A 115,343-nucleotide genomic window follows, 5' to 3' on the forward strand; every position below is an offset into this window, starting at 1 on the left:
CGTACAGGACAGTGCCTTCTGTTACAGGGCATGAAGCCGGATGATCTAATCATCAATAAAGGTGGTACCGCGGAAGTAACAAACTTTCGTCCTTTTTAACTAAAGGGCGGGAGTTTTTTTTGTACCCGCTAAAGCCTGCTCCAGAAGCACTTATTAATCATGTTTAAGGAAGTGAAACCATGACTTCACGTATTGTAGTTAAGATTGGAAGCAGCTCGCTTACAACGGAAGAAGGCGGTCTGGATCGCAGTTCGATCACTTTTTTTGCCGGAGAAATTGCAGCATTGGCTGATCAGGGTCATGAAGTACTCTTGGTCACCTCTGGAGCGGTAGCGGCCGGATTCCGGGAGATCGGTTACCCTCAGCGGCCCAAACTGCTGCATGAGAAACAAGCTGCAGCGGCCGTTGGGCAGGCATTACTGATGCAGGCATATCAACAGGCTTTTGCAGCGCACCGCGTTACTACGGCGCAAATTCTGTTAACCCGTACTGACTTTCACAGTCGTAAACGTATGGGGAATGCAGGTATGACCGTAGAAGAGCTGCTTAAACAGCGAGTGATTCCGATTTTTAATGAGAATGATACGGTATCGGTGGATGAATTGAAGTTTGGTGATAACGATCTGTTGTCCGCATTGGTTGCGAACCTGGTGAAGGCACAGCATTTGATCATTCTTACCGACACCAACGGGCTGTACACCGCAGATCCGCGTAAAGATCCGTCTGCCGTACGTTACGACCGTATCCCCGAAATCACGGCTGAGATCTACGCTTTTGCCGGTGGTTCAGGATCATCGGTTGGCACAGGTGGCATGCGATCCAAAGTCGATGCAGCCAAGGTTGCTACGCGTGGAGGCGTACCCGTATTTGTGGGGAGTGTGAAAGAACCCGGAGATATGCAGAAAGCGGTTGATGGCACGGGCAAAGGAACTTACTTTGAGACACGACTCGCTTCGTTATCCCGTAAAAAGCAGTGGCTCGGCTTCATGTCTACTCCGCTAGGTACAGTCGTTGTGGATGATGGTGCTGAAGAGGCACTTGTCCATGGGGGCCATAGTCTTCTACCTGTAGGCGTCAAGCGGGTACTGGGAACGTTCCACGCCGGAGACGTCGTAGAGGTCATTGGCATGGATGAAACCTTGCTCGGTCGCGGTATTGTCAATTATGATGATGACCAGCTTCGACTCATTGCCGGACTCCCCAGCGGCGAAGTGATGAAACAACTCGCTAGCATCCACAGACTTGAAGTTATTCATAGAGACGAATGGATTACGTTAAAATAACTATGAAGCTATATAGTGGTTGAAATACTCAACTTTATATATATGAGGAGGAATTACGATGAGTGAAGTCAGAGAAAAAGCCATCAAGGCCCAAGCCGCGGTTCCACAGCTGAACCGATTGAATACAGAACAGAAAAATACAGCCCTGCGTGTCATGGCAAATGCTTTGATTAAGGAGACAGATTCCATTATTACGGCAAACGCCGAAGATCTGGCACGCGGCAGAGAACAAGGTACGCCGGAATCCATGCTGGATCGACTCGCCCTCAATAAAGAGCGCATTGTTGGCATTGCTGAAGGATTACGTCAGATTGCGGATCTCCCTGATCCAGTCGGTGAAGTATTGGAGACATTTACCCGTCCTAACGGATTGCATGTTGAAAAACTTAGAGTGCCGATTGGTCTGATCGGTATCATCTACGAAGCTCGACCTAATGTAACCGTGGATGCAGCCGGATTATGTCTCAAAACAGGTAATGCGGTGCTTCTGCGCGGCGGCTCCTCTGCCCTGTCTTCCAATCGTAAAATTGTGGAGGTGCTGCATCAGGCACTCACAACGACAGACATGCCTGCTGATGCTTTGCAACTGGTTGAAGATGCAGATCGTGCTTCCGTAGATGAGATGCTCAAGTTGAACGGGCTGCTGGACGTTATCATTCCACGCGGAGGAGCTTCCCTCATTCGTAATGTGGTTGCCAACGCAACGGTACCTGTCATCGAAACCGGGGCTGGCATCTGCCATACCTATGTGGATGAATCAGCCGATCCAGTTATGGCATCCGAAATTGCCATCAATGCCAAGGCACAACGTCCATCCGTATGTAACTCCATGGAAACGTTGCTGCTGCATGCCGCATACGCGGAAGAGCATCTGCCTGCTCTTGCCGAGCAATTCCGTGAGGCCAGTGTGGTCTTGAAAGGTTGCGACACGGTGCGCCGTCTTGTTCCTTCTGCCCTTGAGGCAACCGAGGAAGACTATGCGACCGAGTACAACGACTACATTTTAAATATCCGGGTGGTCGAGAACCTTGACGAAGCGATGCAGCACATCGCACATTATGGAACCAAACATTCCGAGTGTATCGTAACCCGGGATACAGCCCATGCAGAGCGCTTCATGCATGATGTGGATGCAGCAGCCGTCTATCACAATGCGTCCACACGTTTCACCGACGGATTTGAATTTGGCTATGGAGCCGAAATCGGAATCAGTACTCAGAAACTGCATGCTCGTGGACCGATGGGACTACCAGCACTGACATCAACCAAATATCGGATTACAGGCAATGGACAGATTCGTCAATAATATCCCAGCACCAGTTATATAGGAGGAACGATAAATATGAGTCAAGAGCAACAGACGTTACTACAACAGAAGATTACTTTCCACGGAGCAGGCGCGATGGCTGAAGCCATCGTGCGCGGACTGATCTCCCGCCTAGTCGTTCGTCCTCAGGATATTACGATGCTGAACCGCAGCAACCAGAAACGTCAGGAGGAGCTCAGCACCCGTTATGCAGTACATACCGGAACGGCTTCACAATCTCTGGATCATCTTGCCTCCACTCCAGTCATTGTACTCTGTATGAAACCCAAAGATGCTGCCGCAGCACTGCGCGAACTGGGTCCGCTGTTATCACCTGATCAACTGATCGTATCTGTCATTGCCGGATTATCAATCCGCACGATGCATTCCTTGCTCGGTCGTAAACAACCGATCGCCAGAACCATGCCGAACACATCCAGTACCATCGGACTTGGCGCAACCGGTCTTGCCTTCTCTGCGGAGATTACGGATGATCAGCGCAGTACGGTAATGACCATGTTTGAAGCGGTTGGTATCGTGACCATCGTGCCTGAAGATAAACTCGAAGTGCTCACAGGGATTTCCGGAAGCGGCCCTGCTTATGTATACTATTTAATGGAGGCCATGATTGCCGCAGGTATTCGTGGTGGTTTATCCAGCCAGCAATCTCGTGATCTCACTGTTCAGACGGTGCTGGGCGCATCACGAATGGTACAACAAACCGGTTTGGAACCGATGAAGCTTCGTAGTGATGTGACATCCCCGGGAGGGGCAACCCAGGCAGCACTGAAAACGCTGGACGAAGGAGATTTCTTTGAAAATGTAATCGCAGCCGTCAACCGCTGTGCAGAGCGCTCACGGGAGATGGGAGCTGCTTTGGAAGGGGATTTAAAATGAATAACATGTGTACAGCCACATATCGGCTGCATGATGATCATGCAGACTTTCGCAAGAAAGCTCAGTCCATCGCGATTGGCATGACCGTGGGTAGCTGGACGGAGTTGCCACAAGCCCAGCGTGAAGCGATGCAGAAACATCTGGGCGAAGTCATCAGCGTAGAAGTCCATGAAGCTGAAGGAATGGCTGCGGGTGAGCGTTACGCTGATATTACCATTGGATATCCTGATGTTAACTTCAGCCGTGATATCCCTGCCCTGCTCGTGACGGTCTTTGGCAAAATCTCAATGGATGGCCGGATCAAACTAACAAAGCTTGGTTTCTCGGATGGCTTCCTCAGTGCATTCCCTGGACCCAAGTTTGGACTGAATGGTGTTCGTGATCTGCTTGGTGTGCATGATCGTCCACTGTTAATGAGTATCTTTAAGTCAGTTATTGGGCTAAATGCAGACGAACTGCGTGAACAATTTATTCGTCAGGCTCTTGGTGGCGTTGATCTGATCAAGGACGATGAAATTCTGTTCGAGAATAAATTGACACCCATCGAAAAAAGAGTCGAGGTCTGCATGAAAGCTGCCGAACAGGCACGCAAGGAGACCGGCAAGAAACTTCTGTATGCAACCAATCTTACAGGACCTACATCTCGTCTGAAGCAACAAGCTGAACGTGCCATTGGCGCTGGAGCAAATGCATTATTGTTCAACGTATTGTCATACGGATATGATGTCCTGCATGAACTCAGCAGTGATCCTGATATCAATGTGCCGATTATGGCTCACCCTGCTCTTGCAGGTGCACTGTATCCTTCACCCCATTACGGCATCTCGGCTTCGGTTGTACTTGGCCAGCTGATGCGTCTTGCGGGTGCCGATCTGGTGCTCTTCCCTTCTCCTTATGGTTCGGTTACGATGCCGAAGGAAGAAAACATGGCGATCACGGAGCAATTACTGACAGCTGATCTGCCAGTACGAACCAGTATGCCAGTGCCTTCAGCCGGTATACACCCAGGCCTTGTACCGCTTATTTTGCGCGACTTTGGCACAGATGTCATCGTTAATGCTGGTGGCGGTATACATGGGCATCCGATGGGCACTGAGGCAGGCGGACGTGCATTCCTGCAAGCGATTGAGGCAGCCCAGCGTTCCATTCCACTCGCGCAATATGCAACCGAGCATCCTGAGCTGAAAAGCGCATTGGACCTGTGGGGTGGCGAACGATGAGAAGTGATAAAAAAACAGTCATTTTCTGTGACTTTGATGGTACGATTACCCTCTCGGACAACATCGTAGCGATCATGAAACATTTCAAGCCTGAGGGCATTGAAGCGATTATGAAAGATACGATTGAGCAGAACATCTCGTTGCGTGAAGGTGTTGGAGCTATGTTTGCTCTTCTGCCTGCGTCGCAGAAAGAAGAAATTGTGGAATTCGTGCTTGGACAAGCGGGGATCCGTGAAGGATTCAGCGAGTTTCTTGACTACGTTCGCAGCGAAGGGATCGAATTCAATGTGACCAGTGGTGGCATGGACTTTTTCATTGAACCGTTACTCGCACCATTTCATATCCCGCAGGATCATGTCTATTGCAACGGAGCTGACTTCTCGGGTGAAACCATTAAGATTGAATGGCCGAATCCCTGTCAACCTCCTTGTGAGAATGGCTGCGGCATGTGCAAAACAACAGTGATTCGTACCTTCCCGGAAGGTCAATATAATCGAATTCTTATTGGAGACAGCCTGACAGATTTTGAGGGTGCAAAGATTGCCGATCTCGTCTACTCCCGCTCCATTTTGACGGATAAATGTATTGAACTTGGTGTGGACCATGTGCCATTCGTTACCTTTTACGATATCATCGAAGATATGAAACAGAAGCAAACACAAGGAGTGCTGTAAACGATGGGCTTTGAAAAGATTACATTGGAACACAAACGTCAGGTCCTGGAAGAACTGGCTGATATTAAAGCGTTGTTTGCCGGTCGTAACTGGTTCCCTGGAACAAGTGGCAATCTGTCGATGCGTGTAGGAGACTTTGATCCGGAGCAATTTTATTTTGCGGTTACCGCCTCAGGCAAAGACAAATCTCTTCGCACACCGGAAGACTTCCTTTTTGTGGACAAACACGGCAAAGCGATTGAGACAACAACGTTGAAACCAAGTGCCGAAACGTTGATTCACTGTGAAATCTATCGTTTGACCGGTTGTGGTGCTGTATTCCACGTGCATACCGTGTTTAACAACCTGATTAGCGAATTTTTTGGAGCAGATGGACACGTACCGATTCAAGGTATTGAATTGATCAAGGCTTTCAACATCTGGGAAGAAAATACGGAGATTCGTGTACCTGTCCTTCCTAACTTTGCAGATATTCCATCTATCGCTGAATTGGTGCCAGGTGTACTTGATGCCAACGTACCAGGGATCTTACTTCGGAACCACGGCATATATGCGTGGGGTAAAGATGCTTTTGAAGCGAAACGTCATCTGGAAGCGTTCGAATTCCTGTTCGAAGTGATGTACCGTCAACTTCTGCTGAAGGGCGCTACGAAATAGCAATCATTTATTCGAAATCAAAGCTGCACAACCAAAAACACGCCAGAGGCTGATATACATAGCCCTTGGCGTGTTTTTGTTGTGGGATAACAGCGATTGAAAGGTTGCTCTGTCATCGTAGTGTCAGTGTAAATAATCTTTAGGTCACTCTACAGTCGATCATCCCGATCCTTGAATAAAAAGAGACTGTCTGCTCCCTCATCATTTCGATGAGTACCACTTTGGATACCCGTCCCCCGTTGCTTGCCAAACAGCAGTTTCAAACCGCCAAAAATGAGCAGCAAGGATACGATGACGGTATTTAAATAGGAACGTATCTCATACGTCATAAATGCATTAGGGAAGAGTTCATTCAGCTGAGGAATGACAAGACGGATCGCCAGGTAATATAGACCCAGCGCGGCAATCCCGAATCCAATCAGACGCTGATGGCGGGCCCAGTCCTTGAAGATCGGTTGATCAACCAAAGGCTCGCGTCCATAGCGACTGGAGCACTGTAGCCCGTCAAAGAAGCTGTAGAACCAGATCAACGGAATCATGAACAGAAACACCGATAAATGAAGCAGGTCCAGAACATAGATGCTGCCCAGGAACAGGAACATCAATTGCATGCCTCTTTTCTGCAATCCAAGATATAGATGACCTGCACCTGGAAAAGCAGATAGCAGCGTTGCAAGCACTTTGCTACGTCGTCCGGCTACTCTGCCCATCTCCAATTCTTCGAATAATGTCCGATCCTGCAATATCTCACCAGCCTGCTTACGGTGGACATGCTGTACCGCGTCAAACATGCAGTATACCCATATTACAGGCAGTATGAGTAGGAACATCAAAAATACCGATTCATTGGTGATCGAAGCTACAAAAACCATCATGGCAAATGAACCAAAGAACGCCATCAGGAAGGACAACCCGCGATGCAACAATCCCAGATGAAGATGTCCCAATCCTGGAACAAATGAGAGCAAAATAGTGAAGAATCGTTCACCCTCACTGCCTTTTTGGTACATGGGTTGACCATAGGGCCCCTCAGGATGGCCATATTCACCACCTGGATGTTGATGCAGCTCATCTTCATTCATCTGCTCCATAGGCCCTTGCTGACCCATGTATGCTCCCTGGTAGGCTGCCCCTTGGTGTGGAGGCGCTCCATAAGCCGCACCGTATCCCCTATAATGTGCTTCTCGGGCAGAAGGTGTACGGAGCAGAACAATAACCATATCCAGCATGCTGATCCCCCAGAAGAAAGCAGCAAAAAGTGCACCGAAAATCAATAAATCTTGTTCATTAGTGACCATGGCTAACATGAATGAACCAACAGCTGTTCCGAAGAAAAGCAATGGATAAATCACGGCTCTTGCAGCCCGTCCCCAATACATGAAACCAAGACCGGGTATCAGGTTTAATAGAAATGCGAGTAATTTGTTACGATCTGAGTGCACAGTCGTCATCCTTTCTTTTCAGGCAATGCGAAACCATTTATGGTTTAGGCTTGAGGTTATCCAGCCATGAAGTGGCTGTCTCCGTCCATTTCTCGGTGAAAGACCCTCTGTGGTCGCCATCCTGGAACTTGTGATAAGGGGCTACCTTGTCAAAAAGTCCAGATGAGAGGAAGATCAATGTCAGACAGGCTGCTACCGCATAATGAAACACTTTATGTTCAAGCCAGCGCCGGTTTCGTCCAGCGCGGGATTTACGTTGAGACTTAGAGGATTGAATGTCTTCAATCCGATGCATGACTGAATCCGCAAACCCTGCCGGGTCAGACAACGGAGGCAGTTCCCCATGGATACCGAGCGCTTCCAAATATATGTCCATCGCATCCGGATCTTCCAGCAGAAGCTGTTCCATTTGGTTCGCTTGAGTTTCACTCATATGGCCTTCAATATAATCAGTCCATTGCGCAGCGGTATACTTCTCCTGTTTACTCACGCCATTCATCCTCCTTCCAATGTTTTCGAATCCACTGCCGGGCACGATACAAGCGGGATTCCACGGTCTTCACAGCCACCTGTGCATCACTGGCAATCTGCTCATAATTTTTTTCGCTTAGATAATACGCAGTGATAATGTCACGATGCTGAGCAGGCAACTGATTAATTCGTTCGCGAAGTTTATCCTGACGTTCTTCACGAACGAGACGGGTAAGAACGTCTTCATCCCGTCCGGGCATATTGATTATTTTTTCTTCTCCACCCGGATCCTCAGCAGCTCGTCTGCCCAGCTTGCGTTTGGCATCAATCGCTTTGTGAAAGGCAATTCGGGTTAACCACGTTTTGAAACCTTCAGAACGGTAGTCGGGGAGAGACTTATACATCTGTATGAACGCCTCCTGAGCTGCATCCTGTGCTTCCTGATCGTTCCTGAGTACGGAATAGGCCACATGGTATACATGCTGGCTATACTTATCAATCAGAGTACGCATCTGGGATGTATCTCCTTGACGGATTTGTTCGATTACGCGCGCTTCATCAATAACTCTCCCCTCCTCTCCAATACTATAGACGACAGCTTGTGTGTTAACCCCTGCGTGATCCATCAAATTTTTGTAAAACAAAATGAAATCATTGCCTGAAAGGTTGATGTTGCTGATCACTCATCCAATCTTTAATCCAAAAAAAACAGGCACAGAATGACTTCTGGCCTGTTTCTTGTCCCTGTCTACGCTGGAATTAACGTCCACCATTACGAAACCGCTGTGTGTACGCCTTCGCGTCTTGAACGGTCTTGACACGATTGCGACTCCACTCAAGCAGGATTCGATCGATATACCGAAAATGTACTTTGCCTGCAAACACCGCTTCCTTCAGAGCCATGAGAATCAATTCCTCTTGATAACGGTCCTGATCCAACCAGCCGGATATCGTCTCACACTCCATTGGCGAGAGCGGACGTCCGAATTCTTTTTCGAAAATGGAGAACATGTTCCGTTCTTCCTCTTCTTTTTGAACACTGTTCGAATCTTGACGTGCTGTATTGCTGCGCTGCTGCTCCGCACGGAATGCGGCTACTTCTTCAGCAGTACATGCTGCAAGCTTGGCATATAATCCATGTAAATCATATCGCTCGTACTGGATGTCCCGTTCTTCGTCACGGTGCTCGTCAATAGCAATATACCCATCCCTCATTAGACGTTGCAACATTCTGGCAATGCCTTCAGGTGCAAGTCCCATGCGCGCCGCAAGCTCTTCAAGCGTGGGAAACTCATTGAACTCTGCCTGACGGAACCCTAGCAGTTGAATCAGAAGAAGAACTTCTGCATCTGATAGGCCAAGCTGGTGATAATAACGTAACAAGGCATACGGCAGATGGGCTGTACCCGAAGTCATGCCATAAGCTGCTCCATCCAACCAAGCTTTGGATGTAGTGTCTTCCATAGACGCTCCTCGGTTAAACATTAAGGGTACAGACGATAGAGCATACGTGGGAATGCGATTGTTTCACGTACATGATCCAATCCACAGATCCATGCTACCGTCCGCTCCAATCCCAGACCGAAACCGGAGTGAGGAACCGATCCGTATTTTCGCAAATCCAGATACCATTGGTAAGCTTCATCCGAGAGATTGTGCTCCTCAAAACGTTGTTGCATCAATTCCGGATCATCGATACGCTGCGAACCGCCAATAATCTCTCCGTAGCCTTCTGGTGCAATCATATCCGCACAGAGAACAACTTCAGGACGATTTGGATCTGGTTTCATATAGAAAGCCTTGATTCCAGCAGGGTAATGTGTGATAAAGACCGGTGTATTATACTTCTCAGCAATTGCTGTTTCGTGCGGTGCACCAAAGTCCTCTCCCCAAGGAATATCAAAGCCTTGTCCATGCAGGAATTCAATAGCTTCATCATACGTAATACGCGGGAATGGCGCTACGATGCCTTCGAGTTTGGATACGTCACGACCGATAGATTCCAGTTCTGCACGGCAGTTTTTCACCACGGATTGAACGACATGAGCGATAAATTTCTCTTGTACACGCAGACTTTCCTCGTGATCTACAAATGCCATTTCCGGCTCAATCATCCAGAACTCAATCAAGTGACGACGTGTTTTGGACTTCTCTGCGCGGAATGTTGGACCAAAGGAATATACCTTGCCCAGCGCCATAGCTGCAGCTTCCATATACAATTGACCACTTTGTGTCAGATAAGCATCTTCATCAAAGTATTTGATGTGGAACAGGTTCGTTGTTCCTTCCGCAGACGATGGTGTCAAAATCGGAGGATCAACTTGTGTGAATCCGTTACCATCAAAGAACTGCTGAACAGCGCGAATAATCTCTGCACGAATCACCATAACAGCACGCTGCTTCGTGGAACGAAGCCACAGATGACGATGATCCATCAAGAAATCAACACCATGCTCTTTAGGCGTAATTGGATAGTTTTCAGTCAGGTGAATAATCTCAACCCCTGTAACAGTCATCTCGTAACCGGACGCACTGCGAGGTTCTTCACGAATAATACCTGTAACATACAAAGAGCTTTCTTGGGTCAGGCTCTTGGCATTGTTCCAGATCTCTTCACTAACTTCACTTTTTACAACAACCCCTTGGATATATCCGGTTCCATCACGCAGCTGCAAAAACTGAATTTTACCGCTGGAACGTTTGTTGTTAATCCAGGCACCGATTGTTACGGTTTCGCCTACATGCTCGTTCACATTACGAATTACACAATTCGTATTCATGCCCATATCTCCCCTTGGTTCCTGAATTTGAAAATGCAGCGGGCAGGCTTATGCCTGTCCCCTGCACTTCCTTGTCATTCTATATTTACTTTACAGTTAGATTACTGAGAATTCAATACGATTCGGTGTGTATCACGTGCAATTACCAATTCTTCGTTTGTTGGCACAACGAGAACTTCCACTTTGGAGTTCGCTGTTGTAATCCGGCGTGGTTCGCCAGAACGAATGGCATTCAACGCTTCATCCAGTTCAACACCCAGATAAGTGAGTTGCTCACATACTTTTTGGCGAAGTACAACGGAGTTCTCACCTACACCAGCCGTAAAGACGATCACGTCTACACCGTTCATTGCAGCTGCATATGAGCCGATGTATTTACGCAGACGGTATTCGTACATTTCAAAAGCAAGCGTGGAGTTGGCATCGCCATTCTCCATACCTTCCGTAATCTCACGCATGTCACTGCTGATTCCGGAGATCGCAAGCAATCCACTGTGTTTGTTCAACATGGAGTTCACTTCACTTACGCTCAGTTCTTCCTTGTTCATTACATAAGGTACGATGGCTGGGTCAAGGTCACCAGAACGCGTTCCCATCATCAATCCTTCAAGCGGAGTCATACCCATCGAAGTATCAACGGATACGCCACCTTTAACTGCTGTTACACTACCGCCGTTACCGACGTGACAAGTGATAATTTTCAGATCTTCCACTGGACGATCCAGATATTCAGCAGCTGCCTTGCTTACGAAATCATGGGAAGTACCATGTGCGCCGTAGCGACGTACTTTATATTTTTTGTAAAGTACACGCGGAATAGCATACAGGTAAGCTTTTTCAGGCATCGTCTGATGGAACGCTGTATCGAAGACCATAACTTGTGGCACACCAGGCATATTTAATTCAGCCGCACGAATACCCATCATTGCTGCAGGGTTATGAAGTGGAGCCAAGTCGAACAAACGACGAATTTCAGCTTTGGCAGCATCATCTACCAATGCAGATTCTTTAAATGCTTCACCACCGTGAACAACACGGTGTCCAACAGCTTGAATTTCACTTACAGAATCCAGTACACCATTTTCTTTGTGAGTCAAAATATCAATGACTTTACGGATCGCTGTTGTATGCTCCAGAATCTCACTAACTTCTGTAACATCCTCACGGCCTGTCGGTTTGTGTGTCAGGATGGAGGAATCCATTCCGATCCGTTCTACCAAACCTTTAGCCAGTACAGATTCGTCAGTCATATTATACAGTTGATATTTGAGCGAGGAACTCCCCGCATTAATTACGAGTACTTTCACAGTCGGTCACCATCCTTGTCGTACTTGAAGAATCCTTCGCCTGTTTTGGCACCCAGGTGTCCTGCACGCACCATTTTCTTCAGGACTGTAGAAGGACGATATTTCAATTCTCCGAATTCACGGAACATTCTTTCGAGTGCAGCTTCAACAGAATCCAATCCGAAACGGTCAGCCATTTCGAGTGGTCCATGTTGGAAGTTGTATCCGATACGCATTGCATCATCGATATCTTCAGCAGATGCAACACCTTCTTGCAATACATGCAACGCTTCGTTAATCAGCAGGCAGATCAGACGGGAAGTTACGAATCCAGGGGATTCATAAATCATGACTCCTTTTTTGTCCGCTACTTCTTCAACAAAACGTCTGGTCTCTTCGAATGTTGTATCCGAAGTTTTCAGTCCACGAATAATCTCTACAAGATCAACCCGGGATACCGGGTGAATAAAGTGCATGCCAATAACACGCTCTGGATATTTGGTCGAGCTTGCAAGCTCGGTCAAACTCAGCGTGGATGTATTACTTGCCAGAATGACATTGCTTGGACAAACTTGGTCCAGTTGGCTGAATACTGCTTTTTTCGCATCCAGATCCTCTGAAATTGTCTCAATGACCATGTCGCAAGTTCCAAGTTCAGCTAAATGAGCTACCTTGGTAATGCGGGAAAGAATCAATTTCTTCTCCGCTTTTGTAATCGCCCATTTCTCCAGTTGTTTATCCAGATTGGTTTCGATCATGTCATATGCATGATCCAGCTTTTGTGTTGTATGCTCCACGAGAAGCACATCAAGTCCTTTGGCTGCGAGCATCTGGGAAATACCTTGTCCCATCGTACCGCCGCCGACAACTCCTATTTTTTTGAAAAACATGGTTCTGCTCCATCCTTTCGGTTCTCTATTTCTCTATTGTACCCTGTTCGCCGAAAATTACAAATTTCGACCCAACATATAATAATATCTTAGCACGAGTGAAATGTAAAAAAAAATAACCAGCATAAATAAATTATGCTGGTAGAAGGGCACTGTCACGAAATTGACAACGAAATTGTTCGCCAGACAAAACTTCCTCACGAATCAAGATGTCGAGTGAATTGTCGAAAATTGTCCGTTGTTCTTCAAGCAACCGCTTCGTCTGTTCCATCAGTTCTTGCAGAATTAATTTATTCTCTCTCATCAGTTCCTCGGTTGTCACCATATCCATGTTCACAATCCCAAGTGAAGTCAATCCGGAAGCCATCATCGTCTGCACAACATTGGTTGCCTGATCGAAGTCATTGCGTGAACCTGTGGAACGACCACCGTAGTACATTTCCTCCGCAGCTGCTCCTCCGAGTGCAATCATGATCTGCTCTTCCAGGAAGCGCTTCGTATATAGGAACTGTTCCTGTTGCGGGTTATGACGGACATATCCCAGCGCCTGACCACGCGGACTGAGTGCCACCTGACTAACACTGCCTGGACGAACAAGTTCAGCCATAATGGCATGTCCCAACTCATGAATAGCGACCCTTTTCTTCTCTTCCACACTGGACTCACGGTCTGTCTTTTCACCCATCATGACTTTATCAATAGCCAGAGACAAGTGCCGCTGTTCGATGTTCAACAGCCCATCCCGCATGGCGTATATTGCCGCTTCGTTCATCACACTTTCGAGTTGTGCACCAGAGAAACCATATGATTCTTCCGCTGTTTTCTCCAGATTAACTTCCTTCAACAGAGGTTTGTTCACCGCATGCAGTTCCAGAATATGCTTTCTGCCCTTTTTGTCAGGCAAGTCCACTTGAATGTGACGGTCAAAACGTCCCGGTCGCGTTAGGGCGCTATCCAGCATCTCTTTACGGTTCGTTGCAGCGATAACCAGAATTCTTGGCGTATCGGAAGAATAGATTCCATCCATTTCCGTCAGGAGCTGATTCAGAGTCTGATCATATTCACGCTGTTGACCACCCTCACGTTTCCCCCCGATGACATCGATTTCATCGATAAAGATAATAGCGTTTTCCTTATTTTCCTTGGTGGCACGGGTTCTCGCGTCCTTGAACAAATCCCGAATTCTGCTGGCACCCACACCAACATACATTTCCACGAATTCACTACCCGATGCTGCTACAAAAATAGAATCGGTGTAATGTGCAGCAGCCTTCGCCATCAACGTTTTCCCTGTCCCTGGAGGGCCCGTCAGCAAGATCCCTTTTAACGGGCGAATCCCGAACTTCCGGATTTCTTCATGTTTGATCAGAAAGTCAAGCGCTTCACGCAATTCCTGCTTGGCACTGTCCTGTCCGCCAATTTCTTCAAAAGTAAGCTTGGAAGGTCCTTTTTTCTTACGTTTACGTTCCTGTGCAGCGCCTACTGTAATCCCGCCACGCATTTGCATCATGAACAGCAGACCACCGACAACCGCCGCCGCAATAAGAATCGGAACAATATTAACACCAGTAAACGCAAGGAAAATAATCAACACAGGAAAAAATCCGATGGCAACTTCTTTTGTCCATTTAGGCATTAGGCCACACTCCTATCTGACCGGGCACACGCGGCAGAATTATAAACTTGCTAGCATCTCCGTCACTGAGACTGACATATACATTGTTGTCATCCATAGCTGTATTCACTTTAATCCCGTTCGTCGCCATCTTCGACAACGTTGGTGTAATTTCGGTGTACTGCTTGTTCTCCATCGCCTGGGCTACGGTAAACATGGCATCACCCCACCAGTTCTCAAGCGCCTCGTTGGAATGATCCACAACATCCAGCTTTAACGAGCGTGAACCAATCACCGTCTGTCCTTCTTTGTGAATATATTGTACCAGTCTGCCCAAATCAACATCAGGTTGCAGATCCAGTTTCAATTGTACGTCATTGCGGTTAATAGTTAATTGAACGTCATTGACTCCATCGTACTGGGTAACCATCTTTTCAATCGGATTCTGCACGGCCACCTGACGATATACAAACCAACCTCCAAACAACACAACGGCTGAAATGACGGCAGTTAAAGCAATAGGCAATACTTTTAGCTTCAAGTGAATTACCCCTCCCAGATTTTGGCCTAACCTACTGGCTTATTGGTATATACGAATATGTGCACATTGACTCCTGCGATAATTTCGACAGGTTTATTTGTTTTGAATGTAACTTTGAGTACATATCTGAGTATATCACATCGTATATACAATTTCGAAGGCGAAAATATGAATAAATTATTAATTTTAACTATTTAAATCAAAAATGTTTACAGACAACACAAAGAACCGGTTCAGTCGGATATCCGTCTGCCGGTTCTTTCATTTCTTTAAATTCTCTAGTTATGTCACTCTATTTGTTCTAGCTGTTCGGGAGGGTGTAGACCAGGTCCACCTGTTCTCCGTTGCTAAAACGATAAAAGCGATAGTGGTTATGCGTACCGTCTTTATAATACACTTGCCACACATATATTCCATTCACAACTCCGGGCATGATTCGCTTAATCTCACCGGCAGGAACTTCAGAACTGAAGCGATTGCGGATCTGCGCTTCGGACATGCCATTCTGCAGCAGCTCACTGTGTACAGCGTTTGCACCCTTAGCCGGTTGATTGTTTGCATCGAATTTAACCCAGACCATAACATCCTGGTTATCCTTATTTTTGCCGATCAGGGTCCAGTAGATATTGTCAGAGCCTTCTTTGTCTCCCCAGATGTACTTGCGCAATTCATCATAGGATGTAATGCCCAGTTGCTTCTGTGCTGCCTCTATAGCGAGCGCTTCTTCCTTGCGCTGGTCCTGCGTGACATAGACGTAATAACGCTGAAGTCCAAACAGAATCAGAACCAGTGCAAGTAGCGAAATCCATATCCACTTCTTTTTTTTCTTCAAAAGCCGAACTTCCTTTCCCTATGATGCTGTCCTGCAATTAACGAGCAAGCAGACCATCAAATGCCAATTGAGACTCACGCAAAATACGTTCTTCATCCAGCGTCAGACATTCGCCATGTTTCACCACTTGTTTTCCATCCACCCATACGTGCTCAACATCTTTGGCAGAAGCCGAGTAGATCGTATGTGAGATCAGGTCTGTATGTGGATAGAAATGTGCCTGTTCAATATCAAGGGCGATAAAATCAGCCTTCATGCCGACCTGAAGCGCTCCGGTATTGTTCAAGAAGATGGATTTGGCACCATATAACGTTCCGAGTAGTAACGCTTCGCCTGCCGGTACTGCCGTCGGGTCACCAGATACACCTTTGTGGATCAATGCAGCCAGTCTCATTTCCTCGAACATATCCAGGTTGTTGTTGCTTGCTGGTCCGTCTGTTCCGAGTGACACGGTAACTCCTGCTTTCAGCATCGCAGGTACCCGCGCAACACCGGAAGCGAGTTTCAGGTTACTTCCCGGGTTATGGGATACAGCCACATCATGACGGGCCAGAATCTCAATCTCTTCATCATTCAGATGCACCGCATGTGCAACCAGGGATGGACGGGAGAAAAATCCCAGTTTCTCTAGATGTGCCACAGGACGCAGTCCATAATCAGCCACGTTCTGCTCCACCTCACGAAGCGTTTCAGACATATGTGTATGGAGAGGAAGGTTTAGGTCATTCGCGACCTGTACAAGCTTCTCTATGTAGTCAGGAGGGCATGTATATGGGGCATGTGGCGAGATTACGGTTGTAATACGACCATCTGCCTGTCCATTCCACTCACGTGCAAACGCTGCCGACTCCTCCAGCTTCCGCAATTGCTCTTCTTTCGAGCACAGCCCGATTACACCACGTGCCAGTGCTGCTCTAACGCCGGATTGCTCCACAACTTTGGCCACTTGATCCATGTGATCATACATGTCCAGGAAAGCTGTAGTTCCGCCTTTCAACATTTCAAGCACCGATAGCGAGGTTCCCCAATATACATCTTCTGAAGTCATTTTCGCTTCCATCGGCCACATTTTTTCCTGCAACCATACTTGCAATGCAAGATCGTCTCCGTGCCCTCTGAGCAACGACATCGCTGCATGACCATGCGTATTGATCAGACCCGGCAGGAAGAACAGTCCTTTTCCATCTACCTTGGTACTATTTTTGTCTTCATCCGGCAATGTCTCACCAATATGCACAATCTTGTCATTCTCAACAACCATGTATCCTTGGACCACGTTCCATGTTGTGCCGCCTTCATTAACGGCAAATTTGCCGTTGTGGATTACCCATCTATTTGTTGTCATCTTCCTCGTCGTCCTTTCCAGTCTCCAAGTAATAGGCCAAACTAAGCAGATCCGTTGTAAAGTCAGCATGGTGAATGCGGATATGCGGCGGTGTTTTTAGAATTGTTGGTGCAAAATTAAGGATCGCTTCGATTCCGGATTCAATAAGCTGATCGGCTACATTTTGGGCTTCCGTATCCGGAACCGTGATAATTCCGATGCGGATGTTATCCGTTTTAACCGCTTCCGTCAATTCATCCATTGGTTTTACCGTCAAACTGTTGATTTGACTACCAATCTTCGGTCCATATGCATCAAATACAGCAACAATCTTCATGTTGTCTTTCAGATATGCGTTGTAGTTGGACAAGGCTTGACCTAGATTACCCGCGCCTACCAGAGCTACATTAATTTGCTGATCGATCTTGAGAATGTGACGAATTTTCTCGATCAGATAGGATACATCATACCCGATCCCTTTACGACCAAAATCACCGAAGTAAGCCAGGTCTTTACGAATTTGGGCCGGATTCAGATCCAGCCTCTGTCCAAGCTCTTGAGAAGAAACAGTAGCCACCTCACGCTGATGCAACTCGTTCAAATAACGCAAGTATACAGGCAGACGTCGTACCACCGCTTCCGAAATTTTATCCGATTTCATTCTTGCTCCCCCTTACCAAGGCCACGATAAAATAATAGATGAAAAGATGAGCATTCTGTATAAACTCAAAGATAAACGTGACATTTTATACAGAATGCTCCTTGTAATTTAGGTTATAAGTTCTTACGTGCAACTGCTTTAATCGGATACGGAAATATCTAATAAAGTTTAACGCCAAACAATAGTGTCATGCAATGATGTAACGAACAAAACAACCATTATTTTTGTTCATTAGCAGGTTTTTCCAACCACTCGGTAATTCGTGGAACCATCTGCTCCGTGAGCATGTGTTCCATTTTGGGACCAGGTAATGAATATAAAAAGAATTTACCATAGTACGCTTCAATCACCCGTGTATCATAAACAATGACAATTCCTCTGTCCTTCGCTGTACGCACCAACCGGCCAAATCCCTGTTTGAAACGAATGACCGCTTGCGGCACGGACAGTTTCATGAACGGATTTTTCTTCTGTTCCTGAAGCAGCTCACTCTTGGCTTCCACCAACGGATGATTCGGTGGCTGGAAAGGCAGTCGAACAATAGCGAGACAGGTTAGGGCCTCTCCCGGGATATCTACACCCTCCCAGAAGCTGCTTGTGCCCAAAAGTACCGTTGCTTTGGCATCTTGGAACCTGCGAGTCAATTTGGAACGACTTCCACTGTCAACGCCTTGCCCAAGCAACGAGATGTCGTTACCAGACAGTGCCTCCTTCAGCGGATCATAGACCTGTCGCAGCATCTTGTATGAAGTAAACAGAACCATCATGCGTCCACGCGTAGCAATTGCCGTCTCTGCGAGTGATTGCACCAGCATATTAACAAAGTGCGCATCACCCACACTTCCCTTCACACTCGGGAAATCACGCGGAATCACCAGAAGTGCCTGATCGCGATAGTTGAAAGGTGATGGCAGCATCGACGTTAACAGCCGATTATTCTCGGAAGCTTCCTGCAAGCCAAGCTGTTCAATCATGAACTGGAATGACTTATCCACAGAGAGCGTAGCCGATGTAAGCACAACACTTTTCTTTTTGTCAAAAAACAAATCCTTAAGCTGTGCACTGACATCTACAGGTACGGCATACAGCTGGAGAGATTTACTGCGGAACTGGCCGCTAGCTTCCATCCAGTATACCGTTTTGGCATCATCCATGCGCATGAAGAAACGAAGATTCTCCTTCAATGTGGTCAGATCTTTCAACAATCCTGTAATGTCCGTGATCAGACTATCCGATTGATAATCATCCTGATCCTCTTTCACCTCAAGCAGCAATTTGTCCCCTTTGCGAACCAAATCACCCAGAGTCACATAGATCTGGTTCTCCAGATCCTGCAGCTCCTCCCATTTTGCCGGTTTCTGAGATGCTTTCAGACGCAGTGAAAATTGCCCCGTCTCTCCCGGTGAAGCATCACTTCGTTCAGGCAACAGACCGAACAAGGCATCGCTCATACGATCCCACAGTTCCTTGACCTCAACAGCCAGCGGGAACATCTGATCCACCATGGAGCCCCATTGCACTGAATTTTCATGCCCGGATAACTGGGAACGAAGCATAGGCAGCTGACCATTACGACTGTCTTTAAATAGGCGGGTCAGTGTATGAACCAAGGTGAAATATTTCATATGCATTCCAAGATGTTTACCAGCGACATCCTCCAGATGATGTGCCTCATCGATCACAAGACTCTCATAGGCTGGCAGCAGCTGATGCGCGGCTTTCACATCCGTAAATAATTTGGAGTGATTGGTGATTACGATATCAGACAACCCTGCTTCATGTTTGGCACGATGGTAGAAACATTTGCGGAACCATGGACAGGATCTTCCCAGACATGATTCGGATTCACTCTGTACGGTCTCCCAGAAGTCCCCTCCGCGTCCGCTAAGGTTAAGCTCCTCATCATCTCCGGTTTCGGTCTGCGTAAGCCAGACAATCATCTGAGCTGCTGTGAAATAATCCTCTTTAGGTGTGGCGAATTCACGTTTATTGATTTTGTGTTCAAATTTGCGCAGGCACAGGTAATGTCCACGCCCTTTGAAGACAGCAGCTTTAAACGGGAACGGAACCACTTGGGTCAGCATCGGAATGTCTCGCTCTCTCAATTGCTCCTGCAGATTGATTGTATGCGTGCTAACCATAACTTTCTGTTCTTGCTTCACACTTTCGTAAATAGCAGGCAAGAGATAACCCAGAGATTTACCAGTGCCTGTTCCTGCTTCGATCAAGAGATGTTTCTCTTCATCCAGGGCTTGCCTTACACTGCTGAACATCTGAGTCTGCGCTTCACGCTCTTCGTAATGATCCAGTGTATCCTTCAGGTTCTCCCGAACCTGGTCCATAAACTGTTCGAAGCTTACACCATCAAGGGGGTTAGCCTCCCGCTCATCGCGTGGTGCACCAATATCGGTCCAATCACTTACATTAAGAGCAAGCTGACGATAATAGGTATGTCCGTCCAGATCCTGAATCGGCTCTGCTTCCTTCTCACTGCGCATTCCGTCCAAGAACCAACCCAAGTCACTGTCTTCTGGTGCAAACAGGTCACTGAGGCGCTGAATCGTTATGAGCGGTAATTCCTTTAACTCATCCAGACACTTGAGAAGCACATAGGCTGTCGCCAGTGCATCACTGTCTGCCTGGTGAGGGCGGTCATGTTGAAATCCAAATTCGGAAGACACATAACCGAGTTGATAAGAACCCAGTGATGGGAATGTAATCTTCAGAAAATCAATCGTGTCCAGAATGCGGCCAGTGAACGGCAAATAACCGCAACGGTCGAGAGCATTCTGCAAAAAGTGAAAATCAAAAGCGACGTTGTGTCCAACAAGCACCACATCATTAAGCAGCGGAACCATCTCCATCATCATCTCTTCGAGTGAAGGAGCGTCCGCCACATCTTCATCGGTAATACCCGTTAACCCCGAAATAAACGGGGGAATCGGTACACCAGGGTTCACATAAGAACTATATATTTGAGTTATGCTGTAGTCATGATCTATGATGGCAAGTCCGGCCTGTATAATCTCACCGTCGGACTGCGTGCCGGTTGTTTCGAAATCCAATACGGCAAATTTCATTGCAATGTACGGTCCCTTCCATTCCAGTCTATGTTACAGCATAGCAAAAAAAAGGGGATTTGAAAATTAACTGACAAAAAAGCGGTGTCCCCGCCGCTATGCCAAAGGAGGGAACACCGTTTTTTGTCGCCGAATTCCCGCTTAATGAAGGGTCGTCAGCTGATTAGCATATTGCAATTTTCCCCTGTTCAACCTGCAAGCTTCCATGTTGTACAGTGGTTCGGTCAATGTCGGGTCATACTGAAGGGCCTGTGCAAAGAGTGAACATGCAGCTTCGGGATTCGCAAGCTTGGCTTGAATACAGCCCAGGGCGTTACATACAAGCCCTTTTAAGCGAGGCGAACCCTTAAGATACATGATCTGCTGCAAATGTGTCCCGGCTTCCGCCATTTGTTCCAGATTCAGATACGCGAGCGCCAGGTAAAAACGAGTCAATGCACTCTCCGGATGGTCGGTCACAACCCGGGAGAACTGCATGATCGCCTGCGGATACATCTGTAATTTGAAATAGCCCTGACCTCGACTGAAACATTCCAGATGGAGTTCAGGCAGAGCGGTAACAGCTTCCTGTTCCGGTTCAAGGGAAGCAGGCTTATCCATCTCCCGCTCCCTCACCTGGCTCATCTTTTCTTCAAACATCAGCCATTCATCCAGCATTCCGTCACTCATCCGCTTAAGCAAATTCCACTTTTGCAGCAATTCCTGTTTGTTCAGGCCTTCAGCGGAAGGATAGCTCTTGATAATTTCATCTAACATGTCGTTCATTTCTGCGAAAACATGCTGGAACATCGATGCATCCCCACCCTTGAAAAAATGGATTAGTGCAGTGACCTGTACTCATTTTTTGCTTCAAGGTCCGATTTCATTCTCCTTACCAGTCGATTACATAATTGTTGCGTGGACTTCCTGTTTCATCGTTTGTACAGGTTTATTCTGTCCATCTACAAATACAACGGTTGGTTTGTGAGTATTTGCCTCTTCTTGCGACATCATGGCGTAAGAAATGATAATGACGTTATCTCCAGGCTGCACCAGACGTGCAGCTGCGCCGTTAAGACATATGACCCCGCTTCCGCGCGGCCCTGGAATCACATAAGTTTCCAGACGTGCACCATTGTTGTTGTTCACAATTTGCACTTTTTCGTTTTCCATCAAGTCGGATGTTTCCATCAAGTCTTCATCTATGGTAATGCTACCCACATAGTTCAAATTGGCTTCCGTTACCGTAGCCCGGTGGATTTTGGATTTCATCAGTGTTCTAAACATGGGACAGTACCTCCGATTTTTGCAACCTTATATTGTCAATCAATCTTGTTTTTCCAAATTTCACCGCAAGTGCGATGAGCAGATCGTCACGTCCTTGAACTTCTTCCTGATCTGCGAGCGGCTCCAGACTTGGAAAAGCCTGAATCTCGGCGTAGTCGATAACAGCAAGCGGTGAACTTGCAATCTGCTCGCGCAGAATACGACGGATATCTGCGGCGTTTATAGCTACACCTTTATCTGCCGCTTCTTGAGCTGCACACAGTGCCTTCGACAGAACTAAAGCCTGATTACGCTGTTCTGCGTTAAGATAGACATTACGTGAACTGAGGGCAAGACCATCCTCTTCGCGAACAATCGGACAAGGTACAATTTCTACAGGCATATTCAAATCATTCACCATCTGTTGAATGACCGCAACCTGCTGAGCATCTTTCATTCCAAAAAATGCACGCTGTGGCTGTACAATGTTAAACAGTTTGGAGACTACGGTCGTTACCCCGTCAAAATGCCCCGGACGGGAAGCGCCACATAGGCGCTCCGTCAGTTTGGAGACAGATACCGTCGTTTGCGTTGCCTGTGGATACATCTCTTCAACAGAGGGAATAAATACGATATCCACTCCTTGTGAACGTGCTGTCTCCACATCTCTGGCTTCATCCCGCGGATAGCTGTCAAAATCTTCATTAGGTCCAAATTGAATTGGATTAACAAATATGGTTAATACCACGATATCGCTCTGTTGTCTGGCTGCCTGCATCAAGCTTGCATGACCTTGATGAAGATAACCCATTGTTGGTACCAGACCTACAACGGACGCACTGGACCGAATCGCTTGACGCTTCAAGCTTAGTTCCTGTCTTAACTCTGCGATTGTCCGTAATACTTTCATGAGTTATTCCCCACCTTTTCCTTGCGTTGTCCGCCGTACAGTTGATCCAGAACACCATCCGCAGCATTGAATACATGCTCTTCGGCCGGGAACGAACGATCTTTCACTTCTTTTACGTAAGCTTCGATACTGGTTCTGATTAATGTACCCACATCTCCATAGGTTTTGACAAAACGTTTGGGCGTATACGGAGAGGCGTATTGAACAACATCATGGAATACCAGTACCTGACCATCACAGCCTCGTCCTGCTCCAATTCCTATAGTAGGGATGGACAGTTCCTCCGAGATCGCCCGTGCAACTTCTTCCGTAACCAGTTCAAGCACAATGCCAAACGCGCCTGCAGCTTCCAAGGCTTTGGCTTCGTCCATCAGACGTTTTGCATCCGCTGCATCCTTGCCCTGAATACGGTAACCACCAATCTGATTAACCGATTGAGGTGTAAGTCCTATATGTCCAAGAACAGGCACGCCTGCTTGCACGACTGCTCTGACGGTGTCTGCTATCTCAACTCCGCCTTCCATTTTAACCGCATGGGCATGCCCCTCTTGCATCAGTCGACGTACACCCTTAAGCGTCTCATCCACGCTGCCATGATAAGTCATAAAAGGCATATCAGCCACAATAAACGTCTTCTCAGCACCGCGCACTACGGAACGTGTGTGGTACACCATGTCGTCGATGGTTACCGGAAGCGTCGAATTATAACCCAGTACTACATTACCAAGTGAGTCACCAACCAGGATCAGATCGATACCTGCTTCCTCTGCGAGGAGCGCTGTTGGATAATCATAAGCCGTGATCATGGTAAGTGGCACGCCATCCTGCTTATATTTTTTCATTTTCACAATATTCAACGCTTGTTTGTTCGCCATTTTCTCTCATGGCTCCTTTCTTCTTTTCAAATAAACGCAACAAAAAAAACCTTTTAGTTTTCCACTAAAAAGTCCCGAAAAGTCAAAAAAGAGTCACTTGCGATCGTCCCTTCTGTCTCGGTCCTCTTCGGCTCAGAGCAGAATCCAACAACTCACTTAAACGTATTTCATTCTTGCACTGCGGTCTGCTTATATAAAACCATTCAAGCAGAACAAAGGTTACTGTTACGGGAGTGCAATTCGGTCTGCATTAGCCGATATCGCCTCACGAACACAGTATACCAAAGTTCTGCTCAAACTTCACGTCTTATGTTCATTTTACCAGTGAAAATTCGACAAATTGTTTATGATTTCCAGGAAATCTCACCAGAGATGATTAGTGTATGTTCTCCATCGCGCTTCTCCACGATAAGTGCTCCAGAAGGGTCAAGACCGATGGCCTTCCCTTCAATGACACCATGAGGATTCGTCACAGTAATCTCTCGATTCATCGATACGGACAGGGCCTCCCATAGTGCTGAGATCACGCCGAATCCTTCTTTTTGATACAAATAATACAACTGTTCAAGCTCCGTCAAAATGGCAGCCGTTAGTTTGGTGCGATCAACGGGTTGACCCGTCTCCATCTTGAGCGAAGTAGCTATAGTTGTAAGATCTTCCGGATAATCCTCTGGATCAAAATTCACGTCAACACCTATACCTGCAATACAGTATCTGACTTCATGATCTTCCACCGTGGATTCAAGCAATATGCCACATACCTTGCGTCCATCAATCAACAGATCATTTGGCCATTTGATGCCTGCATCAGCTCCTGAACAAGCTCGAACGGCACGACATACAGCCACTCCTGTTAATAAAGTTAGCTGCGGCGTGTGCTGAAGTGGTAGATCAGGGCGTAACAGAACACTCATCCAGATTCCTTTACCCGGAGGAGAGAACCACTGTCGACCAAAACGTCCTCTTCCTCCTGTTTGTTCTTCCGCAACGACCACAGCACCTTCTGCCTGCCCTTGCTCAGCTAGCTTGAGAACATCCCCTTGCGTAGTCAGGGTCGAAGTCAACAAAACAGCCTTACGGCCAAATACGGTTGTATCCAGTGCCAATTGGAGGGCAGTAGCGTCAATGCTATCCGGCTTCGTTACCAGACGGTATCCTTTGCGGGATACGGCTTCAAACTCATAACCCATGTCTCGCAACTTGTTCACATGTTTCCACACAGCGGTCCGACTGATGGACAGATTACGGCTGATCTCTTCACCCGATACGAATCGTCCTTCTGCATTTAATAACATATGTAACAGATCTTCATGTTTGGTCATCTTGAACCACCCGCTTCACTTCTGCACTTAGTGCTGCATGCTGATTCTCTATCGTTCCAATCGCTGTTTCTCGTAACAAATGTTTCATCAGTTGACCCAGCCAAGGTCCGCCTTTGCGCTGTACCATTTGTAACACTTGTTCCCCTGTGATATCCAGCTCTTTCAAGTCATGCACAGGGATCGATTGACTCCATTCGCCTGCAAGCTCTTGAACCAAAACAACCTGCATTTCTGCCTGTTCGGACTGATTCCGCCATCCTGCTGGCAATGTAGACTGTATTCGAAGCCAATCATCCGCCGCCTGAACGCCACAAGCCAGAACAGTAACGATCCAATCGGAACGAAGACTGACCATATCCTTCTGCTCCTGAACGGAAGTATGAATCAACTGTTCCACCTGAAGAACCCCTGTTATTCGAGAACGATGTTCATTGGAGAATGTCCACTGACGTAATAATACATCTGCTTCATCCTTGCTATAACCGCCAGCAATCAGGATGAGTGACCAACGAAGCAACACATGCTGACCTGACAATTGTTCCAGATTGGATAACAACATCTTGTTAAATCGGGTCGAGCTTACCGGCGCTTTGATATGCGCAAGGGAATCACTTCTGTATAACAGCTCCAACCCTCTTAAAGGATGCGGTCCAGACATCATTTTTACCATCTCGGTACGTACCCGTTCCATTGCTATATGTTGAAGCAGGTCTTTCTGCCTTACAAGACCTTTCCACGTGTTATGGGCAATTTTGAAATCAAATACGGAAGCAAACCGAACACAGCGGAGCATGCGCAGTGCATCTTCACCAAATCGTTCCATCGCAGAACCTACACATCTGACTCGCTCTTCCTTGATATCTGCCTGCCCACCGAAAGGGTCAACGATTGTCCCAGTGACGTCCATGGCTAGAGCGTTCATCGTGAAGTCGCGCCGCTGTAAATCTTCCTTGATATCCTGAACAAATTGAACCGTAGCAGGTCTGCGGTTATCCTGATATTCGGATTCTGTTCGAAATGTGGTCACTTCAAAGTAATAACCGCCTGAACGAACGGTAACCGTACCGTGTTGCAGACCTGTAGGAATACAATCGTCAAACAGTTCCATGACTTGCTCAGGAGAAGCAGATGTCGTGATATCCATATCGTCTACAACTCGTCCCAGCAATTCGTCACGAACGCAACCACCTACCCAATATGCCTTGTAGCCATGTTTGTTTAATGTTGTGAGTACATTCTCACTTTGCATTGCCATTTCATGATCTACCTGTGTCCATTGAACCACCACATATCACCTCTTCTCTTGCCTGTTGTGGTATGCACAGTATGATTTCGTCAAAGAAATGATTAACCACAAACCGGCTTCAGATTCGGAACTTCCCTTCCCAACACCCGGTAATAAATCTGTTCGTATTCATGCCGGATAGCATCATTGCAAAAGTCGTGATGCGCACGCTGAAGACATGCTTCCCTGAACTCCGCAGCCAAACGATCGTCCGTCAACAAACGGATGGTGTTCTCGGCCATGGATTGTGTATCCCCGATCGCGGATAAATACCCCGTTTTACCATGTAAGACCAGTTCCGGAATTCCCCCGGCCTGTGAACCGATCGTCGGTACGCCACAAGCCATTGCTTCGAGCGCCACAAGTCCGAAACTCTCCTTCTCCGATGGAAGCATCAACACGTCTGCCATGGAAATGACCTGAGCAATGTCATCCTGTTTGCCAAGGAAATGAACTTTATCATTCAAGCCGAGATCATTAATTTTCCATTGCATCTTCGGCAAATCTGGTCCTTCACCAACAAATAACAGTTTGGCAGGAACCTGCTCCTGGACCTGACGGAAGACCTCTACCACATCTTGAGTTCTCTTCACCGGTCGGAAATTGGAGATGTGCATTAATATTTTTTCGTCGGGCGCAGCAAAGTCTCTTCGCAGACTGGCAGCATCCCGCGGATAATATATTCGTTTGTCAATGAAATTATAGGTTAGATCGATTGGGCGCTGAATATCCAGCAATTCGACCGTTTCCCGAATCAAATCTTGTGATACGGCAGTAACCGCGTCACTTTCATTAATGGCTAGACGGATCAGATCCTTCAGAGATTCATCCTGAGCCAGAACCGTAATATCCGTTCCGTGCAAGGTGGTAACCACTTTAAGACCGTCTCCTACCATCTGTTTCGCAAGAAAAGCACATACTGCGTGCGGCACGGCATAATGAACATGCAGCAGATCCAGCTGCTGTGACTTAGCCACCTGAGCCATCTTTGTTGCCAGTGACAGGTCATACGGAGGGTAACGGAAAACATAATAATCATTTACTTCAACTTCATGATAAAAAATATTTTTCTGGAACGTACCCAGTCTGAACGGGATACTGTTGGCAATAAAATGAACCTGATGCCCCTGTTCGGCAAGTAATTTGCCCAGCTCCGTTGCGACAACGCCAGACCCGCCGAGGGACGGATAACAGGTGATGCCGATTTTTAGCTTTTTATCCATCCTGTGGACGCTCCTTTGATCTCCCGCTTCATGCAGGTTGATATAATACAACAGAATAATGAAACCCTTCGTTTCATTAAACGTAAAATGTGAAATCGTTCATTGGGCACCCGGCCCAAATTGATGAACCACGTAAGGCGTAATTGTAGCAAAACCTTCTGCAAACGGGATAAGACTGCGTTGTCCGAGCAAGGAATCACGGGCTCTTACACGTTCGATATACCCTTGATTCAATGGCGTCGAGACCGCTCCGTCTCCCAGTTCGAATTGGGAACGATAAGAGAGCAATGATGTTTCTTTTTGCCCATAGTGTTCCGTAATATCGACAATCAAATCCGTAGGGCCGATGTCATTAATAAAGTAAAAATAAAGTTCCTTCACCTGCACGGCAGGCATGTCCGGCATGTAGTTCCGAAGCTTGGCGTTAAATACAGCCTCCTGCACAAGCTTACTGCAATTGACATGATCCGGATGACGATCTTCCCAATACGGAGCAAACACCATCCGAGGGGCATGACGCCGTATCTCAGCCGTTACCGCCTCTACATGTTCAGGAGTAAGATACAAGCCACGATCAGGAAGCCCCAGATTCGTTCGACACGAAAGACCGAGGATGCGGGAGGCTTGCTCCGCTTCCTCGGTTCTGCGCTCTACTGTTCCGTTGGAAGACATCTCAGCACGAGTCAGATCACACACGCCTACTTTCAAGCCAGCAGCGGTATGTTTGGCAATCGTTCCACCCATACCAATCTCCGCATCGTCTGCATGTGCTCCAAAGATGAGAATATCCAGACTCATTCGGAATCACCCGAATTCAATCCAGCCTCCGGCTTGTATTTATGTACCAGCTCTCTCCAGGCAAAATCGCCACGATCCAGAGCCTTAACCAGAATCTCAGCGGTTGCGATATTGGTGGCAAGTGGAATTCCCTGCACATCACAAAGACGCAGCAACGCATTAATATCCGGCTCGTGAGGTTGTGCCATCAGTGGATCGCGCAGGAAAATAATCAGATCCATCTCATTTTGCGCAACCAAAGCTCCAATCTGCTGATCTCCGCCCAGTGGGCCTGATTCGAATCGATGAATCTTCAGAGACGTTCCTTCCATAATACGAAGGCCTGTTGTTCCTGTAGAATATAATTGATGGTCCGTAAAAACAGGCTCATATGCCGTCACGAAGTTAACCATCTCTTCTTTTTTACGATCATGGGCGATAAATGCTATTTTCAACATGACAATCTCCTTTAGTCGATAAAGTGGTCAAATCCGTAGATCATTCCTGTATATTCCATAACCTTTTGCACACCAATCTTAACACCAGGCATATAACCTGCGCGCTCATAGGAGTCATGCCGAATTTTGAGAGACTGTCCATAGTCTCCGAAAACAACTTCCTGCTGCGCGAATACGCCAGGCAATCGTACACTGTGAATTCGGAAGCCGTTGTAATAACCGCCGCGTGATCCTTCAATCGTTTCTTCCTCATTCGGATTACCCTGACGAAGTTCTTCCCGATTGGCAGCAATCAGTTCGGCAGTTTTGATCGCAGTTCCGGAAGGAGCATCCAGCTTCTGATCCCCGTGATATTCGATAATCTCCACATTTGGCATATGTTTGGCAGCCTGTGCTGCGAATCGCATCATCAGAATGGCACCAATCGAGAAGTTAGGGGCAATAAGCCCTCCAATTCCTTTGTCCTGGCATTGCTTGTCCAACTGTTCAATCTGCTCCGGCGTAAAGCCGGTAACACCCATGACAGGTCTGACTCCATGACGGATTGCGATTTCGGTATGTGTAAAAGCATATTGCGGCACTGTAAAATCAACCATAACCTGAGGTTTTGTTTCGGCAAAAGCCATTTCGATATCATCAGTCACCAGCACCCCGCACGCTGGCAAACCAACAAGGGTTCCTGCATCCGTGCCTGCTCCGGAGCGGTTGACAGCCGCTGCAAGCTCCAATTCCGGGTCCTGAAGTACCAATTTCACAACTTCACGGCCCATACGGCCAGCCGCTCCGATCACGGCAACTCTGATTACTTCACTCATATTGACTGCATCTCCTCACTATGTTGGATCATATCGTAGAATCCATTTCAACTCGAAAGAAATCTTTGCAAAATGAATTCTTTATTGAATGGATTTCATACGTTGCTTGATTTCCTGTAACATCTGATGCAGTTGCCCATTCTGCGGGTCCAGCAAAATTGCCTCACGCAGCGCCTGAATTGCATAGTCAAATTCATTCAAATCACTGTAAGCCAGCGCAAGCATAACATGAGCCTCCACTGAGAGCGGATCAAGTTTGACCGCTTCTTGCAGAAGCGTAGACGCTTCCACGTAACGCTCCTGTGTTGCAATCCCCGCCTGCTCCAACAGCAACTTCGCTCTGGAGGTCAATTGTTTCGCTTCCAACGTCTGCAGATGCAAAATATACTCTTCTGTTCCTGGCGAAAATTCGACTGCCTTGCGCGCATATTCAAGCGCTGGAACCAGATGTTTGCTGCGGGCGTGTGTAATGGAACAGCGGTAATACAACTCCGCATGTTTTGGATGAGCGTGAATGGCTGACTCGAACCAACGAATCGCCTGCTCAAAATCATTTTGCAATATACAGCGGTAAGCCTGCTGCATATATTCTTCCGGTTTCATCATTAAGCTGACCCTCCCCGATCGGGTGATGGTACAGCATATGTAATCTACGCCTAATCGGTGTTTTTGGGAGTCCACCGATTGGCATCGCGGGTGTTAAATTTATGCATGACTTTGTCGTGAGCCTCAGCCAGATCAATTCCCAGCGAGTTCGCAAAACAAATCGTGATAAATAAAATATCTCCAAGCTCAAGTTCAATGGAATTGGCTGCTTCGGAAGACTTCTTCGGCTTTTCACCGAACTCATGATTCACTTCCCTTGCAAGCTCCCCAACCTCTTCAGACATCCGGGCCAACATGGCCAGAGGACTGAAATACCCCTCCTTGAACTGGGAGATATACTGATCAACCTCACGCTGCATTTCTGCGATGCTTTTCTCCATGAGAACGGATTCTCCTTTTGAAATGATGTCGTATTTGTTCCTAATAATATCAGTTATTTAGATTCACTTCCACCATCATCAGCGACAAATCATTTTTAAAGATTCAATAAACAGGTATACTAGATGGGAATGATTAGTTCTTCATTCTAATTTATCTACAGCGAGGGATCTTATGAGCACTGCCAAAACCTGGGTTCAAGTTAAACTGGTTCTTCCCATCGTGCTGGGTACAGCCTTATATGCCTTTGGGCTCCTCTATTTCATTATCCCCAACCAGCTTATGGAAGGCGGCCTCACCGGGGTTACGGTTCTGATCAATTACGCTTTTGGCATCTCACCTTCACTTACAACCTTAATTCTAAATGTTCCCCTCTTTCTGATTGGGCTCAAAATTTTGGGCGGCCGACAGATGATCTATACGGGTATCGGAATCGGGGCACTGACTGTTTTTCTATGGTTGTTTGAGAAGTTGATTCACCTGGGCTGGATTGAACCATTACATACCGAGAATGACCTCCTGCTCGCAGCCCTATATGCAGGTGTCACCCTTGGAGCCGGCCTTGGCATTGTATTTCGTTGGGGTGGAACGACGGGCGGTTCAGACATCATTGCCCGTATTCTCAACCGCAAGTATGGATGGAGTATGGGCCGAGTATTACTGGGCATCGACTTCGTCATTATCGGGCTCTCTCTCATCTACATCCCCAAAGAAAAAATTCTGTATACGCTCGTAGCTGTATTCATCGCCTCCAAAGTCATCGACTTTATTCAGGAAGGTGCATATTCTGCCCGGGCATTTATGATCATTAGTGACCATGCACCCGAGATTGCGGACCAAATTACACGGGATATGGACCGTGGCGTCACCCTCATTCCAGCCATTGGCGCGTACTCTAAACAGGCCAAACACATGGCCTACTGCGTGATCTCCAGGCAAGAGTTCAGGCGACTGCAGACCATTGTACGTTCCATTGACCCGAGAGCTTTTGTCATCATCAGCGATGTTCACGATGTACATGGCGAAGGTTTCAAAGAAAGCTGATATAACACAGAAAGTACATGAAAACCTCTTTTTACATGAAGAGCCGTTAGTGTGGCTGGTCATGCGGAAAGAGGTCTTTTTATATACCACGATCAACTTCATATCCAATTAGCGCCGAAAAGGAAAAATCCCCTGCTGCTGCGCACGATATTTACGATATCCGGCGTAACTTAACGTCGCCACAATGACCGAACTAATGAGCAGCCCGGCTGCCCTGCGATCGGGCCCCTGTACAAAAGGTGCAAAGGCGCTCTCGTCCTTCTCGCGACCAAACAACTGGTTCACCAGTTCCTCCCCATGGCCCACCATGCTCTTTAATTGAGCCAGATCAGGTTGCTTGGCAGCGGTGAGCCCTTTGGTATGGGATAACCAGGCGTCCATTTGAGCAATCTCATACGGTTCACGGCGAATCAGTGCGGCAGGACGAATTGTCTCATAATGCTCCTCCAGAACGGTGTAGCGGTTTGCCAGTACGGCCGCAGTTTGCCCTTGATTTGTAGCAGCGGATAAAGCGTCCAGATCGTTTTTCACGATTTTATAATACTGAAGCCATAAAGGCTTGGTTGGATTCGCGAGACTATCTGCTGCAAGTCTGAGTTTGGCAGAGGACTGCTGAAGAGAAGCATCGTCATTTTTCACCTTCACAACGGCTTGTTTCACTTCAACTATGGTTTCGGACAAGGCGTGAATGCCCTCGACTGTTGTTTGTCCCTCAAAGGAGATATGCTCCAAACTTTTACTGATACGCAGAATGCTTCCTCGCACTTCTTCAATATTATTCTCGAGCGCCTGACGATACAATATGGCTGCTTCCGCATTCAGTTGTGCAATTGAATTGCTTGTGGACACTTGCTGATCTGAATTCGAATTCAATGCTTCACTTTGCGCGGATACACGATATGCTAAGTTCGTCCAAAGCAGCAGAGCCATGAACGATACCACCAATAAACCAGTTTTGACCCCAAACGTTCTCTTCATGGACATCCCTCCCACCACCAATGTATGGCGGGAAACAGTTCGTTAGAACAAGCTCAAGATCGGATATCAGGTTCGTTTCGCTTGTCTTAAGGCCAGCCACGCGCACAGAATGCTCACCAGTGTCAGTCCAAATGTGAAATTACGCACACCATCTACATGATCATAGAGGGAAGCGGGTAACCAAGGGTATATATCATATGTATAATCCATCGTATCGTTCAACAGTGTCCAGAGACCTGCAACGACAAGGGCAGCCCAGCGGAAGCCGAAAAAGCGTACATAAATTAGAGCTTCAATGGCCATCGCACTATGCGAAGCAATCAACATCCAGTCTTGCCAGTGCTGTGTACCACCTTGCATCCAGCCAGCGAAAATAATGGATACGGCCCACACGCCATATTTCACAGATGTGACCACGGCAAGCGCCTGAATCACATGTCCGATCCGTTTGATCATGATGGACCGTGGTGGGTACAAGACCCATAACAACGATAAAGTAAAAAACAAACTCGCTGTTGGACTATCTGGCACAAATACGATCTGCCACATCGGCTGCTCAACCAGCGTCAATTTCATTTGCTCTCCGTACCAGATGTATCCGTATACCGTTCCTACCGCATTACACCAAAATAATAGCCACAGGAAATAACGATTGGTTAGAAATTCCCTACTCCAGAAATACGATAAAGCCACATTCCCTGCCCCTTCCTTCATCAATATTGTGCACGATACAGTACTATCCAAAAAAACACTTCAAAAAAACCTGACCGAATAAACGATCAGGTTTCATTGGTTATTTCGATTTTACTGTTCTGCTTTCTGTTTCGCAAGCCATTCGGTCAGATGAGTGATCTCTTCATCCGTGACACCTTGAGCAATAGCATTATTATACTGAGGCTGCATTGCATTGTAGCCTTCTTTGATAATGGTCAGAATCTCTTCCTGGCTGTGCTTGTCACCCACACCCCGAAGTGAAGGTCCACTTGCACCCTTCATATCAGCCGCATGGCAGCCAATACATCCAGCCTTTTTGTACGTTTCCATTGCTGGATCATCCTGTTCCACGATCGCAACTTCTTCTTGCTGTCCAGGTGCATTGGAAACGGGTGGGAGCCCCTGTTCACGCCTCTCCAGCGCTTCTTCTTCACGTTGAATATGTTCAGGTTTCTGTCCACTTGCTTCCAACTCATGCTCGTAGTGCGTCCACGCTACATTTGTCAGGTAGAATACAGAAATGACCGACAAAATCATCAGTGATGAAGCAATTGGGCGTTTATAGAAACGCCGCTCCTTGCCTGTATCCAGGAATGGTGCCAGCAGCAAAGCTCCAAAAGCGACTCCGCTGACCCCCAGTACGCCGAGCAGAACGTAATCGCCCGATGCGTATGGATACTTCAAGTACTGATACAGAAAAAGGAAGTACCAGTCCGGCATAGGAATTACGGATGCGCTCGGATTGGCCGGATAGCCCAAAGGTGCAGGTTCTGAGATCGTGAGAACCAGAATCCCCACCAATACAACGACACCAACCATCCATTCTTTCAGCAGGAAGTTGGGGATAAAGGCTTCTGATTTGCCGGGATATGCCGTGTAATCAGGAGGGGTAATAAATCCCGCCCCTTTACGGACCCGTGAATCACCGACAAAGATAACCTTTTCCTCATCATCCTTCTTATGTCCGTGAGCCATTGCGATTCCTCCCTTCTCAGTTTATAGTGGTCCCGAAATGCCCTGTCTGCGGATCATGATAAAGTGTCCGACCAGAAGCACCAGAAGCACAGCGGGGAGGAAGAATACGTGCAGGGCAAAGAATCGGGTTAGTGTCTGTGCACCAACAATCGTACCGCCTTGCAGGAATTCTTTGATGATTGGTCCGAGCCAAGGAACCGTGTTGGCAATCTCCAGTGTTACTTTTGTTGCAAAATAGGCTTTGTTATCCCATGGTAACAAGTACCCTGTCAGCCCCAGGCCCAACATGACGAAAAAGATCAGCATGCCAACAACCCAGTTCATTTCTCGCGGTGCCTTGTAAGAGCCTGTAAAGAACACACGCATCGTATGTAAGAACATCATTACGATAACCAGACTGGCTCCCCAGTGGTGCATGCCGCGAACAATTTGGCCGAAGGCTACTTTGGTCTGCAGATACTCCACACTTGCGTAGGCATTGATAATATCAGGTACATAATACATGGTCAGGAACATGCCTGACAGAATCTGAATAACAGTAATAAAGAACGTCAATCCACCAAAGCAGTACACGAATGCGGAAAAGTGATGAGCCGGATTTACATGCTCTGGAACTTCATGATCCGCAACGTCCCGCCAGATTGGCGTGATGTCAAGACGCTCGTCAATCCAGTCATAGACATTTTTAAACATCTGCGTTCACGCCTCCTAATTCACTCGGGTGTTCGGAACAATGTCGCCCAGATATACCCAACCCTGCTCTTCCTTGACTACGTACTCATCCAGCGGTTTGGGGGCTACGGCAAGATTCTTCCCTTCCTTGTCATAGTGCGCGCCATGGCAGGGGCAATGATACTCGTCAGGGTATTGCTTGTCACTATTCCAGCCTACTGTACATCCCAGATGTTTACAGATAGGTGAGAGTGCATAAATTTTACCCTGTTCATCTTTGCGAATCCACGCCACTAACGATGCATTACTCAGATACCAACCATCCTGTTGTTTAAGTTCAAAGGTGAATTCTTGAGGCTCATTCGTAATTTTGCTGATTTCAGCTACTTTGACAGAGGTGCCTTCTCCCTTATGTTGCAAAATCGGGTCCACCGCAAAACGGACCATAGGAAGGATTGCACCGGCGGCCATGTAGGCTGTAGCTCCACCAAGCGTGTACGTCAAAAACTGCCTGCGTGACATCTCCATGCGGCTTGGCAATTTCAATGAAGCTTCGTGGTGGTCATGCTCACTGCTCATACTGTCTCCAACCCCCTTTTTCAGCCAACTCTCTCAAACGTTTTCATTTTCATAAATTCCACGACTTACTAGAACATACATAATCATATAGTAGCCCTAGAACACCGTCAAGAATTTGTCACACATTTTTAAGGTTCAATTGTAAGCGTTATTAAAAAAATGTTGTAAAATTGTCACATTTGTCGCCAAAAACTATTTTTTCCACAACTCTCGTATTTTCTCCCCTATAAATCTCGCAATCCCCTCTTCTCCGACCTCACGAGTTAACACGGACCGACTCAAAACCAAATCAGCAGCTGGAATTTCCATGCCATTCAAATGACCATCTGATGACATAATAACCACATATTTGAATCCCGAGGATTTAAGCTGTGCGGACAAGGAATTTAATGTCATTGACAATTCCGAATTAGCATAATGAAAGGCTGGATAAGTCATGATTCTCCCTTTGAAAGGAATTTCGACCAGATCCAGAAAATCTCTCAGCCGCTCCAATGCCTCGGTAGCTTCAACTGGCGACTGCTCACCGCTAAGAGCTGTGTATGGAATAAGGCATGTATCCAGATAGAGTTGCAGTTCAGCCCAGCTGTCTTGAGTCATCTCACTGAATTTCAATTCCCTATATCCCCTCTCTATCCATTTTATTCCCATATTATATATGACCATATCTTATAAATCCAGACATTCATTTTGGAATTACACATATCAAAAAAGGAAATACGCCTCTGCGCATTCCCTTTTATCTCAGAAAGGAACTATTTTGCCTATCAGTTTATGGTCCTCAGTTCATCCGTCAGACTCCGGAAAGCTACTTCGTCTCCGGTAGCTAACGCTTTATCGATTTCCAAATAGAGTTTCTCGCTGCGCTGTTTGCGAAGCGCTTCGTCCCACACCATCTCAGCTGCCAGCCCCAACATGACTTCATACGTAACTTTCATTTTATCCAATAGGATGCACCTCCAAAACGGATTTAAGAGCTCCTATATTCTTTTCCTTTGGTAACATAACCCAGTGAAGTTCTGGACATCCGCTCCAAATCGGCATCAGTCAGCTCACGTATCACTTTGGCAGGTGTCCCCAAAGCAAGAGTATAGGGCGGAATTTTACTATTCTCAGTAACAACAGAACCGGCTCCAATCAGCGTATATTCGCCAATGTCGGCTCCATTCAGCAGAATGGCTCCCATGCCGATTAATGATCCTGTTCCAATACAACACCCATGAATGATCGCTGTATGTCCTACTGAAACATCATCTCCCACAATCAAAGGTTGATCAGTATTGACATGCCCGACAACGTTATCTTGAATATTACAGCGCTTTCCAATGATAATAGGAGCCAAATCAGCCCGCAGGACTGCATTGAACCAGACGGAAGACTCTTCTCCCATTCTCAAATCACCGATCAGTTTTGCACCTTCAGCCATATATACCGAAGAGTGTAACTGAGGTTGTAGACCTTTGTATGGAATTATCATTATTATCACTCCTTAATTTGGGAGTGATTTTAGCAACTTGTCCTTCATTTGTCAAACATAATGGGTGTAATGTCTCCTGAGATGGAGCGACAGGATACAGCAAGACGAGTGCCCCAAGCTGTCATTTGTATAGTCCGGCCTTCCTCATGTTCCCCAATACGAACCATGCCAAGATGCAGCATCATTTTAACAATTCTGTTATCATAGATGGCATCGGCCGTATCATAATAAAACGGCTGAATGAATGGACCGATCTGACGAAACAGCGACTCGGCAGTTGACCATTCTTGGGCACATTCGCCTGTCCAGTACACAATAGAGGACAGATTGGGAATAGCACCTTTATACAATCTTAACCAAAACCTAAATAGCTGTATCATTTCGGCTGTTTTCTCAGCTCCCAGCTTGTCTTCTCCAGCTGGTGATAACTTCAGCGTGCCTTGCTCCTCACGAACCAGCCGATGGTGAAATGCATAGTCGTAGAGAAGTGCGAAACGATCCGGGTAATCCTTGAAGGAACGGCCATATCCGAATCTCCATCCACCTTTGCCCACCAATTCCTCACTAATGTGCAGGTGCTCCATAATCTGCTGTTGAGAGCGACGGTACATCATGCCTTCAGCGTTAAGGGCAATCTCGTGCTGCTGGACAAACTGCAGGAACAACTTGAGATCATCCGCTAAGAGATGATACTCATCCCGATACATGGGTGGTTCTGTTGTTTTGGTAATCCCTGCTCGCAGATGTGTGGATAACACATCCCTGAATCTTAGTTTCAGATCCTGGGGTACCTGATACAAATACCTGGTCTGCTGCGTTGTTCCATTGAACAACCATCCACTCTTATTGAAGCGAACAATGAGATCACGCGGACTCGCGCCTGCCTCACTCTCCTTTTTGTCCATCGATTGACGGGCTATGGCAATGAGTTCTTCCATACCATAATACTGGCGAGGGTCAAACAACAAGTTGTTCAAAAAACGCTGATCTGCTTGATTCAGTTGACGTACCTGCTGCTCAAAAAAGGGTCTGCTGCCCAATGTAGTGAGAATACTCTGGATGAGTTCATGTTTGGAATTGGGCTTGCATTCACATTGGTAATAGTCTGCTATTCGATTAAGCTGGCCAATATCGGCAAAAGTAAGCATATCCGCTAGATTCATGGGTCCATCGCCTCGCCCGTTAACTACTTCGACTGCTGATTCGGAGCCTGAAATAGTTTGGTTTTGTAAACATCGTTGACGGAATTCCCATAATCTAAACCTCTTTTTGGAAATCTTTTATGTTTTAAAACATACTATGCCTCAAGTTGGTCAATCAGAAGAAAAATGAGAGGTTTGAAATCATATAAAGTCTTATTTCCCCATAAAACGCAAAAAAACAACCCAAGTTAGCTTACTCAGGTTGTTTCGCTGTGTCCAAAGACAGATGTCGTGTGCAATTATATAACAGCGGACTCCAGTCATCACGTTCCTTTTCCAGGATCGTCAGTGACAGGTTTCCAATACGTTCTGTATAGCGATCTTTAAACAAGGCTGTTAACAGGTTGGCTAAGAAAGCTCCGTGAGTGACAATGAGTACGTTTTGGTCTGGATAGGCAGACCATAGATCTTCCAGAAACGCCAGTGCACGAATCTGGATATCCGCTATCTGCTCCTGCCCCAAATCTAATGTCTCCCAGGATTTGCCCCAGCGGGCAACCCGTTCTTCTGAAGTCAGACCTTCAATCTGACCAAAAGCCCTTTCTTTCAACCGTGCGTCCGGCTCAAGCAAAGGTACATTCAACAGCTTGGAGATAATCTCCCCTGTTTCCTGTGCCCGCGATAATCCACTTGTGATGATATAGTCCCATTGGTATTCTTCCGTCAGCAGACGTCTTCCCAGGCGCTCTGCCTGTTCACGACCTTCTCCATTCAGAGGAATATCCGTCTGACCCTGTATACGGCCCGCCGCATTCCAGTCTGTAAGACCGTGACGAATAAGCCCGATTCGCACTTACATCCCTCATTTCTCCACACGGCGAACGAAAGGTTATTACCTATGCACTCGCACCTTGTTTGCGTTTATTCGTTGTTCGATGCATACGTCCAAGAGAAAATAACGCCATTCCTATTGCAAGTAAAGAGAGGGCCATCCAATACTGTGGATAAGCAGGTCCCATGCTCACAACAAAAGGTTCTATGATACTTCCTCTGTCCGCTCCAGTCATGTTGTACTGATACATTCCAGAGGACGATGGTCCGCTTCCGGCAACCCCTGTCTCCAGAATACCCGTAGCAACAACCTTGGTTTGCTCAGCTTCTGATACGTCTGGCTTAAACATTGCCATATACAGAAAGCTGCATAAAAAAATAGCCAGGAACGCGGCGATCCACAAAGACATATGCTTGCGGATCACAGCAGAGAAACGATTAACCTTTACCTCTTCCGGCAGAAGCCATGGAGACTCCGCGTAGATCCGGTCCATCACGTTACGGTTCACTCTCTCTGCCTGTTGTTCTGTCACTGGAACCGGAATGCTGTGCAGCAAGATCTGAGCTTCTTCCCAGACCTCAAACTGCTCGGAGCACTCATCACAACCAGCGAGATGAGCATGAAATGCAATCCGCTGAGGATGAGTTTCCGGCAAGTCCCAGACCAGTGCAAACAGTTCCTGGGCTTCATTGCAATTCATCGGTTCTTCATCCCTTCATATGGCTCGTACACCGGTTCGAAGAAATAAGGTTCCAATTGAGTTTTTACGCTTGATCTTGCTCTGAATAATAGCGATTTCACAGAACTGACGCTCTGCCCAAGAATATTCGCAATCTCTTGGTAGTCTAGTTGATCATACTCGCGGAGTATAATCGCAGAACGTTGCTTCTCTGGCAAATTGTTAATCGCATCCCTAACCAGCATCACCCGCTCGCTACGTAGTACAGCATACTCCGGTGTATTCTCCGAAGGAGCAACGGGAACAATCCCGCTCTCTTCAAGTGGGACATTTCCGCTGCGCTGTTTGCGAAGCTCACTCAGTACCGTATTTCTCGCAATGGTATATAACCAGGTTGAGAATGAGGCATCCACCTCACGGAAAGAGTGCAGACTGCGGAACGCCTTATAGAAAGTCTCAGAACAGAGATCTTCCGCAAGCAGCTCCATATTGGAACTTTTCAACATATGATATACGAAAGCCAGTATTTTACGCTGATAACGACTCATCAGCTCGGAATATAACTCCAGGTTACCTTCCTTGATCTCTCGAATCAACTGGGAATCCGTCATTTGAGTGCGACCCCTCCTCGCCCATCCATGTGCTTCTCCCCGTTCGACTCTATCCATGTATTACCGAACAGGCACAAAAAAGTTGCGGTTCTCACCGCATATAAACAGCGTTCAGCGCCATAACTGGCCTTCCCGCCAAATTCCCCTATGTAATGGCAATTTCCCCAACGTTTCTACATTAACAGTATTTATTGTACAACGGTCTGCATCATCCTGGCAAATCCATTGGTATCCACAGAACCCGACCTGTCATTCATATGCGGTCATTTTCACGTTCATGACTTCATTTTGCTCCTTTTTGGTAAGCCTTGCTTATATAGACGGACGACATACTGAAAAGGTTACAGAAATGTGATATTTTTTTGATCTAAGGTATCCTAACAGATTAAGGAGGGAGATGTAAATAGAGGATGTAAGTTTAAATGTAACTATTAACATATCAATGCCTTTCCCATAACTTTTTAAGACAAAAAAAAGACCGCTTACAAAAGCGGCCATTGCTCACGTGGAGCAATACAGTTATTGGATAGGAGTGGAGAGAAACCATACTGTACCCTTATTATATGTATACGTTTTCATTTTGTCAACACTTTCAGTAAAATTGTTTGAATTAATTATATCTTTCGGTAATTAAGGATAATACATCCTTTTTTTCGTGACTGAAAATCAAATAACATACTCCAATATAACCTCACAAAAAAGAGGGCTTTCGCCCTCTTTCTCGTCTTATATCCACACTTGATAGCCTAAGGAATCCAATAACGTCTTGGCTCGTTCCATATCTTCTTCCTGACGGAAAGACAGACGCATAATGCCCGGCACATCCACCCGGTTTTCGATAATCTCCAAGTTGCTCAAGTTGATGTCATTCGCCCCAAGCTCAGTTGCGATCTTACCGATCATACCCGGTGCATCCTGGACATCAGTATACAGATCAAATAACGGAGAAATCATGCCTTTGCGTCGTTCTGGTAATATACTGCGGAACTCGCGGGCCTGACGGAATGCCTCCTCTATACCTTCACCGTTCTTATGCTCCAACATATCCGTAAAGGCCGTCATCTGGCTACTCCAGTCCTTAAGCAAGCCCAGCAGTACGTCACGGTTGCTAAGCAAGATATCTCTCCACACAATCGCATCACTGGACGCAATCCGGGTAATATCCCGGAAACCGCCTGCAGCCAGCATTTTATACAGTGGATTCGACTCATTATACTCACGTACCTGATTCACCAGCGCAACAGCAATAACATGTGGCAGATGACTAATCGCCCCCACGATGTCATCGTGCAGCAGGGGCTCCACACGCACGATCTGTGCCCGCGTATACGCAAGCAGCTCTGACAGCCTGCTGTAGGCTTCCTCAGGTACATGCTCTGAAGGGGTTAAAACATAGTATGCATTCTCAAACAACACAGCTGAGGCCGCATCTACGCCTGCACGCTCCGACCCCGCCATGGGATGACCACCAATGAAGTAAGCGTCAGTCAACCGCACATGCTCGGCACAAGCGGCAATGGAAGCTTTAGTGCTTCCTACGTCCGTGATGATACATCCTTTTTTCAATGGCAGCTTGGAGAGCTGCTCGAAATAGGATTCTAGCAAACCTACGGGAACGCACAAAAAAATAAAGTCGGCATCCTCTACCGCTTCTTCCAGAGAGAGCGTAGCATCATCCACTACACCGCTCGCTATGTACTTGTCCTTCAGTTCATCCAAGTGGGCGTAACCCATCACGGTTACATCTGGCTTGCCTTTGAAGCAGAGCGCCAGTGAACCGCCGATGAGTCCTACACCAATCATTGCAATTTTTAGTTTCATGGGTCCTCACTCTTTCATCGCCAGTATTAAGGGCGTGCTACCGCCTTCTCAGCCAGCGTGTTCTCCAGTGCCGTGACAAATGCACGGTTCTGTTCTGATGTTCCGACGGACACACGAATGTAAGTTGGGTATACGTGGAATCCTGAGCGAACGATAATGCCTTGTTTGAGCAAGGATTGGAACGCATTTGCCGAAGGCATATTCAGGTCAACCATAATGAAATTACCCTGTGAAGGGAAATACGACAATCCGAGCCGTGTAAATTCATTTTGCAGGTAATCCCGATCCGTTGCATTCCGCTTCGAGCACTCTTGAACAAAATCCTGATCCAGTAGTGCGGCGGTTGCCGCAACTTGTCCAAAACGGGAGGTGTTAAACGGTTCACGTACACGGTTAATCAAATCAATAATTTCGGGACGTGCAATACCATATCCGATCCGAAGCGAAGCCAAACCGTAAATTTTGGAGAATGTCCGCAGGATGACCAAGTTCGGATACCGTTCGATCAATGGTATACTTTGCGGATATGCTTCATCGGTTACGAATTCATAATAAGCTTCGTCCAGTATGACCATCACATGAGCAGGCACACGGTCCATAAAGGCTGTAAGTTCCTGCTCGGAGATAATCGTACCTGTCGGATTATTTGGATTACACACCCATACTGCTTTGGTTTTGTCGTTAATTTGCGCGAGCATCGCGCTCAGATCATGCGTGCCATCTTTCAGAGGCACTTCGATGGACACGGCACCCTCAATATCTGCATTGCTTTTATATACAGAAAATGTCTGATCTGCCATGATGGTCTCGTCACCCGGCAAGAAGAAAGCTCTCGTGATCAAAGCAATAATCTCATCGGAACCACAACCAAATATTAAGTTGTTCCGTTCAACGCCAAGATGCTTGGCAAGAACTCCCGTCAGCTCAACCGAGCTACCGTCTGGGTATATGCTTATATTCGTCATTTCTCTCGTAATGGCTTCCAGGGCGGCAGGAGAACTGCCGTACGGGTTTTCGTTGGAGGCCAGCTTGATGACTTGTTCAAGCCCCAGTTCACGTTTCACTTCTTCAATCGGTTTGCCCGGCTGGTACACAGGCAGATTGACAATCTGGGATTTCGGTTTCAACCCGACCGCCTCCTGTTATTGAAATAATGTTAGACACGAATCAGCGTGCACCTCACGTGTCCAAAAGATGTCCTTTCAGGACATCTCTATCCCTTTAATTGTGCCACAAAGTTGCGAATTTGCAACAGTCCCGCTGCACGCGTATCCGGATTTTCAAGCAGAGGAATCGCATCTTCCACTTGACGAACAATGGCACTACCTACAACAACGCCATCGCAGATGCGGGAGAAATGGGCCACCTGCTCATGACTGGAGATACCAAAACCTACTGCTACAGGGAGGTCTGTCAGACTTTTCACCGTCTCAATGAAGCTCTCTACGCCATCAAAGAAAGAAGCTCTCTCTCCGGTTACCCCAAGGGATGATACACAATAGATAAAGCCACTCGCTCCCGTTACAATCCGCTCAATCCGAGCATTAGATGTAGGTGCAACAAGCGGCACCAGATGCACACCCGCACGATTTGCGCGTTCACGCATCTCTTCTGCTTCCTCAATCGGCAGGTCCGGAATGATCATGCCACTAATATCGTGTTTGACCAATTCATCAAAGAATACATCCAGTCCTGTCTGCAATACCGGATTATAATAGGTGAACAGTACAAACGGCAGTTTCACACCTGCCTTACGAGCATTTGCAGCGGTTTCCATAACAGTTCGAATGGTGATCTGGCTTTTCAGCGCACGTTCGGAAGCGCGCTGAATGACTGGGCCATCTGCAAGCGGATCGGAATAGGGAACACCCAGTTCCAAAATGTCCGCTCCAGCCTGTTCAAGCTCCTTGATGATATCAATCGTTGTATCCACATCCGGGTCTCCCACGGTTAAGAATGGAATAAGTGCCGTGCGATTCTGTTCCTTCAATTGCTGGAAGGTCTGGTCCATCAGATTCATCCCAAGTCACCTCCCGTGTATTTCATGATGGATTCAACATCCTTGTCTCCACGTCCCGACAGACAAATGACTACAATATCATCTGCTGTAAGTTCAGGCGCCAGTTTGACAACTTGGGCTACCGCATGTGCAGACTCCAGAGCAGGAATGATTCCCTCCGTCCGACATAGAAGTTGCAGGGCATCCAGTGCTTCCTGATCCGTAATCGGTACATATTTTGCCCGTTCAATATCCTTGAGATAGGAATGCTCCGGACCAACACCCGGATAATCAAGTCCGGCCGAGATGGAATGCGCTGGCTGAACCTGTCCATACTCATCCTGCAACAGGTAACTCATAGATCCCTGGAATACACCATGCGTGCCTTTGGTCATCGTTGCAGCGTGATACTCGGTTTCGACCCCTTTGCCTGCGGCTTCAACACCAACAAGCTTCACATCCTGATCACCGATAAATGGATAGAACATACCGATCGCATTACTTCCTCCACCAACAGCGGCTACAATTACATCCGGCAAACGCCCTTCGATCTCCTGAATCTGACGACGGGTCTCATCACCAATCACACGTTGGAAATTCCGCACCATCATCGGATATGGATGAGGACCAACCACTGATCCGAGCACATAGAACGTATCCTCTACATTGCTGACCCAGTAGCGAAGTGCTTCATTACCAGCATCCTTCAGTGTCCGTGTTCCAGACGTAACCGGAATCACTTCTGCTCCAAGCAGCTTCATCCGAAATACGTTTAACTGTTGACGCTCTGTATCTTCTTCGCCCATAAATACTTTGCATTCCAGTCCAAGTAATGCGGCTACAGTTGCCGTTGCAACGCCATGTTGACCTGCACCCGTTTCAGCAATAACTTTCTTTTTGCCCATCCGTTTGGCAAGCAAACCTTGTCCAATGGCGTTATTAATTTTGTGTGCGCCTGTATGATTGAGATCTTCACGTTTCAGATAAATTTTCGGTCCGCCTAATCGGCGTGACAATTGCTCTGCATGATACAATGGCGTTTCACGTCCAGAATACTCGCTTAGCAGATAGTTCAGTTCCTTGTTGAATTCCTCATCTTCAGAGAAGTGGCTATATGCCTCCTCCAACTCTATGAGTGCGTTCATTAGTGTCTCAGGTACAAAGCGGCCTCCGAAGTGACCGAAACGCCCGTGTTGATCCGGCAATTGATGTGTCATGCCTGCTTCACCCTTTCTACGAATGCTGTAATTTTGGCAATATCCTTCACACCTTTAGTCTCAACTCCGCTGGATACATCGACGCCGAAAGGTGCATATGTCTGTATTAGTTGTTGTACATTGTCCGGCTGTAAACCTCCTGCAACGAACAGAGCAATTTCGCGACTTTTTGCCCATTCAGCATAGGCGGGGATTCGCTCCCAGGCAAACGTTTTCCCGGAGCCCCCTCCATATAGAGGATCATGGGTATCAAGCAATATCGCATCCACGAATTTATCGTAAGTATCAAGAGCCCTTATGGCTGCTTCATCAGCTTCCGGTCCCGTTTCATCTTTGGGAAAAGAAAAAACTTTGAATACTTTGGCACTCCACCGCTGCTTCACCTGCTGGCAAAATTCCGCAGACTCCTGTCCATGCAGTTGAATAACATCCAGGTGAGCAACCTCCATAATGTGTTCCAGTTCATCGAGCGTAGGATTCACAAATACACCCGCAAGCTTCGGCCGATCATAGGTAGACCATTCGAACAGCACCGTTCTTAATGCAGCAGCCTGCTCGGGTTCGATTCGGCGGCGTGATTTGGCAAAAACAACACCAATGTAATCCACAGGCAAGTTTATCATCGATTTTAGCACTTCAACGTCCTGAAGTCCACATATTTTTACGGCCGCTGGCAGCGGGTTTCTCAGTTCTGACATACTGTCGCCTGTGCCATCGTGTATGGAAGTATTCATCATTTGGGTCCCATCAGATCATATACAGCCGCCTCGACATCATCCTTGCGCATGAGATGCTCACCTACGAGAATACCGTGAACGCCGGCCTGGATCAGAGGTACTGTTGATTCTGGTCCGTCAATACCACTTTCGCTAATCAAGGTAACGCTACTTGGAATCAATTCCATCAAATCCAGTGTCGTGTTCAGACTGGTTTCGAATGTTTTCAAATTCCGATTATTGATGCCCACAAGGGTTGCCTGCGGAATCTCCAATACCTGCTCCAGTTCTGTTCGATCATGGACTTCAATCAAGGCATCCAACCCCAAACTTTTGGCAAATTCCAGATATTGACGAATCTGTTCAGGTGTCAGAATGCTGGCAATCAGCAGTATTGCATCTGCACCCAGTAATCTGGCCTCGGCAATCTGTCGTTCATCTATAATAAAATCCTTGCGTAATAGCGGAATGTTCACAGCTTGATGAATCGCCTGCAAGTACTCGTTGCTGCCTTGAAAATACGACACATCCGTTAATACGGAGATGCAGTCAGCACCCGCTCGCTCATAAGCGGCAGCAATCTCTACTGGATGAAAATCCGGACGAATTAACCCTTTGGACGGCGAAGCCTTCTTCACTTCAGCAATAAGGCCGAGTTTGCGATTGCGTCCGCTAGATAGTGCTTTTTCAAACCCCCGGGTTGCGGGTAGTTGTTCGATTTGTTGGATAGCTTCATCCATGCGAAATGTCTGTGCCAGAACTTCAACTTCTTTATGTTTGGTTGCAACGATTCGATCAAGATACATGACTGTACGCCTCCGTTGTATGAATTAACTGTTCAAGCTTCCCGGCAGCTTTGCCCGAATCTACCGCTTCTGCGGCAAGTGTCACCCCTTCAGCAATGCTATCTGCAAGACCGGATACATAGATGCACGCTCCGGCGTTCAATAGAACGACATCGCGATAGGCACTCTGCTCACCCTGGAAGATCTTCTTAATAATTTCGGCATTCTGTGCCGCATCTCCTCCAAGCACCGCTTCAAGCGGATGCAGAGACAAGCCCATATCACGTGGATCAATATCGTAGGTGTGCACTTCACCATTGCGAAGTTCAGATACCTGAGTCGGTGCCGAGATACTGATTTCATCCAGACCATCATGGCTGGCCACAACCAACGCTCTTTTGAGACCAAGACGATTCAGTACTTCAGCAATCATCGGCGTCCGGGAACGATCATACAGGCCAAGCAGTTGGCGATCTGCTCCCGCAGGATTCGTTAAAGGTCCGAGCATGTTGAAAATGGTACGAACACCCAGCTCTTTTCTTGGTCCTGCCGCATGTCGCATGGAAGGGTGATATACCTGGGCAAAACAGAAGCAGATTCCGATATCATCCAGACATTGTCTAGCCTGCTCACCGTTCAGATGGATATTTACACCGAGTGCCTCTAATACATCTGCACTACCCGCTTTGCCTGAAGCTGAACGGTTGCCATGTTTGGCGACCCGAACCGAGACGGCCGAAGCAATAATGGCGGATGCTGTGGAAATGTTGAATTTGTGAATACCCGATCCACCTGTTCCACACGTGTCCAGCAAACCGCTGCCATCCGTTAGAATCCGTCCGCCCTGACCACGCATGGCTTCAGCAAAACCGGTGATCTCATCCACCGTCTCCCCCTTCATCCGCAGCGCCATTAGCAAACCTCCGATTTGAGCCGACGTTGCCTCACCTCTCATAATCGAGTACATCAAATCTCTTGCTTCGGCTTGCTCCAGATGGCTGCCCTCCAAAATTTTCGCCAGGCCATTCTTCATGCCTTCCTCACGAGTAATCTCAGCAATGGGGGTTACAGGGTTCTCATTCATTATTGGGTTTATGTTCATCTCCGGTCTCTCCTCTCTCAGTTCTTAGCGGCCGCTGGTGTGACAAAGTAGTCTGCATTCGCCAGTCTCAACGTGCTGTCCTTTTCTTTGGCAGGAAACATTGTTTCTGCTGTTCGAATCGCTTTGAGCAACGCTTTAGCTTTGTTAACCGTTTCCTCATATTCATTCTCAGGTACAGAATCCCATACGATTCCCGCTCCGGCCTGTACATAAGCTTTTCCTTTTTTGAAAATAATCGTACGAATCGTAATACAGGAGTCCATGTTACCCGAGAATCCGAGGTATCCGATTGCTCCTGCATAAGCACCCCGTGCCTCTTTCTCCAGTTCCGCGATAATCTCCATTGCTCGCAGTTTCGGTGCACCGGATACGGTACCCGCTGGCAAGCAAGAGAGGAATGCATCGAAGAAATCCTTATCTTCTCTTAGCTCGCCCGTAACATTGGATACCATGTGCATAACGTGAGAATACCGTTCAATCTCCATGAACATGTCACACTTCACACTGCCGAAGCTGGATACCCGGCCCAGATCGTTACGCCCCAGATCAACCAGCATCAGATGCTCCGCGCGTTCCTTCTCATCCTGGAGCAGATCAGCAGCGAGTGCACGATCTTCCGCTTCTGTTGCCCCCCTTGGACGTGTACCTGCAATCGGTCGTGTCTCCACACGATTCCCGTCCACCTTGACTAGCGCTTCTGGTGAGGTTCCCACGATAATCTCATCATCCATTTTGAGGTAGTACATATAAGGTGATGGATTCAGGGTCCGAAGCACACGATACACGTGAAGCGGAGAAACTTCCGTATCAATGTGGAAACGCTGGGATAATACCACTTGAAAAATATCACCTGCGCGAATGTAATCTTTGGCTTGCTCCACATTACCGATAAACTGCTCTTTCGTGAGGTTGGAGCGGATGTCCCCCAGCTCCACGTCTCCCGGAATGGAACGCGGATTCAGGTTCTCCCCTGGTCCTTGCTGCTGCAAACGTTCTGCGGCCTGCTCCAGCTTCTCCGAAGTCACTGCATACGCTTGACGTATCTCGTCATCCGTTGCACCTTCCTTGACGTGTACATTACCAACGAGCAGCATCTGCTGCTTCACATGGTCAAACACGATAATCTGGTCACAGAACATAAAACGAATGTCATCCATATTCAGGTCATCCAGCGCGTGAGCTGGAAGTTTCTCATAATAGGACAGCAGATCATATCCGAAGAAACCAATTGCCCCACCTGTGAATGGTGGAAGTTCATCATCTTTTGGACTGCGGTACTTACGCAGCAGTGCTTTCAGTTCTTCGATCGGTTTGCCTGGCAATTCACGAGTCTTCCCTGCTTCTTCTACAACAATCCGGCCTTTCTTGGCCGAAATCATCAGGAACGGATCTGTACCGATGAACGAGTATCTCGCCCATTGAATACCACCCTCTACACTTTCCAGCAGGAATGCCCGGTCGTTGTCAGCATAACGGCGGAATATTCGAATCGGGGTCTCCATGTCTGCCAGAATCCGTTTGACTACCGGAATCAGATTATACTCATTCGACATTTTCAGTACTTGATTAACGTTTGGCGTTATCATTAGATCACGTCCTTTCAGATTTAGGTAAGTTCAACTAAAGAGGTTTACACTGAGCACTCCAATGACAGAACAACCTTCCGATCGCTGTTATCCCCAGATTTTTTTGATTCCCTTTCAAAAGGGAAAATCCGGGGATAGCGTATGCTTCCGATGTAGCTTTCTTTCAGAAAGCTTTTAGGCGAACGCTTCGCTTCTTCACGTTATTTCTGTCCTCTCCGTTTTTGTGTAAAAGTTTAGTTGAACTTATAGGTGTAGAAGAAACAATTCAATATACAAAAAAACCTCTACCATCAGGTAGAGGTTTGGTTATAAGCTGTATTTAACAGGGTGATGCTTCATAAATAACAAGTCCCTATACTTCGCTGTCGGATTATTCACAGGTGGCTGAATTGATGCATCTCACATCATCCAATTCGGGAAAATATATCAGTTATAACACTTCAACTACTCATTCCAATATTTCGTAAAATATAGGAGAGTGCATTGATTGCGTTTGTACCAAAATATATCAAAACAAAATGTGTCTTATGACACATTTGTTTTCCCTGTTCCTGTTACCTATTCCGTAGCACGACGTACCGTGAATCAGTTGACCGGTTTCTGTTGCCCCGGTTACCACCCACTGGACTCTGCTATATACTCCACTAGCTCAGCTGCTCTCAGCTCAATCTCTACTCTACTCAACTGGTTCTCACTATACATCATTATGATCGGTTTGACAACCCACTACTTAAGAGCCAGAAGGTGTTGCCAAATCCGGACGTAATGCCTGTGCACCGTTCAGATAAACATGGTTGATTTCATTCTGAGCTTTGTTTGTATTCACATGCACCATGAAACGAATGCACTGCGCCAAGGCACCTTTAACAGGAACCTCCAGTGCACACATTAGTGGTACAAGTTCCCAGCCATCCAGTTGGCGAATAGCTTTTGCCGGGAATGCAGCATCCAGATCCCCAGTTAACGTAATCCACACACTGCAGATATCTTCCGGTTGGATCTCATTGCGATCCACGATCTCCTGCAACAATACAGCCGTTTCCTTCAAAATCTGTTCTTCGTTGTTCTGCGTGACTGTTGTAGCCCCGCGAATTCCCCGTGTGACCATTGCTGTCATTCTCCCTTCCTGAGCGTTTCAATGACGTCCCGAACTGCCGACACAGGTACGTCCTTCACAATTCTTGCAGCCCCAATCCGATCAGGAATGATAAACACCATATGACCTTCACGGAACTTTTTGTCATGCATCATCGCTTCCATTAATGCATCCGTGTCGAGATGCGCAGGCATCGTTGTTGGAAGGCGAAGTGAACGCAGCATGCGGACCGTATCTTCATAGAGCCCTGCTGGCGCACCAAGCTTCTCACCAAGCAATGCTGATCCAGCCATACCGATCGAGATCGCTTCTCCGTGCAGGAATTCTCCATAACCGGCAATCGCTTCAATGGCATGACCAATCGTATGTCCCAGGTTCAATAACGCACGTTCTCCATTTTCCCGTTCGTCTCTGGATACAATCTCTGCTTTAATACTACAACCACGCTCCAAGCCGTATCCCAATGCTTCCGGATTAAGCGCAAGCAGTTCTTCCGCATGTTCCTCACACCAATGTGCAAAAGCCTCATCACGGATCAGTCCGTGCTTCAGCATCTCTGACAACCCTGCCGATACATCTCGTGGTGGCAAGGATTGAAGTGTGTCCACATCATAGAGCACTAGCTCTGGCTGGTGGAACGCACCGATCATATTTTTGGCCAGCGGATGATTGACAGCTACTTTACCGCCCACACTGCTGTCATGCGCCAAAATCGTTGTAGGTACTTGAACAAACTTGATTCCACGCATATATGTAGCGGCAACAAAGCCAGCCAGATCACCTACGACCCCACCACCTAGGGCCAGAATCGCAGAACTCCGATCCAGCTTACCTTCGATCGCAACGGTCATCATATCCTGGTACACCGAAAGGGATTTCGATGTTTCACCAGAGGGCACAACCGCCGATACGACTGTATAACCAGCCGTACGCAGCGTTTGCTCCAAACCTGACAAGTATTTGGGAGCCACATTTTCATCTGTAATGATGAGTAACGGACTTTTTTTGGTCAAGCCATATTGCTCAAAATATTGAGGGGCTTGTGCCAATAGGCCGCTACCAATCAGAATCGGATATGAGCGTTCCTCCAACTGTACCGTCAGCTGACGCATATTAGTAATTCTCCAGTTGAGTGTTATAACTAGCAACATTGGCACGGATCTCTTCCATGGAATCGCCGCCGAATTTCTCCAGGAATGCTTTGGCAATTTCCCACGCTACAACATGCTCCATAACCACACTCGCTGCGGGTACAGCACAAGCGTCCGAGCGCTCAACCTGAGCCGTAAATGCTTCTTTTGTATCAATATCAACACTTTGCAGTGGCTTATACAACGTTGGGATCGGCTTCATCACACCACGTACAACGACTGGCATACCGTTCGTCATACCACCTTCGAATCCACCGAGACGGTTGGTTGCCCGGTGGTAGCCGCGCTCGTCCGTATGCATGATTTCATCATGCACCTGTGATCCCCGAATGACTCCGGCTTCGAATCCGATACCAATCTCTACACCTTTGAATGCATTAATGGACATTACGCCTTGAGCGATTCGTGCATCCAGCTTGCGATCGTATTGAACATAACTACCGAGACCAATAGGTACCCCTTCAACGATACATTCCACTATTCCTCCGATGGAATCGCCTTCTTGTTTAATCTGGTCGATGTAGGCTTCCATCTTCTTCTCTGTCTCAGCATCCGTAACACGTACAGAGGAAGCTTCTGTCACCGCGATCAGTTCATCAATCGGAAGGTCCTGATACGGAGCTTCGATCTCTCCAATGCGAAGTACACGTCCAGCTACCTTGATTCCGAATTCAGCCAGGAATTGACGTGCAATGGCACCACATGCCACACGTACCGTTGTCTCACGTGCACTGGAGCGCTCCAATACGTTACGCAAGTCTTTGAGATTATACTTGAGTCCACCGTTCAGATCAGCGTGTCCGGGACGAGGACGGTGAACGCGACGTTTCTCCTCGTCACTGCCTTCAACCGGCTCAATATTCATAATATTCTGCCAATGTTTCCAGTCGTTATTTTGAACAACCAGCGCTACCGGAGCACCTGTTGTATATCCGTGACGGATACCACCAACGAAATTCGCCTGATCCTTCTCGATCTGCATCCGGCGTCCACGGCCATATCCCTTTTGGCGGCGGTGAAGCTGGAAATTCAGTTCTTCAAAGTCAATCGTCAAATTACTTGGCAATCCTTCAATAATAGCGGTCAATTGGGGTCCGTGCGTCTCCCCTGCGGTTAAATAGCGTAAACTCATAATACGTTCCCCCTTTAAACTGTTAAACTTCACATTGCTAAAATCCCATAATTTCTTTGCTTATTATAGTATAGCTGACCGGCTTTGACAAGAAAGTCGGCTCTTTCTTGTACTTGGTATACAAATAACCGCCTGAACACATGTACATGTGCTTCAGACGGCTGAACAACCATTATCATTATTTTTTCCGATAGAAAAATGTCTCTGCTGTCTCCAGACCATATTGTCCCGGGGAGAAAATCTGCTCCGTACTGCCCACAAACAAAATACCGCCTGGACGCAAACTTGCTGCAAATTTGTGATACAACAGGTTTTTGGCTTCCTCGGTAAAATAGATCATGACATTCCGGCACACAATCAGATCGTACCCATCGTCAAAACGGTCCACCAGCAAATTTTGTTTCATGAACTTGATCGAATTTTTGAGTTGCTCATCAATACGGTATACCAAGCCATCCTGCTTGAAGTAACGGTTCGCGGTTTCCTTAGGCACATCCTTAAGCGAGCGTTCCATATAACGCCCTTCCTTGGCTTTGGCCAATGCACCTTCATCCAGATCACTTGCCGTAATGGAGCTGTCCTTCAAAATACCCATCGTATCCAGAATCATGGCGAGTGTATAAGGTTCTTCACCTGTTGAACAGGCTGCACTCCAAACTTTAGCACGACGCTTGGAGCCCAATAGCTCAGGCAGAATCTCGTCCCGCAGCACTTCCCAACGATTGGGATTACGCCAGAATTCCGACACGTTAATCGTCATACGATCAAGGAACTCGTAAAACAATGATTTATCTTTCTGCATAGCTTCAAAAAAGTTAGAAAATGTATGAAACCCGTTTTTGTTGCGAAGTGTGGTCAGCCTTCTTTTCATCTGGCCTTCCTTGTATTGAGCAAGATCAATGCCTGTGCTCTCTTTGATTTTACGAATGAATCCGGTGTAATCCGGGTCTAGTAGTTGTTCTTGCTCCAGCATCGTGTATCACCCTTTTGGCTAATAATTACAACCAGGCTGCGATGCTCTTGTCGTATACCACCAGTTCATCTGAAGCAAAGAAATTTGCTGCTTCACGGGAAGCACTTTCTGGTGAATCTGCCCCATGAATCAGATTATGTGGTGTGTGGCTGGCGAAGTCTCCACGAATGGTACCCGGAGCTGCTTCCTTCACATTGGTTTTTCCGATGACGATGCGCGCAAGCGCCACAATATCGTCCCCTTCCCACACCATGGCAAATACAGGCCCAGATGTGATAAAACGAACCAAATCATCGAAAAACGGTTTGCCCTCATGTTCAGCATAATGACGTTTTGCCTGATCCTCAGACATCTGCACCAATTTGCCTGCCACCAACTTAAATCCTTTGTCTTCCAGACGGCTAATAATTCGACCGATCAATCCACGCTGCACACCATCCGGCTTCACCATCAAAAATGTACGATCCATCAGCTCACTCCTCACTCACGGTTCAAAGTTAATCACTATGTAAACGCAATCCCTCTGATTGTAACATACATGTCCAAATCCTCCCAATGAGGAATATCACAGTTCTGTTCATCTTTGGGTGTGAGCAATCCGAGAGTTGAAGGTCATACAAAGTTTAATGCGTACGTTTAACCACAAAATGAGCGATATCACGCAGGTTTTTGGTCGTCTTGATGTTAGGTAGCTGATCGAGAGCATCGAGCGCTTTCTTCATATATCGGTCAGCAAGGGCTTCTGCTTTAGCAATTCCTTGACTTTGGCGAATCATTCCAATTGCATCCGATGCACTTGCCCGTCCTTCTTCATGCTGGACACGGGAAATCTCCTTAAGCAAAGGTTCCCGCAGATCGGATTCTTCCAAGGCATAAAGTACAGGAAGAGTGATATTCCCTTGCTTCATGTCACTGCCAGGTGGCTTGCCAAGTTGTTTCTCGGTACCTACCAGATCAAGTACATCATCTTGAATCTGGAAAGCCATCCCCACATTGTATCCGTACGTATACAGCAGGGAAGATACATGCTCAGGTGCACGTGTAGCCAATGCCCCTAACTGACAGCTAACCGCAATCAAAAGTGCTGTTTTGCGGCGAATCCGCAGCAGATAGTTACGAACACTTTGTCCCGTATTGAAAAAGTCGCGAATTTGCTCCATCTCACCAATGGACATCTGTACCATGGCTTTGGCAAGGATACGATGAATAGCTGGATCGGATAAGCCTGCAGTCATTTCAAGTGCCTTACCGTAGATATAGTCTCCAGTGTACATGGCAATCCGATTATCCCATTTTGACTTCACCGTGGGTTTGCCTCGGCGCGTCTCCGCATTATCAATAACATCATCGTGAACAAGGGATGCCGAATGAATCAGCTCCAGCGGAACCGCAACCAGCTTCAGACGTTCAATGTCGTATGTACCAAATTTCCCGCCAAGTAACACAAAAACGGGCCGTAACCGTTTTCCTCCTGCTTTGAGCAAGTGAAGTGACGTTTCACTCAGCAGCTTCTGTTCTCCTCGAACACTGCGATACAACTCTTTCTCAATGTAATCCATGTCCTTTTTTAACAACCCGAAAATATCCAATAGTTTCATTCGTTCACCCGTATCAGCGTATTGTCAGTCCATAAATTCATGCTTACCTTCCCCTCCAGCAAGTCGGGCCTGCAGGCATTACGAAAAACCCGGCTTACCGTTCTTGCTTGTGTTTTGCTATAAGGTAATCTAACGTATTTTTCTTCTCCGAATGTCATAACCGACACCCGGAAATTAAACTCTGCGACTTGTTCTGAAACAAAATACAGAAGTTGCCGGAGCATGGGTCAAGACTGTGGTTCATGAAGACTCACCATCAGCACTCACCAATACCCCGGGATTCGGGGGACAAATAAACCGAGCAACACGTTGGCAAAAAAACAGCCTTGTATCGAACTCAGTCGTTATCCCCGTTCATCCGGTTCTCCCCATCTTGTAAACAGTTGATGTGGGATGCGCAAGCTATCCAGCACTTTTCCCACCAAAAACAGAATCAACTCATCCATAGTCTGAGGTTTGTAATAAAAAGCAGGCATAGCCGGTATCATTCGTACACCAAGCCGAGAAAGCTTCAGCATGTTCTCCAGATGGATTGCATGAAGAGGTGTCTCACGTGGTACGAGGATCAATGTTCTTCCCTCTTTCATCATAACATCGGCTGCGCGAGACATCAGATTATCCGATGATCCCTGCGCGATGGACGAAAGAGTTCCCATAGAACATGGCATGATAACCATGCTGTCGGCCAGATAAGAACCACTTGCAATGGAGGCCCCTATATCACTCACAGGATGATAGATCAGAGAACCGGCACGGTTGCCGAATTTTTCTTCCAGCACCGCGTCCCGATTCGTCACATCCCAGTCCAATTCTTCTTTCAGTACACGCCACCCTGCATTGGATATGACCAGATGAACGTTATATTCCAAATCAAGCAGTGTTTCAATTAATCGAATGCCATATATGCTGCCACTCGCTCCGGTAATTCCGACAACCAGTCGTTTATTGTCCGGCTGCTGCACCATTTATTTCACCGCCAGATCAATCAGAGTGAACGTAAATACAATTAAACTAAGCAAACTGTTCATGGTAAAAAACGCCGTTTGAACACGGCTCATATCATTAGGCGATACAATATAGTGTTGGTAGAACAGAATTCCATACGTCACCAACATGCCTGCGCCATACCACCAGCTCAGATCTGTCATCAATAATAACGCAAGAAAACCAATTGCAGTAATCACATGGAAGAACTTGGCGATCTGCAAGGATTTAACCAAGCCAAAACGGGAAGGTATGGAGTGAAGCCCCTCTCCCTGATCGAAATCCAGATCCTGACATGCATAGATAATATCAAAACCCGCTGTCCAGAACACAATCGTAACGTACAGCACAATCGCTGTCCAATCCATCGTTCCTGTTACAGCTACCCAGCCACCAAGTGGTGCCAAACCAATCGTCATTCCGAGGACAACGTGGCATAACCATGTGAATCGTTTGGTATACGAATACAGTACTAACATAAACACAGCAATAGGCAACAGCTGCATCGATAATACATTAAGATTGGATGAGGCCCAGAATAACAATATAAATGAGATAATGACAAATATAACAACTTCCCCATTTTTCAACAGTCCTGCCGGGATGGCTCTCATCGCGGTACGCGGGTTTTTGCCATCAATCGCTTGGTCAATAATTCGGTTCAAACCAAAAGCCGCACTACGTGCGCCGACCATCGCAAGCAATACCCACATGATCTGCATCCAGCTTGGGAAGGTATCATTCACTACCATAGAGCCGAGAATGGCCCCCATAAATGCAAAAGGTAAAGCAAAAAGCGTGTGTTCAATCTTGATCATTTCTAAAAAGATGCGAATTTTCCTAAACATGCTGATTCTCCTTGGTTCCAATATGCAGTGCCGCTATACCTCCGGTCAGAGGGTAGGCCTGCACTTGTTGTAATCCAGTTTCTGCAAAAATGTCTGCCAGTTCCTGCCTTCCCGGAAAAATGGCCAGTGAGTCCGGCAGCCATTTGTACTGCTCAAAACTTTTAGCAAACACTTTGGCAAGATTCGGTAAAACCTTCTCAAAATAAAAATAATAAATACCTTTGAACGGCTGCCATGTTGGCTTGGACAATTCCAGGCACACAACCATACCGCCCGGTTTGACCACACGTTTCATTTCAGACAACACTTGTCTGAGATCAGGTACATTACGCAACCCAAACCCGATCGTCACATAATCAAACGAATTGTCTTCAAAAGGAAGTGACATGGCATTTCCCTGTGTCAGGGTAATCTGTTTTTGACGTTGCACCGCATTGATCTTTGTCTGGCCGACCTCCAGCATGTTGCTACTGAAATCAAGTCCATGCATGTGCCCCGTTTCACTTGCCTCTGCCATAGCAAGCGTCCAGTCACATGTGCCGCAGCACAAATCAAGACCGCTATCGCCTTTGGACATATTCATCTTTTTCATGGTGAATTTACGCCAAGCCTTATGCCTGCGGAAACTTAGAATATCATTCATGACATCATATTTTCCGGCTATACTCTGAAAAACCGAATGGACATATTCTTCTTTCGGTTTGGTCTCTCCGCTCCCCATTCGTCTGTCTCCCCCTCAATCTTCCCTTACTGCCGCATGTGAAGGCTGCAAATATGCCAGGTAAGGCTCTAGAATTGCATGTATCTCATGCAAACCCATCCGCCCTTCCTCGTCTTGCAACAACAGTTGAATGCGGTGTGTACACTCGCGAAGCTTGTCCAGCAAAACCTCGCCAACCCTATGCTTCAGCACCATAGCATTCCATGCACGTGCATCCGGTTCAGACTGACGCAACACATTGCGTTCATCGTCATTACCGTGCTCGTATATGTGCCAGTATGCATAGCAATGAAGATATTGTTTTGCGTCATTCATCCGCTTCAGTTCTTCCACGATCGTTTCGCAGGAGCTGAATTCGGTCAGCAGGCTGTTCCATAATGACTCTTCGTTATGTTGAATCATGCCTGTAAATGAAAGAAACAGCTGCATCCTCAGCTGTACCGTTTCACGCAAGTATTCATCAGCCGAAACGAGAAGCTTCTTCATCCGTTCATACAGCGTCATCTTGCGTGCGTTCACTCCGGATACAGCACCACTGAGTTTGCCAATCATTTCAATTCTGCCCGCTTGGGCAAGCAATTGATAAAAACGGCTACTTAAATAATCCCCGGCGAGTACATTCAACTGGCGTGAACGCATCTCCTGCTCTCTCCGCTCACCGGAAATGGTATCGATTCGATCATGCGTATCCATGGCCAACTGAACGAGCGAAGTTGCAAGAGCATATAACTCTTGATGCACCTTTTCGTCTGTGCGGCCCACAAATACCTGCAACAGACGTGCCCGGCTATCCGGAAATGATGGGATTTCCGTATGTTGTCGAATCATGTCGTAATCCGTATATTTCTTTGCTAGTTGGGGTACGCGATATGAATTCATTCTCAGCCTCCGAGCCTTAACATTGTTAAACTATTTCTGCACTACAATCTTATATATTATAGCATATGTTGAACGGGCACGCACTGAATCCTGCTATTCTATTACCCCTGACTTGTCATTTCGAATTGCTTCTTCCAGAGTTCGGTCTCCATCAAATGAAACCAGTCCTTCAATTCATCTGAAAAGGCCGCACTTTTCCAGTTCCGTAATGTTTCAATCGCATACAGAGGCCACTCTCCACGCCGAATATCAGCAGCAAGTAACAGATGTCGTTTATGCATCCATTCATCTTCTGCCATCACACGCAGCAGCACCTGATCCACGTTATCCAGGCTCCGAAAGCCCAGATCCGCCACAGCTGCCATGTTTTCATAGATTTCAGTGTAACTTGTACCCGTTCCTTTAACTTTGAGGTCCAGCGTCAAAATAGACTGTTTCCATTCCACTCTTGCAATGGGCGTTGATAGTTGCATGGAACTTAGCACATCAACCAGATTGTCATTCGTTAGCTGAACTGGATGATGTGATGCAGAGGCAGGCTGTACGTTGTCCCCGCCCCATGTACGCATATGTAAGGTTTGTATCGCAACAAGCAGAAAGACCGCCGCAACCGTTGCCAGCATTGAAGCAGTAACAATCATCCGCGGTTTCATATACGCCTCCCTGCCTTTACCTGTTAGTGTAGTCTGTCCGGTAAAGGCTCATACCTCATTGTACAATGAAAAAAAGCAGGCTATGCCTGCAATCTTCATTTGAATATATTCAATCTGTACATTACTCCGATTCAATCTGTCCATGCTTGGTAATCAGCGTGGCTTTGCCCCGGATTTTAATAGCTGAAGTATGGGTGGTAAATTGGGCAAACATCACTTCACCCTTGTCCAATTTCTCGGTGTGGTGAAAACGTGTATCCTGACCTCGGGTTAATCCGATCACCTGGACACCATTTTCCTCTGCCTTAATTACAATATAATCATTGCCGGTTGGATGATCCATCACGCATGTCCCCTTCTTTCGTTCGATAGCGTTAATGATGATAAAGATTGTTTCATTTGTCAACCTGCGCCTTATACGAATGAACCGCAAGAATCATCGTTAAAGGGCAAAAGAAAAGGCCGTGAACAAGTCACGGTCTTTTTGTCGACATATGGAATATGTAGAAATCTTATTTAATTCCGTCTTTGAGCGCTTTACCTGGTTTGAATGCAGGAATTTTGCTCGCAGGAATTTCGATTTCTTCACCTGTTTGCGGGTTGCGTCCTTTACGTGCAGAGCGCTCGCGAACTTCGAAGTTCCCAAAACCAACCAATTGTACTTTATCTCCGCTTTGAAGAGCCTCAGAGATTGCTTCGAATACGGCATCAACCGCTTTCGTTACATCTTTCTTGGACAATTCAGTCGCTTCAGATACGTGTGTAATCAAGTCTGATTTGTTCATTTGTTTTTCACCTCCTGTATCAATGTCCTGAATGTTATACTGTGTTTCCGTTTTATAGCGAAATATACGTTCATACGCAAAAAATCTACGTACATCTTGAGCGCTGAACACAAATCTCCGCCTGCGGTCAACAGTCATTTTCGGCAGAATGTCGTCTGAAACCACGGGCATTTCAGACGCCGAACAAATTTCATACTAATACAGACAGCCCACAATTTCAAGTCCGGTTGCGGTTTAAGACGTAAAATGTAACCGCCAGGGCAAGCACGAGAACCCCACCTTTTACAATATCATGTGTGAAATACTGTACGTTCATCATCGTTAAACCATTCACAAGTACACCAATCAGAACCGAACCAATGAAGGTTCCGATGACATTGGGTTTACCCGCACCAAACACAGAGAAACCGACAAATACTGCAGCTACGGATTCCATTAACAACGGTGATCCCGCATCAATTTGCCCAGATCCTACTTTGGAAGCATAGATAATACCCCCGATTGCTGCAAACACTCCAGCGGCTACATAGGCGAGTGTACGCACCTTTTTCACCTTGATTCCAGACAACCGTGCAGCTTCCTCATTACCACCTGTAATGTACATCTGGCGACCATATTTCGTATACGTCAAAAAGATATGCACACCTATTACCGCAATAAGTAGCATGATAACCGATATCGGCATACCAAGCCATTTACCCTGCCCTATTAGCAGGAATGTCGGGTCCATCTCTCCCGCAGCTTTGCTTCCATCAGGGAACTGCATGTGATTATAAATGGTGTATCCCTGTGCATACGTTTTGTGAATACCTCCGATGATGTACATCGTGGCGAGGGTTGCAAGCAAATCCGGAATACGCAATTTTACGATCAGCAAAGCGTTCAGTAAACCAATAACAGCCCCGATAATCAATGGCACGATAATGACGATTGCGAGCGGTTGCTGATACCAGATCATTAATGAAGCCGTAACGACGGTAGTTAATGAGACAGTCGCCCCAACCGAGAGATCAAATCCATCAACAATGAGAGATAACGTAACACCGATCGCTACAAACGTAACGATCGAGATCGAGCCCAAAATATCGGTCAAGTTACTGTACGTAAAGAAATAAGGCAATTTAATGCCGAAAAATGCGATAACACCTATGATGACAATAATCGCCCCGTAACGGAACGCAAAATCCAGTGATTTATCCTTCATGATTGCACCTCTTGTCCACCGCTTGCATAGTATAGCAGCTGTTCTTGGTTAGTCTCGCCTCGTTTGAACTCTTTTACGATAACACCCTCGCACATGACAGCGATTCGGTCGCCAATTCCCATGCCTTCATCCAGTTCACAGGTGAAATAGATGACACCCTTGCCCGCCAAAGCCAGTTCATTGATGATGCGGAAAATGTCACTTTTTGCCCCTATATCTACACCTTTGGTTGGCTCATCAAATATAAATACATCCGCATCCGCATTAAGCCATTTACCAATGGCTACCTTCTGCTGATTACCACCACTTAGATATTTCACTTCCTGTTTCACCGACGATGTTTTAATTCCAAGCTGTTTCACCAATGACTCAGCATTCAGTCGTTCCCGCTTGCGGCTTACAAAACCTAATGTACTAAGACGGCTTAGCAAAGGCAGACTTAAATTCCGTTCCACATTCTCCTGGATCAGGATTCCTTGTTTACGTCGCTCCTCCGGTACAGAAACAATTCCCAGAGCCGCCGCATCCGCAGGCTGAGACAGGCGTAGATTACGGTTGTTAAGCCGGATCTCGCCTCCTTCCAGCCGATCTGCACCAATCAGCAAACGAGAGCTTTCCGTTTTACCCGCGCCTACCAGACCCACCACAGCGAGGACTTCACCTCGGCGTACAGAGAGGTCAACACCTTTGACTTTCACTCCACGCCGAAGCCCACGTGCCTCCAACAGTAGCTCCCCTACGGGCGCTTCCGTCTTTGGAAACTCTTCTTCGAATGGTTTGCCCAGCATCTGTGTAACCAAATCGTTGATCGTCAGACCCTTTGCTTCACCGGTAAATACATGTTGCCCATCTCTCATAACCGTAACGCGATCACAGTGACCTGTCACTTCCGCAAGACGATGGGTAATGAAAATGCAGGCTACGCCCCGTTCCTTCAGCAGATGTACAATCCGGAAAAATGCATCCGTTTCTTCCTGGCTCAGCGGTGCGGTCGGTTCATCAAAAATGATGACTTTGGCATCCTGAATCAAAATCCGTGCCAACAGTATCATCTGTTTTTCTGCAAGTGTCAGATCGGCCACTTTTTGGTGAACGGATATGTCTGCTCCTAATTGCTTCAACGCCTCAACCGCACGCTGTTGCAGTTTTCGTGGACTTTTCCACCAACCCCCGGCAGATGAAGCCAACTGATCCAACATAATGTTCTCCGCAGCCGTCAGCTGTGGCACCAGTGCCGCATCCACTTCCTGATAGACACAGTGAATCCCACTTGCCTTTGCGTCTCCAGGAGAACTTAAATGTAACGCTTGTCCACTCAACTGAATCGTACCCTGATCCAATGGATAGGCACCGGACAGAATTTTCATTAACGTGCTCTTACCGGCACCATTGGCACCCAACAGCGCATGAATCTCCCCACCTTTTACAGAGAAATTCACATCCTTCAGTGCAGGAATACCTGAAAACTGCTTGTGGATATGTTCCATTTGAAGCAGAATCGGTGCAGTGCTCATGATGTTAACCTCCAATCGTTCCCTTCCGGGAGCATCCCTTTTTTCATCCAGACCACACATATCTTCATTTATGTTTGAAAAAGCGCGCCTTGCGGCGCGCTTCCCTTACGCTGCTTATTTAGCAGTAATTCCGTATTCGCTCATCCAGTCCTTGATTCCTTGTGTGCTGCCACCCCAACCTTCAACGAACTCTGACAGCTCCGAAGTGGAGATTTGTTTATCTGGCAGAGCTTCACGTTGAACATAGACCGGGTTAAGAACAACTGCATCTTCCGTCTCGTCCCCGTTCAGTTTTTGATAAGCATAACGTACCTGGACGCGTCCAATATCCGTTGGATCAACAGCAGCAGAAGCAACCCAAGGATTTTTCGGGTCCTGAATCATTTGCAGGTCCTCGTCACTCATATCGATACCATACACTTTGATCTCATCACGTCCAGCTTGTTGAATCGCACGTGCTGCACCTTTGGCGAACTCATCCCATGCAGTCCATACAGCTGTAATCTCACCTTTTGGATACTGCTTGAGAATAGCTTCCATTTTGGCTTGAGTATCCAGCGCCGGGTTCTGTGCAGAACCGAATGTCGCTATTTCCTTGATGTCCGGATTTGCTTTCATGAATTCACCGTATGCGATCTGACGGCGTTCCATCGGTGCGAACCCAGCTACCCATACTTTGACAATATTTCCTTGTCCATTGATATCTTTTTTCATTTGCTCCAGCGTCAGCTCAGCCATCTTCTGATCATCCTGCGACAGGACTGTGGCTCCCGGAACACTGATAGCTGCGTCAAACACGACCACTGGAATATTCTGTTCTACTGCCTTCTTCACGCCTGGCTCTAACAGGGAATCTCCATGATCCGTGAGAATGGCATCGAATTTCTGGTTAATAGCGCTATCAAGCAAGGATACCATCTTTGCTTTGTCATTATCGGCAACAAAGGTTGTCAGTTCTCCACCGAATTTTTCGATTTCTTCTTTTACACCCTGTACATATTGCTGTGAGAAAGTACCTGTATTGAATTCCATAATAAGTGCGATCCGTTTGCCACTTAGAGGGCCCGTGACTGCTTCCGTTTTTGGTGTATCATCTGATGCACCCGAAGCCGGAGTGGCTGCCGGTTCTTTTTTGATTCCGCAAGCGGACAACGCCAATGTAAATACTAATAACACACTCAACCATACCCATTTTGTCTCTTTTCTTTTCATCTCTGTATCCCCCTGTCCACTCTCTGTGATCTCGATCACAATAGTTGAATATTAATATAACGGCTAATCCCAAGTATGTAAATGGGTTTTAGCAATTTAAAGCTAAAACTCGCTAAGTTTTTTTGAAACCACTATTCTTCCCATCCATTTCATCCAAAATAAAGAAATCACGTAAAAAAGACCGCGAGGGGATGCCCCCTTACGGTCTTTTGATGTCTTACAGAATGATGGCGATCAAGCCGCCCGAACCTTCGTTAATGATTCTTCCCAGCGTCTCTTGCAATTTGTATCTTGCATTATCCGGCATCATGGCAATCTTGCCCTGAATCCCTTCTCGCACAATGGAGTGCAGGGAACGACCGAACATGTCTGAATCCCATACCTTGATCGGATCGTTCTCGAAGTCCTGCATCAGGTATCTCACCAGTTCCTCACTTTGTTTCTCCGTACCGATAATTGGAGCGAACTCCGATTCCACATCAACCCGGATCATGTGAATGGATGGTGCCGTTGCTTTCAGACGTACGCCAAATTTGGTGCCCTGACGAATGAGCTCAGGTTCATCCAGAGCCATCTCGGCAAGAGATGGAGCAGCAATGCCGTATCCGGTCGTTTTGACCATCTCCAGCGCTTCTGCAAAGCGGTCATATTCTCTCTTCGCATGCGAGAATTCCTGCATCAATTGCAGCAGATGATCCTTACCGCGAATCTCGATGCCAACCACTTCCACGAGAATCTGATCATACAGTTCATCCGGCGCATACAGGTCAATTTCGGCTACACCCTGCCCCATATTCATGCCACTCAGACCTGCGCGATCAATGAATTCATATTCCATGAACTGTGCGACAACCCGATCCACGTCACGAAGTCTGCGAATATCCTTGACGGTATCCCGTACGGAATTTTCGTAGTTGCTCCGCAGCCAGTGAGTCTCGTTGAGCACCATAACCCAGCTCGGCAAGTTTACATTCACTTCATGCACAGGGAACTCATAGAGCACTTCACGAAGTACACCCGTCACATCATCTTCCGTCATGGTCGCTGCACTGAGTGTCATCACCGGAATGTCGTATTTGGCAGCAAGCTCACTACGCAATTGCAGGGCTTCTTCACTGCGAGGACGAGTGGAGTTGATGACCAGGACAAACGGTTTACCCACTTCTTTTAATTCTGCAATGACCCGTTCTTCAGATTCCACATAGGAACTGCGGGCAATTTCGGCGATTGTGCCGTCTGTTGTTACCACAACACCCAGTGTAGAATGCTCCTGAATGACTTTGCGAGTACCAATCTCGGCGGCTTCCTGGAATGGAATTGGTTCCTCGAACCAAGGCGTGGAGATCATGCGTGGACCATTCTCATCCTCGTATCCCTTGGCTCCTTCCACCGCGTAACCTACACAATCCACAAGACGCACATTGACATCAAGTCCTTCTGCCACCTTGATCTGGACTGCGTTATTTGGTACGAATTTTGGTTCGGTAGTCATGATGGTTTTACCTGCTGCACTCTGTGGAAGTTCATCCACCGCTCGACCACGGTCAGCCTCGTTAGTGATGTTTGGCAACACGATGGTTTCCATGAATCGTTTAATAAATGTTGATTTTCCCGTCCGGACTGCGCCGACAACCCCGAGATAAATATCCCCTCCGGTCCGCTCAGCTATGTCCTTAAAAATGTCCACTTTCTCCAATGAAATCCCCTCCCTAAATTACTCCGAAGGAAAAATGCTAAAGAGCATCCGCTTCGTTTTTTCAATCAGAAGACTGAAATCCCTGCAACGGTAGAGCCGCCTTTGTGAGTGCCCGGAAGTCGTCCGCCGCCGAACGTTGCATTCTGATGAAACCGGCGAGAGCGGCGTTAACTCGTACATGCAATTGGACTAGTATCATCTTATGTATCCGTATGCGGCAATATGACGCGTATTTTTGTTTTTTTATCTTATGGTGATGACATTAGGAGAATCCCCCGATCTCGGACTGCGCGTCTTTATTTCAATCTACTTTATGTGATCCGTGAAGCTTTTATGACGGTTATTGCTCATACTGACAAAGAAAAAAGAGATATCCCTTATTTGGAATATCTCTTTTTGAACCATTAGAGGCATGGTGGTCATACAGCTAAACCATTTGAATTGCAATCATGCTTATTTTATTGGCTGGGCAACCGGCGCATTATTTTGCCATGCGTAGAAAACGGATTTTACAGGTACGAAGTAGGAGTGTTCCACCAGCAAATCCCGAACATCTTCAGTCTCTGCTGGAGACACGTCAGACTTGTCCACTGCCTGCATAATATCAAAAGCATAATCTACATAGACCTTGCCTTCGTCATCCATCATAAAAGGTAACGCCTGACCTGAATATACACTATTCAGCGTAATGGAAGGAGTACCTGCCTGAGCAGCCAGCTCCATATCCACAGCATATAACCCCGGATACAGTTCTTCCCCGCTTGGCAGCTTATTGTTATGTACGGACTTATATTGATTAACCATTCGTTGCACATCGTTTACTTTCTGTACGGTCAGAAGGTCCATCACTTTAACGGTCGGATTCACTTCTTCGTCCTGAATAAGGAAGTAAGCGCTCCCACCACTTTCAAAAGCAGTCTCCGGTATTTCATCCAGATACCCCAGTTGTTTCAACTTGGGCAAATCCACTCTGAACTTTTCATATTTAGGCGTTTCCATATCTGCATTAATGATTGGCAAAATCCCCTCATCTTGCTGGAATGCCTCGACCGCACTCTGGATACGGCTCACGCTTTCCCGATACGCTATCTTAGGGTCCGAATTGCTCTGGGATGGATACATACAACCACTTGCTGTAAAAGCAAACAACAGGAATAACAGCAGACTGCCCGTCTGATGTCTCAGACGCTGCTGTCCACTTCCTTCCACACATTTTGGCTTGTTCCTAATCATTCGTGTCCTCCTTGAATAACTCATTAGAGAATCCATTTCATAACGCTCAGAACCAGTCATCTTCCTGTTGCTGACGTTCCAGTTGTTTCCGAATGGCTGCCTTCAGCGGGTCCTCTGGAACATGAACCGATAGAGATCCACACACCTTGGCCTGACAGGACAGTCGTGTACCTGCTTCCAACAGAGAACCCAGCTTGCGCTTTTCTGCATCTGTTGGTGGATACAGTTCCGCCCGATGTTCTTCATCCACATTCACTTTGCACATCAGGCAAGCCGCTTTACCATCACATCGGGTCGTAATCTTGACTCCAGCACGTCGTGCTGCATGCAGAAGTGTCACCCCTGGTTTGAGCGCTATCGATTTGTTCATAGGTAAAAAAGTAACTTTATAGTCCATCATTTTCCTCCCTCAACCTACTGGGGCCATGTAAAGCCAACAAGCTCTTCCACTTCGGCTCTGAAGCGACTTGCCCACACATTCTGTTGACTTAACAGCATCATTATAGGTTGATGTGCATCTGGCTGCTCGCGCATCTGTGTCGCAATGGGGACATAACGATCTTCACGACCTCGCAGCAGATTAAACAACAGCTCATGCGCAAGCGGCATCAGTCGCAGGGTATATGAACCCACTTGTGCTACTGGTGCATGCAGAGCAAGTACATGTTCAATCTCGATACGGTACCAACTTTTTCGAGCCCATATTTCGAAACCACCAACCAGTTCCAGCGCACATTCACCCACCTGATAGTGGCTCAGCAGAGAAGCATACGGTCCTGTCTTGTCCACTGTAGGCTCGTCAAGCATTTCCCCCGGAGCGCTACGGTGAAGTTCCTTAGCAGCGGCAACATCCGCATAGATATCAATATCTCTCGGAGCCTGTTGCAACTCCACCCCTTGAAGCAGCAACCCACAACTTCCTCCAAGTAACCATGTCTGCGGCTGTGTGTTCCAAGCTTTGGCCGTTTCCAGCAAAGCCGCGTGTAATTCCGGATAACGCTCTGTCCGACCCTCCGTATCATGCGGCCTCATAGGCTCACACTCCCCTCATCCGTGTTCATTGTGTCAGTTCTTATGATGTGCTTATGCGGATGTTATCTTTCAGGCATGGGAAATCAGGTCAGAGAAGCGATTCCACCGAAAAAGCCAATCAGCATAATCAAAAATGCAATTAGAGAAAGAATCCCCCGTACAATCCCCTTTGTTTTGGCACGAGCAAACGTAATCAGGAATACAGATAATCCCATAATGAGGATGGCCACCAATGACAGCCACATCTTGTCCATTGCGCTCATAATCCAGCAGTCTCCCCTTCAGTCCGATATTCATCACTGACACTGTGACAATTGCAACCATTATAACATGAAATTCAGCTCAACTTTCCAAAAAAAAGACAAAAAAGCAAGCCGGCAGATGCCGACTCGTCTTTTTGTCTTACTGGATCACCTGCACAAGCAGGTGTGATCTATTATTTTTTCATCATCATTTTCATTAACGACTCCATACTGTTTGGATTCAATCCGCTTTTCTTGACCGCACTCACAATATCCTTAACCGTATCCTCAGATACCGGAACTTTCGCCATGGCGGATACTTGCTTGATCAATTGGCGCAACTGAGCTTCATTCTGGATCGTCGTTGGTTTCACCGTGCTTGCCAATTTCTTGACGGCACCCTCAGTTATCGTTTTACCCGTTTTTTTGTTGATTGCATTCAGCGCATCTTTGGAAATGTTGTTACCCATTCGTCTCCCCTCCTCCGGCAATACTCATGTGTATAGTATGAGTCCGCTACAGAAAAGGTGAATAAGCTCCTTATTTCACAAGATGCGTTTAGGCTGATAACAATCAGGAATGCCACTGCTCCCAGGTTTCAAGCTTCATGACTTCCATTTCGGTCTTCGGGTCACGTCCCATCAGGGCTTCAACCGCATCACGCGGCTGTCTCTCTTGGAATAAAACGTGATACAACTGATCTGCAATCGGCATTTGCACACCGTATTTTTGAGAGATGAAATAGGCTGCCTGTGTGGTTCGAATGCCTTCCACCACCATGCCCATTGACTTCAGGACATCATCGAGCTTCTGTCCCTGACCCAACATAGAACCCGCTCTCCAGTTACGGCTGTGCTGACTTGTAGCCGTTACAACCAGATCCCCGATTCCGGCAAGTCCTGAAAACGTTAAAGGATTTGCCCCCATCTCCACACCAATACGTGTGATTTCCGCCAGACCACGGGTCAACAGCGCTGCTTTGGCATTATCACCGAATTGAAGACCATCGGACATGCCTGCACCAAGAGCAATGATATTTTTGAATGCGCCTGCCAGTTCAACACCGAGCATGTCACGATTGGTGTAAACACGGAAATAAGCATTCATAAACAAAGCTTGGGCCGCCTCGGCAGATGACTTATCCAGTGAAGCTACAACCACTGTCGTTGGACAACGCTTCACCACTTCTTCCGCATGACTTGGGCCAGAAAGAACAACAACACGTCCTTCTTCACATTCAAGCTCTTCTGAAATGACTGTGGACATCCGTTTGAGGCTTTCTGTCTCGAAACCTTTGGTTGCATGAATGACTAACATCTCAGGCTTGTAATAAGCCTTAAGCTGGTTCGTAACTGCACGCATGGCTGATGAAGGCGCAACAATTAACACAGCTATAGCGCCTTCCACCGCAGCTTCCATATCAGTTGTTGCTTGAATTCGTGGTGAAAGCTCCGCATCCGGAAGATAGCGAGTATTGGTGTGTTTGTTATTGATTTCGTTAGCCTGGTCTTCACCACGTGTCCACATCATCACGTCCAACTGATTGGCGGCGAGTACACTGGCCAGAGCTGTCCCCCAGCTTCCAGCGACCAGAACAGCAACTTTTTTAGACAACTCGTTTACCCCCTCCAGGGTTTTTCGATCCCAATTTATTTTCCTGTCCTTTGGCGAGCTTCGCAATATTGGTACGATGTCTCCAGAACGCAAACAGACAAATAATCAGACTCCCCCAGAAGATATTCATTGAATATCCGGGTAATACCAGGATAAAGATGGGTGTAAATGCTACAAAAATCAGAGACCCCAATGAAACATAGCGTGTCAATACAATAGACAGAATGGCGATCACCCCAGCACATAACGCAGGTAGGAAAGCAAGACTCACCAGAACACCAATGGCTGTGGCAATGCCTTTTCCTCCACGAAAATGGAAGTAAAGCGGCCAGTTATGTCCTGCAATGGCTGCTATACCACTGAGTGCAGGAATCCAGGCAGAACCGTCACTCAGCCAGATTCCAATCCATACAGCTGCAACACCTTTAAGTACGTCAAGTAACAGAACAGCAATTGCCGGTCCTCTACCCAAAATACGCAATGTATTGGTAGCTCCCGCGTTTCCGCTTCCGTGCTGACGAATATCGATCCCCCGTATCGCTTTGGCAAGGAGGACACTAAAGCTGATCGAACCGAGCAGATAACTCAGTACAATCGCTGCGATTTGTAAAATCACACACTTCTCCCCTAACTTTCGTCGGACTTCTTCCGAGTAAATATGCGAATTGGTGTTCCTTCGAAATCAAACGCTGCACGGATTTTATTCTCCAGATAGCGCTCATATGAGAAGTGCATCAACTCAGGATCGTTCACAAAAATAACCATGGTCGGTGGTTTAACTGCAACCTGAGTCACATAGTTAATTCTCATTCTCCGTCCTTTATCTGTTGGCGGAGGATTAATGGCAACCGCATCAGACACCACATCGTTAAGCAGATGTGTCTGCACACGTAACGAGTGTTGCTCTGCTACACGTTGCACAACCGGCAACAGTTTTTGTAAGCGTTGTTTTGTGAGAGCCGACAAAAATACGACCGGAGCATAAGTCATAAATAGGAAGTGATCCCGAATTTTTCTCTCAAACTCTTTCATCGTCTTGTCATGCTTCTCTACCACGTCCCATTTGTTCACAACAAACAATGACGCTTTACCCGCTTCGAATGCATATCCTGCAATATGCTTGTCCTGTTCAATAATGCCTTCTTCACCATTAATGACAATCAGAACAACATCTGCACGCTCAATCGCACGCATCGCACGCATTACACTGTATTTCTCAGTTGTTTCATATACTTTACCACGCTTACGCATACCTGCTGTATCAATCAGCACGTAACGTTGGCCGTCTTTTTCAAAAGGTGTATCAATTGCATCCCGGGTCGTTCCAGCCACGTCACTTACAATGACACGCTCTTCACCCAGAATAGCGTTCACCAGTGAAGACTTACCCACATTAGGACGTCCGATCAGAGCTACACGAATGACATCTTCATCGTAAGTCTCTTCCTCAAGTTCTGGCAGCTTCTCCACAATTGCATCAAGCAAATCACCTACACCTGTACCGTGACTTCCGGATACGCCGATAGGATCACCGAAACCAAATCCATAAAACTCATAAATGAGCTCACTTCGTCCGATATTATCCACTTTGTTAACGGCTACAACAATAGGCTTGCCTGAGCGGTAGAGCATCTCTGCTACCTCTTCATCCGATTGCGTAATACCTGCTTTTGCATCACACATGAATACAATAACATCCGCTTCTTCAATAGCGAGCTCTGCTTGCATCCGAATCGATTTTAAGATTACATCTTCACCATCAATTTCGATACCACCTGTATCAATGATACTAAATGGTTTACCGTTCCATTCACCGATTCCATATATGCGGTCACGGGTAATGCCCGGCTTGTCTTCCACAATGGCCAGTCTGTCGCCGATGATCCGATTGAAAATGGTGGATTTACCCACGTTCGGTCGTCCGACAATTGCCACAACGGGTCTTGCCATACATTCCACTCCTCCTGTCCATACTTACGATACTCATCATAGCAAAAAAGATATGTCTTGGCTAACGTTTCATGCCAAATTACTCGCAATAAAAACAATCGGCGAACCCGCCTTGGGCTCGCCGATCTTGCTTTTGTTATTCAGCAAAATATGCAGTATATAACTTAGAACCATGCATTGTTAACTTATTTGAATTTGCTGAGTTTGTCTCCAAACAGTTCGCCAAGCGTAGTGCTCATACCTTGATTGTTCAAGGAAACGTTTGGATTGTTAATTTCTTCACGCGGAGCGTTGTTTCTTGAAGGTCTTTCTGATTTTTGTGGTTGAGCTGGAGCCTCTTCTGTTTCTTTGATGCTCAAGCTTACACGTTGCTCAGAAGGGTTCATGTCCAAGATTTTAACCTGAACTTCCTGTCCTTCTTTCAGCACTTCATGAGGAGTGCCGATGTGTTTGTGGGAGATTTGCGAGATATGCACAAGTCCCTCAACACCAGGAGCGATTTCAACAAATGCACCGAAGTCTACCAGACGTTTTACAACACCTGTTACGATATCGCTGGAATTGAATTTTTCGCTTGCTGTTTCCCAAGGACCAGGTTGAACAGCTTTCATGCTCAGGCTGATTTTGCCTTTTTCAGGGTCAACTTTCAGCACTTTCACACTAACTTTATCACCTTCAGACAGTACATCGGATGGTTTTTCAACGTGTGTCCAAGCCAGCTCGGATACGTGAACCAAACCGTCAACTCCGCCCACATCAACGAATGCACCGAATTGAGTCAAACGTTGTACTGTACCTTCGATCACTTGACCTTCTTGCAAACCAGCCATTACTGTAGCTTTGTTTGCTTCGAATTCTTGCTCCAGTACGTCTTTTTGGGAAAGGATCACTTTGTTGTTCTCACGGTCGATCTCTTTCACTTTAACACGCAGTGTGCGTCCTTTGTAGTCGCTGAAGTCTTCAACGAAATGGCGTTCAACCATGGAAGCCGGGATAAATCCACGTACGCCCACGTCTGCTACCAGACCACCTTTAACAACATCACCTACAACAACTTCGAATACGTCTTGGTCTTCAAAATGCTTTTGCAATTGATCCCATGCGTTTTCGCTGTCGATTGCACGTTTGGACAGAACGAGTTTTTCTTTCTCGTCGTCGATGCTAAGAACTTTAGCTTCAACTTCTTGTCCAACTTCTACTGCGTCAGACGCGCTGTCAACATGTAATGAAGACAGTTCACGAATTGGAATGACACCGTCATATTTATATCCAATGCTCACATAGGCTTGGTTATCTTCCAATTTGACGATGGTTCCTTTTACGGTATCTCCTTTTTTCAAGGAAACGAATTGATCCAACTCATCTTGGGTTGCTTCTTGATTTTTCATTTCTTCCGACATGTCAAATACCCTCCTCAATTCAAAAACCCCATTATATTCAAACCTGCCTGTAGCAGAGTTCAAAACACTTTCATCACTGAGTGCTCATGCTTTAGTCTCCCTCAAAAATATGGAAACATGCACTCAGCTACCGACGAAGCCATTACTTGCTTGGCACGCCCGTTTGCACCATTTCGTTAATCTTGGACATAATCTTTTCAGTCGCCTTCTCCAGAGCTTCTCCAGATGGGTCTTCCTTGAACTCGTCCAAACTTACTGGTGCTCCATATACAACTTTCATCTTACGAAAAACTTTGTAGTTACCGATAATAGCAGTAGGAATAACTGTAGCGCCACTGCGGAGAGCAAAACTCGCTGCCCCTTTTTTGCCGATACCTCCATCATTGTGGCGGCTTCCCGAGGGGAAGATTCCAAGCACTTGACCATCACGCAAAATATTGAGTGAGGTTTTGATGGATTCCTTGCTGACACCTCCACGTTTAACGGGGAAAGCGCCCACAGCTTTAATAATTCGGCCGAGTACCGGAATGTCAAACAATTCGCTTTTGGCCATGAAACGCACCTGACGGCGAATTTTGATACCAACGGTTGGAGGATCGAAGTTACTAATATGATTGGAACATAAAAGTACGCCGCCTTCTTTCGGAATATTCTCCCGTCCAACGGCCTCCAAGCGGAAAAGAATGGTATAAATGATCCGCAGTAATGTGCTGCAAAATGTGTAAATCATAGACCGATCTCTCCTCTGACCATTGTGCAATAAGATACGATTTTGTCAACCACTTCATGAATGTTCATCTCCGTTGTATCAAGGACGATAGCATCCTCAGCACAACGCAATGGGGAAATTTCCCGATTCTCATCCAATCTGTCACGGGTGGCAATGTCTCGCTCCAGCTGTTGCAACGTCAGTCCTTCAGAGGGGTCCAGTTCTTTGAAGCGGCGAAGCGCACGCTCTTCGACACTGGCAGTCATGAAGATTTTCACTTCCGCATCGGGCAGTACTGTCGTTCCGATATCGCGTCCATCCATGACGACGCCCTTGCGCAAAGCCATTTGCCGCTGAGTATCCACTAATTGCGTACGCAGCCCCTCGATTTGCGCATATCGGGACACGATTCCCGTAACTTCACGGGAGCGGATTTCCGAGGTTACTTCTTCCCCATTACAGAACACTTTCTGTCCGTCGGGATCCGGTTGTAAATCAATGACCAGCTTTTGGGCTTCCTGAAGTACCTGTGCCACTTCTTCCGGCGCAATATCTTTCCGAAGCATGTGCAAGGTTACCGCACGGTACATTGCGCCTGTATCGACGTATACATACGCGAGCGCCTCTGCAACCAATCGGGCCACCGTGCTTTTCCCGGCACCGGCAGGTCCGTCAATTGCAACGTTCATTTTCCCGTTCTCTGATGTGTTCTGGCTTGCCAACGGGGCATTCCTCCTCAAACGATAAACCTCAATAAAAAAACAGGCATTGCCTGCATCGTGAAAATTATACCACACTCTACACATGGATGCAAAAACAGACAAATCAACGACGTTTGTAATCATTCACCGTTTGCACTTCAATTGGCGTTCCTTCCAGGCGGTCAATGGTGGTCAAATTCTTTTTGAAGCCTGGTACCAACAGCAGCAATTGATATACCACAAGCAGGATTAGAAGGGCTGTAATCAGAATCGTAACCTTTCGTTCCATTCGCCTGGAGAAAACATAATAAAGTCGTTCATATCTGCGGGTTGCATGACGATGATTCAAGGCAATACCTCCGTTTTTTTCATTACGGTACCCGCAGTTCCCTCTTCTTATGCCACAACATTCCTATTTTGTGCGATAGTCAAGTTGCCGTTCAAAACAAAACTTGATAATTTTTTGGCGCTCCGAATCTGAAATCTGCACAAACTTCAGCATGCATAGCTGTCTGCCGGTTTCCAGAGTTTTGATCCGCACAACTTCAGCTTCAAAATTCACATGTTCAATGGTTGAATTCCGGTAGGGAACCAGCAACCAGCATTTCAATTTTTGACCTTCAGCTATTGAAAACCCTGTTTCGCCGTAGATGGACAATCCACCGCCACCAATATCTTCAGTCAATCCGACGGCACGGGTCAGATCTTCACTCTGGATGGCCAGTTCGAGATTTGCGTGAACACGAAGAAAGTTGCGCCGTTGTATTTTGGATATATCGCTCGGAAGCGGTTTGCGGATACGGACAAGACGGACCACATCTTCCTCAAATCCCGTGACATAGGTATTAAAATAATGCCGGACCCCATCCTCCGTAATATATGAAATGGACAATTCCTCTCCGAAAAAGAGCCTTTTCAGGCGGCTGCTTCCTTGTTGCATCGGGACCTCAATCAGAAAACTGGTGTCATCCATATCTGCAATGCGTGATTTGTATTCTTTGTGTTCCTCTTTTTCATCTGCAGAAGCAATCTGGATGTATAAAATTTCATTTATTTTAGGAAACAAGCTGTTCACCGCCACTTTATGTATTTATCTTCGTATGTACGAGGACTATTATACCATGACCTTTCTCACATTGAACAAGAAAAACAGACCACATCGTGGTCTGCCGCAGTTATTCGCTCAGCTTAAAATTCAGATTATCCATCTTTTTATGAGGTTGCATTGACCGGTTTGATCTCTTCAACCGCTTCTTCCATTCCTGTATTTGCATTAATGTATATCCGGTAACGAGAACCGTTAATTTTCCCTCCGAATTCATAACACAATACTTCTTTGCTGTAATCATTCTCAATCAGGGATTTGCGAACATAATTTTCTTCGAACTCCGAGTTAAGCTTTTTCCGCGCCTGTTGCTCCGTAAGAGTTGCTTTCGGAATTTTGCGCTTGTCATTATGTTCGTAGACAAAGTCACTCGCCTGGAAGCCGGTTACTTCACCTGTATCCAAACCTACACGAACTGACATTTTCTCAGGATAGATCAAGGTGTCTCCTTGCTTACGTACATAAGTAAGGTTACCCAGATTACCATATTCATCGTAGTTTACGGCCTTCATATCCTTATAACCTTTGTTCATTAGGAATTGATCTGCTTTAGCCATGGCATTCTGACGAGACACTTTCTTGGTTCCGATTGGACGCGTATCACTGTAAGAGATCAGCATTCCGCCATTACGAGTGAAATCCATCATCAGTTTGCCATTGTTGGCATGATCAATCGTGGCAGTGTAGGACTCCCAGTCTGTTCCTTTGCCGTTCTCCTGCACTTGGATTTTGCTACGATCCGCATCAGAAAATTTTGCAGCCTTGCTCTGGATCTGTTCTTTGGTCACCGGCAAACCGCCCAGTTTCTTCACTGATCGTTTTGCATAGATATTGGATACGGAAGGACCCCAATCAAGCTCCGGGTATTCCTGTACCTTTTTGTTCACAGTACGAAAACCATCAACGATCGTGTTGTCCATTGTTTGCTCTTGCGTTGCCATGGCAGTCTCTGCATCCATCCAGCGCAATCGGTCCGTCAGGACTTTCTGCTGTACATCCTGCAGATTCTTGGTAATCTCGGATGAATTCTGATACAGCTTTTTCAGGTTGCCCATTTCCTTCTCACTTAGCGGTTCGTTCGTCAAGTCCCGCATCGACGCCCGATAGGCAAAGTTGGAAATACGTGAGAGAAACTCCTCTGTTTCGTTAAATGGCAGCATGGTGAGTGGCAGTTGGTTGATCTCATTCTGCGCTTCACTGGTGAGTCGCCATACATTCATCAAACCTTTGCGATGCATCCCCTGTGATGTAGAGTGAACCGCCAAGGTGTTACCAATCTCCGAATGCAATTTGTCCATATGAAAAGATAAATCGTGAAAGGCACGCTGATATTGATTCTCTGCCTTGATCAGAATTGCATTCTTCTCCTGATTCTCCTGATAACCCCACACAAGCGCACCGACCAGCAGAACCGCAAATATCGGAAACATAACTGAACTTAAACGTTTATACATCCGTAGAGTCTCCTTTCTTCTAAACCACTACCTCTATTGTGGATCGAAGAAAGATCTCTTATGCATGCGATTTCCAGTCCTTACACAAGCAGGCTGCTAAAGTCCCGTTTGGGTCCACCCTTTAATTCAGCTGAATCCCAGTTGCCATGCCCTCTTCTTCAATTTCAAACTGGTCTCTGTTATCACATAGGCACTGCTTGAATCCCGTCTCAATCCGGCCCCGCTCTTTCTTGCCTCGTAATGTAAATCGTTCACCGCATTGTTTGCATCTGATTTTAATTTTAATTCTCATCACAACGATCTCCGTTTCTGTTGGTCATTCCCCGGGAGTTTATCCGTAAAAATAAAAACACACCGGAGCCATAGGCGCAATATGCGCTTTATGTCCACCAGTGTGTCCGTATTTTTATAATTTAACCTCTTCCTCCCGCTTCACAAAACGAAAAGGAGAACGGTTATTAGCTCGTGTGATTTTACCCATTGCCCCATACCACAGGCCCGCCATTAGCGGCGCTATAAACCACAACCAATGATTCACCATGGTGTTCATGATGACATCGTACAATGCATGCCAGAAAAAAGGTAAAACCAGAGAAAGAACCAGGTACCACCGCTTTTTCTTACCACCGATAAACTTGGCTTTACCCATATAATAACCCATAATTACCGCAAACATAGCGTGCCCTGAAACAGGGAGCAGTGCCCGAAGGAACATGGCTGAGACGGATGCATTCCCCGCAAAGGCATACAACACATTCTCAACAGTGGCAAATCCAAGTGAAACAGCGACTGCATATAAGATCCCGTCATACGGTTCATCAAATTCGGTGTGATTATAGATGATATGATAAAGTACGAACCATTTAACGAATTCCTCCACACCACCTGAGATCATAATGGCCTCAAGATAAGGATTATCCCCGAGCCATATCATCATGCCACGCTGAATAATCATCACAGGCAGTACCATCAGAATTCCCATGAGGAAAACCCGCAATACCATATGAAGTGGCTCATAATCATAACGGTCTTTCAGGTAAAAGTATGTTAACAAGGCGAGACCCGGAGCAACTGCTGCCGCTAAGACCGAAAACAAAAGCACCGAAATTCCCTCCTCTGACTAAAGACGCGATTACAACTAGAGATTAATCCTGGCGTTTGAAGTGGGTGCAGATAACATCAATCGCTTGTGCAGGAATAACAACCTTACCATACTCTTCCATAACTGCCGGAGTAACTGAGGAGCCTTCGCCAAACTCAGCAAGCAAGGCAATCAATGCCGCATGTTTGGTGGTATCTACCTCATCTGGCTCCAAATGCAAGAACCACTTGTCTTTATAAGAATAAAGTCTCCCAGCATCCGTAACATGCTGACGCAACATATGTGCAGCTTCAATGAGCACTTCAAAGTCCTTGAATGCATAAACGATGGAATCGCTTTGCTCGAGTGTAACTTCCATTTCATATACTTCTTCAGGAAGATCATCTTCATGACCTGAACCATATTGTTGCGGATCATATTTTCCTCGTGTGACAATGACAACCATCCCTTGAGCGGGAAGTGCGAATACTTCGACAGCGAGTGGACCTGTGGCATCAAATCCAAGTTCGGAATAGGCCTGATCCATCATTTCAGTGAACAGTTCATGAACCTTAGGTATTTCCTGCCACATATCTTCTTTTTGTATTCCGCGCTCGCTCAGATCGTCAAAGGTCAGGAAAATCCGTATCTTATCGTGACTTAGTCGTTCTATTTTCATACAGGATCTCCCCTTTATAAGCAAGTCTTATAACAGATTATGAAGCACAAAACAATATGTGCTGAAAATAAATCTATGTAGTTATGTTATCATTTTATACCTCTAAATGCACGAAGTAAAATCGACAAAAAAAGAATCATTCCACAGCCAATCTAGACTGTGGATGATTCTAATTGGAGGTTTTGGTTTATAAACCCGGTACTGTTGTGTTTGTTTGACTTAAAATTTGCTCAACTTCATGCTTCACATCCGGATTGGTGCGAATAAAATCTTTGAGCATACTCATATTCGCTTCTTTTTCCTGCGGTGTGATTGCTCTTGCGGTCTTTGCTGCCGGATTTTTGTGGGATTCACCATGTTGATTTTGCTTGCTTGTGAACCCGTCCATACCCGGGAAAGTCATTTCCATCATCTTATGTTTTGCCTGATCCATCATGTTACGTGATGAACCCGATGACATCATGGGCAATCTGCCTTTGGACAGCCATGAACTGGCTGCGACACCAATGACAATGCCCCAAAAAAAGGATGACGTCTTCATTACACCAACCTCCTTCAAGTGTTAAAATCATATTTAGTGTTTGCGGTAGTGAGCGATCTCATTCCGTATAAATACAGGAAAGTGAGTTGAAATCATGTTCAGACATACAGCCGCATTGATAATTGCTGCAAGTTTGCTGCTGTCAGCTTGTGGGACAGCGGAAGAAAAAACATCTGATACTTCCGCACCAGCGGGCGAATCAACTACCACGGTTCAAGGAGAGCAAGGTAACTATAACCCAGCTGATACAGGAAAACCCGGAACTGGTGTACCCGAGCCTTCAACGGAAGATTCAACTGCGAATGAAGAAAAACCTGAATCTTCGGAGAAGGTTTCTACAGAAGAGAAAGTGGAAAAGACGTATCACATGAATGAAAATTATTATATTAAACCAAACGATGAAGCGAGCCCAAACAAGGTCGTCTTGTTAACTTTTGATGATGGACCCAAAGAAGAAAAAATGATTACTTCACTGATCGACACTTTAGATAAACATAACGCTAAAGCGATATTTTTCGTCAATGGATATCGGGTGAAAAGCCATCCGGAATTGCTCAAACTCATACATGAACGGGGTCAGATTGTAGGCAATCATGCCTGGGATCATGAGGATCTCAAAAAAATGTCCAACGCTGAGGCGGCAAAACAGGTTACAGATGTCCAAAAAATAGTGAAGGATACCATTGGTGTGGAACCGCAATTCTTCCGTCCACCTTTTGGTTCGGGAAATGATGCACTGAAGGCTGCTGTGAAGAAAAATGGCATGTTATATATGACTTGGTCTAATGGTTCGCTCGATTGGGATAAAAGCACCAAAGACAAACCGGAAAAAGTCATCCAAAATGTACTGGACCAGTTAAATCCCGGAAGCAATATTTTGATGCACGAGTTGCCATGGACGGTTGAAGCATTGGATGAATTGCTGACCAAGCTCGAGAAGAAAGGCTATTCCTTTGTTGATCCGCGTACAATTGAATTGGAAGCTCGTTAAATTGTAATCTTGTGCAATAAAATAAAACAGCCTTGATCCAATGGATCAAGGCTGTTTCGCTGTGAGTGCTTTTTCCGCGGGCACTCTTAACGTGATCATATGCATCTCCGCAGGACATCCTAGTCGGAGAGGAAGATGATTTGTACCGTATCCTCTGCTAACAAGCATTTTGCCTCCTTGGTGAATGTCCTCCGGACTTCGCTTCAGGGAGTACCACCCATTCGATACGGGACGATACGATTTTCCAAGGAACACAGGTCCGAAAAATGGTACAACCAATTGTCCGCCATGTGTATGACCGCTTAAAATAAGATCTGCATTTTCTTCCAAGCGAAGGGCCTGCAAAGGATCATGAACGATAGCAATTTTGCAAAAACGGTTACCGATCTGCTGTAGTAATACATCGCCCTGTTTGGAACGGTAGTCTATGCCGATCAGACTCAGTCTGTCATTGCCCCTTTGCAGATATTCCACATTATCCTGCAGGAGTTTAACGTCCGATTCCCGAAGAATTCGCGCAAGTTGAGCGGTACCAGCCCTCTTGTCATGGTTGCCATACACCGTAAATGAAGGAGCAATGTTCGATAAAATTTTCATGTTATGTCTAACTAGAGACCATGAAATTCCTTTTTCCGCAACATCCCCGCCGATGAGAACCCAGTCCACCTTGTTTTTAACGTTTTCCAGATCCTTCTGGTTCAGCTTGCGCTTGTGCGTGTCGGATACATACAAAATCTTAGCCCCGTCAAAGGATGTTGGCAGATGAGGCACTTCAACCTCTTCTTCAATCATTTGATGAACGCGGGCTTCACGCCACATATGAAAAAATAGTAAAACTCCCATCAAAATGATAAAACCTGTGAGTAAAAGCATTACCACGGCAAGGGAAGGAACGTATTCAGAGCGGGTGCCCCTTCAACCCCCCACCAAACCAGACTAATCGTTAACATGACAAAAATAAAAATGAGTGAATTGACAAACCTTTTGCTCAATTTTAACCGACGTGAAGGATGCAATTCTGTTCGTGTAGGAAGCGAACCCGCTTCGGGGATCGATTCTTCCGTTGATGTTGACGTTTTTTTGGAGCGTGATGGTGCCCTTTGAGGAAGTACTGGACTTTCCAGCTTTTCTGTATAGGGCTTGCGCTGTGATCTAGGTAAAGAAACGGAAGTAATTGGTGTGATTCCGCCAACCTCAGCAGCTGCTGCCGTTTCAGCAACGATGCTTACTTGAGAAGCCACCTGACGCTCGGATTTCTCTTTTTTATCCGATTGACGATGGCGCTGACTGCCATATGTCTTCATTCTACTTAATGGCTGATTCATGATCCCCTCCGAAAACGTATCGCTAATCCGGACACCAAATCAATAATAAAGTGACATAATATAGGCGCCCATAATGTGCCGGACTGCAAGTAAATCCAACCCAATCCATAACTTGAGACAAACACCCAGCCTGTTGGAATCCAGTGGCGCAAATAACGAATATGGATAACTGCGAATAAAATACTTGTCCAGTAAGGACCGATGGCATGTTGGATGGCTCCACGGAATAATAATTCCTCACACACAGCAACAATGGCTGCTATGCATACAATGTGCCAGATCGGACGCCCACGGAACAGCATCTCGTTAATTCCACCGTCATCCATGCTTTCCTGAGGTATAACATACGACAGTACCAAGTCCATAACAAGCATAATTCCTGCAAGACCAAGACCCCACCATATAAATTGGTAATTGTCAGGCCATGCGAGTACATCTAACAAGTTTCGTTTCTGCAATAAGATCCACACAACTCCGATAATCAGTGTCAGACCTTGTGTAAAGTATAGATTGATTAAAAGCAAACGCTCGGTGAGCTGTTGTGGCTCAGCCTTTTGAATCTTGAACTTGGGAAACTTGAATTTTTTCATCGGATGCGTCTGTCCTCTTGAGTTAAATTTGATGGATAACAATTACGTTGTCCAATCGGATAGTATACTAAATGATAGCCAAAAAACCAATTAGGTTCAAGGCCTGCCCCTAGTCCTGGTTTTATGTCCGTACCATTACTTCATTAAAGCAGTAAAATTCAGTTCACCAAACAGCTTACTTTCCATCTTCTTGTCGTAGGTATATTAACTATTGTATTACTTATGGTGACTCTGTTTATGTGTGAATCTAAAGACATCTGCAAAACATTTTAAAACATTTAAGCCTATTGACATGCTCATGTCAGCCATGATACATTATGAAAAAATTAGTCACGTTAAACACGATGATGGAAAAAAGACGTTGCTTCGTCTTACAGAGAGCCGATGGTAGGTGTGAATCGGTGGCAGGCAAATGGTCTTGAGCGCTCCTGAGTTATTGCATTGAAATTGGAGTAGGTGCAATCGGTTTAGACCCGTTATCCTCTTCGGTCTTCATTGACCGCTAAGACTGTCGTTGCGAAACGGCGGTGAATTAGGGTGGTACCACGACAACTCTCGTCCCTTATTGCGCAAGCAGTATGTGGATTGAGAGTTTTTTGATTTATTTTAAAGGATATCTGTGGGATCACTCTATTTGCTTCACCTTCCCCCTCTGTTGCGACACCGCGTTGTTGGGCGGAAGAATCAATCTGGTTTTAAGGAATACCTCTTCGCTGAGGTCAGACCTTGACGATATAGATACACATACCTAAGGAGGAAGAAACCATGTACAAAGTGTTAGTGTCGGACCCAATCAGTGATCTGGGAATCCAGCAACTGGTGGATGCAAATGATGTTGTTGTTGAGAAGAAAACCGGTCTTAGTGAAGATGAACTTGTTGCCATTATTGGTGATTATGATGCCCTCTTGGTTCGCAGCCAGACTCGTGTAACAGATCGTATTATGACGGCTGGTACCAACCTTAAGGTGATCGGACGTGCAGGTGTTGGTGTAGATAACATTGATCTGGAAGCTGCTACACAGCGCGGTATTATCGTTATTAATGCACCTGATGGCAATACCATCACAACCTGTGAGCACACGTTTGCCATGATGATGGCATTGGCACGACACATTCCTCAGGCCTACGCCAAAACAATTCAGGGTACGTGGGATCGTAAAACCTTCCTGGGTGTGGAATTAAGAAATAAAACGCTCGGTGTACTGGGTATGGGACGGATCGGTAGTGAAGTTGCCAAGCGCGCCAAAGCATTCGGAATGGACATTCTTGCTTACGACCCGTTCCTCACGGAGGAGCGTGCCGAGAAGCTGCAAGTGAAACTTGCTAGTGTAGATGATATCATTCGCAATGCGGACTTCATGACCGTTCACACGCCATTAACACCGGAAACACGGCATATGATTTCACGTCCACAATTCGAAGTGATGAAAAAAGGCATGCGTATCATCAACTGTGCCCGTGGTGGTGTAGTTGACGAGATGGCACTTGTGGAAGCCATTGATCAAGGTATTGTTGCTGGTGCAGCATTTGACGTATTTGAAAGCGAGCCGCCAGCCGCTGATCACCCGTTCCTGAATCACCCAAGCATTATCGTTACGCCTCACCTTGGTGCATCCACAGTAGAAGCACAAGAGAACGTGGCTATCGATGTATCGGAACAAGTTCTTCATATTCTGCGCAATGAACCGTTCAAGAACGCAGTTAACATGCCTGCTGTTGCACCAACCGTGATGAACAAATTGCAGCCGTATTTCAAACTGGGTGAAACGTTGGGTAGTTTTGCAGCACAGATTACACAAAATGCAGTGCAAGAGATTCGGATCGACTATGCTGGTGAACTTTCTGAAGTAGATACTTCTCCTCTCACACGTTACATTGTGAAAGGGATTCTCGCCAGACATTTGGGTGGGGAAGCCAACATCGTTAACTCCATGCATCTGGCCAAAATCCGTGATCTGAATGTGGTTGTAAGCCAAACCTCAACAACTAAAGGATTTACTAACCTGATTACCGTAACATTGGTTACAACTCAGGATGCTGAGGAACGCCGTGTAGCAGGTACATTGCTTGCAGGTTATGGAGAACGTATTGTTCGTCTGGACAAATTCCCGGTAGATATCGCTCCGGAAAGTCATCAAATTTTGATCTCCCACAACGATAAACCAGGTATTATCGGACGTGTAGGAACCCTACTTGGACAAAACGATGTCAACATCGCCTCCATGCAAGTTGGACGTAAAATTATTGGTGGTGCAGCGATCATGATTCTGACCGTAGATAAAGCTGTTCCAAAAGATGTGCTTGTGCAGCTTGCTGCGCTGCCAGAAATCAATACTGCTGTTGAAATTGTTCTGGAATAATCAAAATATTTTTAAATGTATAAGAAGAGACGGGACCCTTGTGGTTCCGTCTTTTTTGTCGCTAAGTAAATTGCGTATTCATTTCAATTTTAAAATTAATTTTACTTCTGGCCGTGCGGAACTGACTCTTTCGGTCGTCCCAAACATCTAATGTAGGATTGACCACTACTACCTGGAAAGAAAGAGAAACCCAAGATCTTAAATTGATCTGGGTTTCTCGAGAATCAAATGCACCAATCTCATATGAGTTCCGCTTCTTTTGCCTATTAGGGAAATAGTCTTAATACATTATCGAACTATTAACTTAACTGAATAATGTTTAGTGTAGATCCCGGAGGAGAAAGAATAGCTGTGCCAACGAGCCCGAGTAATTGTAACTGTATTGTTGAACCAGCGGTAACGGTAATCATAAAGTCCGACTGCAGCTGACTGAGAGAAAGTACTGGAGATACTACACTCGCTGGAATAGCTGTACCGTTAAGTAAAACCCGAGATTGGATAGCAAGTGCAGCTGTCAGACTTATTTTGTATGAGATGTAGTAACGACCTGCGTTGGTCAGTGTGAAGGTGTCATTAGCCCCATTGACGGTTATACCTGTGCCAATATTTTGGTTATTCGGTAATGGAACGAGTGTACCACCCAATATTACAACAATCGTACCATTAGTGTTCTCAGCAAAAGCCGAGTTAGATGTTACAGATGTTCCAGTTGCACCTGTTGCACCTGTTGCTCCGGTTACTCCGGTACTTCCGGTACTTCCGGTACTTCCGGTTAAGCCCACTCCCGTGGCTCCTGTAGCTCCTGTTCCCCCAGTCGCACCAGTTGCTCCGGTGCTTCCCGTTAGGCCAACTCCCGTAGCTCCCGTTATACCTGTGGCCCCTGTTTCCCCAGTGACACCAGTTGGCCCGGTACTTCCCGTTGCTCCGGTTTCCCCCGTCGCACCAGTTGCCCCGGTGCTCCCCGTTACGCCGATTCCCGTTGCTCCCGTTATACCTGTCGCTCCGCTTTCCCCCGTAACACCAGTTGCTCCGGTACTTCCTGTTACACCGACTCCCGTGGCTCCGGTTATACCTGTCGCTCCTGTTCCCCCAGTGACACCAGTTACCCCGGTGCTTCCCGTTATGCCGACTCCTGTGGCTCCCGTTATACCTGTCGCTCCGGTTTCCCCTGTGATACCAGTCACCCCGATGCTTCCCGTTATGCCGGCTCCCGTGGCTCCCGTTATACCTGTCGCTCCGGTTTCCCCTGTGATACCAGTTACCCCGGTGCTTCCCGTTACGCCAACTCCCGTGGCTCCGGTTATACCTGTGGCTCCTGTTCCCCCAGTGATACCAGTTACCCCGGTGCTTCCCGTTATGCCGACTCCCGTGGCTCCGGTTATACCTGTGGCTCCTGTTTCACCTGTAGCTCCAGTAGTACCTGTTACGCTTAATCCCGTGGCTCCTGTGATCCCCGTCGCCCCAGTCAACCCTGTAACACCAGTCGCTCCTGTCTCACCAGTTGCCCCAGTTCCTCCAGTTCCTCCAGTTACTCCTGTTGATCCCGTTACGCTTAATCCTGTGGCTCCTGTAATTCCAGTTGCCCCGGTTAGCCCCGCAACACCAGTCGCTCCGGTTTCACCAGTACTTCCTGTAACTCCAATGCCGGTTGCTCCTGTCACACCTGTCGCTCCTGCTCCAGCGATCAACGTGTAATCTGGTGAAGTCCCCGGCGTTCCGGTTGGCGATGCCGCATTCGCAATATACGTACTGCCGTTGAACGTTACTACTTGACCCGCTGGATACGTTGGGGCTACGGCTGGATCGAATGGTACAATGCCACTCAAACCTACGCCTGTCGCTCCCGTTTCACCAGTTGCCCCGGTTCCTCCAGTTACTCCTGTTGATCCCGTTACGCTTAATCCTGTAGCTCCTGTAATTCCAGTTTCCCCGGTCAACCCTGTAAGACCAGTCGCTCCGGTTTCACCCGTACTTCCTGTAACTCCAACTCCAGTTGTACCGGTCACACCTGTCGCTCCTGCGCCCGCAAGCAACGTGTAATCCGGTGAAGTCCCCGGCGTTCCGGTTGGCGATGCCACATTTGCAATATACGTACTGCCGTTGAACGTTACGACTTGACCCGCTGGATACGTTGGGGCTACGGCTGGATCGAATGGTACAATGCCACTCAAACCTACGCCTGTCGCTCCCGTTTCACCAGTTGCCCCGGTTCCTCCAGTCACTCCTGTTGATCCCGTTACGCTTAATCCTGTGGCTCCTGTAATTCCCGTCGCCCCAGTCAACCCTACAAGACCAGTCGCTCCTGTTTCACCAGTTGCCCCAGTTCCTCCAGTTACTCCTGTTACGCTTAATCCCGTGGCTCCTGTAATTCCCGTCGCCCCGGTTAACCCTGTAAGACCAGTCGCTCCTGTTTCACCAGTACTTCCCGTTACTCCAACTCCAGTTGCACCGGTCACACCTGTCGCTCCTGCGCCAGCAATCAACGTGTAATCCGGTGAAGTCCCCGGCGTTCCGGTTGGAGATGCCACATTTGCAATATACGTACTACCGTTAAACGTTACGACTTGACCTGCAGGATACGTTGGGGCCACGGCTGGATCGAATGGTACAATGCCACTCAAACCTACGCCTGTCGCTCCTGTTACGCCGGATGCTCCTGTTTCACCAGTACTTCCCGTTACTCCAACTCCAGTTGCACCGGTCACACCTGTCGCTCCTGCGCCAGCAATCAACGTGTAATCCGGTGAAGTCCCCGGCGTTCCGGTTGGAGATGCCACATTTGCAATATACGTACTACCGTTAAACGTTACGACTTGACCTGCAGGATACGTTGGGGCTACGGCTGGATCGAATGATACAATGCCACTCAAACCTACGCCTGTCGCTCCAGTTGCCCCGGTTCCTCCAGTTACTCCTGTTGATCCCGTTACGCTTAAACCCGTGGCTCCTGTAATTCCCGTCGCCCCAGTCAACCCTGTAAGACCAGACGCTCCTATAGCTCCGGTACTTCCCGTTACTCCAACTCCAGTTACTCCTGTAACTCCCGTTGCTCCTGCTCCAGCAAGCAACGTGTAATCCGGTGAAGTCCCAGGCGTTCCGGTTGGCGATGCCACATTTGCAATATACGTACTACCATTGAAAGTGACGACCTGACCCGCTGGATACGTTGGGGCTACGGCTGGATCAAATGGCACTAGGCCTGTCAATCCCGCCCCGGTTGTTCCCGTTACACCTGACGCACCTGTGGCTCCTGTAGGTCCTGCACCTGCAAGCAATGTATAGTCTGGCGAAGTACCTGGCGTACCCGTAGGAGAAGCCACAGTCGTTATATACGTACTGCCATTGAAGGTAACGACCTGACCTGCTGGGTACGTTGGAGCTACTGCAGGGTCAAACGGAACTGCACCATTGAGACCGATGCCCGTAGCTCCGGTCGCACCTGTAACTCCCGATCCTGCTAACAACGTATAATCTGGAGAACTTCCTGGCGTACCCGTTGGCGAAGCGAGATTTGTAATGTAAGTACTGCCACCAAACGTGACGATCTGTCCAGCTGGATATGTTGGGGCTAATGCGGGATCGAATGGCACGATGCCACTTAATCCTGCACCTGTGGCTCCAGTTACACCAGTCGCCCCCGCAGCAGCGATTAATGTGTAATCCGATGAAGATCCCGGTGTTCCTAGAGGACCAGCTACACTTGCAATGTAAGTACTACCATTATACGTAATGACTTGACCTGCTGGATAACCCGGGGCGAGCGCTGGATTAAATGCTACTGCTCCTGTCAAACCACCTCCGGTTGCTCCCGTTGCTCCAGTCGTTCCACCCGACAGCAAAAGAGTGTAGTCTGGAGAACTTCCGGGTGTACCCAAGGGACCGTTTACATTGGCAACATAAAGACTGCCATCGTAGCTTACTACTTGACCTTGAGCATAAGTTGGTCCCAGTGCAGGATCATATGCAGTAATATTGTTCAAGCCAACACCAGGTGCTCCTGCCGGCCCCTGTGCTCCCTGTGGACCGACTGGGCCAACCGGCCCTACTGGTCCAATTCCTCCAGGTGTACCAGTAGCCCCTTTCACCCCAGGGACTCCCGGGACACCGGGTACCCCCGGAACTCCTGGCACTCCCTGTGGACCAGCTGGTCCGGTAATCCCTCCAGTTCCAAGAGTTGTCGTCGCCCGGCTTAGCGATATGGAGATCGATCGAATTAATCCCACAAGTTTATCTTTTTCTGCAGGTGGTACTTCCAGAAGCAGCGTCACACTTAACAAGTCATCCAGTAAGTTCTGCAAGTTACCTGCGAGATTAATAAGAGGAACAGGGACAACCTCTGAACCTGCAATCGTTAATTCCAATACGGCTTGTAATTCTGCCTTTACCCCCGCACGAAATCCGGATTGATTCACAAAAGTAAGTAACTGGCGTAATGCGTTCTGCAAAGACATTATATTGGCTGAAGTCGGCTGACTGATTGCAGCAGGAATAGCCACAGCCAAAGAACGCAGTGTAGATTCAAACTCCTCCAGTTCTCTTGTAGTTATTGGAATAAACGGAGAGCCCGCTCTAAAAGATCTGCCGTCCAGAAAAGCTTTAATATTGACCCTTTTTCGATCATCGGACATGCTTATCTCAATCCTCCTCTATCTTGCTTGCTTTTCAAGCTTATGTAACATAGGAAGGAAAATTATCTTGGACACTCTTTTTAGTCAAAAAAAGACCATTCATGTTCCACGTTGAACAAGATTAAACGGTAGTCTTCAACAAAAAAACACCCTCCTTAAGAGGGTGTTTCCGCACTTTTTGTATGAAATTCAGGCTATTTCGATGAATCCAAAGGAAATTGCAAAATAAACTCTGTTCCTTCGCCAAGCACACTATTGACAGTAATCATGCCCTGATGCGCATCAACAATATTTTTCACAATCGCTAAACCAAGCCCCGTACCTACACTTTCTCCCCGAACACGAGCCTTGTCTGCTTTGTAGAATCGTTCAAAAATAAATGGCAAGTCGGATGAAGGGATACCTACACCCTGATCCTTCACAGAAACTCTGACAAATGGAGCACGAAGATAAGTGACCCTCTCGGCTGAGATCATTACATTTTTGCCAGTAGGTGTATGTCTGAACGCATTATCCAGCAAATTCGTAAATACTTGCTCAAGTCGATCCTCATCTGCCTGTTGAAGTTCAATAGTTGGTTGTTCGAACTTAAATTGCAGTTGAATTCCCTGTTCTTTTGAACGCACCGAGAACTTCCGATATACACGTTCAAGTAGCTCTCCGAGGTCAACTTCCTTCATCACCATGTCCGTGTGTCCAGCTTCCATCCGCGCAAGGTCAAGCAAGTCTTTAACCAGTCTGCCCATCCGCAAGGACTCATCATGAATGACTTGGATCAGTTCTTCGCTCTCTTCGGGTGAGGTTGCCATGCCGTCCAGAAGCGCTTCGCTGTAGCCTTGCATCATGGATAATGGGGTACGTATCTCATGAGATACGTTGGCCACGAAATCACGCCGCATCTTCTCCAGACGCACTTCTTCTGTTACATCTCTTAAGACAGCCACAGCCCCTCTGACAACACTGTCAGCATACAACGGTGCCATCTGAACAGACCAGACACCTTGCTGTACGTGAACATTGGAGTTCTGGTCCCCACCTTGCTCCATCACCATTCTGAATAAAGGAAGAAGGGGCTCAGGTACATCACGCGATGTCTTGTCAGACTGCTCGGATTCTTGTCCTTCGTCCATTTTTGCCCAATCGAGATCATACCATGTCTGCATGATCTTTTCTCCAGGCGGATTCGTCAGAATAACTTTACCTTCACCATCAAATGTAACCACCGCATCGGTCATGCTGCGAAGCACACTCGCCAAATGTTCCTTCTCATGGTTAAGGTTTCGAATATTATCTTCCAGTTGGGCAGCCATATGATTAAATGTGTTGGCAAGTTCACCAATCTCATCACTCGTTACCAGGGAGAGACGTGTTCCGTAGTTCCCTTTGCGAATCGCATTGGCTGCCTGAATCAATTGCTGCATGGGTTGCGTTATTTTGGTGAATAGAAACAATGCAAAAAACGTGGTTAAACTGAATCCGATAATACAGATATAGGTGAACAACCGCTTAATATCTCTGGATTCGGATTCTGCAAAGTTTGTATCAATGTAGGGCAGCAAAAAAAGACCCAGCGCTATAAGTACACAACCCACAAGGCAGATAATAGTGATCCATAACTTCCCGACCAGTGATCTCCAGAAACTAAAACTACTTCGGTACTTCCAGTTTATAACCCACACCCCACACCGTCGTAATCATGGCCGCCGATTCAGGCGATACCTTGTTAAGTTTCTCGCGAAGACGCTTCACGTGCGTATCCACGGTACGAAGATCGCCAAAGAATTCGTAATTCCATACATCTTTGAGCAATTCTTCTCTGGAGAAAACTTTGTCGGGAGATGTTGCCAGGTAGTGCAGCAATTCATATTCTTTCGGTGTAAGACTAATCTCTTCGCCACCAGCGGTTACCCGGTGGGCATCATGCTCAATAACCAGATGCGGGAACACGATGTTGTTACTCGAATTGCTCTCCTTGGAGAGATAAGCTGTCGCGGAAGATCGACGCAAAATCGCTTTGACGCGATAAATCACTTCACGCGGGCTGAATGGTTTTACAACATAATCATCAGCGCCAACTTCGAAGCCTTGAACCCGGTTAATCTCTTCACCTTTTGCAGTGAGCATCAAAACCGGCGTTGATTTCACCTGACGAAGACGGGTACACACTTCAACACCATCCATACCCGGCAACATCACATCAAGCAAAATCAGCCCGTAGTCCCCTGCTGTTGCTTTACGCAGCGCAGTTTCCCCATCCTCAGCTTCATCGATTTCATAACCTTCTTTTTCAAGATACATTTTCAAAAGCCTGCGGATTCTCTCTTCGTCATCCACGACCAGTATTCGATTCTCATGTTCAGCCATGCCTCTCCAGCCCCTTTGCAATAACTCCTCATCACTTCTATTATGTTCGATCTGGCGAACAATATTTGAATACCCTTCAATAAAAAGGTACATTTGTGTTTCCCGCTTCTAAACTCAACCTTTGCAATACAAGTCTGTCCTAGTCAGCTCCAGCATAAGAATGTAATCCGGCAATGATCAAATTCACCCCAACTAGTGTAAACATGACGACCAGGAAGCCAAGAACTGCAAGCCATGCAGACTTCTGACCTTGCCAACCTCTGGATAAACGCAAATGCAGATACACACTATAATATAGCCACGTAATCAATGCCCACACCTCTTTAGGGTCCCAACCCCAAAAGCGACTCCAGGCAATCTGAGCCCAGATCATGGCAAAAATTAATGCTCCCAGCGTAAATATCGGAAAACCAATGGCAATCGCGCGATAACTTATCTCATCCAGATCATCGGCATCGATTCCATCCATCATTGGTTGTAACGCTTGTCCCAGTGGTCTGCGCACAAGAAGTCGTACAATTCCATACAGGATTAGACCTACAATAAGTGACCAAACCACCGTATTCAGCTTGCGCCCGGCATTTACCCCGTTCATCCAGGAAGGCGTCTCAAGTAAAGGTTTTTTCATGCCAAGAAACGGTGTCATGCTCTCCACTTCGCTATTATATGGTGCAAAAATCGGAGGCATGCGATAAATCACTTTCTCTATTGTACTATTTTCCTGTACCTCTGTGTCAATGCTGACCGTTTTCTGTACAAAAACCGCCTCGTAACCAGCTGTACGAAAGGCAAATACCGTTCCGATAAATCCGATGACTACAACGATCGTAACCAGGGTGAATTCAACCCATCCTCGTTGACGTCTTGAAGACTTGTCTTTACCACTGAAATCAACAGTACGGAGCAAATACATGAACCCTGCGGCAAAACCCACGGCGAAGAATGCTTCACCAAGCGCAGCCAATGTCACGTGAATTTTCAGCCAAATGGACTGAAGCGCCGGGATTAATGGTTGTACCTCCTGAGGAAATACAGCGGCGTACGCCATAATAATAATGGTAAGTGGTAAGGCAAACAAACCCAGTAATGACTTTCGGTATATGGCATATACAACAATAAATGCAACCATGATCATCATGGACAGAAAAGACATGAACTCATACATGTTACTGACCGGGATATGACCTGCCCCAGCCCATCGGGTTACAAAAAATACGATATGCGCCGCCAAGGCAACAGTCGAAGCGATAAAAGCTCTTTTACCCCAGCGATTCATATGGTCCAGAGGATCACGATTACTCCATTTTTTGCCCATGACCGCGACAGCATATAACAAGAATGCAGCACAATAGAGAAAGAAAGATACGATAAATGCGTCGCTGCTGAAATCCAATAATCTCATGCCTGGTTCCCCCCGTTATCCAACGACTTCTCTTCAACTTCCAGATTCATCTGTTTCAAAACGGCCGCAACTTCACGCCTGAAGCCAAACCAGTTTTTGTTGGTATGTCCACCCAAGGTGAGCTGTTTATCATCAAAACGAATCCAAATGCGGCGATGATGCCAATAAAAACCCATGACCAGACCCAACATAACAATACCGGCTCCTACCCACACAAAAGGCATTGCCTTATCCACTCTTATATTGAGATAACTTACGGACTGAATAATATCGACCTTGTCCATGCTGTCTACTTCCAGCTGTAAAGGAATATCAGCTCCAATCAGCTGTTGGTTAATCGCATCCTGTTGAAACCGTTGTTTATCAATCTGCTTCGCAAAGTACAGATATTGTATCCCCTCTTCGGGCAGATCCGGTCCCTTGATGAGAAAGAGAAAAGCAGGTGCATTAGGTGAAGGCGATTTTGATTTGGGCTGACCATTCTCATCCAATCCAAAGTCCATAAACTTTTCTTTTACCGTAAGCTTATAAGGACCAGCTTCAAATGTTCTTTGGGTATCTACCATATCGATCTTGAGTGCCCCGTATACTTCACCCGTCTTTGTATTGACCAGATCAGGTGTTACGGACCGAATGGTGGGTGTTAGATCATAATCAAACTGATATGCTTTCAGACCGTTATAATTCAATGGATGATTCACGCGTACATCATGTCTGGCCACCTCAGCTAACTGAGGTTTCTTCGAGAGATCCGAACAATCTGCTGTACATTCATACAAAACAACTTTTGTTTCGAACAGTTTCGGAACGGTTTTATTGAGGTTACGGAATTGCTCAGGTACTTCTTCCTCACTGTAGAATTCAACATTAAACTTTTCATTTTGGAGATACATCGACGTATTCGGGATCTTTTTGATCTCACCTTCAGGAAAAGCGACATGCTCGTCCAGATTCAGACCTGGAAGCCCTCGTGCGAGCACCGCCAGCAGAAATATAATGAGTCCAATATGGATGACATATGGGCCCCATCGACTGAATCGCTGTTTCTCTGCGAGTAATGCATCACCCTGGGTGTGCACGCGGTATCCTTTCTTTTTCAGTGGCGTAACCGCTTTCTTAATCCAGTCTTCTGGTGCCTCTTCGATGGTACCTTGGTACACGAGACGCTGTCTTGTCAAAAATTGCGTATGCTTACGTATTCTTTGTTTATTCAGTGCTTTGTAGAGCGGCAGGACGCGATCCAGACTGCATATCACCAATGATGCCCCAATCAGCACCAGCAGTAGAATAAACCACCAGGATTCGTATGTATGGGATAAACCCAACAGATAATAGATATGTCCCAACTGACCGTATGTTTCTTTGTAGTACACGGAAGGATCGATATTCAGAAATGTACTTTCTTGCGGATAGATTGTACCAAGCATAGAACCTACAAGCGTAAAAACAATCATATAGACGGCAATTTTAACGGAAGAAAAAAAGTTCCATATGCGGTCAATGATGTTGGGATTACTACGCTGTGAACGGCGCGCCATGCCATCATAACGCATTTCCAACACTTCATCCGATTTAGCTTCAGACTCCAGCAGCGGTTTCCCACATGCTTCACATAGTACAGTGCCTACCGGATTCTGGTGTCCGCACTCACATTTGGTATTTTGGAACACGAATAGACCTCCTGTCAGGGCTGCTTCGCCAGTTGCGAAATTTGAGCGTCAAGTGTGTCCAAATCAAGTTGACCGATATGAATGGTAGAGATTTTGCCCGTGTCGGATACAAAGAATGTCGTTGGCATCGGAGAGATCCCAAAATCACGAACCGAGTTTTTCTCCCGATCAAGCATGATTGGAAACGTAACCCCAACCTGCCGAACAAAATTATCCACGGTCATCTGGTCTTCTCCAACATTAATCCCGACAAATTGCACTCCCTGTTCCTTCCATTTGTCAGCTTGCGCCTGAAGTGCAGGCATTTCTTTAACACAAGGTTCACACCATGTGCCCCAGAAATTGATCACCATCGCTTTTCCTTTGTACTCATCAGACGTATGAACTTGACCATCCAGGCCCAGCAGTTCAAAAGAAGGAGACTTGTCCCCTTCCTTTGGCTTGCCATTCGAGCCGGATACCGATGTCGTAATCGCATATCCGCCCAACACCAGGATCAATAACAAAATGACGATTTGCACCGTTCTTCTTGATTTCCCCATGTGCTGCTCCCCTTTTAAGTGACTGTAGCATTCGCATCTTATTGGTCTAAGACAACTGTGAACATCCTATGAACAATTATAGCGAATTTCGTCACAAAACTGCGGCGGTTTTATGAAAATTATGTGTCCTCACATTACCTTTTTTTCATTTTTTTGGCTGGTTCTGATTGTGCGAGGGTAATTAGGTTGTTAACTTCTTCTTTGGTCAGATGACGTGTCAGACCACGTTTCAGGTTTTGTAGCAAAATACCACCAAACGAAATCCGTTTCAGACGGGTTACCGGATGGTTGATTGCCTCGAACATACGTCTAACCTGACGGTTACGTCCTTCATAGATCGTAATGGAAATGACCGACTCATTGGCCGCTGTATCCACATCTTTGTACTCTACCTCTGCAGGAGCAGTCATGCCGTCATCCAGCATAATGCCTGTCTTTAATTTCTCCAGAGCTGTACCATGCGGCACACCTTTAACCGTTGCATGATACGTTTTGGGTACGTGATGCTTCGGATGCGTCAGCAAATGTGCAAACTCACCATCATTGGTAAGGATCAATAAGCCCTCTGTGTCATAATCCAGACGACCCACAGGATATACACGTTCCTTGACACCTTTCAGGTAGTCGGATACAATTTTCCGACCTTCCGGGTCAGATGCACTTGTGATTACGCCTTTTGGCTTGTTTAACATCAAGTACACTTTTTTCTCACTGCGGATCGGTTTTCCATTAACCGTAATCATATCCTCTTCGGGGTTCGCTTTTGTACCCAGTTCGGTTACGACCTCCCCGTTAACTTCTACTTTGCCGGACAGGATTAGTTCCTCGCTCTTGCGGCGGGATGCAATGCCTGCCTGTGCGATAATTTTTTGTAATCTTTCCATGTTTGTCATGTCACCTCACACTAATGATACCCATCACGCAAGGAAATCACAAGGATAATCCAAGGATTTTGTAAACTGGCGACACGAATATGCATTTTAGGCTACCTTCCCCTTTGAGGTTGACGCAAAAAAAGCCTGCCTTTACACGACCTGTTGAACACAGATGGCGTAAAGATAGACCTTTTTCTCAAATCATTTAATTGGAAACTTTGCCGGCAACTGCAAACTGTTTTTTGGCAGGTTTAGTACTCTCTTTAATGAAAGTCTGCAATGTTTTGGAAGTAATATAATAAGTACGTCCACCGTACACAAATGTCATCATACCAATGACCCGGTTGTTCTGATCCATAACAGGACCACCTGAATTACCTTGGGCCATGGATTTCACAATACTGCCGATTCCCTTTTTACCTGGAACGTCCGAAGCTTGAGAACTGAACACTCTGCTTTTGGCTATCGTATTGTAGGTTGAAGGAAAATCTTCATCCAGGATGACAAGATCACCAGCAGGATTTTTGGGAAATCCAATCGTATAGACAACCTGGTTATCCCTTGCATTAGCAAATGTGACCGGTTGGGCATCTATTTCCTTGTCCAGCTTCAGCAGTGCCATGTCTGTGACCGGATCTGTCTTAATAATTTTCGCCTTTATAGGTTTACTAAGGGAACCCGGGCTTGCAACAGTCAGTGTACCTTCATCACCATCAGACAGTTCAGCAAAACTCTGAACGACATGGTAATTCGTGAGCACTTCATCCTTTGAGATCAATATTGAGGTACCAACATCATAATATACCATATCGGGTTCATCCTGCTTGACCAAACGTACATTCACGACTGGAAAAGAATCCGCTGTGACTGCCATTTGTGCACGCAGCTGTTTGTCGAAGTGACCTGTAAAATGTATCGTCTGAACGGCTTGAGCTGCCGCCAACCCCGTTGACCCCGCGAGCATTGCAACAGCAAGCACGCCTGACATTCCGACACGGAGCATTCGTTTCCAACTCTTCTGCATGTCTCACTCTCCTCCGCTATTATTCTAGCATATCTAATATATCGGAAGGAAAGGAGATATCTTTTAACCAAAAACGAGCAAACAAATGGCGAGGGCAGCAATAAAACCAACGACATCGGAAAACAACCCTACTTTGAGTGCATACCGACCGTTCCTTATGCCTACAGCTCCAAAATAAACAGTCAGCACATATAACGTGGTGTCTGTACTTCCCTGAATCGTAGATGCCATACGTCCAATCATGGAGTCAGGGCCATGGGTTTTGATCAGATCGGTTGTAAACGCCAGAGAGCCTGTCCCCGTTAAAGGACGCAGTATTCCGAGTGGCAACACTTCCCCTGGAACACCCATCCATGACACAAGTGGAGCGAACAGACTAATCACAAAATCCAGTGCACCCGAGGCACGAAATACGCTGATTGCGACCATCATGCCCACGAGATGCGGAATAATACTGATTGCAGTAGAGAATCCATCCTTGGCCCCATCAACAAAGGATTCGTAAACCGGGACCTTTTTGGTAAACGCATATAATGGAACAAACGCGATAATAACCGGGATGGCCCAGACGGAGATCCAGTTGATGAAGGTTAACAAAGTTGCTCATCCTTTCATGCCGGGATTGCCACTTTTCTGTATGTGCGGCGGTTTGTGTAATGCCCTGTTCCGATACCAGCGATCGGCGATTATAGCAGCAAGTGTAGCGATAATGGTAGCCATCAATGTTGTTCCCACAATCTCTGTAGCATTGGCGGAATGATAGTTTAAGCGGATGGCGATCAGCGTTGTCGGAATAATGGTAATACTAGCCGTATTCAGAGCCAGTAAGGTGCACATGGCAGGAGAAGCTGTTTGTTTGTCCGGATTAAGCTCCTGCAGCTGTTGCATGGCTTTGATTCCCATCGGAGTAGCCGCATTTCCTAGCCCCAGCAGATTGGCACTCATATTAGAGAGAATATAACCCATCGCCGGATGATTTTTGGGCACATCGGGGAACAGGAAGCCAACAACCGGACCGAGCAGCTTGGCAATCCGGGCCAGGAGACCCGCATCTTCAGCCATTTTCATCATGCCCATCCAGAACACTAGCACACTAATCAGTCCAAAACAGACCGTGACTCCCGTTGCCGCCCCATCAAAAGCAGCTTGCGTGACCACTTCGATATTGCCGTTGACGGCTGCAAAAGCAAATCCGATTAAAATCATGAGCAGCCAAATTAAATTAATCACGGATTATATCATCCCTTCAATGGCGATTTAGCTAAGGAGACAATAGATGGCTTAACACGGCACGCCATGCAGCTGCCCAGGAAGAGACATCACCGATTCCACCCAGTGTTGCATCTTCTGTCTTCGGTTCAGGAGGAATATAACTGCCTTTGCGATACACGGGAATTGAGCCAACAAGTTTGCCGTCAAGCTGCATATCAATGCGACCTGCCAATCCGAACGAAGGATCTGTCGATTGTTCCTTGCCTTCCGTTTCCGACTGTCCTCGATTTTCGTGTAGTATCAATTTCTTGGTCAATGAGCCTTGTTCACTCTTAGCCAGTGGGTACCAGAATCCCCGGCCCGTAACGACATCCGTATTTTGCACAGGCTGTTCTTGCTTGGCGACCTCTACCAATGGGAAGTATTCAAACCCGAAATCTAGCATCCGAGCATGATCGTTCCAATCGTTTCCGTCGTTCAGCGTTACCGCGGCGAGCTGCTGTCCATTACGTGTAGCGGAGCTGACCAAACATCTGAAAGCTTTTTTTGTGTAGCCGGTCTTCACTCCATCCGCACCTTCATACATCCGCAGCATTTTATTTTTATTGTGCCAAGAGTATTCCCAGCTTTCATTGGGGTTCGGTGCGGATTTGTCCTCCGTGGCTACGATGCGTTTGAACACCGGATTGTGCAACGCATATGCCGTTAATCGGGCCAAGTCATTGGCTGTAGAATAGTGACCTTCTGCATCCAGTCCATGAGGGTTCATAAAATGGGAATGCGTCAGACCGATTTGCTCCGCCTTTTTGTTCATTAACAGGACAAAGCCTTCTTCCGATCCACCTACATGTTCCGCTATTGCAGAGGCCGCGTCATTGCCTGAACGGAGCATTAGCCCGTACAACATGTTCTCCAGCGTCATCTCTTCACCTAACTTGAGATAGAGAGATGATCCTTCTTTGGCAAAAGCAGTGGGTGTCACTTTAACTTTTTCATCCAGCTTGCTGTGTTCAATCGCAACGATCGCTGTCATGATTTTGGTCAAGCTGGCAATTCGCAGTTCCTTATCCCCATCTTTGCTGTATAAGATCCGGCCTGATGTCACATCAATGAGAGCAGCGCTTTGCGCATGTGTAGACGGACCTTGAATTGTTGCCTGGGCTTGAGTAACCCCAAATGAAGACAGCAAGAAGACAGGGATAAGCATGCATGCAATGACTTTCGTTATTTTTCGCATCGATTCATTCCTCCGGGTCACTTGGAATCTTGTACTATCTTATGTCCGGACAACTTGGAGTATGTCCCATAGGGCAAAAACAGCAAAAATCCCTCACGCTTGGATGCGGGAGGGATCATGACGAAATGATTCAGCTATAAGTTGATGGGTCTGGTGTAACGGGTACATCTGATGTATTCGTTTGTGTTGTATTACGTTGGAACATGCCCTGGATTCGGTCAAGAACATAAGGGGTAGAGTCAATGAGCTTCTCAAACAAATGCGTGGAGTTATCGAGTGGTACAATGTGTACCCCTTGTTTACCAACGACAAGAAATGCGATTGGGCGTATGGAAACTCCACCACCACTACCTCCACCAAAAGGTGAAGATACAGAGGCATGCTCTGTCTTCGCTCCTGTCGTGGAACCTGTCTCCTTGTTCTTTTCATCATTCACGCGAAAATCGCTACCACCTGCTGCAAATCCGAAACCCACTTTACTGATCGGCAGAATGACTGTACCGTCAGGTGTTTCAACTGCATCGCCAACGATAGTATTGACATCCACCATGGCCTTGATATTTTCCATTGCAGTTTCCATTAAGCCTTGAATTGGATGATCTGACATCTGAATTCCCTCCAGTTTCAATGTAAGCTAGGTTTGATCTAACCATATGATCCCCAAACTCCAGGGGACTTATGTAACAAATGCATTTTATCCATATCCTGCGATTTCTCAGTCTCATCTGGGCTAAAATGTGTAACGAGTGTTCTACACATCACTGTACCCATCAGAAACTGCCAGTCCAAATTGAGAAAACATGAACGAATAACACATTGCTGTCTTCAAAGAGTTACGGTTTTGCCCCTTCGAGCTTTTGTTTCTCCTTGTGTTTACGACGCTGCTCCCGCAGTAGATTGAACCACATCCGCCATCCGCCCTCGACTTGTAACACTCGGGTTAATAACCTTATTCCTGCAACCATAATGGCTGTAATCCGGATCTTCAATCGGAATTCAAGTTCCGTCCGGAACTCCATCTCATCTGACCATACCGGTATAACTTCAAGCATTGGCGTCTTTTCAAACTTAACCTGATAGGTCAGAAAACCAATGATAATGGACTTGATTCCCCATACCCAACCCGTAAGGACAGCCGTATACGCTGCATCACCAACCCCGATGTGGGTAGCCCAGGACAGTTGAGTCATATGTACGCGTGTGAGTGTTTGCTTAAGCCACAGCTTGAGCGAGTCCGTTGCCCTAAGCATGATTTTCACATCTTTAGCCCACTTCTTGACTTTGCGTTTGTTGACCCTCTCGCTTCCCTGGACCTCCCCTCTCGAATGATTCATGGATTGTTCGGTCTTGACCAGAAAACCTTCCTTCATATTGCGAAAAACAATACTCGGGATCTCATAGTTAATGCGCACAATTCCATAGAGAAGACGAACATTAATATTGGCGTAATCATCACTTTTATGTTTACTGAATGTAAAATGTACATGAACATTTGAGATGAGGACTGCGGCAATCAGCAATGCGAACAACAAACCGATTCCTCCAAGCCAAATCCACACAGGCCTTACCTCCAAGCCCTCAATTCTTTTCTCGTCTAGTATGGCACTTTGAATAGGAAAAAATTCACGTCTGACCTAAAAATCCCATTTCATATTTGTTTGGAACCGGTCCGTAACCTTTTATATACACAAATTGGTCTAAAGATTAGTTACACTGGTCACTCCGATGACAGAATAACCTTCCGATCGCTGTTATCCCAGATTTTTTTGATTCCCTTCTCTAAAGGGTAAATCCGGGGATAAAGGCGAACACTCCGTTTCTTCAGATTATTTCTGTCCTCTCCGTTCTGTGTACAATGTTTAGTTCAATTCATCTAAAAATAATACACAAAAAAACCGACTCCACTGATGGGTGCCGGTTAGTATGAGCTTGCAAATTAGAGTGAAGAATCCGTACTATCATCTTCGCTGTCGATATGACTTAGATCATCCGCCAGATCAGCACTTTCCGGTTCCAGTTGTTGCAAATCCAATTTGTTGAATAACAGTTGTGTCTCTTCCTCCAGGTTCTCCGAATCTTCGAACAAGCCTGGTTCCGGTAGGTCTTTAATTGAAGCCAATCCGAAATAATCTAGGAATGACTTGGTCGTTCCGTACAGAATTGGTCGTCCGATCGCCTCGGCTCGTCCCACTTCAATAATCAGATCCTTATTCACAAGTGTATGAATGGCCCGCTCCGATTTTACACCGCGGATTTCCTCAATCTCTACCCGTGTAATGGGCTGCCGGTACGCTACAATAGCCAGCGTCTCCAGAGCCGCTTGGGATAAGGATGTTCGTGCTGGAGAGTACGCCAGTTTCTCAAAATACACAGCATGCTCAGGCAAGGTGCCCAACTGAACTACACCAGCGATCTTGAGAATCTGTACACCTCTTCCCTGCTGTGAAAATTCATGAATCATCTCCTCAATCGAGTCCGTTACAAGCTCCACTCGCTGGTCGACGATCTCGGCGATTTGTTTGATACTCAGACCTTCTTCTCCGGACAAAAACAGCAGGCCTTCAATAATCGATTTCAATTTCGGAAAATCCATGATTCTTTGTTTCCCCTCTCCACTCCATAACGATATCCTCAAACATCCGTTCCTGATAACAGACAATCTGCTTCATCTTCATCAGTTCCAGCACCGCCAGAAAAGTGACAACAATCTCATGGCGATAGATATGCTCATCCATCAACTTGGAGAATAACAGTCTGCCTCCCGGCCCCATACTTTCCAAAGCGCCGATGACATCCCGTATCCGGTCCTTAACCGAAATCTCATCCCGTTTGATTCGGGTTACAGTTGTACGCTTCTCAGCCTTGCGTAGCGCCTTCTGGAATGCTGCAATCAGATCAGAGGTGTGTAAACCCTCAACCGGGTTCGATTGGGCTTCTACGGGCATATAGGGGCGCAAATCCTCGGGCTCTTTGGAAAATATAAGGCTGCGTTCCCACTCCCGTTCATGAAGATGACGTGCAATTCCCTTGTACTTGCGATATTCTATCAGACGTGCAATCAGCTCTGCACGTGGATCATAATCTTCTTCTTCCATATAATCATAATCCTCGAAATCCTCAATGACCGGTGGTTTGGGCAATAAAAGTTTGCTCTTGATCGACAGCAATGTTGCTGCCATGACCAGAAATTCACTCGTAATATCCAGTTCCAGTTCCTGCATCGAATGCAGGTACGCCATGTATTGATCGGTAATATCGCTGATGGGAATATCCTGGATATGAATTTCAGCCTTATCAATCAGATGAAGCAGCAGATCCAAAGGCCCTTCAAAAGTCTCCAGTTTGTATGTAACTACCGTCACTAGACGAATCCTCCCGCCACAAAAATACAAAACCCTGCTAAGCCGTCCGAATCCGGTTTCCCGTGTTCGTCTGCGCAAAGCAGGGCACTACTATTAAATAAGCACTATTTTAGCTGTTTCGTCAAGTTTGCCATCTCGATTGCCGCCGTAGCCGCATCCCAACCTTTGTTACCCGCCTTGGTTCCGGCACGTTCAATCGCTTGTTCAATATTTTCTGTTGTAACCAGTCCAAAGATTGTAGGCACGCCTGTTTTCAGGTTGATTGCCGCTACCCCTTTAGCCATCTCGTTGCACACATAATCGTAATGCGTAGTGGACCCACGAATGACAGTTCCCAAGGTAATTACTGCATCATACTTGCCGCTCTCCGCCATTTTCTGCGCTATTAAAGGGATTTCGAACGCACCAGGAACCCAGGCTACATCCACTTCCTCATCCTTCACGCCGTGACGTTTGAATGCATCGAGCGCTGCGCTAAGCAATTTGCTCGTGATGAATTCATTGAAACGTCCAACAACAACTCCATATCTTAATCCTTCTGATACTAAATGTCCTTCAAAAAATTGTGCCATTCAAGTCATCTCCCTAACGGTATAATGTAATGTAAGTAACGGAAATCCCTAATTAATCTCTTCCATAAATTACATAGTGAACGTTATTCAACTAAAATATATTTACTCTTCGTTCTGCTCGATATCATCAAACTTGAGCATATGCCCCAACTTGGCTTGCTTGGTATGAAGATACACCGTATTGTCCTCGTTCTCCTCCATCTGGATCGCGACACGCTCTACGACTTCAAGTCCATATCCTTCAAGACCTTTAATTTTACGAGGGTTGTTAGTTAGCAGTCTGATCTGACGAACCCCAAGGTCTTTCAGAATTTGAGCGCCAATTCCGTAATCACGCAAGTCAGCAGCAAAACCCAAACTCAGGTTTGCGTCAACAGTATCCATACCTTCCTCTTGCAGCTTATAGGCTTTGAGTTTGTTGATCAGCCCAATCCCCCGACCTTCCTGTCTCATATATAACAGTACGCCATTGCCTTCCTCGTGAATCTGTTTGAGTGCCGCATCAAACTGCGGACCACAGTCACAACGATGCGAATGGAATACATCACCTGTCAAACATTCAGAGTGCACACGTACAAGCACAGGTTTCGAACCATCAATTTCTCCTTTGACCAAAGCCACGTGTTCCTTATTGTCCACAGCATTTGTATAAGCCACCGCTTGAAACTCACCAAAGTCAGTTGGCATACGCACAGCCACTTCACGTTGAACCAGCTGTTCTTTTTCGTTACGGTAACGAATCATGTCCTGAATACTGATCAGCTTCAGATCATGTTTGCGGGCAATCTCCTGCAGATCCGGAAGTCTGGCCATCGTGCCATCTTCCTTAATCACTTCACAGATAACGCCAGCAGGGTAGGAACCACACATGATAGCAAGATCTACTGCAGCTTCCGTATGTCCGGCACGCCGGAGTACACCGCCGTCTTTTGCAATCAACGGGAACATGTGACCAGGCTTACGGAAGTCCCCGGCTTTCGCCTCAGGATCAATCAGACCTTTCACAGTAATAGAGCGTTCATGTGCCGAGATACCTGTTGTCGTATCTTTGTGGTCCACAGAAACGGTGAAAGCTGTTCCATGGAAATCCGTATTTTGTTGAACCATTGGTTTCAGGTTAAGTTCGTCCGCACGTTGTTGTGTAATCGGAACACAGACCAGACCTCTACCTTCAGTAATCATGAAATTAATGACTTCAGGTGTCGCCTTTTCGGCCAAAGCGATAAAATCGCCTTCATTCTCCCGATCTTCATCATCCACAACAATGACGGGTTTACCACGCATGAGATCATATATGGCTTCTTCTATTGTGTCCAGAATGGATTGTTCTGACATTGGTCCACCTCCAGTTAATTTCTGTTCTCTATTTATACAAATCCGTGATTGGAGAGAAAATCTTCACTGATACTGCGCGGCTTGCCAGCCTCCGTCTCCCGATGTCCTCTGCCATACTGGAGCAGATGATCCACATATTTGCCCAAAATATCGCATTCGATATTAATGGTATCCCCTGTCTTTTTCACATTTAGTACAGTTTCACCAATGGTATGCGGGATAATGGAAACCGTGAATGCGGTATCCGATGTATGGACAACGGTCAAGCTAATGCCATCCAGTGTAACCGATCCTTTGGGGATCAAATATTTGAACAACTGGTGATCATCAGGCTTGATCTCAAACACAATTGCATTCTGATCACGTGTTATACTGCCAATCACTCCAGTACCATCGACATGGCCCTGTACGATATGTCCGCCAAAACGACCGCCTGATTGCATGGCCCGCTCCAGATTAACTTTACTGCCTGATTGCAGCTGACTGAGATTGGTATGGCGATAGGTTTCAGGCATTACATCGGCGCTAAAACCTCCACCTTCGAGCGTTGTCGCAGTTAAGCACACGCCGTTCACTGCTACACTATCACCAATCTTCAGATCGTCCATGATGGCGGAAGCTCCGATATTCAGGACCATCGCTTCGCCTTTCCGACCAATACGCCGGATCTGACCGACTTCTTCCACCAAACCGGTAAACATGCTGCCGCCTCCCTTTTTCAAGTTATAAAAAACCTAACTTTCTACTTTCAAATCCATTTATTTATTCAGGCCACACCGGAATACCACCAATGCTGATATTATCTCCAACTTGTTCGATCTCCAACTGATTCAATTGAATCGCCTGATTCATACGTTCCACACCTTCGAAGCGGAAGCTTCCAGGTGTATCATAACCGCCTACAATCTTCGGAGCGATAAACATCAGCAGTCGATCGACCAACCTTGCCTCCAGCATGGCTCCATTCAAGGTACCTCCACCTTCAAGCAAAATTGAACCAATGTCACGCTCACCCAACTTGCTAAGTCCGTTTAACAGATCCACACGTGGTCCAGGACCACAGCGTATAATTTCGACGCCGTAGGCTTCCAAACGTTCAGCAGCTTCAGGACTGGCTTCGTCTGTTGTTAGCACCCATGTTGGAGCAAGACCATCCTTAACCATTTTGGCACCTACTGGAAGACGTAACTTTGAATCCACCACAATGCGCACCGGACTAATGCCTTCGACTTGCAAACGGGTTGTAAGTTCCGGATTATCGGCAATCACTGTGTCCACGCCAACCATAATTCCCTGGTGACGATGACGAAGGGCATGCACAATCTCACGAGCAGGCTCGTTCGAGATCCACTTGCTGTCTCCGCTGCGAGTAGCAATTTTCCCATCCAAAGTTGTAGCTGTCTTCAGTGTCACAAAAGGTAGACCCGTTGTAATAAATTTAATGAATTTTTCATTCATGCGTCTTCCACGCTCACGCAGTACGCCAACTTCAACTTCAATGCCTTGTTGACGAAGCATGCTTATGCCTCTGCCGGATACTTGCGGATTTGGATCTTCACAACATACCACAACACGTTTCACCTTTTCATGAATCAGGCGTTCACTACAAGGTGGCGTCTTGCCATAATGACTACAAGGCTCAAGTGTAACGTATACCGTACTTCCTTCTGCATCACTGCCTGCCATGTTAAGTGCATGCACCTCTGCATGACCGGTTCCACGTTTCAGATGGCTCCCCAGGCCTACAATACGACCTTCTTTCACAACTACACATCCAACGACCGGATTGATCCCCGTCTGTCCCTGTGCTCGTTCCGCCATATCCAATGCCAGTGCCATATAAAATTCATCATTGATCATTTCCAAATCCGTTCACCCCGCGGTTTAAAGTCTTGTTTATTAAAAAATCCCCGTCGAACAATCAGTTCGATGGGGATGATGAGAGACAAATGTCAACAGCAGGAGTTAAATGGATACAGCACGCCAACACTTTGCCCAAAACTTCATTTCGGGCAAGTGAAAATAGACACATACCTTAATGAACATCAATTACAGGAAAGAGCTTTTAAAGTGCGGCATATGTATGGAACTGTCCGGCGTAACCGGATCTCCCTGCACAGTGCAAGACATCACACATCGTGACCGTGCAGCAATACTCCTGCTGAATGCAAACCTGTTAGGTCTGCACCTCTCCTTCTCCCATCCAGACTATACTGTCGGTTCTGGAATTACACCAGATCAGCCATCTGCCAATGGCAGACAGGTCACGGACTTTGCATCAAGTGCTGGACAAATAGGTCCTTACACTTCCTGCATCACCGCCGGTAGGGAATTGCACCCTGCCCTGAAGGATTGCTTTCGTTATTACTTGGATGTTAGCACTTTAATGCCAAAAAATCAATTGTTTTTTGTTCCTTTTTGTCACATACTAACTTTTAATAAGCTAAGAAACAACAAAAACCGCTTCCTCTCAGGAGGTACGGTTTTTGCTTGGAGGCACATTCTCACATCCATCGTATCATTCTACATATCAGGAAAACACCAGCTCGCCATATGCTTTAATTCTTTGGCATTATGAAATGGAATGCGGTCAGGTTCTTGCAGGGGCGAAGTCGGAAGCGAGAACTCTCGTGCGACCCTTCTGACCCAACTTGTGGAATCAATCCCAATAGCCGAGCATTTCCAGCGTCCATTCGCTCTCGGTCGAAACGTCCCATGCAAATCTGCTTTTCCCGGCATCTCTGGAAAGACACCATCCAGATATTCGACGATGACGCGTTTGTCTCTGACTTCATGACAATATACTGTCACCCATACACCTTCCCGGACCCGAACAGCATACACATCGCCAGACTGTACCTCCCCGGTACCTGCATCAGGAGATGCCTTTGGCACTTTTCCGCGAACACTTCTCTTCTTCTCCAATGCACCTAAGATCGTGTCCTTTACAGCTGGACTCTCATCAGGCTTATCCGCAAGAGATATATTATTGAGATCAAACTCATGAAATATCTTGTTCAGGTTGTTCTCATTAATTCCGACAGATGAATCCCACCACGCCAGAGGGGCCTGCACTTCAACCCGCACATTGGGGCGTGCGTCACGTTGCATATAAGAGGTAAATTCCGTGATCATACCAGGATGCTCCGGCGTATCCAGTATGCCAATCAGAGCTAACGTCTCAAGCAAATCACGGTAGACATATTCCTTCTGTGTAGGCAAAAGACGTTCCTTCTTGAGCGCTACTGCTGCCTTGCTGTAACGTGTTTTGGGAGGTAACTCGCGCAGCACCGTTAACACCGCACGGAATGTCCAGCGGTCGTATTCATTGGGTATTGGAATCTCCTTCGCGGTAGCCAGTTCTCGAAGTGCCAACACGCTTCCAAAAGGATCACCGTCCAACGGGGTTCCATTGGTCATCCTCCAATACCATTGCAGCGTCGTGTCGATTGCTTGATCTACACTTAATCCGCAGATCTTACAAGTGTTCGAAGATGGATATGGCGTATGTTCATGACTTGGCATACTGCTCGCAATAAGCTTGCTTGTAAGCAACGAGCGCCAAATCATGGGTGCTGACCACAAAGAGGATACAAAGGCCTGCGCTGCATCATTGATCGTCCATTGATTTGCAACTTTTTTCAGCTCAGTAATCGTTTCATCATGTTGCGGACGTACAAATCGATTCGGTTCATGCCCGGCTGCCTCAAGCGCTTCTCGATCCTTTACGGATAGACTATCCGGAACGACATGCCGCGATGCCTGCAGTTCTTCATTCCACAACGTGCGCTCACTATAAATTTGTTTTAACAAGCTTAGCTGAGTAACCATATCCAAGGTTTTATTCATCCTTTCTAATCATCGATTTCAAGTATGTAAAAAAATAAAAAAAGTGCTTCTTTAAAAGAAGCACTTCATGATTGGATCCAGTTAAGGTGAAGGTATTAAGCTTCTACAACTTCAACAGTTTCCATTTTGTCTTTACCTTCCAAAGCGTCCACGAACTCCATACCTTTAGTTACTTTACCAAATACAGTATGTTGTCCATCCAAATGTGGTTGCGGTTGGTAGCAGATGTAGAACTGGCTTCCACCTGTGTTACGGCCAGCATGTGCCATAGCAAGTGTTCCGCGCTCATGTTTGTTTGGGTTGATTTCACAGTTGATTGTGTAACCTGGGCCACCTGCACCGGAACCGTTAGGGCATCCGCCTTGAGCTACAAAGCCCGGAATAACGCGGTGGAATGTAAGACCATTGTAGAAACCGGAGTTAGCCAGTTTCTCAAAGTTTGCTACTGTGTTTGGAGCTTCTTGATCGAACAGATCGATCAAAACTTCTCCGCCGTTTGCCAATTTAATTTTCGCTTGTTTCGCCATATGTAAATGACTCCTTTCGTATTGACCATCGTTAATGGTACCAGAACGCATGACCCTGGGCCAAGCATTACAGCACTTTTCTTAGTGTACACCGAAAATGTCTGGATCGCAAAAAAAACGACAACTTTTTTCATGATTTAGCTCAAATACGCAAAAAGCAGACGAAAAAGGAAGGTTCCTTTTCATCTGCTTCAACTGCAAAATCCCTATATCTTGAATAATGCAGAACCGCATTATCTTTTGACGAATTAGCGAGTCACTGGCTGTTTGCCAATACGTGCAGGTACCAGGTCATTCTGGATGATATCTTGATACGTCTCACGGCGTACCACGACATCTCCTTGACCGTCTTTGACAAATACAACGGCCGGACGACGAATCCGGTTGTAGTTGCTCGCCATGGAGTAGTTATACGCGCCTGTGCAAGCTACAGCGAGCAGATCGCCGCTTTCCACTTTTGGCAGGTCCAGATCCCAGATCAACATATCGCCACTCTCGCAGCATTTACCCGCAACAGATACCGTTTCCTGAGCAGCCTCATTTGCACGATTGGCAAGCACAGCTTCGTACTTGGATTCATACAAAGCAGGACGTGGGTTATCAGTCATACCACCATCCACGGCAACGTATTTACGCACACCTGGAATGTCTTTGCTTGTTCCAACAGTATACAGCGTTGTTCCCGCTTCACCCACGATGCTGCGGCCTGGTTCAACCCAGATCTCAGGTACGGCATAGCCGATTTGAGCAAAATGATTTTTAACGGCATCTGTAATAGCCTTCACGTATTGCGCAACTTCAAGCGGCGTATCTCCATCGATATAACGGATTCCGAATCCACCACCAAGGTTAACCACTTTGAAAGCAACATTAAGACGCTCATATACACTTGCTGCAAATTCAGCAACACGTTGAACAGCCATCTGGAAGCCTTCAACTTCGAAGATCTGGGAACCAATGTGGGAATGCACACCGAGCAATACCAGGTTGGACTGCTTGGAAGCCAAGTCAATCGCTTCAAATGCTGTACCATTGCCGATATCGAATCCAAATTTCGAATCCGTTTGACCTGTGGAAATATATTCATGCGTATGTGCCTCAACACCAGGCGTCACACGAAGCAAAATGTTCACTTTACGATTTTTGTCCGCTGCTACAGCCTGCAACAGATGCAATTCATTGAAGTTATCAACAACAAAACATCCAATCTCCGCATCAAGAGCCATTTCGATCTCTTCCAACGTTTTGTTGTTACCGTGGAAGTGAATGCGCTCAGCCGGGAATCCTGCTTGCAGTGCAGTAAACAGTTCACCGTCAGATACAACATCCAGGGAAAGTCCTTCTTCTGCTGCAAGGGCACACATCGCCATTACACAGAATGCTTTACTTGCGTAAGCAACCTGGAAGCCCAGTCCGGAAGCACGGAATGCTTCCATGTACTCTCTGCAACGCTCGCGAACCAATTGCTCGTCCACAACATACAGGGGAGTTCCAAATTGTTCTTTCAGATCTGTTGCATCAACTCCGCCAATCTCCAGATGTCCTTGCGCATTTATTTTACTTGTACCATGTAAATACATAATCTGCATTCCTCACTTTTTATATACTGGAACAATTGATATTCCAATGATTTTACACCAGTATATCAAATTAGACAGCGAGATGAATGGATTTTTCGGAAGATCATTTGTGTTTTTTACTTTTTCGCAGTTCCCCGTCCGGATCATCGGACATTTTGGTGTTATCACGGGTTTTATTAAATGATGGACGTTTTTTATTTTCCAGCAACGGTAGCCGGAATAAAAAATTGCCCAGGGCTTTTGCATTAAACGGTATAAAAGGCCAGAGATACGAAGAATTGTACGACCGGTGAACGGTAAGCGCCAATATGAGCAATGTACAGCCCACGACCAATCCCGGAACCTTGAATATCGCTACTGCAATGAGCAGAACTAACCTGACCAACCTGTTGGCAAGACCCAGCTCGTAACTCGGCGTAGCAAACATACCGATGGCTGCGATAGCCATATAGAGTACAACTTCATTGACAAAATATCCTGTTTTGACGGCGATATCCCCGACTAGAATTGCCGCGATCAAGCCCATAGCCGATGCCAGAGGTGTAGGCGTATGGACCGCTGCCATCCGTAATAAATCGACGCCCAGTTCGATCAATAGAAATTGTAGAATCAGCGGTAGCTTTACATTTTCCTGCGGACCAATGAAGTCGAGTCCCATCGGTTTAATCGAAGGGTCAATAACCATGAGAAGCCATAGTGGTAGCAAAAACAACGATATGAGAATCCCTGCAAAACGCACCCATCTTAAATACGTCCCCATCAATGCCGTCTGTCTGTTTTCCTCCGCATGTTCACACAGATCGAAGAAGGTCGTAGGCAAAATCATCACACTTGGGGAAGTGTCTACAAAAATGACAACTCTCCCTTCCAGTAAATGGGAAGCTGTAACATCTGGTCGTTCCGAATAACGAACGAGCGGGAACGGATTCCAACCCTTGTTGATAATCGCTTCCTCTAGCTGCTTGTCGGCTGCGGGAATACCATCGATATCCACTCGCTGTATTTTTTCACGAACGGAATCTACCTGCACTTTATCCACAATATCGTCAATATACACCACACAGACATCGGTTTGTGTTCTCCGCCCCACCTGCATAATTTCGAATTTCAGTCCTGGGTCGCGTATTCTGCGGCGCACCAGGGTTACATTGGTCAGGAGCGTTTCGGTAAAGCCGTCTCTGGAACCTCGGACTACCCTTTCCAATGAAGGTTCTTCGGGTGAACGTACCGGATAACTCCGGGTATCCATAATTAAGACCGAGCGGTCCCCTTCAACGAACATTGCGCTCATCCCGGTAAGAACCTTGTTGATGACCGCACTCATCTTGTCGACTTTTTCCACCTGAATATGGGGAATGTAACATTCAAAATAGGATTTGAGAGCATGTCCGGACACGTCATCTGGCGTGAGATAGGTCAGTCTTTTCAATACTTCAAGCAAAATCTCATCCTTGGCAAAGCCCGTGATCATCAGCAATCCAACGTGCTTGCCCCCCAGGACCATTTCCCTCATATTAACGTCGAACGATTCTCCAAGCCCCAGTACCTGTTGCAGCGTATATTTGTTCTCACTCATGCGTGGGGAGATATCATCGTTTTCCTGCCAATATTGTACGGATTCCTCAATGCTGTCGGACATCTCATTTTGTTTTTTCTTATTGTACGCTTTCTCCTCTTCTTCCTTCTGAATCTCATAAGCAGACTTGTGTAACATCTCTTCCGTTATACCTTCACTATTTTCCTGGCCTGTGTGCTCCGTTCGTTCATCCATCTTCCATCCTCCTATGGCCACGAGTTACCGCTGATATATGAAAAAATCAAACAGGGAACCTGTCATTTTGCCCAAAATCATGGCGAGCAGTAATCCAAACAAATAAGGTTTCATGCCCAATCGTTTGGCTAATACGGGCAGTACATTGAGTACCTCAGTGAGCGCCGCGGCCAGCAGGCCGATGAACACGCCACAGAACAAACCAACAATCGGGCTGAGCAGCAGCACCCCATGCATTTTCCAGTGCCAGAAGTCCGCCACGGTCCCGAGCAGTGAACCACCTATTAGCGCCCCTTCGTACCAGTGAGTCCTGTCATACGATTGCGTAAGTTGAGCCAACCTTGGGATCATATCGAGCACCAGAATGAGCGCAATTACGCCGCTCCCTACGGCAATTCCCCCTGCAATACCCAATACAATGCTGATTGCTCCATTAAGAACGCTCATCCGCATTCATCTCCCTGCGTTCCTGCTCATGCATCCGTTCGCTCTCTTCAATCACCACATATTTATCTACATTTTGCTGGTATAGAAACATCTCCACTTCTAGCGGGGTAGGTTCCTCATTCCACTTTTTCTTGAACAAATGATTAAAAAATACTGCCATTCCGAATCCAATGCCAATGGAATACGCCACTTGGAACAAATAGGGATGTTCGTCCCGATGCCCAGTAAGCATCTCCACAATACGAATCTGTACTTCCTGCATGTTCACATCGGCATGAAAATTCATGATGGTTAAGGCTGATCCAAAGAACAGCAGCAGCCAAACCAGAATGAATAGGGACCTGGAAGGTTGACCATTTCCCGCAATGACTTCAACCAACGTATGACCTGATCCCATCAGTTCCACAGTTACCTCCGGCAAGATGTGCCGAATTCGGGGAATAATCTGCAATATATCAATGAGGATCAGATTGCCATCCTCCGGTCCAGGGCGCAGCAGTTCAAGCTCCAGTAGCCTGCCCTCCTGGTCTTCAGAAGAGGTCAGTACATGTGCAATGTCTCCAAGCTTGACTGCTCTGCCCCTCTGGATGCGAATACGGCTGCGCAGACGAATATAGACCATTGGAGTGGGTGTCTGGGACATCCAAAGCACTCCTTTACTGCGTAATTTAGGTTAGTATTTGAAGAATGTGCAAATTTATTACAAACGGGTTGGAAAAAGATCGGGAGGTTGTGCTAGTGCTGCGGGATGGATCGGTCATTGGTCGCTGTTATCCCCGGATTTCTTGAACTCTCCTTTTCAAGGAGAAATCCGGTGCTAAAGGCGAACGCTTCGCTCCTTTTGACCGATTCCATCCCTCCGCTGCCCATCGTCCTCCCGTTTCCAAACGTTTGAAATAAATATGCTGGGGAGGTGGCAGGAAGGGAATTAAAAGTGGGGATATTCGCTTTGTTTCTCTAACAACAAATAACCTCCCTCGCCATAACGCGCGATAGAAGGTTGTTAGTTGTCGTATATTGGTACATAAGCGCCAATATTGTTGTTGCACTCCACAAAATCACTGCGCGATCTGGTCGCGGATGGATTGCAGTATTTTTTTCTCCAGACGTGATACCTGTACCTGAGATATTCCCAGCCTGCTGGCAACCTCGGATTGGGTCTGATCCCGGTAATACCGAAGATAAACGATTAACCGCTCCCGCTCACTGAGACCACCGATGGCTTCGTTCAGCGCCAGCTTGTCAAACCAACGTTCCTGAGACTCGTCGGCAATCTGATCCATTAACGTAATAGGATCACCGTCATTCTCGAATACCGTCTCATGGATGGAGGTCGGTGGTTTGTTCGCTTCCTGGGCAAATACGACTTCCTCCGGGGTTACCCCCAGCTCTGCGGCAACTTCCTTAATCGTTGGTAAACGATCCAGATGTTTGGACAGTTCGTCCCTTTTTTTGCGGACTTTATTCGCCATCTCTTTCAGTGAACGACTGACCTTCAGGGTACCGTCATCCCGCAGGAATCGCTGGATTTCTCCAATGATCATCGGTACCGCGTAGGTTGAGAACTTCACGTCATAACTGAGATCGAATTTGTCCACTGACTTGAGCAGACCGATACAACCAATCTGGAACAGATCTTCCGGATCATATCCCCTGTTCATAAAACGCTGTACGACGGACCAGACGAGTCTGATGTTGCAGTTCACCAGC

At 46.7% G+C, this 115,343-nt stretch carries 118 protein-coding genes, 1 riboswitch and 2 other annotated features (2 of these 121 cut by a window edge); of the genes, 9 read left to right on the plus strand and 109 right to left on the minus strand.

Annotation, left to right across the window (positions count from 1 at the left end; genetic code table 11):
* Nucleotides 1-97 (plus strand) — a binding site (T-box leader); it begins 118 nt to the left of the window's first position.
* A gap of 82 nt (nucleotides 98-179) precedes the next feature.
* From proB to mtnB, 6 genes are read left to right on the plus strand one after another with little or no spacing between them, the layout of a single operon-like run.
* Nucleotides 180-1,283 carry a glutamate 5-kinase gene (gene proB / locus NST33_RS19650; RefSeq protein WP_047843533.1) on the plus strand — a complete coding sequence of 368 codons (1,104 nt, stop codon included), beginning with the start codon at nucleotides 180-182 and terminating at the stop codon, nucleotides 1,281-1,283.
* Nucleotides 1,284-1,341: 58 nt separating this feature from the next.
* The gene (locus NST33_RS19655; protein ID WP_221820373.1) at nucleotides 1,342-2,589 is read left to right on the plus strand and encodes a glutamate-5-semialdehyde dehydrogenase; all 1,248 of its coding nucleotides are present in this window, start codon (nucleotides 1,342-1,344) and stop codon (nucleotides 2,587-2,589) included.
* A 36-nt stretch (nucleotides 2,590-2,625) separates the two neighbouring features.
* Entirely contained in the window at nucleotides 2,626-3,486 is an 861-nt protein-coding gene (proC, locus tag NST33_RS19660) for a pyrroline-5-carboxylate reductase (RefSeq protein WP_221820371.1), read from the plus strand.
* Nucleotides 3,483-4,706, plus strand: a complete 1,224-nt coding sequence (locus NST33_RS19665; RefSeq protein ID WP_221820368.1) for a 2,3-diketo-5-methylthiopentyl-1-phosphate enolase — start codon at nucleotides 3,483-3,485, stop codon at nucleotides 4,704-4,706. The genes proC and NST33_RS19665 overlap by 4 nt, the downstream gene beginning before the upstream one ends.
* Nucleotides 4,703-5,380, plus strand: coding sequence for a 2-hydroxy-3-keto-5-methylthiopentenyl-1-phosphate phosphatase (locus NST33_RS19670; RefSeq protein ID WP_221820366.1), 678 nt, complete (start codon nucleotides 4,703-4,705; stop codon nucleotides 5,378-5,380). Before NST33_RS19665 ends, NST33_RS19670 begins: the two co-directional genes overlap by 4 nt.
* Before the next feature lie 3 nt (nucleotides 5,381-5,383).
* A complete protein-coding gene (mtnB, locus tag NST33_RS19675; RefSeq protein WP_221820364.1) occupies nucleotides 5,384-6,037 on the plus strand; it encodes a methylthioribulose 1-phosphate dehydratase in 654 nt (217 codons plus the stop codon).
* Nucleotides 6,038-6,186: 149 nt separating this feature from the next.
* Here mtnB and NST33_RS19680 read toward each other — a convergent pair whose 3' ends face one another.
* The 25 genes from NST33_RS19680 to NST33_RS19800 all read right to left on the minus strand — a co-directional run bounded on the left by NST33_RS19680 (nucleotide 6,187) and on the right by NST33_RS19800 (nucleotide 30,855).
* Nucleotides 6,187-7,488: a multi-tm2 domain protein gene (locus tag NST33_RS19680; protein WP_221820362.1), complete on the minus strand. Its 1,302-nt coding sequence runs from the start codon at nucleotides 7,486-7,488 to the stop codon at nucleotides 6,187-6,189.
* 28 nt (nucleotides 7,489-7,516) lie between these two features.
* Complete coding sequence (locus NST33_RS19685; RefSeq protein WP_221820360.1) at nucleotides 7,517-7,969, minus strand: hypothetical protein; 453 nt, start codon at nucleotides 7,967-7,969, stop codon at nucleotides 7,517-7,519.
* Complete coding sequence (locus NST33_RS19690) at nucleotides 7,962-8,633, minus strand: RNA polymerase sigma factor (RefSeq protein WP_339304793.1); 672 nt, start codon at nucleotides 8,631-8,633, stop codon at nucleotides 7,962-7,964. Before NST33_RS19690 ends, NST33_RS19685 begins: the two co-directional genes overlap by 8 nt.
* Nucleotides 8,634-8,709: 76 nt before the next feature.
* Entirely contained in the window at nucleotides 8,710-9,414 is a 705-nt protein-coding gene (locus tag NST33_RS19695; RefSeq protein ID WP_221820358.1) for a DnaD domain-containing protein, read from the minus strand.
* Nucleotides 9,415-9,434: 20 nt separating this feature from the next.
* Nucleotides 9,435-10,730, minus strand: a complete 1,296-nt coding sequence (asnS, locus tag NST33_RS19700) for an asparagine--tRNA ligase (RefSeq protein ID WP_017687752.1) — start codon at nucleotides 10,728-10,730, stop codon at nucleotides 9,435-9,437.
* A 101-nt stretch (nucleotides 10,731-10,831) separates the two neighbouring features.
* Complete coding sequence (locus NST33_RS19705; RefSeq protein ID WP_036671987.1) at nucleotides 10,832-12,037, minus strand: acetate kinase; 1,206 nt, start codon at nucleotides 12,035-12,037, stop codon at nucleotides 10,832-10,834.
* The gene (locus NST33_RS19710; RefSeq protein WP_017687750.1) at nucleotides 12,034-12,906 is read right to left on the minus strand and encodes a 3-hydroxyacyl-CoA dehydrogenase NAD-binding domain-containing protein; all 873 of its coding nucleotides are present in this window, start codon (nucleotides 12,904-12,906) and stop codon (nucleotides 12,034-12,036) included. Before NST33_RS19710 ends, NST33_RS19705 begins: the two co-directional genes overlap by 4 nt.
* A gap of 133 nt (nucleotides 12,907-13,039) precedes the next feature.
* A complete protein-coding gene (locus tag NST33_RS19715; RefSeq protein ID WP_221820356.1) occupies nucleotides 13,040-14,542 on the minus strand; it encodes an AAA family ATPase in 1,503 nt (500 codons plus the stop codon).
* Nucleotides 14,535-15,062 (minus strand): hypothetical protein, encoded by a 528-nt coding sequence (locus NST33_RS19720; RefSeq protein ID WP_091017992.1) that lies wholly within the window; start codon nucleotides 15,060-15,062, stop codon nucleotides 14,535-14,537. The genes NST33_RS19715 and NST33_RS19720 overlap by 8 nt, the downstream gene beginning before the upstream one ends.
* 301 nt (nucleotides 15,063-15,363) lie before the next feature.
* Complete coding sequence (locus NST33_RS19725) at nucleotides 15,364-15,894, minus strand: DUF5590 domain-containing protein (RefSeq protein WP_076209941.1); 531 nt, start codon at nucleotides 15,892-15,894, stop codon at nucleotides 15,364-15,366.
* 37 nt (nucleotides 15,895-15,931) lie between these two features.
* A complete protein-coding gene (locus tag NST33_RS19730) occupies nucleotides 15,932-17,239 on the minus strand; it encodes an amidohydrolase (protein WP_221820354.1) in 1,308 nt (435 codons plus the stop codon).
* A complete protein-coding gene (locus NST33_RS19735) occupies nucleotides 17,226-17,879 on the minus strand; it encodes a redox-sensing transcriptional repressor Rex (protein ID WP_076209939.1) in 654 nt (217 codons plus the stop codon). Before NST33_RS19735 ends, NST33_RS19730 begins: the two co-directional genes overlap by 14 nt.
* A 218-nt stretch (nucleotides 17,880-18,097) precedes the next feature.
* Entirely contained in the window at nucleotides 18,098-20,959 is a 2,862-nt protein-coding gene (gene dinG / locus NST33_RS19740; RefSeq protein WP_221820352.1) for an ATP-dependent DNA helicase DinG, read from the minus strand.
* Nucleotides 20,960-21,100: 141 nt separating this feature from the next.
* Complete coding sequence (locus NST33_RS19745) at nucleotides 21,101-21,748, minus strand: tetratricopeptide repeat protein (protein ID WP_036607621.1); 648 nt, start codon at nucleotides 21,746-21,748, stop codon at nucleotides 21,101-21,103.
* A 93-nt stretch (nucleotides 21,749-21,841) separates the two neighbouring features.
* Complete coding sequence (gene panD / locus NST33_RS19750) at nucleotides 21,842-22,225, minus strand: aspartate 1-decarboxylase (protein WP_017687742.1); 384 nt, start codon at nucleotides 22,223-22,225, stop codon at nucleotides 21,842-21,844.
* Nucleotides 22,218-23,114, minus strand: a complete 897-nt coding sequence (panC, locus tag NST33_RS19755) for a pantoate--beta-alanine ligase (RefSeq protein WP_221820350.1) — start codon at nucleotides 23,112-23,114, stop codon at nucleotides 22,218-22,220. Before panC ends, panD begins: the two co-directional genes overlap by 8 nt.
* Nucleotides 23,111-23,989, minus strand: coding sequence for a 3-methyl-2-oxobutanoate hydroxymethyltransferase (panB, locus tag NST33_RS19760; RefSeq protein ID WP_339304799.1), 879 nt, complete (start codon nucleotides 23,987-23,989; stop codon nucleotides 23,111-23,113). The genes panC and panB overlap by 4 nt, the downstream gene beginning before the upstream one ends.
* A gap of 344 nt (nucleotides 23,990-24,333) precedes the next feature.
* The gene (locus tag NST33_RS19765) at nucleotides 24,334-25,311 is read right to left on the minus strand and encodes a biotin--[acetyl-CoA-carboxylase] ligase (protein ID WP_221820345.1); all 978 of its coding nucleotides are present in this window, start codon (nucleotides 25,309-25,311) and stop codon (nucleotides 24,334-24,336) included.
* Nucleotides 25,298-26,596 (minus strand): CCA tRNA nucleotidyltransferase, encoded by a 1,299-nt coding sequence (locus NST33_RS19770; protein WP_313771432.1) that lies wholly within the window; start codon nucleotides 26,594-26,596, stop codon nucleotides 25,298-25,300. Before NST33_RS19770 ends, NST33_RS19765 begins: the two co-directional genes overlap by 14 nt.
* 62 nt (nucleotides 26,597-26,658) lie before the next feature.
* A complete protein-coding gene (gene bshA / locus NST33_RS19775) occupies nucleotides 26,659-27,819 on the minus strand; it encodes an N-acetyl-alpha-D-glucosaminyl L-malate synthase BshA (protein WP_076209934.1) in 1,161 nt (386 codons plus the stop codon).
* A 99-nt stretch (nucleotides 27,820-27,918) separates the two neighbouring features.
* The gene (gene bshB1 / locus NST33_RS19780; RefSeq protein ID WP_221820342.1) at nucleotides 27,919-28,617 is read right to left on the minus strand and encodes a bacillithiol biosynthesis deacetylase BshB1; all 699 of its coding nucleotides are present in this window, start codon (nucleotides 28,615-28,617) and stop codon (nucleotides 27,919-27,921) included.
* On the minus strand, nucleotides 28,614-29,054 hold the full coding sequence (gene mgsA, locus NST33_RS19785) for a methylglyoxal synthase (protein WP_017687735.1): 441 nt from the start codon (nucleotides 29,052-29,054) through the stop codon (nucleotides 28,614-28,616). Before mgsA ends, bshB1 begins: the two co-directional genes overlap by 4 nt.
* Before the next feature lie 11 nt (nucleotides 29,055-29,065).
* Complete coding sequence (gene dapB / locus NST33_RS19790; protein ID WP_076209932.1) at nucleotides 29,066-29,869, minus strand: 4-hydroxy-tetrahydrodipicolinate reductase; 804 nt, start codon at nucleotides 29,867-29,869, stop codon at nucleotides 29,066-29,068.
* An 81-nt stretch (nucleotides 29,870-29,950) separates the two neighbouring features.
* Nucleotides 29,951-30,475 (minus strand): tetratricopeptide repeat protein, encoded by a 525-nt coding sequence (locus NST33_RS19795; protein ID WP_260632694.1) that lies wholly within the window; start codon nucleotides 30,473-30,475, stop codon nucleotides 29,951-29,953.
* 50 nt (nucleotides 30,476-30,525) lie between these two features.
* The gene (locus tag NST33_RS19800) at nucleotides 30,526-30,855 is read right to left on the minus strand and encodes a nucleotide pyrophosphohydrolase (protein WP_017687732.1); all 330 of its coding nucleotides are present in this window, start codon (nucleotides 30,853-30,855) and stop codon (nucleotides 30,526-30,528) included.
* A 172-nt stretch (nucleotides 30,856-31,027) separates the two neighbouring features.
* Between NST33_RS19800 and NST33_RS19805 the strand changes: the two genes are divergently transcribed.
* Nucleotides 31,028-31,897, plus strand: a complete 870-nt coding sequence (locus tag NST33_RS19805; RefSeq protein ID WP_221820340.1) for a YitT family protein — start codon at nucleotides 31,028-31,030, stop codon at nucleotides 31,895-31,897.
* A gap of 108 nt (nucleotides 31,898-32,005) precedes the next feature.
* On the opposite strand, the gene NST33_RS19810 is transcribed toward NST33_RS19805, so the two are convergent.
* From NST33_RS19810 to NST33_RS20080, 55 genes are all read right to left on the minus strand, one after another.
* The gene (locus NST33_RS19810; RefSeq protein ID WP_221820338.1) at nucleotides 32,006-32,875 is read right to left on the minus strand and encodes a sporulation protein YpjB; all 870 of its coding nucleotides are present in this window, start codon (nucleotides 32,873-32,875) and stop codon (nucleotides 32,006-32,008) included.
* Nucleotides 32,876-32,941: 66 nt separating this feature from the next.
* Nucleotides 32,942-33,568 (minus strand): DUF1405 domain-containing protein, encoded by a 627-nt coding sequence (locus NST33_RS19815; protein ID WP_221820336.1) that lies wholly within the window; start codon nucleotides 33,566-33,568, stop codon nucleotides 32,942-32,944.
* Nucleotides 33,569-33,679: 111 nt separating this feature from the next.
* Nucleotides 33,680-34,564 (minus strand): menaquinol-cytochrome c reductase cytochrome b/c subunit, encoded by an 885-nt coding sequence (locus tag NST33_RS19820; protein ID WP_076209928.1) that lies wholly within the window; start codon nucleotides 34,562-34,564, stop codon nucleotides 33,680-33,682.
* A gap of 21 nt (nucleotides 34,565-34,585) precedes the next feature.
* Entirely contained in the window at nucleotides 34,586-35,257 is a 672-nt protein-coding gene (locus NST33_RS19825; RefSeq protein ID WP_017687726.1) for a cytochrome b6, read from the minus strand.
* A 15-nt stretch (nucleotides 35,258-35,272) separates the two neighbouring features.
* Complete coding sequence (locus NST33_RS19830; RefSeq protein WP_017687725.1) at nucleotides 35,273-35,815, minus strand: ubiquinol-cytochrome c reductase iron-sulfur subunit; 543 nt, start codon at nucleotides 35,813-35,815, stop codon at nucleotides 35,273-35,275.
* 192 nt (nucleotides 35,816-36,007) lie between these two features.
* Complete coding sequence (locus NST33_RS19835) at nucleotides 36,008-36,430, minus strand: DUF2487 family protein (protein ID WP_221820334.1); 423 nt, start codon at nucleotides 36,428-36,430, stop codon at nucleotides 36,008-36,010.
* 152 nt (nucleotides 36,431-36,582) lie between these two features.
* Complete coding sequence (locus NST33_RS19840; RefSeq protein WP_017687723.1) at nucleotides 36,583-36,762, minus strand: IDEAL domain-containing protein; 180 nt, start codon at nucleotides 36,760-36,762, stop codon at nucleotides 36,583-36,585.
* Nucleotides 36,763-36,785: 23 nt separating this feature from the next.
* The gene (locus NST33_RS19845) at nucleotides 36,786-37,292 is read right to left on the minus strand and encodes a gamma carbonic anhydrase family protein (RefSeq protein WP_091028957.1); all 507 of its coding nucleotides are present in this window, start codon (nucleotides 37,290-37,292) and stop codon (nucleotides 36,786-36,788) included.
* A gap of 44 nt (nucleotides 37,293-37,336) precedes the next feature.
* Nucleotides 37,337-38,455, minus strand: a complete 1,119-nt coding sequence (locus NST33_RS19850; protein WP_221820332.1) for a hypothetical protein — start codon at nucleotides 38,453-38,455, stop codon at nucleotides 37,337-37,339.
* Between the two features lie 232 nt (nucleotides 38,456-38,687).
* Nucleotides 38,688-39,287 carry a histidine phosphatase family protein gene (locus NST33_RS19855; RefSeq protein ID WP_221820330.1) on the minus strand — a complete coding sequence of 200 codons (600 nt, stop codon included), beginning with the start codon at nucleotides 39,285-39,287 and terminating at the stop codon, nucleotides 38,688-38,690.
* Between the two features lie 43 nt (nucleotides 39,288-39,330).
* Nucleotides 39,331-39,966, minus strand: coding sequence for a zf-HC2 domain-containing protein (locus tag NST33_RS19860; RefSeq protein WP_076209924.1), 636 nt, complete (start codon nucleotides 39,964-39,966; stop codon nucleotides 39,331-39,333).
* Nucleotides 39,963-40,556: a sigma-70 family RNA polymerase sigma factor gene (locus tag NST33_RS19865; protein ID WP_036607662.1), complete on the minus strand. Its 594-nt coding sequence runs from the start codon at nucleotides 40,554-40,556 to the stop codon at nucleotides 39,963-39,965. The genes NST33_RS19860 and NST33_RS19865 overlap by 4 nt, the downstream gene beginning before the upstream one ends.
* A gap of 726 nt (nucleotides 40,557-41,282) precedes the next feature.
* Entirely contained in the window at nucleotides 41,283-42,377 is a 1,095-nt protein-coding gene (locus NST33_RS19870; protein WP_221820328.1) for a prephenate dehydrogenase, read from the minus strand.
* 26 nt (nucleotides 42,378-42,403) lie between these two features.
* A complete protein-coding gene (gene hisC, locus NST33_RS19875) occupies nucleotides 42,404-43,504 on the minus strand; it encodes a histidinol-phosphate transaminase (RefSeq protein WP_221820327.1) in 1,101 nt (366 codons plus the stop codon).
* 86 nt (nucleotides 43,505-43,590) lie between these two features.
* The gene (trpA, locus tag NST33_RS19880) at nucleotides 43,591-44,397 is read right to left on the minus strand and encodes a tryptophan synthase subunit alpha (protein ID WP_100527230.1); all 807 of its coding nucleotides are present in this window, start codon (nucleotides 44,395-44,397) and stop codon (nucleotides 43,591-43,593) included.
* Nucleotides 44,394-45,593: a tryptophan synthase subunit beta gene (trpB, locus tag NST33_RS19885; protein WP_017687714.1), complete on the minus strand. Its 1,200-nt coding sequence runs from the start codon at nucleotides 45,591-45,593 to the stop codon at nucleotides 44,394-44,396. Before trpB ends, trpA begins: the two co-directional genes overlap by 4 nt.
* Nucleotides 45,590-46,291: a phosphoribosylanthranilate isomerase gene (locus NST33_RS19890; RefSeq protein ID WP_221820326.1), complete on the minus strand. Its 702-nt coding sequence runs from the start codon at nucleotides 46,289-46,291 to the stop codon at nucleotides 45,590-45,592. The genes trpB and NST33_RS19890 overlap by 4 nt, the downstream gene beginning before the upstream one ends.
* Nucleotides 46,292-46,326: 35 nt before the next feature.
* Nucleotides 46,327-47,115, minus strand: coding sequence for an indole-3-glycerol phosphate synthase TrpC (trpC, locus tag NST33_RS19895; RefSeq protein ID WP_221820324.1), 789 nt, complete (start codon nucleotides 47,113-47,115; stop codon nucleotides 46,327-46,329).
* On the minus strand, nucleotides 47,105-48,145 hold the full coding sequence (gene trpD, locus NST33_RS19900) for an anthranilate phosphoribosyltransferase (protein ID WP_221820551.1): 1,041 nt from the start codon (nucleotides 48,143-48,145) through the stop codon (nucleotides 47,105-47,107). Before trpD ends, trpC begins: the two co-directional genes overlap by 11 nt.
* 68 nt (nucleotides 48,146-48,213) lie before the next feature.
* Nucleotides 48,214-49,782, minus strand: coding sequence for an anthranilate synthase component I (gene trpE, locus NST33_RS19905; protein WP_221820323.1), 1,569 nt, complete (start codon nucleotides 49,780-49,782; stop codon nucleotides 48,214-48,216).
* Nucleotides 49,783-50,512: 730 nt separating this feature from the next.
* Entirely contained in the window at nucleotides 50,513-50,890 is a 378-nt protein-coding gene (gene aroH, locus NST33_RS19910; protein ID WP_036607677.1) for a chorismate mutase, read from the minus strand.
* A gap of 5 nt (nucleotides 50,891-50,895) precedes the next feature.
* A complete protein-coding gene (aroB, locus tag NST33_RS19915) occupies nucleotides 50,896-51,990 on the minus strand; it encodes a 3-dehydroquinate synthase (protein WP_221820321.1) in 1,095 nt (364 codons plus the stop codon).
* A 1-nt stretch (nucleotide 51,991) separates the two neighbouring features.
* Complete coding sequence (aroC, locus tag NST33_RS19920; RefSeq protein ID WP_221820319.1) at nucleotides 51,992-53,161, minus strand: chorismate synthase; 1,170 nt, start codon at nucleotides 53,159-53,161, stop codon at nucleotides 51,992-51,994.
* 178 nt (nucleotides 53,162-53,339) lie between these two features.
* A complete protein-coding gene (locus tag NST33_RS19925; protein ID WP_047843560.1) occupies nucleotides 53,340-54,134 on the minus strand; it encodes a protein-glutamate O-methyltransferase CheR in 795 nt (264 codons plus the stop codon).
* Between the two features lie 25 nt (nucleotides 54,135-54,159).
* Nucleotides 54,160-54,603: a nucleoside-diphosphate kinase gene (gene ndk / locus NST33_RS19930; RefSeq protein ID WP_017687704.1), complete on the minus strand. Its 444-nt coding sequence runs from the start codon at nucleotides 54,601-54,603 to the stop codon at nucleotides 54,160-54,162.
* A gap of 154 nt (nucleotides 54,604-54,757) precedes the next feature.
* On the minus strand, nucleotides 54,758-55,732 hold the full coding sequence (locus NST33_RS19935) for a polyprenyl synthetase family protein (protein WP_017687703.1): 975 nt from the start codon (nucleotides 55,730-55,732) through the stop codon (nucleotides 54,758-54,760).
* A 344-nt stretch (nucleotides 55,733-56,076) separates the two neighbouring features.
* A complete protein-coding gene (locus NST33_RS19940; RefSeq protein WP_221820317.1) occupies nucleotides 56,077-56,697 on the minus strand; it encodes a flavin prenyltransferase UbiX in 621 nt (206 codons plus the stop codon).
* Nucleotides 56,698-57,564 (minus strand): UbiA-like polyprenyltransferase, encoded by an 867-nt coding sequence (locus NST33_RS19945; RefSeq protein ID WP_221820314.1) that lies wholly within the window; start codon nucleotides 57,562-57,564, stop codon nucleotides 56,698-56,700. It abuts the gene before it with no gap.
* Nucleotides 57,557-58,285 (minus strand): demethylmenaquinone methyltransferase, encoded by a 729-nt coding sequence (locus NST33_RS19950; RefSeq protein ID WP_221820312.1) that lies wholly within the window; start codon nucleotides 58,283-58,285, stop codon nucleotides 57,557-57,559. Before NST33_RS19950 ends, NST33_RS19945 begins: the two co-directional genes overlap by 8 nt.
* Before the next feature lie 15 nt (nucleotides 58,286-58,300).
* The gene (locus tag NST33_RS19955; RefSeq protein WP_221820310.1) at nucleotides 58,301-59,164 is read right to left on the minus strand and encodes a heptaprenyl diphosphate synthase component 1; all 864 of its coding nucleotides are present in this window, start codon (nucleotides 59,162-59,164) and stop codon (nucleotides 58,301-58,303) included.
* 101 nt (nucleotides 59,165-59,265) lie between these two features.
* Nucleotides 59,266-59,817 carry a hypothetical protein gene (locus tag NST33_RS19960; protein ID WP_076209915.1) on the minus strand — a complete coding sequence of 184 codons (552 nt, stop codon included), beginning with the start codon at nucleotides 59,815-59,817 and terminating at the stop codon, nucleotides 59,266-59,268.
* 121 nt (nucleotides 59,818-59,938) lie between these two features.
* Nucleotides 59,939-60,160, minus strand: a complete 222-nt coding sequence (gene mtrB / locus NST33_RS19965; protein ID WP_017687697.1) for a trp RNA-binding attenuation protein MtrB — start codon at nucleotides 60,158-60,160, stop codon at nucleotides 59,939-59,941.
* A 169-nt stretch (nucleotides 60,161-60,329) separates the two neighbouring features.
* Nucleotides 60,330-60,602: an HU family DNA-binding protein gene (locus tag NST33_RS19970; protein WP_024630670.1), complete on the minus strand. Its 273-nt coding sequence runs from the start codon at nucleotides 60,600-60,602 to the stop codon at nucleotides 60,330-60,332.
* A gap of 217 nt (nucleotides 60,603-60,819) precedes the next feature.
* Nucleotides 60,820-61,806, minus strand: a complete 987-nt coding sequence (locus NST33_RS19975) for an ABC transporter permease (RefSeq protein ID WP_017687695.1) — start codon at nucleotides 61,804-61,806, stop codon at nucleotides 60,820-60,822.
* Entirely contained in the window at nucleotides 61,803-63,320 is a 1,518-nt protein-coding gene (locus NST33_RS19980; RefSeq protein ID WP_221820308.1) for a sugar ABC transporter ATP-binding protein, read from the minus strand. Before NST33_RS19980 ends, NST33_RS19975 begins: the two co-directional genes overlap by 4 nt.
* A 114-nt stretch (nucleotides 63,321-63,434) precedes the next feature.
* Nucleotides 63,435-64,532 (minus strand): sugar ABC transporter substrate-binding protein, encoded by a 1,098-nt coding sequence (locus NST33_RS19985; protein ID WP_036672016.1) that lies wholly within the window; start codon nucleotides 64,530-64,532, stop codon nucleotides 63,435-63,437.
* Nucleotides 64,533-64,749: 217 nt separating this feature from the next.
* Nucleotides 64,750-66,228 (minus strand): stage IV sporulation protein A, encoded by a 1,479-nt coding sequence (gene spoIVA, locus NST33_RS19990; protein ID WP_036607700.1) that lies wholly within the window; start codon nucleotides 66,226-66,228, stop codon nucleotides 64,750-64,752.
* Nucleotides 66,229-66,681: 453 nt separating this feature from the next.
* Complete coding sequence (locus tag NST33_RS19995) at nucleotides 66,682-67,461, minus strand: DUF3939 domain-containing protein (RefSeq protein WP_221820305.1); 780 nt, start codon at nucleotides 67,459-67,461, stop codon at nucleotides 66,682-66,684.
* Between the two features lie 46 nt (nucleotides 67,462-67,507).
* Nucleotides 67,508-67,858 (minus strand): 2Fe-2S iron-sulfur cluster-binding protein, encoded by a 351-nt coding sequence (locus NST33_RS20000; protein ID WP_017687690.1) that lies wholly within the window; start codon nucleotides 67,856-67,858, stop codon nucleotides 67,508-67,510.
* Nucleotides 67,859-67,875: 17 nt separating this feature from the next.
* Nucleotides 67,876-68,493 (minus strand): hypothetical protein, encoded by a 618-nt coding sequence (locus tag NST33_RS20005; protein WP_221820304.1) that lies wholly within the window; start codon nucleotides 68,491-68,493, stop codon nucleotides 67,876-67,878.
* Between the two features lie 83 nt (nucleotides 68,494-68,576).
* Complete coding sequence (locus tag NST33_RS20010) at nucleotides 68,577-68,756, minus strand: DUF2768 family protein (protein WP_017687688.1); 180 nt, start codon at nucleotides 68,754-68,756, stop codon at nucleotides 68,577-68,579.
* Between the two features lie 173 nt (nucleotides 68,757-68,929).
* Nucleotides 68,930-69,205, minus strand: coding sequence for a stage VI sporulation protein F (locus NST33_RS20015; protein WP_145322508.1), 276 nt, complete (start codon nucleotides 69,203-69,205; stop codon nucleotides 68,930-68,932).
* Nucleotides 69,206-69,308: 103 nt separating this feature from the next.
* The gene (locus tag NST33_RS20020; RefSeq protein WP_221820303.1) at nucleotides 69,309-70,349 is read right to left on the minus strand and encodes an NAD(P)H-dependent glycerol-3-phosphate dehydrogenase; all 1,041 of its coding nucleotides are present in this window, start codon (nucleotides 70,347-70,349) and stop codon (nucleotides 69,309-69,311) included.
* Nucleotides 70,342-70,965: a glycerol-3-phosphate 1-O-acyltransferase PlsY gene (gene plsY, locus NST33_RS20025; protein ID WP_221820302.1), complete on the minus strand. Its 624-nt coding sequence runs from the start codon at nucleotides 70,963-70,965 to the stop codon at nucleotides 70,342-70,344. Before plsY ends, NST33_RS20020 begins: the two co-directional genes overlap by 8 nt.
* Before the next feature lie 11 nt (nucleotides 70,966-70,976).
* Nucleotides 70,977-72,299 carry a ribosome biogenesis GTPase Der gene (gene der, locus NST33_RS20030; RefSeq protein ID WP_076209907.1) on the minus strand — a complete coding sequence of 441 codons (1,323 nt, stop codon included), beginning with the start codon at nucleotides 72,297-72,299 and terminating at the stop codon, nucleotides 70,977-70,979.
* Between the two features lie 185 nt (nucleotides 72,300-72,484).
* On the minus strand, nucleotides 72,485-73,699 hold the full coding sequence (gene rpsA / locus NST33_RS20035; protein ID WP_036607712.1) for a 30S ribosomal protein S1: 1,215 nt from the start codon (nucleotides 73,697-73,699) through the stop codon (nucleotides 72,485-72,487).
* 142 nt (nucleotides 73,700-73,841) lie between these two features.
* Nucleotides 73,842-74,429, minus strand: a complete 588-nt coding sequence (locus NST33_RS20040) for a lysophospholipid acyltransferase family protein (RefSeq protein ID WP_076209906.1) — start codon at nucleotides 74,427-74,429, stop codon at nucleotides 73,842-73,844.
* On the minus strand, nucleotides 74,426-75,130 hold the full coding sequence (gene cmk / locus NST33_RS20045) for a (d)CMP kinase (RefSeq protein WP_076209905.1): 705 nt from the start codon (nucleotides 75,128-75,130) through the stop codon (nucleotides 74,426-74,428). Before cmk ends, NST33_RS20040 begins: the two co-directional genes overlap by 4 nt.
* A gap of 103 nt (nucleotides 75,131-75,233) precedes the next feature.
* Nucleotides 75,234-75,458: a hypothetical protein gene (locus NST33_RS20050; protein ID WP_237174691.1), complete on the minus strand. Its 225-nt coding sequence runs from the start codon at nucleotides 75,456-75,458 to the stop codon at nucleotides 75,234-75,236.
* A 63-nt stretch (nucleotides 75,459-75,521) separates the two neighbouring features.
* Nucleotides 75,522-76,175, minus strand: a complete 654-nt coding sequence (locus tag NST33_RS20055) for a flagellar brake domain-containing protein (RefSeq protein WP_339304814.1) — start codon at nucleotides 76,173-76,175, stop codon at nucleotides 75,522-75,524.
* 146 nt (nucleotides 76,176-76,321) lie between these two features.
* Entirely contained in the window at nucleotides 76,322-77,668 is a 1,347-nt protein-coding gene (gene ypeB / locus NST33_RS20060; RefSeq protein WP_124116198.1) for a germination protein YpeB, read from the minus strand.
* Nucleotides 77,669-77,789: 121 nt separating this feature from the next.
* A complete protein-coding gene (locus NST33_RS20065) occupies nucleotides 77,790-77,960 on the minus strand; it encodes a hypothetical protein (RefSeq protein WP_165980215.1) in 171 nt (56 codons plus the stop codon).
* A gap of 114 nt (nucleotides 77,961-78,074) precedes the next feature.
* A complete protein-coding gene (gene prsW / locus NST33_RS20070) occupies nucleotides 78,075-78,770 on the minus strand; it encodes a glutamic-type intramembrane protease PrsW (RefSeq protein ID WP_237174690.1) in 696 nt (231 codons plus the stop codon).
* A 43-nt stretch (nucleotides 78,771-78,813) separates the two neighbouring features.
* Entirely contained in the window at nucleotides 78,814-79,428 is a 615-nt protein-coding gene (locus NST33_RS20075) for a genetic competence negative regulator (protein ID WP_339177534.1), read from the minus strand.
* Nucleotides 79,429-79,615: 187 nt separating this feature from the next.
* Nucleotides 79,616-79,969, minus strand: coding sequence for a hypothetical protein (locus NST33_RS20080; protein ID WP_221820297.1), 354 nt, complete (start codon nucleotides 79,967-79,969; stop codon nucleotides 79,616-79,618).
* Between the two features lie 94 nt (nucleotides 79,970-80,063).
* Between NST33_RS20080 and NST33_RS20085 the strand changes: the two genes are divergently transcribed.
* A complete protein-coding gene (locus NST33_RS20085; protein ID WP_339304817.1) occupies nucleotides 80,064-80,960 on the plus strand; it encodes a polysaccharide deacetylase family protein in 897 nt (298 codons plus the stop codon).
* 45 nt (nucleotides 80,961-81,005) lie between these two features.
* Here NST33_RS20085 and NST33_RS20090 read toward each other — a convergent pair whose 3' ends face one another.
* The 3 genes from NST33_RS20090 to NST33_RS20100 are packed head-to-tail and all read right to left on the minus strand — an operon-like array spanning nucleotide 81,006 to nucleotide 82,875.
* Entirely contained in the window at nucleotides 81,006-81,779 is a 774-nt protein-coding gene (locus NST33_RS20090) for a metallophosphoesterase (RefSeq protein ID WP_339304819.1), read from the minus strand.
* A 53-nt stretch (nucleotides 81,780-81,832) separates the two neighbouring features.
* Nucleotides 81,833-82,285, minus strand: coding sequence for a hypothetical protein (locus tag NST33_RS20095; RefSeq protein ID WP_221820294.1), 453 nt, complete (start codon nucleotides 82,283-82,285; stop codon nucleotides 81,833-81,835).
* Nucleotides 82,282-82,875 (minus strand): type II CAAX endopeptidase family protein, encoded by a 594-nt coding sequence (locus NST33_RS20100; RefSeq protein ID WP_036607728.1) that lies wholly within the window; start codon nucleotides 82,873-82,875, stop codon nucleotides 82,282-82,284. Before NST33_RS20100 ends, NST33_RS20095 begins: the two co-directional genes overlap by 4 nt.
* 335 nt (nucleotides 82,876-83,210) lie before the next feature.
* Nucleotides 83,211-83,441 (plus strand) — a binding site (T-box leader).
* A gap of 199 nt (nucleotides 83,442-83,640) precedes the next feature.
* On the opposite strand from NST33_RS20100, the gene serA reads away from it, so the two are divergent.
* The gene (gene serA, locus NST33_RS20105) at nucleotides 83,641-85,236 is read left to right on the plus strand and encodes a phosphoglycerate dehydrogenase (RefSeq protein ID WP_047843574.1); all 1,596 of its coding nucleotides are present in this window, start codon (nucleotides 83,641-83,643) and stop codon (nucleotides 85,234-85,236) included.
* Between the two features lie 299 nt (nucleotides 85,237-85,535).
* Here the strand turns inward: serA and NST33_RS20110 are convergent, their stop codons facing one another.
* From NST33_RS20110 to sigF, 26 genes are all read right to left on the minus strand, one after another.
* Nucleotides 85,536-89,864, minus strand: coding sequence for a collagen-like repeat preface domain-containing protein (locus NST33_RS20110; RefSeq protein WP_339304821.1), 4,329 nt, complete (start codon nucleotides 89,862-89,864; stop codon nucleotides 85,536-85,538).
* A gap of 194 nt (nucleotides 89,865-90,058) precedes the next feature.
* On the minus strand, nucleotides 90,059-91,456 hold the full coding sequence (locus NST33_RS20115; protein WP_017687665.1) for a HAMP domain-containing histidine kinase: 1,398 nt from the start codon (nucleotides 91,454-91,456) through the stop codon (nucleotides 90,059-90,061).
* Nucleotides 91,457-91,511: 55 nt separating this feature from the next.
* Nucleotides 91,512-92,228: a response regulator transcription factor gene (locus NST33_RS20120; protein ID WP_017687664.1), complete on the minus strand. Its 717-nt coding sequence runs from the start codon at nucleotides 92,226-92,228 to the stop codon at nucleotides 91,512-91,514.
* A gap of 139 nt (nucleotides 92,229-92,367) precedes the next feature.
* Complete coding sequence (ccsA, locus tag NST33_RS20125) at nucleotides 92,368-93,630, minus strand: cytochrome c biogenesis protein CcsA (RefSeq protein WP_017687663.1); 1,263 nt, start codon at nucleotides 93,628-93,630, stop codon at nucleotides 92,368-92,370.
* Complete coding sequence (locus NST33_RS20130) at nucleotides 93,627-95,300, minus strand: cytochrome c biogenesis protein ResB (RefSeq protein ID WP_339304823.1); 1,674 nt, start codon at nucleotides 95,298-95,300, stop codon at nucleotides 93,627-93,629. The genes ccsA and NST33_RS20130 overlap by 4 nt, the downstream gene beginning before the upstream one ends.
* A gap of 14 nt (nucleotides 95,301-95,314) precedes the next feature.
* The gene (locus NST33_RS20135) at nucleotides 95,315-95,842 is read right to left on the minus strand and encodes a redoxin family protein (protein ID WP_221822071.1); all 528 of its coding nucleotides are present in this window, start codon (nucleotides 95,840-95,842) and stop codon (nucleotides 95,315-95,317) included.
* A 134-nt stretch (nucleotides 95,843-95,976) separates the two neighbouring features.
* Nucleotides 95,977-96,726, minus strand: coding sequence for a pseudouridine synthase (locus NST33_RS20140; RefSeq protein WP_036607741.1), 750 nt, complete (start codon nucleotides 96,724-96,726; stop codon nucleotides 95,977-95,979).
* Nucleotides 96,727-96,922: 196 nt separating this feature from the next.
* Nucleotides 96,923-97,741 carry a serine protease gene (locus NST33_RS20145; protein WP_339304825.1) on the minus strand — a complete coding sequence of 273 codons (819 nt, stop codon included), beginning with the start codon at nucleotides 97,739-97,741 and terminating at the stop codon, nucleotides 96,923-96,925.
* Between the two features lie 63 nt (nucleotides 97,742-97,804).
* Nucleotides 97,805-98,338 (minus strand): spore maturation protein, encoded by a 534-nt coding sequence (locus tag NST33_RS20150; RefSeq protein ID WP_017687658.1) that lies wholly within the window; start codon nucleotides 98,336-98,338, stop codon nucleotides 97,805-97,807.
* Between the two features lie 6 nt (nucleotides 98,339-98,344).
* A complete protein-coding gene (locus tag NST33_RS20155; RefSeq protein WP_339177557.1) occupies nucleotides 98,345-98,971 on the minus strand; it encodes a nucleoside recognition domain-containing protein in 627 nt (208 codons plus the stop codon).
* A gap of 31 nt (nucleotides 98,972-99,002) precedes the next feature.
* On the minus strand, nucleotides 99,003-100,190 hold the full coding sequence (locus NST33_RS20160) for a D-alanyl-D-alanine carboxypeptidase family protein (RefSeq protein WP_339177560.1): 1,188 nt from the start codon (nucleotides 100,188-100,190) through the stop codon (nucleotides 99,003-99,005).
* A gap of 130 nt (nucleotides 100,191-100,320) precedes the next feature.
* A complete protein-coding gene (gene ytfJ, locus NST33_RS20165; RefSeq protein ID WP_221822074.1) occupies nucleotides 100,321-100,797 on the minus strand; it encodes a GerW family sporulation protein in 477 nt (158 codons plus the stop codon).
* Nucleotides 100,798-101,023: 226 nt separating this feature from the next.
* Nucleotides 101,024-101,749, minus strand: a complete 726-nt coding sequence (locus NST33_RS20170) for a DUF2953 domain-containing protein (RefSeq protein WP_339304827.1) — start codon at nucleotides 101,747-101,749, stop codon at nucleotides 101,024-101,026.
* A gap of 377 nt (nucleotides 101,750-102,126) precedes the next feature.
* The gene (gene scpB, locus NST33_RS20175) at nucleotides 102,127-102,783 is read right to left on the minus strand and encodes an SMC-Scp complex subunit ScpB (protein WP_339304829.1); all 657 of its coding nucleotides are present in this window, start codon (nucleotides 102,781-102,783) and stop codon (nucleotides 102,127-102,129) included.
* Nucleotides 102,752-103,552: a segregation/condensation protein A gene (locus tag NST33_RS20180; protein ID WP_036672308.1), complete on the minus strand. Its 801-nt coding sequence runs from the start codon at nucleotides 103,550-103,552 to the stop codon at nucleotides 102,752-102,754. The genes scpB and NST33_RS20180 overlap by 32 nt, the downstream gene beginning before the upstream one ends.
* A 104-nt stretch (nucleotides 103,553-103,656) precedes the next feature.
* A complete protein-coding gene (gene ribE, locus NST33_RS20185) occupies nucleotides 103,657-104,124 on the minus strand; it encodes a 6,7-dimethyl-8-ribityllumazine synthase (RefSeq protein ID WP_076215868.1) in 468 nt (155 codons plus the stop codon).
* A 102-nt stretch (nucleotides 104,125-104,226) separates the two neighbouring features.
* Nucleotides 104,227-105,459, minus strand: a complete 1,233-nt coding sequence (locus tag NST33_RS20190; protein ID WP_076215865.1) for a bifunctional 3,4-dihydroxy-2-butanone-4-phosphate synthase/GTP cyclohydrolase II — start codon at nucleotides 105,457-105,459, stop codon at nucleotides 104,227-104,229.
* A gap of 32 nt (nucleotides 105,460-105,491) precedes the next feature.
* Nucleotides 105,492-106,160: a riboflavin synthase gene (ribE, locus tag NST33_RS20195; RefSeq protein WP_221822079.1), complete on the minus strand. Its 669-nt coding sequence runs from the start codon at nucleotides 106,158-106,160 to the stop codon at nucleotides 105,492-105,494.
* A 61-nt stretch (nucleotides 106,161-106,221) separates the two neighbouring features.
* Nucleotides 106,222-107,325 carry a bifunctional diaminohydroxyphosphoribosylaminopyrimidine deaminase/5-amino-6-(5-phosphoribosylamino)uracil reductase RibD gene (gene ribD, locus NST33_RS20200; RefSeq protein ID WP_036607842.1) on the minus strand — a complete coding sequence of 368 codons (1,104 nt, stop codon included), beginning with the start codon at nucleotides 107,323-107,325 and terminating at the stop codon, nucleotides 106,222-106,224.
* Nucleotides 107,326-107,646: 321 nt separating this feature from the next.
* Nucleotides 107,647-107,815, minus strand: a riboswitch (FMN riboswitch).
* A gap of 167 nt (nucleotides 107,816-107,982) precedes the next feature.
* On the minus strand, nucleotides 107,983-109,308 hold the full coding sequence (locus NST33_RS20205) for a hypothetical protein (protein ID WP_221822081.1): 1,326 nt from the start codon (nucleotides 109,306-109,308) through the stop codon (nucleotides 107,983-107,985).
* Between the two features lie 95 nt (nucleotides 109,309-109,403).
* A complete protein-coding gene (locus tag NST33_RS20210; protein WP_017687646.1) occupies nucleotides 109,404-109,835 on the minus strand; it encodes a peptidylprolyl isomerase in 432 nt (143 codons plus the stop codon).
* Nucleotides 109,836-110,083: 248 nt separating this feature from the next.
* Nucleotides 110,084-111,415, minus strand: a complete 1,332-nt coding sequence (gene lysA, locus NST33_RS20215; RefSeq protein WP_017687645.1) for a diaminopimelate decarboxylase — start codon at nucleotides 111,413-111,415, stop codon at nucleotides 110,084-110,086.
* 103 nt (nucleotides 111,416-111,518) lie between these two features.
* Nucleotides 111,519-113,186 (minus strand): spore germination protein, encoded by a 1,668-nt coding sequence (locus NST33_RS20220; RefSeq protein WP_221822084.1) that lies wholly within the window; start codon nucleotides 113,184-113,186, stop codon nucleotides 111,519-111,521.
* Nucleotides 113,187-113,210: 24 nt separating this feature from the next.
* Nucleotides 113,211-113,639 (minus strand): stage V sporulation protein AB, encoded by a 429-nt coding sequence (locus NST33_RS20225; protein WP_221822086.1) that lies wholly within the window; start codon nucleotides 113,637-113,639, stop codon nucleotides 113,211-113,213.
* A complete protein-coding gene (locus NST33_RS20230; RefSeq protein ID WP_339304832.1) occupies nucleotides 113,620-114,276 on the minus strand; it encodes a stage V sporulation protein AA in 657 nt (218 codons plus the stop codon). The genes NST33_RS20225 and NST33_RS20230 overlap by 20 nt, the downstream gene beginning before the upstream one ends.
* Before the next feature lie 415 nt (nucleotides 114,277-114,691).
* Nucleotides 114,692-115,343, minus strand: partial view of an RNA polymerase sporulation sigma factor SigF gene (gene sigF, locus NST33_RS20235; protein WP_036607856.1) — the 3' portion only. It continues 104 nt past the right edge of the window; only the last 652 of its 756 coding nucleotides appear in the window; the start codon falls outside the window, past its right edge — the gene reads right to left on this strand; the stop codon is at nucleotides 114,692-114,694.

Source organism: Paenibacillus sp. FSL L8-0435, from assembly GCF_037965655.1.
GTDB lineage: Bacteria > Bacillota > Bacilli > Paenibacillales > Paenibacillaceae > Paenibacillus.

Excerpts from the sequence above, each read along its gene's own strand:
- NST33_RS19825 (WP_017687726.1), bottom strand. The coding sequence starts at position 35,257 with ATGTTTAAAAATGTCTATGACTGGATTGACGAGCGTCTTGACATCACG.
- NST33_RS20135 (WP_221822071.1), bottom strand. The coding sequence starts at position 95,842 with ATGGGGAAATCAAGAAGAACGGTGCAAATCGTCATTTTGTTATTGATC.
- scpB (WP_339304829.1), bottom strand. The coding sequence starts at position 102,783 with ATGGATTTTCCGAAATTGAAATCGATTATTGAAGGCCTGCTGTTTTTG.
- NST33_RS19890 (WP_221820326.1), bottom strand. The coding sequence starts at position 46,291 with ATGTCAGAACTGAGAAACCCGCTGCCAGCGGCCGTAAAAATATGTGGA.
- lysA (WP_017687645.1), bottom strand. The coding sequence starts at position 111,415 with ATGTATTTACATGGTACAAGTAAAATAAATGCGCAAGGACATCTGGAG.
- NST33_RS19655 (WP_221820373.1), top strand. The coding sequence starts at position 1,342 with ATGAGTGAAGTCAGAGAAAAAGCCATCAAGGCCCAAGCCGCGGTTCCA.
- proC (WP_221820371.1), top strand. The coding sequence starts at position 2,626 with ATGAGTCAAGAGCAACAGACGTTACTACAACAGAAGATTACTTTCCAC.
- NST33_RS20040 (WP_076209906.1), bottom strand. The coding sequence starts at position 74,429 with ATGATTTACACATTTTGCAGCACATTACTGCGGATCATTTATACCATT.
- rpsA (WP_036607712.1), bottom strand. The coding sequence starts at position 73,699 with ATGTCGGAAGAAATGAAAAATCAAGAAGCAACCCAAGATGAGTTGGAT.
- NST33_RS20080 (WP_221820297.1), bottom strand. The coding sequence starts at position 79,969 with ATGAAGACGTCATCCTTTTTTTGGGGCATTGTCATTGGTGTCGCAGCC.
- NST33_RS19865 (WP_036607662.1), bottom strand. The coding sequence starts at position 40,556 with ATGACGGATTCCCAGTTGATTCGAGAGATCAAGGAAGGTAACCTGGAG.
- serA (WP_047843574.1), top strand. The coding sequence starts at position 83,641 with ATGTACAAAGTGTTAGTGTCGGACCCAATCAGTGATCTGGGAATCCAG.
- panC (WP_221820350.1), bottom strand. The coding sequence starts at position 23,114 with ATGAAAGTATTACGGACAATCGCAGAGTTAAGACAGGAACTAAGCTTG.
- NST33_RS19980 (WP_221820308.1), bottom strand. The coding sequence starts at position 63,320 with ATGAGCACTGCACCGATTCTGCTTCAAATGGAACATATCCACAAGCAG.
- trpC (WP_221820324.1), bottom strand. The coding sequence starts at position 47,115 with ATGTATCTTGATCGAATCGTTGCAACCAAACATAAAGAAGTTGAAGTT.
- NST33_RS19820 (WP_076209928.1), bottom strand. The coding sequence starts at position 34,564 with ATGGCTCACGGACATAAGAAGGATGATGAGGAAAAGGTTATCTTTGTC.
- NST33_RS19850 (WP_221820332.1), bottom strand. The coding sequence starts at position 38,455 with ATGAATCTAGCGGATATGCTTACTTTTGCCGATATTGGCCAGCTTAAT.
- NST33_RS19800 (WP_017687732.1), bottom strand. The coding sequence starts at position 30,855 with ATGGAGAAAAGCATCGCAGAAATGCAGCGTGAGGTTGATCAGTATATC.
- ribE (WP_221822079.1), bottom strand. The coding sequence starts at position 106,160 with ATGTTTACCGGTTTGGTGGAAGAAGTCGGTCAGATCCGGCGTATTGGT.
- NST33_RS19795 (WP_260632694.1), bottom strand. The coding sequence starts at position 30,475 with ATGATGAAACCGGAAGAATATATGCAGCAGGCTTACCGCTGTATATTG.
- ypeB (WP_124116198.1), bottom strand. The coding sequence starts at position 77,668 with ATGTATAAACGTTTAAGTTCAGTTATGTTTCCGATATTTGCGGTTCTG.
- NST33_RS19860 (WP_076209924.1), bottom strand. The coding sequence starts at position 39,966 with ATGAATTGCAATGAAGCCCAGGAACTGTTTGCACTGGTCTGGGACTTG.
- NST33_RS19970 (WP_024630670.1), bottom strand. The coding sequence starts at position 60,602 with ATGAACAAATCAGACTTGATTACACACGTATCTGAAGCGACTGAATTG.
- NST33_RS19960 (WP_076209915.1), bottom strand. The coding sequence starts at position 59,817 with ATGAAACCGCGGATGATTGTTACTGCTTCAATGCTGGCAACGGTTGCG.
- trpA (WP_100527230.1), bottom strand. The coding sequence starts at position 44,397 with ATGAATCTGATGGACCAGACCTTCCAGCAATTGAAGGAACAGAATCGC.
- NST33_RS20230 (WP_339304832.1), bottom strand. The coding sequence starts at position 114,276 with ATGTCCCAGACACCCACTCCAATGGTCTATATTCGTCTGCGCAGCCGT.
- NST33_RS20190 (WP_076215865.1), bottom strand. The coding sequence starts at position 105,459 with ATGTCAGAACAATCCATTCTGGACACAATAGAAGAAGCCATATATGAT.
- mtnB (WP_221820364.1), top strand. The coding sequence starts at position 5,384 with ATGGGCTTTGAAAAGATTACATTGGAACACAAACGTCAGGTCCTGGAA.
- NST33_RS20145 (WP_339304825.1), bottom strand. The coding sequence starts at position 97,741 with ATGCAGAAGAGTTGGAAACGAATGCTCCGTGTCGGAATGTCAGGCGTG.
- panB (WP_339304799.1), bottom strand. The coding sequence starts at position 23,989 with ATGGCGAACAAACAAGCGTTGAATATTGTGAAAATGAAAAAATATAAG.
- aroH (WP_036607677.1), bottom strand. The coding sequence starts at position 50,890 with ATGGTCACACGGGGAATTCGCGGGGCTACAACAGTCACGCAGAACAAC.
- mgsA (WP_017687735.1), bottom strand. The coding sequence starts at position 29,054 with ATGTTGAAAATAGCATTTATCGCCCATGATCGTAAAAAAGAAGAGATG.
- aroB (WP_221820321.1), bottom strand. The coding sequence starts at position 51,990 with ATGCGTCAGCTGACGGTACAGTTGGAGGAACGCTCATATCCGATTCTG.
- ytfJ (WP_221822074.1), bottom strand. The coding sequence starts at position 100,797 with ATGTCAGATCATCCAATTCAAGGCTTAATGGAAACTGCAATGGAAAAT.
- NST33_RS20110 (WP_339304821.1), bottom strand. The coding sequence starts at position 89,864 with ATGTCCGATGATCGAAAAAGGGTCAATATTAAAGCTTTTCTGGACGGC.
- NST33_RS19935 (WP_017687703.1), bottom strand. The coding sequence starts at position 55,732 with ATGAAACTATTGGATATTTTCGGGTTGTTAAAAAAGGACATGGATTAC.
- asnS (WP_017687752.1), bottom strand. The coding sequence starts at position 10,730 with ATGAATACGAATTGTGTAATTCGTAATGTGAACGAGCATGTAGGCGAA.
- NST33_RS19870 (WP_221820328.1), bottom strand. The coding sequence starts at position 42,377 with ATGAAACTAAAAATTGCAATGATTGGTGTAGGACTCATCGGCGGTTCA.
- dapB (WP_076209932.1), bottom strand. The coding sequence starts at position 29,869 with ATGAGTGAAGTAATCAGAGTTGCCGTGATCGGAGCGGCTGGCCGTATG.
- NST33_RS19665 (WP_221820368.1), top strand. The coding sequence starts at position 3,483 with ATGAATAACATGTGTACAGCCACATATCGGCTGCATGATGATCATGCA.
- NST33_RS20120 (WP_017687664.1), bottom strand. The coding sequence starts at position 92,228 with ATGGCTGAACATGAGAATCGAATACTGGTCGTGGATGACGAAGAGAGA.
- NST33_RS20160 (WP_339177560.1), bottom strand. The coding sequence starts at position 100,190 with ATGCGAAAAATAACGAAAGTCATTGCATGCATGCTTATCCCTGTCTTC.
- NST33_RS19810 (WP_221820338.1), bottom strand. The coding sequence starts at position 32,875 with ATGAAGAGAACGTTTGGGGTCAAAACTGGTTTATTGGTGGTATCGTTC.
- NST33_RS20225 (WP_221822086.1), bottom strand. The coding sequence starts at position 113,639 with ATGCGGATGAGCGTTCTTAATGGAGCAATCAGCATTGTATTGGGTATT.
- NST33_RS20140 (WP_036607741.1), bottom strand. The coding sequence starts at position 96,726 with ATGGAAAGATTACAAAAAATTATCGCACAGGCAGGCATTGCATCCCGC.
- NST33_RS19735 (WP_076209939.1), bottom strand. The coding sequence starts at position 17,879 with ATGAAATCGGATAAAATTTCGGAAGCGGTGGTACGACGTCTGCCTGTA.
- NST33_RS20210 (WP_017687646.1), bottom strand. The coding sequence starts at position 109,835 with ATGGCGAAACAAGCGAAAATTAAATTGGCAAACGGCGGAGAAGTTTTG.
- NST33_RS19985 (WP_036672016.1), bottom strand. The coding sequence starts at position 64,532 with ATGAAAAGAAAAGAGACAAAATGGGTATGGTTGAGTGTGTTATTAGTA.
- ndk (WP_017687704.1), bottom strand. The coding sequence starts at position 54,603 with ATGGATCGTACATTTTTGATGGTGAAGCCGGATGGTGTGCAGCGTGGA.
- NST33_RS19955 (WP_221820310.1), bottom strand. The coding sequence starts at position 59,164 with ATGAATTCATATCGCGTACCCCAACTAGCAAAGAAATATACGGATTAC.
- mtrB (WP_017687697.1), bottom strand. The coding sequence starts at position 60,160 with ATGGATCATCCAACCGGCAATGATTATATTGTAATTAAGGCAGAGGAA.
- NST33_RS19940 (WP_221820317.1), bottom strand. The coding sequence starts at position 56,697 with ATGGTGCAGCAGCCGGACAATAAACGACTGGTTGTCGGAATTACCGGA.
- bshA (WP_076209934.1), bottom strand. The coding sequence starts at position 27,819 with ATGGATAAAAAGCTAAAAATCGGCATCACCTGTTATCCGTCCCTCGGC.
- NST33_RS19805 (WP_221820340.1), top strand. The coding sequence starts at position 31,028 with ATGAGCACTGCCAAAACCTGGGTTCAAGTTAAACTGGTTCTTCCCATC.
- ribE (WP_076215868.1), bottom strand. The coding sequence starts at position 104,124 with ATGGCACAATTTTTTGAAGGACATTTAGTATCAGAAGGATTAAGATAT.
- NST33_RS20065 (WP_165980215.1), bottom strand. The coding sequence starts at position 77,960 with ATGAGAATTAAAATTAAAATCAGATGCAAACAATGCGGTGAACGATTT.
- NST33_RS19845 (WP_091028957.1), bottom strand. The coding sequence starts at position 37,292 with ATGATAATTCCATACAAAGGTCTACAACCTCAGTTACACTCTTCGGTA.
- NST33_RS20095 (WP_221820294.1), bottom strand. The coding sequence starts at position 82,285 with ATGAATCAGCCATTAAGTAGAATGAAGACATATGGCAGTCAGCGCCAT.
- NST33_RS20015 (WP_145322508.1), bottom strand. The coding sequence starts at position 69,205 with ATGGGTAACAACATTTCCAAAGATGCGCTGAATGCAATCAACAAAAAA.
- NST33_RS20000 (WP_017687690.1), bottom strand. The coding sequence starts at position 67,858 with ATGGACTATAAAGTTACTTTTTTACCTATGAACAAATCGATAGCGCTC.
- trpB (WP_017687714.1), bottom strand. The coding sequence starts at position 45,593 with ATGACACATCAATTGCCGGATCAACACGGGCGTTTCGGTCACTTCGGA.
- NST33_RS20075 (WP_339177534.1), bottom strand. The coding sequence starts at position 79,428 with ATGAAAATAGAACGACTAAGTCACGATAAGATACGGATTTTCCTGACC.
- NST33_RS19995 (WP_221820305.1), bottom strand. The coding sequence starts at position 67,461 with ATGATTAGGAACAAGCCAAAATGTGTGGAAGGAAGTGGACAGCAGCGT.
- bshB1 (WP_221820342.1), bottom strand. The coding sequence starts at position 28,617 with ATGAGTCTGGATATTCTCATCTTTGGAGCACATGCAGACGATGCGGAG.
- NST33_RS20010 (WP_017687688.1), bottom strand. The coding sequence starts at position 68,756 with ATGAGCGCAATGGACAAGATGTGGCTGTCATTGGTGGCCATCCTCATT.
- NST33_RS20100 (WP_036607728.1), bottom strand. The coding sequence starts at position 82,875 with ATGAAAAAATTCAAGTTTCCCAAGTTCAAGATTCAAAAGGCTGAGCCA.
- der (WP_076209907.1), bottom strand. The coding sequence starts at position 72,299 with ATGGCAAGACCCGTTGTGGCAATTGTCGGACGACCGAACGTGGGTAAA.
- trpE (WP_221820323.1), bottom strand. The coding sequence starts at position 49,782 with ATGATAACGCCAAACGTTAATCAAGTACTGAAAATGTCGAATGAGTAT.
- NST33_RS19680 (WP_221820362.1), bottom strand. The coding sequence starts at position 7,488 with ATGACGACTGTGCACTCAGATCGTAACAAATTACTCGCATTTCTATTA.
- NST33_RS19950 (WP_221820312.1), bottom strand. The coding sequence starts at position 58,285 with ATGGGGAGCGGAGAGACCAAACCGAAAGAAGAATATGTCCATTCGGTT.
- dinG (WP_221820352.1), bottom strand. The coding sequence starts at position 20,959 with ATGAAATTTGCCGTATTGGATTTCGAAACAACCGGCACGCAGTCCGAC.
- NST33_RS19730 (WP_221820354.1), bottom strand. The coding sequence starts at position 17,239 with ATGACAACAAATAGATGGGTAATCCACAACGGCAAATTTGCCGTTAAT.
- ccsA (WP_017687663.1), bottom strand. The coding sequence starts at position 93,630 with ATGAGATTATTGGATTTCAGCAGCGACGCATTTATCGTATCTTTCTTT.
- NST33_RS20205 (WP_221822081.1), bottom strand. The coding sequence starts at position 109,308 with ATGAATAAAACCTTGGATATGGTTACTCAGCTAAGCTTGTTAAAACAA.
- NST33_RS20220 (WP_221822084.1), bottom strand. The coding sequence starts at position 113,186 with ATGGATGAACGAACGGAGCACACAGGCCAGGAAAATAGTGAAGGTATA.
- NST33_RS19975 (WP_017687695.1), bottom strand. The coding sequence starts at position 61,806 with ATGAAGGATAAATCACTGGATTTTGCGTTCCGTTACGGGGCGATTATT.
- proB (WP_047843533.1), top strand. The coding sequence starts at position 180 with ATGACTTCACGTATTGTAGTTAAGATTGGAAGCAGCTCGCTTACAACG.
- NST33_RS20085 (WP_339304817.1), top strand. The coding sequence starts at position 80,064 with ATGTTCAGACATACAGCCGCATTGATAATTGCTGCAAGTTTGCTGCTG.
- NST33_RS20090 (WP_339304819.1), bottom strand. The coding sequence starts at position 81,779 with ATGTGGCGTGAAGCCCGCGTTCATCAAATGATTGAAGAAGAGGTTGAA.
- NST33_RS20005 (WP_221820304.1), bottom strand. The coding sequence starts at position 68,493 with ATGAGGCCGCATGATACGGAGGGTCGGACAGAGCGTTATCCGGAATTA.
- NST33_RS19945 (WP_221820314.1), bottom strand. The coding sequence starts at position 57,564 with ATGTTTAGGAAAATTCGCATCTTTTTAGAAATGATCAAGATTGAACAC.
- NST33_RS19745 (WP_036607621.1), bottom strand. The coding sequence starts at position 21,748 with ATGTTCCAGCATGTTTTCGCAGAAATGAACGACATGTTAGATGAAATT.
- NST33_RS19670 (WP_221820366.1), top strand. The coding sequence starts at position 4,703 with ATGAGAAGTGATAAAAAAACAGTCATTTTCTGTGACTTTGATGGTACG.
- NST33_RS19710 (WP_017687750.1), bottom strand. The coding sequence starts at position 12,906 with ATGTTTTTCAAAAAAATAGGAGTTGTCGGCGGCGGTACGATGGGACAA.
- NST33_RS19830 (WP_017687725.1), bottom strand. The coding sequence starts at position 35,815 with ATGAGCAGTGAGCATGACCACCACGAAGCTTCATTGAAATTGCCAAGC.
- NST33_RS19715 (WP_221820356.1), bottom strand. The coding sequence starts at position 14,542 with ATGCCTAAATGGACAAAAGAAGTTGCCATCGGATTTTTTCCTGTGTTG.
- NST33_RS19765 (WP_221820345.1), bottom strand. The coding sequence starts at position 25,311 with ATGACCAAACATGAAGATCTGTTACATATGTTATTAAATGCAGAAGGA.
- aroC (WP_221820319.1), bottom strand. The coding sequence starts at position 53,161 with ATGAGTTTACGCTATTTAACCGCAGGGGAGACGCACGGACCCCAATTG.
- NST33_RS19925 (WP_047843560.1), bottom strand. The coding sequence starts at position 54,134 with ATGCTGGAGCAAGAACAACTACTAGACCCGGATTACACCGGATTCATT.
- NST33_RS19695 (WP_221820358.1), bottom strand. The coding sequence starts at position 9,414 with ATGGAAGACACTACATCCAAAGCTTGGTTGGATGGAGCAGCTTATGGC.
- panD (WP_017687742.1), bottom strand. The coding sequence starts at position 22,225 with ATGTTTAGAACACTGATGAAATCCAAAATCCACCGGGCTACGGTAACG.